Below are 107,069 nucleotides of genomic sequence, written 5' to 3'. Positions count from 1 at the left end.
GTGGGCTTTACCTGAAGTCGCTGGGAGCCACAGGCAGGCGCCTAGGGTAAGGCTCATGACTGGGGCTAAGTCGTAACAAGGTAGCTGTACCGGAAGGTGCGGCTGGATCACCTCCTTTCTAAGGAGAAACCTCGCCCAACCTGCGCTGGAGGTTCCGCCCGCTCCGCAAGGGGCGGGCTCTTTTATTCGCGTCCGGCCGAAAGGACCGCCAGGAAGGCCTCCTGGGGTACCTCCACCTTGCCGATGGCCTTGAGGCGCTTCTTACCCTCTTTTTGCTTTTCCAAAAGCTTCTTCTTGCGGGTGACGTCTCCGCCGTAGCACTTGGCCAGCACATCCTTGCGCAGGGCCTTCACCGTAGCGCGGGCGATGATTTTTCCTCCAATCGCGGCCTGGATGGGCACCGCGAACTGCTGGCGGGGGATGACCTCAGCCAGCTTATCCACGATCTCCCGCGCCATGCTGTAGGCCTTGTCCTTATGGGTGATGAAGGCCAGGGCATCTACCGGCTCCTCGTTCACCAGGATGTTTACCTTGACCAGCTCGCCCTCCTGGTAGCCGATTTGTTCGTAGTCCATCGAGGCGTAGCCCCGGCTTAGGGACTTCAGGCGGTCGTGGAAATCGTAGAGGATCTCCCCAAAGGGCACCTCGTAGATGAGTTCTACCCGCTTGCCCACGTAGTTCATATGGCGCATTCGGCCCCGTTTTTCCTGTAGAAGCTGCATGATGGCCCCCACGTGCTCCTCGGGGGTGTAGAGGGTGAGCTTGACGTAGGGTTCGTAGATGGCCTCGAGCCGGTCAGGGCTGGGCAGTTCGGAGGGGTTGTGGATTTCCATCTCCTGCCCATCGGTGCGCCTGACCCGGTAGACCACGTTGGGGGCGGTGGAGATGAGCTCGAGCCCGAACTCTCGCTCAAGCCTCTCCTGCACGATTTCGGCGTGCAGGAGCCCTAAAAAGCCGCAGCGGAAGCCAAAGCCCAGGGCCTCGGAGGTCTCGGGCTCGAAATGCAGGGCCGCATCGTTCAGTTTGAGCTTTTCCAGAGCCTCGCGCAGGCGGTTGTAGTCCTGGGAGTTGGTGGGGTAGAGCCCGGCAAAGACCACCGGTTTGGCCGGCTGGAAGCCGGGGTAGGGGGCCTGGCAGGGGTTATGGGCTAGGGTGATGGTGTCGCCCACCTGGGTTTCGCCGATCTCGCGGATGGCCGCGGTGAGCCAGCCCACCTCCCCGGGGCCGAGCTCGGCCACCGGCTCCAGCGACCCCGGTCGGAAGACCCCCACCTTGTCCACGGTGAAGGTCTTGCCGGTGGACCAGACCTTGATGACCTCGCCAGGCCGAATATGCCCGTCCATCACCCGCACGTAGGGGATCACCCCCTGGTAGGCGTCGTAGATGGAGTCGAAAATCAGGGCCTGGGTGGGGTTGTCAGGGGCCCCTTTGGGGGGAGGAATGCGGGCCACGACGGCCTCCAGAATCTCGTCCACTCCCTGGCCGGTTTTGCCCGAGGCGAAGATGCAATCGTCGGCGGGGATGCCCAGCACCTCCTCTACCTCGAGGGCCACCTCCAAGGGTCGGGCGCTGGGCAGGTCGATCTTGTTGATGACCGGGATGATGGTGTGCTCGTGCTCCAAGGCCAGGTAGAAGTTGGCGATGGTCTGGGCCTCCACCCCCTGGCTGGCGTCCACCACCAGCAGCACCCCCTCTACCGCGGCCAACGCCCGGCTCACCTCGTAGCCAAAGTCCACGTGGCCGGGGGTGTCGATCAGGTTGAAGATGTAGGTTTCGCCCGCTTTGCTCTCGTAGAAAAGCCGTACCGCGCTGGCCTTGATGGTGATGCCGCGTTCGCGCTCGAGCTCCAGCGAATCCAAAAACTGTTCGCGCATTTCCCGTTCCGAGACCGCCTTGGTCATCTGGAGAATGCGGTCGGCCAGCGTAGACTTGCCGTGGTCTACGTGGGCGATGATGGAGAAATTGCGAATCCGCTCCCGCACAGTTCACCCATTCTAGCCGATGGGTGGCTAGACTCTATGAAGCGGGTTCTATAATGGGCACGGTACTCGAGAAAGGAGGCTTGGGTATGAAACAGGCTTGGCTTCTAACCGCAGTGGCCCTGGCTTCGCTGGGGCTGGCCCAGACCCGGATTGGCAACTGCGAGGTCACCGGTCCTAAGGGTCAGTTTCCCATCCGTCCGGTTATTGCCGGCCAGCTCACAGTGCAGACCAACCTGCCAGGGCCGGGCTTCTGGAACGGCGATAGCCCTGCTACCATCCGGGACGGCTTTGAGTACTGCCTGGCGGCCAACATCGCCTACCGCGCCGGGCTTGATAGGCTGGTGGTGCAGAACGTGGCCTGGGACGCCCTAATCGCTGGCCAGACCCGCAACTTCGATTTTGCCCTCTCCCAAATCACCATCACCGAGGCCCGCAAGCGGGTGGTGGACTTCTCCCGCCCCTACTTCTCTTCCGACATCGGTGTGCTGGTGCGCGCAGCTGATCGGGCCAGGTTCAACAGCCCGGCCAGCCTCAAAACCGCCCGCATAGGGGTGCAGCAGGCCACCACGGCGGCCAAGTTCCTCGCGGATACCCTAAAGCACCCCCAGAACCTGACCCGGGTCTTTCCCGATGTGGCGGGGGGCTTTACCGCCCTGCGGGCCGGGCAGATAGATGCTTTTATCATCGACACCTCCATTGTGCTCTCGGAGGCGGCCAAGTCGGGCGGGGCCTTGGTGGTGGTGGGGCAGTTCCAGACGGGGGAGAACTATGGAGCGCTTTTCACCAAGGGCAACCCCAACCGGGCCCAGGTGGATAGGATCATAGAGGCCCTGGAGAGGGAAGGGGTGCTCAAGAAGCTGGCCCAGACCTATCTGGCCAAGGAATGGGGGGTGGACCCCACCACGGTGCCGGTCTGGAAGCCCTAGGGGTGGGGTTTGGTGCGCCGGGGGTGTGCCCCCGGCTTTTTTGGGTAAAATCTCTTACCCATGATGGGGCCGGGTTCTGCAAGGGGAGGGCGGTCTACCCCGGGGGTGCCTCGAGACGGGCTGGCCTTGGCCGGGGGGGCCCTCGGGGTGGCGGTTGGGGTGGTGCTGGCCACCGCCTGGGTGATGCAGCGGGTTAAGCAGGTGATGAGCGAAAACGGCTTTCAGGCTCTCTGGGCCGATTTTCTGCTGCTTATAGCGGCTTTGCTGCCGCTGGCCTTGCTCTGGCCTGCCCTGCGCGGCCTGGCCGAGGCCAGGGCTGCCCGGCGGGCCCTGCGGCGCGAGGACCTGATTGCGGCGCGGGTCCACAGCGCCGGGGCCCATACCTGGGCCTACTTCACCCTGGGCTATGCCGGGGCCTGGGTGATTTTCTTGCTGCTGGTGCTTTTCTTCATCGCCAACGATGTGGCGGTGGGGCGGACTTTCTTTCAGCTCGAGCTCATCGCCAACTCCTTCGAGCTCATCCTGAGGGCCTTCTGGGTGAACGTGGTGATCTTCGTCTTCGCTGGGGTGCTCTCCCTCATCTGGGGCCTTTTTATTGCCATCGCCAAGCTGCTGCCCGGCAAGCCGGCTGAGCCCATCCGCTTCTTGGCCACCTTTTACACCGATGCCTTCCTCAGCCTGCCCTCCATCATCGTGATCTACCTGGTGGGCTTTGGCCTGCCCCTCACCGGCATCGGCTTTTTCCGCAACATGCCCCTAGAGGCTTTGGCGGTGCTGGCCCTAACCCTGACCTACGGGGCCTACATGGCCGAGGTCTACCGGGCAGGCCTGGAGAGTATCCATCCCAGCCAATGGGCCGCGGCCCGCAGCCTGGGCCTTTCCTATGGCCAGACCCTACGTTTCGTAATCGTCCCCCAGGCGGTGCGGCGGATTATCCCGCCGCTGCTCAACAACTTCATTGGCATGCAAAAGGATACTGCTCTGGTGAACGTGGTGGGGGTAATCGACGCCTTCAACCAGGCCCGCATCATCGCCTCCAACGACTTCAACCTTTCGGCGGTAACCACCGTGGCCATCATCTTCATCCTGATCACCATTCCCCAGACCCGTCTGGTGGACCGCCTGGTGGAGCGCGACCGGGCCCGGATGCGCCAGGGCTAGGCTGGGGGCTTAGGAGGCTAGATGGGCTTTTTAGAAGTGAAGAACGTGGTCAAGCGCTTTGGGGCCAACGAGGTGCTGCGGGGCCTCAGTCTTACGGTAGAGGAACACCAGGTGGTCTGTCTTATCGGTCCTTCTGGGTGCGGGAAGTCCACCCTGCTGCGCTGCATCAACGGGCTGGAGGAGATCCAGGGGGGGGAGATCCGGCTCAGGGGGGACCGCATCACCGGGCCTGGGGTGGACCTCAATGCCCTGCGGCGGGAGGTGGGGATTGTGTTTCAGAGCTTCAACCTTTTTCCCCACATGACCGTGCTGCAGAACATCACCCTAGCCCCCACCAGGGTGCTCGGGCTCCCCGAGGCCGAGGCCAGGGAAAAGGCCATGGCCCTGTTGAAGCGGATCGGGCTCGAGCACAAAGCCCAGGCCTACCCCGACCAGCTTTCAGGGGGGCAGCAGCAGCGGGTGGCCATCGCGCGAGCGCTGGCCATGGAACCCACCCTGCTGCTTCTGGACGAGATTACCTCGGCCCTGGACCCCGAGCTGGTCTCGGAGGTTCTGAATCTCCTGCGCGAGCTGGCCCAGGAGGGGATGACCATGATTCTGGCCACCCACGAGATGGGCTTTGCCCGCGAGGTGGCCAGCAAGGTTTGCTTTCTGTACGGAGGAGTGGTGCACGAGGAAGGGCCGCCCGAGGCCATATTCAAAAGCCCCCGGAGTGAGCGTACCCAGCAGTTTCTGGGCCGGATTATCGAGGCGGGGAGACTCTAAAGCAAAACCCCCGGGGTCTCCCGGGGTTTTGGCTCCGCGAGCAGGGCTCGAACCTGCGACCACTCGATTAACAGTCGAGCGCTCTACCAACTGAGCTATCGCGGAACGCCCGCCAATGGCAGCTATGAATATAGCAAAGCCAGAATGGGTTGGCAAGGGTTTGCTGGGTTCCCGTAGAATGGGCTCGTGATCCACATCCTCGACCTACAAGACCGGGCCCCGCAGGTCATCGCCGCTTTCCTGCTGGAGACGGAAGAAGGGCCGGTGCTCTTCGAAACTGGGCCTGAGTCGCGCTTCTCGACCCTGCTGGATGGCCTCAACGGGCTGGGGTATGCGGCTTCAGATGTGCGGCACGTGTTCGTGACCCACATCCACCTGGACCATGCGGGCGCGGCCTGGCGCATGGCCGAGCGGGGAGCAACCATCTACGTTCATCCCAGGGGGGCGCCCCACCTGGTCGACCCCAGCAGGCTCTGGACCTCGGCCCAGCGCATCTACGGCGAGCAGATGGAGACCCTCTGGGGCCAGATGGGCACGGTGCCAGAAAAGCAGGTACGCGCGCTGGAAGACGGTGAGGTGGTGCGGCTGGGAGGGGTGGAGGTTCGGGCCGTGGAGACCCCGGGCCATGCCAGCCACCACCACGCCTACCTGATTGGCAGGGAGGCCCTGATTGCCGGGGATATAGCCGGGGTGCGAATCGGTCGCGGGCTGGCCCTGCCGCCCTGCCCGCCCCCGGAGGTTCACCTCGAAGGCTGGTTGCAATCCCTGGCCAAGCTGCGGGCCCTTGGGCCCCGCCGCCTCTACCTCACCCACTTCGGCCTCTTCGAGGATGTAGAAGCCCATCTGGAGGGGTTGGGGCATCGGCTGCGGACCTGGGCCGACTGGGTCAAGGAGCGGCTCAAGGCGGGCCAGCCCCGCGAAGAGATGGTGGCGGAGTTCGAGGCTTGGGTGATGGAGGAGCTGCGCAAGGCGGGCCTTTCGCCCGAGGAGATGGGGGTGTACGAGCTGGCCAATCCGGCCCGGATGAGCGTGGACGGGTTGGTGCGCTACTGGAACAAGTACCACCCCGAGGAGGTAATGGCCTGAGTGTGGTATAGACTGAATTTGTGAACACGAGCCAGCTCAACGGGGAAACCCTGGAGGGAATCCTAAAGCGTCTGCGCCGTATTGAGGGGCAGGTGCGGGGTCTGCAAAGAATGGTGGAGGAGGGGCGCTCCTGCGAGGAGGTGCTGACCCAGATGACGGCCGCCAAGAGAGCTATGGAGTCGGCTTCTGCCCTGATTCTCCAGGAGTTTTTGACCCTTTGCGCGAACGATATCGCCAGGGGCGATCATAAAAAGCCGGCTCAAATAGCGGCCATGCTTCGCCGGTTTGTCGGCTAGAGGCGGCTTACTCCCAGCCGAATTTTGCCCTGAAGGGCGTCTTCGGAATGAAGTTCTCCTGTCTTAATTCAACCAGTGTGAAAACCCGCCGATCCCACACCACCAGGTGGCAGAGGTTGTAGTAGCGGGAGTTCTCGATGCGCAGGTTGACCGAGTCGGGTGAGCCGATGAAGCTTGCCCCGCCCGACAGGGGGCTCCCCCGGCCCTGGTCGGTGCAGATGTTGTCCCGCACGCTGACATTGCGGAAGACCACCCCACGTCCGGGGTAGGCTGAGGCCGCCTCGTTGCCCATCTGCACCGGGTTGACGTCTTCCACCAGACCTAGGGTTAGGAGAGCCTTGCGTCGATCAGTCCTTGAGTCTTCGAAGCTGCACCAGAAAAGCGGTATGCCCCACTTGCTGGAACCTGGGGTGGGCCACGGGGGGGCGGATCTCCCACTCGCGGTGCAGCACCTCCAGGGTGCGCTCGAGCAAGTAGGGCAGCTTTTGCGCTTCGATGCTTTGCAAAAGGGTGAGCACCTGGGTCAGGTTGGGGAGGTAGCAGGCCAGGAAGCGGTCTACCTTTAGCGCGGGGGTCACCGCCGGCAGCACCTTCCAGGGCTCCATCATGTCTAGGGCCACAGCATCGAAGAAGTCGAGGGGTAGCTCGGCCTGGGCCAGATCGGCTTCCACCCAGGTCACGTTGCCCCAGTCCTCGAAGGCCCGCAGGTTGTGCTGGGCCTGGGCCAGGTGCCTGGGGCGGTTCTCGTAGCTGTGCACCTCTCCTGAGGGACCTACCGCCCGGGCGAGGAACAAAGTCAGCCCACCTGAGCCCGAGCCCGCCTCCAGCACCCGCATGCCGGGGGCCAGGTCGAGCAGCAGGCAGAGGGTGATGGCGTCTTTGGGGTAGGTGGGGGTGGCGGCGCGGGGCATCTTGAGCACGTAGTCTTCCAGGCTGGGCCGGTGTACGGTAAAGACTTCGCCATGGGGGGTAACCAACCGGCCGCCAGGGCCTGCGGCCTGAATGGCCTCGTGACGGATGAAACCCCGGTGGTAGTGGAAGGCCCCTCCCTCCTGCAAGCGGAAGAGGTAGGTGCGGCCCCGCGAATCCTGCAGCAGGGCGAGTTCGCCAAAGGTCATGGGCCTCAGGGTAATAGACTGGAACCATGCCGCTCAAGCACCAGCTGGCCTGGGTGATTGGGCTTTTGGCTTTCCTTCCCAACCTGGTCATCGCCCTTACCTTTTGGTTTTCCTCTGGGGAAGTGCAGTTTTTTTTGCTGTTGTGGCTTTTTGTGCTGGCGTTTTTGGCGGCGCTGGTGGGTTACTGGCTGGCCGGCGCCCTGTTGCGCCCGGTGGACGAGCTAACCCGAAGCCTGCACTATCTGCGCGGGTCGGGCCGTGCCCTGGCCGAGCTTTCCCTGCCCTCACCCAAGGAGCCGCCCCCTGCGGAGATTGCGCAACTACGGGAGGGCTTCGAGGAGCTGCTCTTACACCTGCGCGAGCTGTTGGAGGCCCGCGAGGCCACCTATGCCGCCCTCACCCACGACCTGAAGACCCCTCTTCTGGCCGCTTTGCGAGCCCTGGAGTATTTGGAGGAGGCCGATAAAATTGGGCCTGAAAAGCGCAAGGAGATGCTCAGGACACTGAAGGAGGAGCTTTACCGCAGCTATCTTCTGGTGGAGAACCTGCTCACCGCCAGTCGCCTGGAAGCGCGCCGGGTAGAGCCCGAGAACCTCAACCTGCGGGCCATTTTGGAGGACTTCCGCCTGCGCTATGCCCAGCAGGCCCAGAGGCGCGGCCTGCGCTTGGAGATTGAAGGGGCTGGGCTGGCGCGGGCTGAGCGGCTTTTGCTCGAGCGGGCCCTGGCCAACCTGACCGAGAATGCCCTGCGCCACGCCAAAAGCCGGGTGGTGCTTCGGGCGGGGGAGGGGTGGCTCGAGGTGGAGGACGACGGCCCGGGCCTACCCGATAGCCTGGAGATTCTTTCCCAGCCCTTCCGCAGCCAGCGCTTGCGGGGGGTGCGGGCGGGGAGCGCGGGGCTTGGGCTCTACGTGGCCCGGCGGGTGGCCGAGGCCCACGGGGGAAGGTTGGAGTGTCTGGCCCTGCCCTATCCGGGCAGCCGGCTGCGCCTGTGGCTGGGGCCGCGGTGATTTTTGAACATGAGAGAGGCCGGGGGCTTCAACCTGTCAAAGGGCCTTTCTTACCGAGAAAAAAAGCCCTTGGGGTGGGGATGCGAATCTGAACGACGTAACGGAAGACCCCCCAGCGGGGGGTTTTGTGATTTTCGTCGCTACCCCAGACTTAGGGGGCTATGTGGCGTTCCTCTTACCGACCTCTTATAGCTGGTTGGGGCTTTACCCTGCTCGAGCTGTTGGTGGTGATGGCTATCTTAGGAGTGGCCGCCGGGATTGGCCTGGCCCAGTTTCGCAATCTCGCCCAGCGCCAGGAAGCCCTGGCCACGGTGGACCAGATCCGCCAGCTTTTCTGGCAGGGGGCCACGGCAGCCGCCAGCCGCGGGGGCACCAACTTCCTCCTGGTGCGCAGCGGCAATACGCTGCGGGTAGAGTCCCAGGTGGACGGGAGCGTGTTGCGCAGTGTCACCCTCCCTGCAGGGGTGAGCTGCAGTCTACCGCAGGGAACCCTGGCCACCTTTACCTCGCCGGGCAAGGTTAACTTCTCCAGCAGCTTTCCCCCCAATCGCCAGTTCACCATCACGGCCAACGGCCAGACCTTCACCCTAACGGCGACTTTGATTGGGGAGGTGCGGCGGCAATGAACACCCGAGGCCTGACCTTCATAGAGGTGATTGTGGCGGCGGGGGCCTTGGCCGTGGTGCTAGGGATTTTCACCACCTTGCTGGTGGGCAACATCCGCCAAAGCGCGGTGGTGGGTGGACGGGCCCAGGCCAACCAGATCGGCATCTTTCTGGGCCGGCAGATCCTTGAAGCCGATGATCGCGCCCTACCCCCAGCGGGCAGCAGCTTTAACTGGGACTATGGCCAGCTCAGCAGCTCCACCACGGGCTTCGCTACCCTGACCGCCGAGCAGCAGTTCGGCAACATTGGCCTGTACCGTGCCAGCATCACCAACCAAGGAACCCCCTCCTGGGCGGGCAGCGGCTGGCAGGTGAGCCAGTACCGCATCGAGGTCTGCTGGCGCAGCCCCGAGGGGGAGCAGTGCGTGCGCCAGAGCATCGTGGGGCCGTCGCCGGCCCTAGCCGGCAATGAGCTGGTGACCAACATTAACTGAAGGAGGCTGCCTTGCGTACCAAAGGGTTTACTGTGCTCGAGCTTTTGTTGGCCCTTTTAGTGCTGGTTTTGGTGATGTCCATTGCTTTTAGCACCAGCATCCAGGGCCTCCAGCTCAACCAGGCCAACGAGGCCATCAGCAGTGCTCAGAACAAGGCCCGAAGGGTGCTGGAGGTGCTGAGCCAGGATCTGCGCACCGCAGCCTTTGCGGTGATTACCCACGTTCCCTTCGATAGCAACGCCACCGGTATTTCCTTTGCCCAGGTGGCCGGTGGGGCTGGTTACACCGTGACCGCGGTGGCCGGCGGTGGCTTTACCCTGGTCAGCAACTCCCCTACGCTTACCAGCGAAATTCCTGCGGGTAGCCGCCTTATTTTGGTGGATGGCAACGGCAATGCAGTGTTGACCCGCGCGTCCAGCACGCCGGTGGTCAGCGGCCTCAACCTGTATACCATTGCCACCACCTGCGCCAACCTGCCTATCAGCGTGACCACGGAGACGCTGGCCTCGGTGGTCAACCTGATGGGCTACAGCTACGACGCCAACAACCGCAAGCTGATCTATCGGGTTCAGGGGGACCCCGCGCCAACCGACGTAGCCTATGATGTAAGCAACTTCCGCGTCGATTATGTCTACCGTAGGCGCAGTGGAACCACTCTGAGTGAGGAGCGGAACCCCAGTGGGTACCTGGTAAATAACCGCGCGCAGGTGTACTTCACCAGCGGAGGAGCGGAGTACGCTTTGCGGCGGGTGCAGTTTACCCTGGGTGTCCAGGTGCCTCTGCGGGGCCGTAATGTGGAGCGGACCTATACCGGTCAGGTGGACATGATCAACACCCTCTACTACGAGGCAAGGACGGTGAGCACATGCAACCCATGAGGCGTTCTGAAGGCATCGCAATTGTGGTGGCGTTGACCATAATCCTGGTCCTGAGCGTGGTCAGCGGCCTGGTGTTCACCCGTACCATGAACGACCTGCGCGCCAGCCGGGACAATACCGCTGTGGCCCAGGCGGTCAACCTGGCCCGGGGGGGAGCGGTGGCGGCCTCGGCCCTGCTGGCCAACGAGGTGCGCATGGCATTGGAGAGCCTGGTGCGTTCGGCTAGCCCTAGCCAGGGGGGCATCAGCACCAGCGATATCTGGTACTACGGGGGCAATGACATTCTGCCCAACCCGGCCACGGTGGCCACGCGGCTCTCCCTGCTGGCAGCCAACCTGCAAAACAGCGTCAACACCTTGATTTGCAACCGAAACTTTGCCCCGGATGGCTCTGGGGCTACCGTGCAGGTGCGCATTTACTTCGTCAAGACCTCGGTCTGCGGCCAGCCCTTTCCTGCAGGGGCCGAGTTGCCCTCAGGGTATGTGGTGGACAACGACAACAACCCGGCCACCCCCCTCACCCGACAGACCCAGGGGTATGCCCTGCCCTACGTGATGCTGGTCACGGCCTCGCCCGGCACCCCCTACCAGCGCAACGTGCTGGTGCAGGGGGAGTACCGCTTTTTGCTCACCAACGGCAGCTTTGCCCGCTACGCCCTTTTTACCAACCGGCACCGCAACCGGGCCAACACCGCAATCTGGTTTACCAGCGGCACCTTGTTCGATGGACCCATTCACACCAACGAGCGCTTCCGCTTCTCCTTTAACCCCTGGTTTGGGGGGTATGTGACCAGTGCGGGCTGCACCGATGCGGGGGAGAGTAGCTGCAACGGGAGCATCAGCCCGGGGGCCTTTTTTGGTTCTGGCAGCTCCACCACCTTCCTCGCTCCTTCCCAGATGACCAACCCCAACGCGCCCTCCTGGACCAGCGGGGGTGTTACCCATGCGCCCACATTCGAGGGCAACCCAAGGGTGAACTGGCAGGAGCCATTCATTCCCATGCCGGCCAACGCCCAGAACCAGCGGAGCGCGGCCTTGGCGGGAGGGCTGTACATCAACTCGGATGTGGCCCGGCTAACCCTCTTTGCCGGGGATGCGAGCGGCAACCCCCCAAGCTGCAACAGCGCTGGGGTCTGCACCCCGGCCACCTCGCCCTTTCAGTACATCGAGGTCTGTCTTACAGCGAGCTGTACTGGGAGCAGCCGCCTTCTTTACCGCTATGGCTCCGATGGCATCCTCTACCGCTTCAGCGGGGTGCAATGGGTGGTGGAGCGGATCGGTTTCAACGGGATGATTTTTGCAGAAGGCAGCATCAACAACCTCACTGGGCCCAGCCGCTCTAACAGCAGCGACCCCAACACGGCCCCGCCGGCCCTGGCCTCCTTTGCCCAGATTACCGTGGCCAACGCTGGGAGCGGCAAGAACATCCAGATTCGGGGCGACCTCAAGTATCAAAACCCAGCCTGCACCGGCACCCCCACCCGCAGCGGCAACACGGTGACCCGGGCTACCTGTAGCAACCTCTCGGCCGATAACATCCTTGGGGTCTACAGCCAGGATGGGGATATCCTGCTGGGCAGCGGAGACAACAACTCGCTACAGGACCTGACCATTCATGGGGTTCTGATGACCTCCAGGGGCGAGGTAGCGGTGCAGAACTTCAGCAGCATCAGTCCTAAGGGTGCGATTCGGCTTCAGGGCGGTATCATCCAGTATACTTATGGGGCTTTCGGGCAGTTCAACAGCAGCACCGGCCAGATGACCGCTGGCTACGCGCGCCAGTTCACCTACGATCCCAGGATGCAGGACCGCGCCCCGCCCTTCTTCCCCACCACTGGGGTGGTTCAGGTGAGCGTGGCCACCCCCCTGAGCTTTGGCCAGCGGGAGCAGGTCTACTAAACTGCAGTCATGCGCCTCCTCATCGCCGATGACCACCCACTCTTCCGCATGGGCCTGCGGGTGGCCTTGGAGCGGGCGGGCTTTGGGGTGGTGGGGGAGGCCGGCGATGGGGAGGAGGCGGTGGAGCGCTCTTTAGCGCTTTTGCCCGATGGGGTGCTGCTGGATGTGCGGATGCCAAAGCTGGACGGGATTGCCGCCACCAGGGCCCTGCGCGATAGGCGTTACCGGGGGATAATCGCGCTGCTCACCACCTTCAACGAGCCCGTGCTGTTGCAACAGGCCGCTTATGCTGGGGCCGATGCCTACTGGTTGAAGGAGCTGCCTCCAGAGGTGCTGGCCGAGCGGCTCAGGCGGCTCGAGCGGGGCCTGGAGCCGCGCCTGCGGGCGCCCGAATTGCCCCGGCTAACCCTTCGGGAGCAGGAGGTGCTGGCCTGGATGGCCCAGGGGCTTTCTACCAAGGAAATCGCCCGCCGCCTGCAGTTATCCCCTGAAACAGTCAAGGACCACCTCTTGCGGCTGTATGAAAAGCTGGGGGCCCGCAACCGCATCGAAGCGCTGGAGCGGGCCCGCGCCTTGGGCCTACTCTGAAGGGGCCCCCAGACAGGGGTTACCTGGGGTAGGGGGGCTTTGCTATGGTGAGAGGTGATGTATTGCCCCCCTGTACCCCGGAGGTTGGTCCATGCGCAGCCCACAAGGAGTTACCCTGGTTTCAGCCTTGGTTTTCATGTTCATTGCGGTCATTCTGGTGAGCATTGCCGCCCTCACCTCTCTTAGCAATCGACGCAACGCCCAAGACGCCCTGCGCACCTCCCAGGCCCAGTTCGCCGCCGAGGCCGGCCTCGAGCGGGCGGTGGCCCGGCTTTGGCACCAGGTGCTGGCTGAGAGCAATTCGGCCAGCCTTACCGGCTACCGCCTGGCCCTCGACCGCCTGGTCTCCGACGGAGATACCATCGACCTCTTCGGCGCCCCCCAGCGCCTGCCGGATGGAAGCGGCTTTGCGGTGCAGGTTTCCCGGAAGGATACATCCACTTCCTCGGGTGAGCCCCAGATCGAGCTCACCGTGCTCTCGACCGGTACCCTGCCCGACGGCACCACCCGGCGGCTTAGGCAGGTTTTGCGCATCGCCCAAGCCCCTTTTCCCTTTGACTTTCCCCTTTTGACCAACAAGGCCGACTGCATCTTCTGCCACCTTGAGGTGCGCAGCATGGACGCCTTCCGCGGCCTGCCCAACCCCAACGATCCCAGCACCTGGTGGCGCCGGGTCAAGGTGGGGGTGCTCGAGGACCTAATTATGCGCGACGACCAAGAAGCGGGGGTGGTCCACGGGGCCCTTTTAAGCCGGGGCAGCGTCCGCCAGCAGCGCAGTGGGCGGTTTGAGCCTTCCAGCCGCTACTTCACCACCCTTGAACCTGGCCAGACCCGGATCCGCTCCACCACCCTTCTCCGCCCCACACCCGCCGACTGCAGCACCCCCAGCAACTGTCAGACACCGCAGAACCTCTACTACAACTACCCCACCAGCGCGGAGCTGGCCCAATTTGGCGGGCGCTATCCGGACGGGGAGCTGCCCGATCGTTTCCCGCTGCCGATTCAGGACGACGACGGGGACCGCTGGATTGACGATGAGGAGTGGGAGGCCGAGGTGCGCTCGAGCCTGGCGGGGCGCAACGAGAGCTATACCCCAGGGCGCATCACCGCTGCTATGCGCATCAACCCCTCCACCATCGCTTGGCCCGAGGCTGGGGGGGTGCAGACCCTAACCGCTGAGGACCTAGGCCTTCCTCGGAACCACGTGATCATCGACGGCTCGGTCACGCCCATCACCCTTTCGGGTACGGTTTTCATCAACGGGGATGCGGTGATCCGGGGGCGGGTGCGGGGGGTAGGCACCCTGTTGGTCCGTGGCAGCATCTACATTCTGGGCGACCTGGTCTACGACTGCGGCCAGGGGGGCGACCTGCGGGACTGCGACTACCGCGACCCAAGCCGCCTACCCCAGCTCAACCTGGTGGCAGGGGGCAACATCCTGATGGGGGACTTCCTCAGCATCGATACCTGGCAGGCCGATGCAATCAACCTGCTGGAGGCCAACCGCTTGCAGCTTCCCTTTAGCGAATGCCAGGCCAACCCTGAACAGCCGGGCTGCGGCAGCGGGGCGCCCGAGGTGGGCTACCGCCCCAACCTGACCCTGGCTGAGGTGGCCAACTTCAACCGTAGCGAGCTGCAGCGCTGGTTGCGGGACAACACCTACCGGCCCCGCTTCTACACCTACGGGGAGGACCGGGTCTACTTTGGAGGGGGGTGCGTGCATGACCCCGCCGCCTACGGCACCTACCAGCCCCTCCAGGCTGGGGCCCGGGTGCACACCTGCCAGGGAGAGGTCTCGTTGGGCAGCGTGGCCCTGAGCCAGGCCCAGGTAGATGCCGTTTTGAGCCGAGCGGTGCGCTATGAGCTGACCTCGGCCTTCTTCCCCAGCCAGGCCCTCAAGCAGCTCTGGAACGAGACTGTGCGTCAGCGCCCGGCCGGGGCTTTCCGGACCGATGGCCTCCTGTACTCGGCCAATGCCATCTTCAGCGTGATCCAGAACGGGCGCGGCTACAACCTGGGCGGGCGCTGGGACCTGCGGGGGGCCTTGGTAGCGGCCGACACAGGGGTGCTGGCCCCGGTCAAGCTCGACATCTACCACGATGCCCGCCTGCGGCCGCGTATTCCTGGAGGCCAGCGGGTCCAGCTCACGCGAGGGGTTTGGGAGGTGGTGGGGCAGTGAGCAGGGAAGGGCTTAGCCTGCTGGAGCTATTGGTGGTGCTGGCGGTATTGGGAATTCTTCTCGGGGTGGGCTTTGTCTCCCTCCGGGCCTACCGGGAGAGCCTGGTGCTGCGCGAGGCCGCCACCCAGGTGGCCACCGAGCTGATGAACATCCGCCAGCAGGCCCGGCGCCAGTCAGCAAACTTCACCTTTCAGGCCGCCCAGGGAGGCAGCACCTACCGGGTGGGCCAGACCAGCCGTCTGGCCACCCTGCCCCCCAGGTCGCTGCCGGCGGGGGTGGTCTTCCAGGCGGTGCCCCAGGGGGGCAGCGTTACCTTTTATGCCCCCTATGGTCTGGTGAGCGCGGCCAACAGCACCTACGCCCTAAAGGGGCCCGGAGGGCGGGTCTTGCAGGTGAACATCGTGGGCAGCACCGGGAAGGTGGTGGTGCGTGCGCCGTAGCGGTTTTTCCTTCGTGGAGGTGATGGTGGCGCTGGCGGTCGTTTCCATCACCATACTCATGCTCACCTATTTTGGCTCGAGCTTCACCCTCACCCGCAACGCCCAGATCGACACCCAGGCCCAGGCCTATGCCCGCAGCTACTTCGACAACCTGCGGGCTTTGTGGTCGAGCGAGACGGCCTTTGAGGCCGCCGCCCTCCCCAGCCTCCCCTTGCCCGTTGGTTTTGCCGACCTGAGGGTGGAGCAGGAAGACGCACAGACCCTAGGCCAACAGGTGGTGCTGCGGCGGGTGACGCTGAGTTTTTCGGGTCCCCAGGGCCGCAGCTACCGTTTCACCACCGAAGTGGTGCGCCCTCCCTTATAGAGGCAGTATGCGGAACCTGGGCATCACCCTCATCGAGATGCTGATTGCGGCGGTGGTCGGGGTGGCCATTCTGGCCCTGATTGGGGCGGGGCTGCGCAGCAGCAATGAAAGCCTGCGCTTTGTGCAGAATTCCCAACTTCTCACCGAAGACCTGCGCACCGCGGGCAACCTGATTAGCGATTACGTTGCGACCGCGGCCTTCCTTTACCCCCCGGGGACCACCCTCACCGTTGGTGGTGCCCAGGGGTACACGGTGCGCAACCCCCTCCGCGGCAACAACACCTGGCAGATTGGCGACGACCCGGCCATCGCCCTGCTCCAGCCGCCCACCCTGCGCAATGGGGTGGAGGTGGTTAAATTCGTGATGATCTACCCCTTGCAGCGGGGCTGGGTGGTACGGCAGGCCAGCGGGGCCGAGAATCCCGGCCCCGACCCCGCCAACAACGATAAATGGCTGCTCTACGTCTACGAGGAGTTTGTACCGGTGGGTCCGAGGCGGCTGCCCAACGGTCTGCCTGCCGCCATCCCGACCACCCTCAGCCAAAGCAGCGGCAACCTCCTGGCCGACTACGTACAGCCTCGGGGCTTTGTGGTGCGCTACTCGGACTGCCTGGGCTTTGATGAGTCGGGGCGGAGCATCCTGGCCCCGTGCCCCCCGGCCCCACCCGTGCCCCTGCGCCCCGAGCACAGCGCGGCCCGGGTGAGCTTTTTCCTTCAGGGCGAGATTACCCAGGGCGGGCGCAGCTCCTTGATACCGGCGAGCCCCCTGCGGTTCGAAGCGGCCCCCCGCAACCTGCCCCGACGAATCGAGGAGATCAGCCTGAATTAGGGGGCGAGCTGCACCACCACCCGTCCCCGCACCTGGCCCTGCAGGATGGCCTGGGCCAAAGCCGGCACCTCGTCCAGGGTCACCGTCTTGACGGTGGCCTCGAGCAAGGCCTTGGGCAGCTCACGGGCCAGGCGTTGCCAGGCCAGCCGGCGTTTCTCCCGCGGGCACATCACCGAGTCAATGCCCAGCAGGTTCACCCCCCGCAGGATGAAGGGGAAGACGGTGGTCTCGAGCCTAGCACCCCCCGCGTTGCCGCAAGCCGCCACGCTGCCGCCGTAGGCCATGCGGGGCAGGACCCCAGCCAGCACCGCCCCTCCCACCGTGTCCACCGCCCCGCCGAAGCGCTCGGACTCCAGGGGGCGGGCCGGGGCGGTGAGCAGGCTGCGCTCCAGGACCTCGGCGGCCCCGAGGGACCTCAGATAGGCCTCCTCGCCTGGGCGGCCGGTGGCGGCCACCACCCGGTAGCCCCGCTGGGCCAGAAGGGCCACGGCCAGGCTGCCCACCCCGCCGGCGGCCCCTGTGACCAGGACCTCGCGCGCGGGGTCTATGCTGTGGGCCTCCAGGGCCATGAGCGCAAGCATGGCGGTGAAGCCTGCGGTGCCGATGCCCATGGCCTCCTTCAGGCTCAAGCCCTCGGGCAGGGGCACCAGCCACTCTGCCCGCACCCTGGCCAGCTCGGCCATGCCCCCCCAGTGCCGCTCGCCGATGCCATAGCCGGTCAGAATTACCTCGTCCCCGGGTTGGAACTCGGGGCTCTCGGAGGCCAGCACCACCCCAGCCAGATCAATCCCCGGCACCATGGGAAAGCTGCGGATGACCTTGCCGGCTCCGGTGATGGCCAGGCCATCCTTGTAGTTGAGGCTGCTGTAGGCCACCCGGACCAGCACCTCCCCGGGCGGCAGCTCTTCTAGCCGGGCCTCCCGCAGCACTGCGCGGTAGGGCTCCCCCGATTCCACCACCAAAGCTTTGAAGCTTTGCATGCCACCAAGATACACGAGCCGGGGCTTTCGTTATCCGGTGCGTTACTGTCGTGTTGCCCCTGAGCGGAGCCCGCTTTGGCCCAGTAACGAGAACCCAAATCCGGTTGGGCGCCGCACTCCTGAGCGAATAACGTCGCCATAACGCCGCCTGGCTTACCCTACAACCTGTAGCCATCCTGGGGCAAAAGCCCCGCGTAGGAGCCGCCATGCTCAAGACCTCTTCCAGCACGCTACCCTTTGCACCATGGCCCTATTTCGAGCCCGACGAGATTGAGGCCGCGGTAAGGGTTCTGCAGTCGGGCAAGGTGAACTACTGGACGGGCCAGGAGGGTCGCCAGTTTGAGCGTGAGTTCGCCCAGTACGTGGGCACCAAGCACGCCATCGCCCTGCACAACGGGACGGTGGCGCTCGAGCTGGCCCTCTACGCCATGGGTGTGGGCGAGGGGGATGAGGTGATTACCACCCCCCGCACCTTCATCGCCTCGGCCAGCGCGGCGGTGATGCGGGGGGCCAGGCCGGTCTTCGCGGATGTGGACCGGGACAGCGGCCTTATCACCCCACAAAGCATCGAGAAGGTCATCACCCCCCGCACCAAGGCCATCGTTGTGGTGCACCTGGCGGGCTGGCCGGCCGATATGGAGGGCATCATGGCCCTGGCCGAGCGCTATGGGCTTTGGGTCATCGAGGACTGCGCCCAGGCCCATGGGGCCAGGTACAAGGGGCGGAGCGTGGGCTCCTTCGGGCACGCAGGGGCCTGGAGCTTCTGCCAGGACAAAATCCTCACCACAGGCGGCGAGGGGGGCATGCTCACCCTGAACGACGATGCCCTCTGGGAGCGGGCCTGGAGCTTCAAGGACCACGGTAAGAGCTACGATGCGGTTTACAACCGTTCCCACCCCCCGGGCTACCGCTGGCTGCACGAGGACTTCGGCACCAACTGGCGGATGCTCGAGGTGCAGGCGGCCATTGGCCGGGTGGTGCTGAAAAAGCTGGATGGATGGGTGGAAAAGCGGCGGGAGAACGCCCACTACCTGAGCGAGCGCTTCCGGCAGATTCCCTCCCTACGGGTGCCCGAGGTGCCCGACCATCTTTACCACGCCTACTACAAGTACTACGTGTACGTGCGCCCGGAGATGCTCAAGCCGGGCTGGAACCGCGACCGCATCATGCTGGCCATCGGTGAGAGCGGGATTCCCTGCTCAACCGGGAGCTGCAGCGAGGTTTATCTGGAGAAGGCCTTCACCCGCCGGGGCTGGCAGCCCGCCGAGCGGCTGCCGGTGGCCAAGGAGCTGGGGGAGACCGCTTTGATGTTTCTGGTGCACCCTACGCTCACACTGGAGCACATGCGGGCCACCGCCGACGCGGTGGAGCGGGTCATGGAAGAGGCTACGCGCTAGGGGGTGGGGTTGTGCTTAGGAATTTGAAGGAGTTGCGCTGGAGTCCCGATGTCTTGCTACGGGTTTTGGCCGATCAGCTCATGGTCTTCTTGAGCCTTGTCGCGGCCATGACCCTTCACCTGCTGGCCACCTATGGCGCGGGGGCCCGGCCTGTTTTGGCGGAGTACCTGCAGGTCCTCCTTAGGAACCTGGCCCTGCTGATGCCCCTAAGCTTTTTTGTTTTTGCCGCCAACGGTCTTTACACCCGGAGCCGGGCCTACCAGGGCCGTTACAAGATGCTGGTGGTGGCCCAGGCAGTGGGCTTGGCCTACCTGATCTACGGCTTTGCTGCCTTCGTGCTGCCCGTCGTGCCCAATCCGCCCGGCTCGGTGGTCCTACTCGGCCTGCTCTTCACCCTGGGGCTCGCTTTGGGGGCCAGGGCCTGGGTGCACTACTGGTACCGGGTGGAGCTCGAGCGCAAGGCCCGGGCCGAGGCCAAGGACCCCATCCCTGCCCTTTCCACTCCCGAGCGCACCATTCTGGTGATCGGGGGGGCCGGCTACATCGGTTCGGCCCTGCTGCCCCGCTTGCTCGAGCGGGGCTACCGGGTGCGCCTGCTCGACCTGCTGCTTTTCGGCAAGGAACCCATCGCCGAGGTGCTGTACCACCCCAACCTGGAGATCATCCAGGCCGACTTCCGCCAGGTGGACAAGGTGGTCCAGGCCATGCGTGGGGTGGAGAAGGTGGTGCACTTGGGGGGTCTGGTGGGCGACCCGGCCTGCGCTCTGGACGAGAACCTCACCATCGAGATCAACCTGGTCGCCACCCGTACCATCGCCGAGATTGCCAAGGGCATGGGGGTGCGGCGGTTCATCTTCGCCAGCACCTGCTCGGTCTACGGAGCCAGCGACATGGTGCTCAACGAGCGCAGCAGCCTCAACCCGGTCTCCCTCTACGCCCGCAGCAAGATTGCCTCCGAGCAGGTTCTGCGCAAGCTGCAAAGCGACGAGTTCTCGGTGGTGATTCTGCGCTTTGGCACCATCTACGGTCTTTCGGGCCGCACCCGCTTCGACCTGGTGGTCAACCTGCTTACGGCCAAGGCGGTGGTGGAGAAGAAAATCACGGTCTTCGGCGGCGACCAGTGGCGGCCCTTCGTTCACGTGGAGGATGCGGCCCGGGCTGTCCTTCTGGCAGTGGAGGCCCCCAAGGAGTTGGTCCACAACGAGACCTTCAACGTGGGCAGCAACGAGGGCAATATGACCCTGGGCATGGTAGGGGAGCTGGTCAAGAAGCTGGTGCCCGACGCCGAACTCATCGACTCGGGGCGGGATGGCGACCGGCGTAACTACCGGGTGGACTTCTCCAAAATCCGCAACATCCTGGGCTTCGAAGCCCAGTGGACGGTGGAGGAGGGCATCAAGCAGGTCATCGAGGCTCTGCGAAGCGGCAGGGTGCGGGACTACCGCTCGCCTTTGTACTCCAACGTGAAGTACCTGACCGAGGAAACCGCCTCGGAGGTGGTCAAGCAGTACTACACCGGTTGGGAGAAGGAGCTCATCGAACGGGCCCACCTGCAGAACACCGAGGAGAACCCGCCCCTGCCCACTCCTAAGGCCTAGACCCTTTGGATAGGGCGTGTTAGCCTTGGGCATAGGTGGACCCTCTGGTCGGCGTGGACTGGCTCTCGGCCCATCTGGGCGACCCCGGGTTGCGGCTGGTGGACTGCCGCTTCTCCCTGCAAGACCCCACAGCAGGGAGGCGGGCCTATGCGGCGGGGCATATCCCGGGGGCCATATTCCTTGACTTGGAGCAGGACCTTTGTGCGCCGCCCCGCCCCGACCGGAGGGGAGGGCGGCACCCCCTGCCTCCGCCCGAGCTTCTGGCAGCCAGACTGGGCCAGGCGGGCCTGGGGGACGAACATCTGGTGGTGGCTTACGACGAGCCCCCTGCAGGGGGCTTTTATGCCCCCCACCTGTGGTGGCTTCTGCGCTGGCTGGGGCACGAGCGGGTGGCGGTGCTGGACGGGGGAATTACTGCCTGGCGGGCGGCCGGGCTGCCCTTGGTGGCCGGCCTCGAGGCCTATCCGCCGGCGGTGCTCACACCCCGCCCCCAGGCCGACATGGTGGTGGATGCGGCCTACGTAGCCCAGCGAACACCAGGCATCGTGCTCATAGATGCCCGTGCGCCCGAGCGCTACCGCGGGGAGGTGGAGCCTCTGGACCCGGTGGCGGGCCACATTCCGGGCGCAGTCAATCGGTATTGGCTGGAGGGGTTGGAGCCTTCGGGCCGCTTTAAGCCTGCTTCGGCCCAGGCCGAGCGCTTCGCCGGTCTGGAAGGGGAGCTGGTGGTCTACTGCGGCTCGGGTGTCTCGGCCACGGCCAACCTGCTGGCGCTGCACCTGCTGGGTCGCAAGGCCCGCTTGTACCGGGGCTCCTGGAGCGACTGGGTGGCCGAGCCGGGTCGGCCGGTGGCCCGGGGAGAGGGATAGAAGCCGTCCTGGGGAAAGCTGCTTGGGGGCCGGAGCAGTTAAACTTGGGCCTATGCTGAGCCTAAGCCGCCTCAAGACCTACCTCGAGCTCATCCGCTTCGAGCACACCCTCTTTGCCCTGCCCTTTGCCTACGGGGGGATGCTGCTTGCGGCGCGGGGCTGGCCGGGCTGGGAGGTTTTCGCCTGGGTGACGGTGGCCATGGTGGGGGCCCGCACCGGGGCCATGGCCCTCAACCGCCTAATTGACCAGCACATCGACGCGGCCAACCCCCGCACTGCAGGCCGCCATCTGCCGCGGGGCCTGGTGAGGCCGGGGGAGGTGCTGGTTTTGGCGGGGGTGGGGCTTTTGCTTTTGAGCCTGGCGGCCTTCAACCTGAACCCCCTGACCGCCCAGCTTCTGCCGGTGGCCCTCTTCTTCCTGGTGGGCTACAGCTACACCAAGCGCTTTACCTGGCTCTGCCACTTCTGGCTGGGCCTGACCGTGGGGGCAGCCGCAGCGGGCGGTTGGATTGCGGTGACGGGGGCCTTCGAGCCGGCGCTTTTTGCCCTGTGGGCCGGGGTGGCCTTCTGGTTGGCCGGCTTTGACATCCTCTATGCCACCCAGGATTACGATTTCGACCGCAAGAACGGGATTCACAGCGTCCCGGCCCGCTTTGGCATCCCGAAGGCCCTGGTGGTGGCCCGGGCCTGCCACGCCCTTACCCTGGCTTTTTTCCTGCTCACAGGATTCCTGAGCGGGGCGGGCTGGCCCTACTACCTGGGGGTGCTGGGGGTAGGAGGGCTGCTTTGGTACGAACACCGGCTGGTACGGCCTGATGACCTGAGCCGGGTGGACCAGGCCTTCTTCCACGCCAATGTGGGGGTAAGCCTGGGCATGCTTGTCGCCATCGCGCTGGACACTCTACTTTGAGGCCGCCAGGCTTTGCAGCACCGCTTCCACCACCTCTTCCAGTTCCAGTGCACTGGTGTCCAGGACGATGGCGTCGGGGGCCGGGGCGCTTTGCTGCCGGTCGGCCTCGTCGCGGCGGTTGATCTCGGCCAGCACGGTCTCGAAAGCCGCCCCGCGCTCGGGCATCCGGCGGCGGGCCCGCACCTCGGGGCTGGCGGTTAGGTAGAACTTGTGGCAGGCCTCGGGGAAGACCGCGCGGCCCATGTCGCGCCCGTCCACCACAAAGGGCGGGGGAATCTGCCGCAGCACCTGGTTCACAAAGGCCCGCACCCCAGGGTGCCGGGCCACCGCGGAGACCCAGCGGTCCACCTCAAGGCTGTGCAGGGCCGAACTCACCTCCTCGCCGTTCAGGTAGACCCGGTTCTCGCCCTGGGTGGGGTAAAGCTCGAGGCGGTAGTGGGGTAGGCGCTCCTCGATGGCCTCAGGCGGCAGGTTCTCGCGCAAACAGGCCAGGGCTATGGCCCGGTAGAGCAGGCCGCTTGAGATATAGGGGATGCCGAGCCGCCTGGCCACCCGCTGGGCTACGCTGGTCTTGCCGGAGGCCGAGGGGCCGTCGATGGTGATGATCCCGCACATGACCCTAGCCGCGAAGGCCCTCTAGGTCCTCGAAGAAACTGGGAAAGGAGATGCGGGCCCACTCGGCCTCCCGCACTACCACCCCCGTGGGCAGGCCGCAGACCGCAAAGGCCATGGCGATGCGGTGGTCGTGGAAGGGCTCCACCACCCCGCCCTGGACCCGCCCGCCCCGAATCCGCAACCAGTCCTCCCCGGCCTCCACCGGCACCCCCAGGTTCTCTAGATTCTTGGCGATGGCCGAGAGCCGGTCGGACTCCTTGACCCGGAGCTCGGCCAGGTTGGGGATGTAGGTCTCGCCCTCGGCCCAGGCGGCGGCCGCGGCCAGGGCAGGGATTTCATCGATCATGAGCGGGATGAGCTTGGGGTCCACAGAGAGACCCCTCAGCCTGGAGGAGCGCGCCCGGATCCACCCCACCGGCTCCCCCTCCTCGCCCTCGGTGATGGCCCAGGCGATATCGGCCCCCATCTCCTTTAGCACCGTGAGCAGACCCGTGCGGGTGGGGTTGAGGCCCACGCCCTCCAGCGTGAGGTCCGACTCGGGGGTGATGAGGGCCGCTACGACGAAGAAGGCCGCGCTGCTGAAGTCGCCGGGGACCACCAGGTCCCGGGCCTGGAATGGGTCGGCCCGGCGGGTGCGGATGAGGTTGCCCTCCACCTCGAGGGGCAGCCCGTAGTGGCGGAAGGCCCGCTCGGTGTGGTCGCGGGTGGGGGCCGGCTCCACCACCTCGGTGTCCTCCTCGGCGAAAAGCCCGGCCAGCAGGACGGCGCTTTTGACCTGGGCGCTGGCCACCGGCATCTCGTAGTGGATGCCCCGCAGCCCCCCGCCCCGGATGGCCAGGGGGGCCAGCCGGCCGCCCTCCCGTCCCTCGATCCGGGCCCCCATCTGCCTCAGGGGCAGGGTCACCCGGCCCATGGGCCGCCGCCTCAGGGAGGCATCGCCGCTCAGCACTGCGAAGACCTCCTGGCCTGCCAGAAGACCGGCCAGAAGGCGCATCAGGGTGCCGGCATTGCCGCAGTCCAGCACATCAGGGGGTTCTTTCAGGCGCAGGCCCACTCCCCGGATGCGGAAGTGCTCGCCTGCATCGTTGATTTCAGCCCCGAGCTGGCGTAGGGCCTGGGCGGTGGAGAGGGTGTCCCCGGCCTTGAGGGGGTAGTAGAGGGTGCTCTCCCCCTCGGCCAGGGCGGCCAGCATCAGGCCGCGGTGGGTGACCGATTTGTCGCCCGGCACCCGCAGCCGGCCCTTCAGGGAACGGGTAGGAGGAATCCGCCAGTCCACAAGCGGGATTATAAGCCGGGTTTCACACCCTGCTATCAGATTGCGCTAGGCTTCTGCCCTTATAGTGAGGGGGGTATGGATGCTGTGTGTAATGGCCCCGAGCTTCAATACAGAGAGAAAATTCGCGCTGTGGCCGATGCTTTGCGGGCGCACAAGGGGCCTATTTTCGTGGTTTCCCATGTAGACCCCGATGGTGATGCCATTGGTTCGTCCCTGGGGCTTTACCGGGCGCTCAGGGCCTTGGGCAAAGAAGCCTTTTGGATTGCCGAGCCGCCGCGCTATCTGCGCTTTTTGGTCCGCGAGGAGGAGTACACAGGCCCCCTCGAGCGCCTGCCCGAGGGCGCCCTGTTGGTGGTGCTGGACGCGGCCGAGCCGGGGCGGGTGGCCGGGGCTCCGGTGGAGGGCTTCGTGGTCAACATCGACCACCACGGCACCAACCCCCGCTTTGGTTGCCTTGCGGTGGTGGACCCCTCCAAGGCCGCCACCGCGCAGATGGTCAAGGACCTAGTCGACGCCCTGGGGGTGGTCTGGACTCCGGAGATCGCCACCCCGGTGCTCACCGGGATTATCACCGACACCGGCAACTTCCGCTTCGCCAACACCACCCCCGAGGTGCTCCACACCGCGGCGGAGCTGGTGGGCTATGGGGTCCCGCTGGCCGAACTCACCGACCGGTTGCAGTGGCGCCCGGCCAGCTACTTCCGGGCGCTGGGGGCGGTGCTCTCCACGGTGGCCTTCCACTTTGGGGGCCTCCTGGTCACCGCCCACCTGCCGCCTGGGGTTCAGGTGGAGGACTCCGACGACTTCGTGGGCCTCATCCGCTATGCCGAGGGCAGCCAGATTGCGGTCTTTCTGCGCGAGCGGGAGGAGGGCATCAAGCTCAGCATCCGCAGCCGGGGTGGGGTCTCGGCCCAGGCGGTGGCGGTGAGTCTGGGCGGCGGTGGGCACGTGCCGGCGGCGGGGGCCACCCTGCGGGGGGTGGGGCTGGAGGAGGCCTACCAGCGGGTGCTGGCGGCGGTGGAGGAGGAGCTGAGGCGGACCGGCTACCTTTAGCGGGCCCGCACCCGCATGGGCAGCCCTCCATGGGGGCAGAGGGTGAAGTTGGGCTCGGGGCGAACTGGGGCCGGGCGGGCCAGCTCGAGCCGGAAGCGCTGCAGCACCGTGGCCACGATAATCTTGTACTCGACGGTGGCGAAGCCCTGGCCGGTGCAGACCCTGGGGCCCAGGCTGAAGGGGAAGTAGGCCCCTTTGGGCAGGCTTTTTTCGAACTCGGGGGTCCAGCGCTCGGGGATGAAGGCCTCGGGCTGTTCGAAGAAGCGGGGGTCGCGGTGGGTGGCCCACTGGCTCATCACGATCTGGGTCCTGGGTGGAAGCTGCATCCCCCCAAGCTCCAGCGCCTCCACGTTTTCCCGCCCGATGATCCAGACCGGGGGATAAAGCCGCAGGCTCTCCTTGAAGACCTGGTCCAAGTAGGGCAGGCGCTGCACCTCCTCGAAGCCGGGAGGGCCGCCTAGGGCGTCCACCTCGGCCTCGAGCCTGGCCCGCACCTCGGGGTGCCGGTCGAGCAGGTACCAGGTCCAGACCAGGGCGTTGGCGGTGGTCTCGAGGCCGGCGGTGATTACGGTGAGGACCTCGTCGCGAAGCTGCCGGTCGGAGAGGGCCACCTGAGGGTCTTTCTGCGCTTCCAAAAGCATAGAGAGGAGGTCGTCCCCCAGCTCGCCGCGGGCCCGCCGGCAGGCGATATGGCGGCTGACCATGTCGTTTAGGGCCCGCACCACCCGGATGCCGTCGCGGTTCAGGCCCGGGTGCCAGTGGGGCAGGTTGAGCCAGCCGTAGACCATCTCCCCCACCACCTTCTGCCCCAGCATGATGGCCCGGTGCATGATTTCGCGGTCCTCTCCCGCCTCCACGTCGAACATGCACTTGGCCACCACCCGCAGCGTGAGGGCGTTCATATCCTCTTCCAGGTGGCGGATCTCGCCGTTTTGCCAGTGCGAGAGCATCTCCAAGGTGAAGCGCCGCATCACCTCGGCGTAGCCCTGGAGGCGCTTGTAGTGGAAGGCCGGGCGCATGATGCGCACCTGCTGCTTCCAGAACTCGCCCTCTGAGACCAGGATGCCGTTGCCCATGCCCCCCGCGAAGGCCCGGGTCAGGTCGGACTTGTGGAAGGCCTCTGCCCGTTCGATGAGCACCTCGCGGATCAGGTCGGGGTGGTTGAGGAAGACGATTTCCTTGCCCGAGGCGAAGCGGAAGGTGGTGATATCGGGGCTGGTGCGGGAGAGGTGGAGGAAGAAGGCCAGAGGGTCCTGGCGCAGCTCGAGCTCGATAGGGTCGAGGGCCATCCCCTCAGAGTTTACCCCAGCCTTCGCCATCCCGCGCAGGCTTTGCTAGGCTGGCGGTGTGGGAATTTTGCGTTTAGGACTGGCTTTTCTGCTTGGTTTCGGCTGGGCTCTTGCCCAGCCCATCGCCACCCGCCAGCTTTTGCTGGACCTGGGGAGTGGGGCGGCCTTTCTGAACGGCGCGCCCCTGGTCCTGCTGCCCCCTCCTCGGGTGGTGGGGGGGCGGGCCCTGCTGCCGCTGCGGGAGACGGCGCGGGCTTTGGGGGTGGAGCTGGAGAGCCTCCAGAACGGTGCGGCTGGGGTCCGGCTGGGCCGGCTCGAGCTCTACCCCGGCAGCAACACGGCCCGGCTGGAGGGGCGGGAACTGGCCCTGGGGGAGGTGGGCCAGGTCATCGAAGGGGTGTTCTTCATCACCGCCCGGGGCCTCGAGGCCGCCCTGGGGGCCACGCTGGTCTACGACCCGGCCCAGCGCGCTCTCCTCCTGAGCTACACCCCCCCAGCTTCTTTTCGGGAACCCAACCGGCCGGTGGCCCGCTTCCTTACCGACAAGACCGTCTATCGCATCGGTGAGCCGGTGCGGGTGGTGAACTACTCCTACGACCCGGACGGCCAGCCGCTGGCCTTCAACTTCACCGGGCTGGAGGAGGCCTACTTCACCCCGGGGGAGAGGGTCATCACCCTGGTGGCCACCAACCGCGCGGGCCTCAGCAGCGAGCCCTTTACCCGCCGCATCCAGGTGGTGCCCGAGGTGCTTTACACCCCGTTGGCCTATGCCCTGCGCTTCTATGCGCCAGGCCGCACCTTCCCCGACCCCGGGGTGCTGGCCTACCCCTTGCTGGAAGCTGTGCGCCAGGACGAACCGCTTACGCTTCTGCTCTCCAACTCGCCCGAGCAGGTGCCCACCTCGGGCCTCCTCTACGCTGATACGGTAAGCGGTCCTATCCGCCTGCTGGCCCACCATGTGAACGCCACCGGGCGTCTGGCCCGGCTGGTGGTGCTGGCGAGCAATGCCGGCGCGGCCCCCCTTGGACTGGGGGTGGAGCGGCTGGGGGAGACCGCGGCCACCCGGGTGGTGGCGGTGCTGGGCCAGGGCAGCCTGCTGGACTTCTGGCAGGCCCAGCCGGGCGAGGAGATGCGGCTGATGCCCGGGCAGACGCTCGTGCTCTACCGCTCGGCCCCGCTGGCGCCGGGCCAGGGGGTGCACCTGCTGGCCGACCTGCGGGTCACGGGTCCAGCAACGCTGAGCGTGCTGATGCTGGAGGAGGGGCTTTGGGACCAAGCGATGGAGGTGCTTCCCCTGCTGCCCAGCCTCGAGCCCGATGGCACCCACGTGCGCGGCACCTTTCCCTCAGCCCTCCGCCACCTCCAAGTAGACCTCGGCACCACCCCCAGCCGCCTGGTCCTGGGGGATGGGGTGCAGGACCCACCTCTTTCCGGTACCGATGCCCTCACCGGCCAGACGGTGCGCCTGCGGGGCAACTACGGCGCGACCTACCGCATCGAGGTCCAAAACGCGCGCGGCAGCGTGGTGGCCTTCTCCCCGCGCGGAGGGCCCTACGCTGGGGCCATCCGGATAAACGGCCTTCTGTGGCCTTTGCCGGCCAACGGGGTTCTGCTGCAGCCCGACCAGCCGCTGCTCTTGCACCGGGAGACCCAGGACCGGCTCAGCCTGGAGTTCATCCCGGCTCCCGGTTCCTTCCTGCCGGTCAGCCTGCTGTTTTACCGCCTGGAAGGGGGATGACCTCCACCTCCTCCCCGGCCCGCACCGGCTTTCCGGCCTCCACCACCACCAGGGCGTTGCCGACGGCCATCGAGCGGAGCACCACGCTGGACTGGCTGCCGGTGGAGGCCACGCGGTAGCCCCCTGCCCAGCGCAGGATGCCTCGGCGGTAGGCCCGGCGGGCGGGGTTGGCCTCAAAACGGGTCTCGGCCACCGCCCTGAGCTGCTGGTAGGGGGGGTCGGAGCGGCCCAGCAGCCGGAAGAGGAGGGGCCGTCCGAAGAGCAGAAAGCTCACCATGGCCGAGACCGGGTTGCCGGGAAGGCCCAGCAAGGGCAGGCCGTTCCAGGTGGCCCAAAGCAGGGGGCCGCCGGGCTGGATGCGCACCCGCCAGAAGTGAATCTGCCCTTCTGCTTCCAAAAGCTTCCGCACCACATCGCGCTCGCCCATCGAGACCCCGCCCGTGGTCACCAGCAGGTCGAGCCCTTGTGTTTGGGCCAGATGGGTTCGCAGCTCCTCGGGGCTATCCGGTGCCTTCCCCAAAAACACGGGCTCCCCCCCGGCCTCCTCCACCAGCCCCGCCACGGTGTAGCTGTTGGCGTTGTAGACCCCGCCGTAGGGCAGCGGCTCCCCGGGCTCCACCACCTCGTCGCCGGTGGTCAGAAGGCCCACCCGGGGCCGCCGCACCACCGGCAGGACTGGGTGCCCCATGGCCGCGGCCAGCCCCACCCGCGCTGGGGTGAGCAGGTCGCCTTTGTGCAGGTAGGTCTGTCCCTCCACCAAATCCTCGCCCCGGCGGCGGATGTCGGCGGGGGAAGCGGGCCGCAACAGCCAGACGAACTCTCCCTCGCGCCGGGTGTCCTCCACCCGCACCACCGCGTCGGCCCCCAGGGGAATGGGAGCACCGGTGAAAACCTGCACTGCCTGGCCCGGCCCCACCTCCTGCGAAAAGGGCTGGCCGGCGGGAGCCAGCCCCACCACCCGCAGCCGCACCGGATTTTCCGGGCTGGCCCCACGGGTATCGGCCTCGCGGCAGGCGTAGCCGTCCACCGCGGTATCGTCGGCAGCGGGGTGGCTGACCCGGGCTGAAAGCTCGGCCCCCAGGGTGCGCCCGTAGGCCTGGGCCAGGGGGAGGGGCTCGAGCTCGGCGATGGGCCTGGCCCCTTCCAAAATGGCCTCCAGGGCCTCTTCCACCGATAGATTCTGCCGCATGGCTCTATGGTATCAGCGGTGCAGCCGGCGGGGGCTGTGCCGCTCGCTCGAGTCAAGCCATAGCGTCACCGGCCCGTCGTTGACCAGGTGCACCGCCATGTGGGCCTGGAAGACCCCGGTCTCCACGTGAAGCCCCTGCTGGGCCAACAGCTCACAGAAGCGCTCGTAAAGCCGCCGGCCCTCATCCGGTGGGGCCGCCTCAGTAAAACTGGGCCGGTTGCCCCGACGGGTATCGCCGTAGAGGGTAAACTGCGAGACCACCAGCGCCTCGCCCCCCACCTCCCCCAAAGCCCGGTTCATCCGGCCGGCCTCGTCGGGAAAGACCCGCAGGGCCGCGATTTTGCGGGCCAGGTAGAGGGCGTCCTCCTGGGTGTCGCCCCGGCCCACCCCCAGCAGAATGAGCAGGCCGGCCCCAATCTGCCCCACCGTCTGGCCCTCCACCACCACCCTGGCTTCGGATACCCGCTGCACCACCGCGCGCACGCCCAGACAATAGCAGGCCGGCCCCGGGGTTGTCAGCCGTGCTTGGGGGCAGCGAACAGGGCCACGGTGCCCGGGCCGGTGTGGGCGGCCACCGCAGGGCCGGCCTGGCGCACCCCCTCGATGACCACACCCTCCTGGCTTACCAGCCGTCGAAGGGCTTCCGCGCCCTGGGGGTGGTGGGCGTGGGCCAGGATGACCCGGGCCCCCTGGGGATAAGCCCGGTGAAAGGCCCAGGCGAGCCGTTGCAGGCCTTTAGGCCAGCCCCGGGCCCGTTCGATGGGCCGCACCCACCCCTGGTGTACCTCGAGCACCGGCAAAACCTTGAGCAAGAAGCCCACGAAATGGGCCAGGCCGCTGATGCGTCCGCCGCGGTGGAGATAGGCCAGGGTAGCGGGCAGCACATAGCCGCGCACCTGGGCCAAAAAGGACCTCAGGGCTTCCTCCAGCCGCTCCCAGGGCGTGCCTGCCCCAAGCCTGCGCCGGGCCTCTTCCAGCACGAAGGAAAGCCCCCCATTCAGGCTCAGGCTGTCGACGACCTTGACGCGGGGCCCAAAGCGCTCGGCCACCATGCAGGCAACGGCGTAGGTGCCGGAGAGCCTGCTCGAGACGTGGACCGATAGGACGCGCTCAAACCGCTGGAGAAGCGCATGGTAGAGGGCCTCGAGGTCGGTGGCGGAAACCTGGCTGGTGCTCACCCTTTTCCCAGCGAGCTGGGCCTCGACCACCTGCTCAGGGGTGATCTCCAGGTAGTCGCGGAAGCTTTTCCCCTCAACGATGACCTGCTGGGGGACGAGGTGGACCCCTTGCTGCAGGGCCTCCTGGGGGGAAAGGCCCAGGGTGGAGTCGGCCACGAAGGCGATGGAGGACATACCCCACCTCAGAGGCTATAGGCGTAGAACCCCACCACCCCGGGCCCGGTGTGGGTGGAGATAACCCCTCCGATGCGGTGGGTGGCCCGCTCCTCCAGGGGCAGCCCGGTGGCCTGCACGGCGGCCTTGAAGGCGAGGAGGTCCTCTTCCGAGCCGTTGTAGAGGTAGTAGATGCGGATGCGCTGTCGGCCTTGGCCCCAGGTTTTCAGGGCCTCCACCATCTCGGCCAGGGCTTTTTTCTCGCCCCGGGCCCGGCCCGCCGCCTCCACCCGTCCATCCCTCAGGGTCAGGATGGGCTTGATGCCCAGGAGGCTGCCCAGAAGGGCCTGGGCCCCGCCGATGCGCCCGTTTTTCTTGAGGTACTCCAGGGTGGCCAGGGTGAAGCGCACGATGTGGTCGGTGCGGATGCGCTCGAGCTCCACCAGCACCTCTCCCAGGTCGGCCCCCTGGTCCAGCATCTCCCTGGCCCGCTCCACCATCATCCCGATGCCCATGCTGGCGGCCTGGGTGTCGAAGATGGTGATTTTGCCGGGGAAGTCCTGGCTGGCGAGCTGGGCCGACTGCACCGTGCCGGAGAGCTTGGAGGAGATGTGAATGGAGAGCACGTGGTCGGCCTTTTGCAAAGCCCGCTCATACACAGCCTTGAAATCGGCCGGGGAGGGCTGGCTGGTGCTGGGCATCTCAGCCCCGGCCTTCACCCCTTCGAAGATCTCGGTGGGGGTGATCTCCACCCAGTCCTTGTGGATCTTGCCCTTGAAGTTGACGTAGAGCGGTACCACCTCTACGCCCAGTTCGCTGGCGCGCTGCTGTAGGTCAGAGGTCGAGTCGGTTACGAGGGCTACTCTCATGGTGTTCTCCTTAGGCCCTGCATTTGCATCCGTGCCGTAAGTCTAGCACAGGGGGGGCCAGGGCCGGCTTGTGTCCCAAGGGGCAGGGTGATAGCTTGGACGAGGGCCGGGAATACCCCGGGCTTGGTATGTGGAAGATTCTGGTCACCGACGAGATGCGCTTGGGCGAGGTGAGGCACCCTGGGGTGCGGCTTGACTACTGCCCCGGCATGCCCCGGGAGGAGATTCTAAGGGTCATCGGGCAGTACGACGCCCTCATCACCCGCAGCCGGACCCAGGTGGACGCCAAGCTTCTGGAGGCCGGCACCCGGCTCAAGGTGGTGGGCCGGGGCGGGGTGGGGGTGGACAACGTGGACCTGGAGGCCGCCAGCCGCCGCGGCATCCTGGTGGTGAACGTGCCCGAGGCCAACACCCGCTCGGCGGCGGAGCTGGCCTGGGCCCTGCTTTTGGCGGTGGCCCGGGGGGTGGTGGACTCCGACCGGAAGATCCGCCAGGGCCAGTGGGACCGCAAGTACCTGGGCCTGGAGCTCGACCGCAAGACCCTGGGCATCGTAGGCCTGGGGCGCATTGGCAGCCAGGTGGCCAAGTTCGCCAAGGGCTTCGACATGCGGGTGCTGGCCTACGACCCCTACATCCCCCGCAGCCGGGCCCAGAGCCTGGGGGTGGAGCTATACGACGACCTGGCCGACATGCTGCGCCAGTGCCACTTCCTCACCGTTCACACCCCCCTCACCGAGGAGACCCGGGGCATGATCGGCCGCCGCGAGCTGTACCTCTTGCCCAAGGGGGCGGTGGTGGTGAACGCGGCGCGGGGCGGGATTGTGGACGAGAAAGCCCTGGTAGAGGTCTTGGATGAGGGGCACCTGTGGGGGGCTGGGCTGGACGTCTTCGTGGAGGAGCCGCCCAACGCCGAGCACCCGCTGGTGCACCACCCCAAGGTGGTTCACACCGCCCATCTGGGGGCCAACACCCTAGAGGCCCAGCACCGGGTGGGCGAGGCGGTGCTGGAGCGGGTGATTGAGACCTTGCAGGGCAACCTGGCGCACGCCCTCAACACCGGCTTTGATCCCGAGGGGCTCCAGCTCTTTTCGGCCTGGCTGCCTTTGGGCGAGGCGCTGGGCAAGCTGCTGGCCCAGATTACCCAGGGCCGCCCGCAGGCGGTGGAGGTCTCCTTCTACGGCGAATTTGAGAAGAACCCCGAGCCTATCGCTTCGGCGGTGGCCAAGGGGCTTTTGGAGCAGGTGCTGGGCGTAGGGGCGGCCAACCTGGTCTCGGCCCGGCCCCTCCTGCGCGACCGGGGGATTGCCCTGGTGACCCGCCAGGTGGGGGAGTCGCTCGACTACCGGCAGGTGCTGGAGGTGCGCCTCGAGACCGACCGGGAGACCCGGCGGGCCCGGGGGGCGGTGCTGGGGGGCAAGCCCCGCATCGTGGGCATTGACGACCACACGGTGGAGGCCGTGCCCAGCGGGCACATGCTGGTCTGCGTCAACCGCGACCGGCCCGGGGTGGTGGGTAAGGTGGGCACGCTGCTTGGCCAGAACAACATCAACATCGCGGGGATGCAGCTAGGCCGCGACCACCCCGGCGGCCACGCCCTCTTCGTGCTGGCCATCGACGAGCGCCCAAGCGAGGCGGTGATGGAAGCCCTGAGGGGGCTAGACGTGCTCGAGCGGGTAGATTTGGCGGCCTTGTGAGCCCCTAAAATGGACCTCATGCACCGCCCCCGCCTGCTCACCCCTGGCCCGGTAGAGCTTCACCCCAAGGCTCTGGAGGCGCTTTCCAGGCCCCAGCTTCACCACCGCTCGGATGCCGCCAAACAGGTCTTTCTCCAGGCCAAAGCCGGGCTGGAGCAGGCCTTCCAGACCCAGGGCCAGGTCCTTATGCTTACGGGCTCGGGCACCTTGGGCATGGACGCGCTGGTGCGGAACCTCTTTGCCCCGGGCAGCCGGGTGCTGGTACCGGTGCACGGCAACTTTTCCGAGCGCTGGGCCCGCATCGCCCTGGAGGCCGGTCTCTGCGTGGAACGGGTGGAGCTGGCCTGGGGGCGGGTGGTGCGGCCAGAGCACCTGGAGGGCCCCGCGGGGCCCTTTGAGGGTCTACTGCTCACCCACTCTGAGTCCTCCACCGGCGCCCTGAACGATGTGCGCACCCTGGCCCAGGCCTTCAAGGCCCGATACCCCGAGGCCCTGGTGGTGGTGGACGCCATCACCAGCCTGTTCGTGAGCGAGTTTGCCCTCGAGGCCTGGGGGCTCGACGCGGCGGTGGCGGGCTCGCAAAAGGGCCTGATGTGCCCTCCGGGCCTGGCCTATGTGGCCCTGTCGCCTAGGGCTATTGAGCGCCTCAGGCCCCGCGACTTCTACCTGAACCTGGCCTCCGAGCTTAAAGTACAGAAAGACGGCGAGTCGGCCTGGACCCCCGCCATCAACCTGGTGGCGGCCACGGCGGCGGTGCTGGAGGAGCTGTTGCCCCGCTTGCCGGAGCACCTGGCCCTCAAAAGGCAGCAAAACGAAATCCTCTACGCTGCCGGCGAGGCCCTGGGCCTGCAGCCCGTGCCCGAGGTGAGAAGCCCGGCCACCACCTGTTTTTACCTCCCTGAAGGAGCGACATACGCCCAGGTCAAGGCGGCCTTTGCTGCGCGGGGGGCCACCATCATCGGGGGGCAGGGGCAGCTCAAGGGCAAGGTTTTCCGGGTTTCCCTCATGGGCTACTCCGACCTCTACGACGCCCACGCGGTGGCGCAGATGATGCGGGAGGCGCTGGGGCCCTTTTGCGACCTGTAAGGAGGACAGCCCCAAGCAGTTAAGGCTTTTGTAACCCCCTCCCGGATACATTGCCCTCGAGGAGGGCAGGTATGCGCTGGTTTGGCTGGCTAGGGTTTTTGCTGCTGGCGGGCACGGTTTGGGGGCAAGCAGAGCGCTATGTGGATGCGCTGCACGGCTTTGCCCTCACCCTGCCCCAGGGGTATCTGGCGCGGGTGGAGTCCTACGGGGTGCTGGCGGGGGACCTCGAGGCCTTCCTCCTGGTGCGGGGCCTGCCCCTAAAGGCCCCCCGGGAGGCGGTGACCCCCTTCCTGGAGGAGGCCAGGCGGCTTTCCGCCGGCCAGGCCCGCCACCACTTCAAGGCCTTTCCTGGGGGGCTTCTCCTCCTGAGCCAGGGGCTTGGCTACCCCTGGCCTTTGGCGGGGCGCCTGACCACCATCCCCCTTCCCGCCTACCAGGACCCCTTCCTCTTGGGCCTGCGCTACGAGGCCGCCCACCTGCTCCTGCCTGGCCCCAAGAGCCTGCTTTCGGTAAGCGCCTACCTCCCGGCCGACGCTCCGGCCCAGGCGCGCAGGGAGGCCCTGGCGGTCCTGCGCTCCCTGGAGTTCCTACCCCCTGGGGCCCGGGTGGCCTACGGGGTGCAGGCGGTGCGGGACCCCGTCTTGGGGATGGAGGCCTTCTATGCCCCGGTGCCCCAGGGCTGGCGCTTCCAGGGCGGGCTGGTGCCGGCCTCGGCCCATCTGCGCCACCTGGCCTTTCGCCTCCAGGGAGAGGGGGTTTCCCTGCGGCGCGACCTCCTCTACACCCAGGCCCAGGGGGTCCAGGGGCCCTTTGGTGGGGGAAGCCAGACCAGCCTCCTCTGGAACGGCCAGGGCAGCCAGCTTTCGGGCTTCCTCTGCCCTGCCACAGGGAAGGAGGTAGTGGAGTTTCTACTGGGCCTTTGGGGCCAAGAGACGGGGCGCGTCTGGCAGGCGGGGAGGGTGGGGCCGGCCAGGACCCCCCAAAGCCGGGTGGCCCGCCGCTTCCAGGAGCTCCAGGAGGCTTACGAGGCCTCCACGTTGACGGGCCTCCCCTTTACCCCCCAGGTGCAGCGGGTGCGGCTGGAGCTGGAGGCTGCCTCGGGGGGGCTGGTGCGGAAGGCCTATGTGGCGGGCAACCTGGTCTTTTTCAACCAGCCGAGCACCTTTGCCTCCGGTGCCTACTGCTCCTTGGGCCTGGAGGTGGTTCTGGAGGAGGGGACCCGCGAGGCCCTGGCCAAGGCCCAGCCCCTCCTCTTCGGCTTCCGCGTGGGCCTGAGGGCTCATCCCGAGTGGGGGGCCCTCGAGGCCCAGCGGGGGCAGCAGGCGGGCCAGACCACCACCAGGATGCTGCTGGAAAAGCTTCGCCAGGACCAAGAGTTCAACACCTGGATGCGCCGGAGCTGGGCCAACCTCCTCTCCGACCAGACCTACGTGCGCGACCCCAGCACCGGGGAGGTCTTCCGCGCCTACAAGGCCTCCTTTGACACCGGCACCTTCTGGCGCGACCCCGTCTTTGGCGGGGTCGTGGGGGCGGTAGAGCGCGGTGGGCAGCTGGAGGAGATGCTGCGCCAGGGGGGCTGGCGGCAGCTGGAGGAGTCCCTTTCCGGGCTTCCCGGGACCTGGCAGCGGTGAGGTATGGAGACGCTAAGGTACCAGACCTGGCAGAAGCGCTCTGCCCTGGGCCGCCTCCTCCTTGGGGGAGTAGGGCTAGGGCTCCTCTTTTGGTTTGGCTTCGAATTTGTCCACGAGGGGGATTTCTTCTGGGGGCTGTTTTTCATCGCCCTTGCGGTCCTGGGTGGTTTATACCTTTGGCGCACGGGAGTGGAGCCCTTGCGGCGGGCCGGGCTGGAGGTGGTTCTGGAGCCTGAGGGGGTGCGGGTAGGAGGACGGTTTTACCCACGGTCCACTTTCCGGGGCGTGGTGGGACCCCGGGGGCGCTGGGCAGCCCGCCTCGCTGCCCACGGGAAGGACCCCGAGGTTGCGCTCCTAAGGCGAGCCCGTTCTCGGGGCTCCCCTTTTGACCCGGGCCCCCTTTTCCACCTGGACTTCGCGGGGGAACGGGTGCCTTTGTGGCTGGACCTGCCCGGGTGGGACCGGATGCTCAGGCACCTGGGCCTGGATTGGACCGAGCACCCGGGGCTTTCCGGCTACCTGGGCTTGGTGGAGGGTCTTGGCTGGCTCAACGGCCTCCTTTACCCCCCAGAGGAGGCGAAGGAGGCATGGCTTCAGGCCCGCATGCGCTATCGGCGGCTCGCAGGCCTCGTGTGGTTGGGATACACCCCTGTGGCGGTGACTTTTTTGTTTGCTTTCCTGGGGGTGGAGCCCCGGGGGGTTTGGGAGTGGGTGTTGACGGGGTTTATTCTGGGGGGGTTTGTCTTTGCCCTGTACGCCATGTGGGAGTTGTTCGGAAGCCGGACGCGGTTGGGGTGGGGGATGCGGTACAACCCCTTGCGCAAGGAGGCCGATTAGGGTAGCTGGCAGGAGGGGCAGTAGTGGGTGCCCCGGCCCCCCACCACTGTTTTGGCGATTCGCCCCGGGCAGCCCCGGTGAGCACAGGGCTGGCCAGTGCGGCCGTAGGCGCGGTGCTCGAGCTGGAAGTAGCCCGGCCTTCCGTCGGGCTGTTGGTAGCTTTGGTCGCTTAGGGTGGAGCCCCCTGCCGCCACCGCTCGGCCGAGCACTTTCCGGATGGCCGCGTAAAGCCGCCTCACCTCGGCCGGGCTCAGGCTGCTGGCAGGCCGCCTAGGGTGAAGACGGCTTTGCCACAGCGCCTCGTCGGCGTAGATGTTGCCCAACCCGGCCACCGCTTCCTGGGCCAGCAGCACCTCCTTGATGCTGCGCCGGCTTCGGGCCAGGGCCCGATGGAAGCCCGCCAGGGTGAACCCGGGGGAGAGGGGCTCGGGCCCCATGCGCTGTAGCAGCTTGATCTCGCGGTAGTCCCCGGCCCTTACCACCCACCAGCGCCCGAAGCGGCGGGGGTCGGAGTAGTAGAGGGCCTGGTCGGGCAGGTGCAGGGTGAGGCGGGTGTGCGCGGTGGGGGCGAAGCGGAACCCCCCGGTCATCCCCAGGTGCACCACGGCCTCGAGGCTCCCCTCCAGGGCCAGAATCAGGTACTTCCCCCGCCGCCCCACCCCCTCGATCCGGCGGCCCTCGGCCTGCTCGGTGCGGCGGTAGCGCGCTGGGTCGCAGTGGATGATGCGCTGGATGGGCTGGCCCAGCAGCCAGGGTTCCAGGATGCGCCGGGTGGTCTCAACCTCGGGGAGCTCGGGCATACTACTCGGCGGCCCGTCGGTGGGAGCGGGTGGGCTCCAGGGCCCGCCGGCATTCCCGAAAAACATACAGGACCAGCACGGAAAAGGGAAGGTCCTCTTTCAGGGCCTGCTCCACGGCCACATAGCGGGCTGGGTCGGCGCGGCGCACCAGGGGGGCCAGCTCCTGCCAGAGCCTGTAGAGGCCCTCGCGGTTTTGGGGTGGGGTCTGCTCAAAGCGGAGGAGGGGGCTGGAAGGGCCGGGAAACCGCAGCAAAAGAGGACGGGGAGACTCCATCGGCCCCCAGGATAGCCCCCTCTGGCTTTTTCAACCGTATTCCAGACTATGCAGCCGGCTGGCGCCGGCGCTTCAGGATGACTGGCAGTTCTGCCTCCAGGCTGCGCTCCTCCAGGCTAAAGGCCTGGCGCATGTAGGTGGGGTTGGCCGTGTTGCCCAGCTTGAGCTGGCGGTACTGGTCAAGGGTGATGGGGCTGAAGGGGAGGGGAGAAAGGAGGGGCACCAGCAGGTCCATGAGGGCCAGGGGGATGGAAAGCAAGGGCTTGCGAGAGCCCAGGGCCTCGCGCACCAGCAGCAGGAGCTGGCGGAAGGTGTACTCCTTGGGCCCCACCAGGTTGTAGCTGCGGTAGAAGGTGGAGGGCCTCTCCAGAGCCTGGGCAAAGGCCGCGGCCACGTCGCCCACCCAGATGGGGCGAAAGGGGAAGCGCCCGTCGCCGATCAGGGGAATGAAGGGCAGGGGAGCGGTCACCAGCCCCCTTAGGATTTTGCCGAAGAACTCGTCCCCCTCGCCGAAGATGAGGCTGGGGCGCAGAACAGTCCAGTCCAGCCCGGATTGCTGCACCAGCTCCTCCCCCAGGGCCTTGGTCTCGAAGTAGCGGATGCCCGTGCCGCGGGTAGCGCCCAGGGCCGACATGTGCACGAAGCGTCGGATGCCCGCGCGCTGGGCCGCCACCAGCGCATGGCGCACCCCCTCCACATGCGCCTGGTGGAAGGTCTGGTCGCCCCGCTCGCGGATGATGCCCACCAGGTAGATGAGGGCCTCCTGGCCCCGCGCAGCCTCGTCCAGCCCCTCCCCCCGCGCCGCGTCGGCCACCACGTAGCGTACCTTCAGGGGGCCCTCACCGCGCCGGGAGGCCACCGTCACCTGGTGCCCTAGCTGCAGAAGGTGGCGGGCCAGGTGGGTGCCCACGTAGCCGCTGCCTCCTACGAGGAGGACCCTCATACCCCACCCTCAGACCGCTTGCAGCAGGCGATGTTCGGCCTCGAGCTCCAGGCGCTGGCGGTCCACCAGGTAGATTTTGCGGTAGCCGGTATCCAGCAGACCCTCCTGGCGCAGGTCGGAGAGCAGCTTGCTCACCGACTCGCGGGTGGAGGCGGTGGCGTCGGCGATCTCCTCGTGGCTGGCGGTGACGTACACCCCCCGCTCGTCCTGCCCCTGGGCCGCGGTACCCGCGAGATAGAGCAGGTAGCGGCAGATGCGGCTGCGCAGCTCGCCCCACTGCAGGTGGGTCTCGTAGGCCTGCACCTGCGCCATCTGGCAGGCCAGGTTGGCCGCCAGGGCCCGCAGGTCGTCGTTGGATAGGGCCCTTGGGTCAAGGGCGCAGGCGGCGGCCTCGGTCAGGGCCTCGGCGGTATAGCGGTACTGCCTTTCCGAGAGGGCCTCCTCGCCGAAGTAGTCCCCCGGCAGCACGTGCCGCAGGGTGAGCTGCCGCCCATCGGGCAGGATCTCTACGATCCGCACCAGGCCCCGCTCGAGCTGGTAGATGGCCTCGGCCCGGTCGCCGGCGCGGTAGATGACCTCTTTTCTGCGTACCCTCTTCATACGGCCTCCTTTAGTGCAAGAAGATGCCTCACCATAGCCCCTCCTCCCTAAGCGTCGCGGCCAGCCGCTCAGCCAGCTCCCGGGGGTTGTTGCCCAGGTAGCGAGCCCCCAGCCGCTCCACCAGGTGGGGGTGCTGGGCGGCGGCCGGCCCCCCAACCACCACCAGCGGGGCCAGGCCCTGCAGGGCCTTGGGGGGCAGGGATTCCAGGTACACCGATTGCGCCGCGGAGAGCACGATGGCCCGGGCCCCCGTGCGCTCGGCGAAGGAGCGCAGGTCGGAAAGAGGGGTGTTGGGGCCCAGGTAGTGCACAGTGTAGCCGGCCCGGCGCAGCAGCAGCGCAGCGATCAATCCCCCCAGCTCGTGCGGCTCGCCCGGCAGGGTGGAGACCACCACCACCGGCCCCAAAGAGCCCCCCATCAGGTTGAACAGCCCCTGCAGAGCGCCGCGCAGGTAGGTGCTGGCGAAGTGCTCCTGGGCGGTGCTGACCCGCCCAGCGTGCCAGCCGTCCCCGATTCGCTTGAGGCAGGGGGAGATGACCTCGAGGATCACCACCTCCAGAGGATGCAGCCGGTAGGCCTCGGAGAGGACCCGCTCGGCGCCTTCGGTATCGGCCCGCAGCAAGGCCTCCTCCAACTCCAGGGAAAGCCGCTCAGGGGGGCGGGGGCCCTCCTGCACCAGGCTCTCCAGGTAACGCCGCACGGCCTGGGCCGGGGTGATGCCCTCGGCGATCCACTCCTTGATCTGGCGCAGGGCCTCGAGGTCGGTCTCGCTGTAGAGGCGGTGTCCACCGGGCGAGCGCTCGGGCTTGGGGAAGCCGTAGCGCCGCTCCCACTGGCGCAAAAGGGCAGCAGAAAGCCCTGTGCGCTCCTCCACCTCAGCGATGCTGTAGACCCCTAGCTCCTTGCGCATGCTTCCTTCACCTTGCAGGTCATCCTAGCAGGCTGTATAACTTACGTCAAGATTTTGGGGATTGTATGGGTATGAGTTGTATAAGTTCGGGAATGGTTCCAGGGTGCTCGCGCTCGCTGGCCGCCTGGGTCAACCGCAGCTCCCTGACCGCCTGGGGGTACGAGCTCTGGCGGGTGCGGGCGCTCAGCCTGCTCTCGGGCCGCCCTTTTCCTCTGGAGGAGGAGCTGGCGCTGATGCGCCAGGCCGTGGCCCCGGTGGAGGGAGGGCTTTTCCTCGACCTGGGCTGCGCCACCGGCCTCTACGCGCGGGCCTTGCTGGCAGCGGGGGCGGCCCGGGTGTACGCCCTGGACTGCTCGCCGGCCATGCTTCGGGTGGCCCACCACAAGGCCCGCTCCTACGCTGGCTTTGTGCCCCTGCTGGCCTGCGCGGAGGCCATCCCCCTGCCCGACGAGGCCCTGGACGGGGTGGTGGTGGGGGGAAGCTGGAACGAGTTTGAGGAGCCCGGCAAGGTTGTGCAGGAGATGTACAGGGTGCTACGGCCTGGAGGGCGGCTTTGGGTGATGTTCGCCCACCGGAGCGAGGGCCCCTTGCAGCGGTTTTTGGAGCGAACCGGGCTGCGCTTTCCCACCCTCTCCGGGCTGCTCGAGCAGCTAGGGGAGGGGGGCTTCAGGGTGGAGGGAAGGCGGGAGAGGCTGGTGGGGTTTGTGGCAGGGACAAAAGTCACTTGACAGGCCGGTATTGGATGCTGAAGCCAGCTTTGAAAGGAGGCGCGGTATGAAACCCAACTGGCAGGCGGTATCGGCGGTCATCCGCCGCCACTCAGCGACCTTTTACTACGGCAGCCTGCTCTTTCGGGGCGAGGCCCGCAGGGGGGCCTGGGCGGTGTACGCCGCCTGCCGGGTTGGGGACGACGCGGTGGACGAGTCCCCCTACCCTGAGGCGGAGCTGGCCGCCTGGTGGGCGGGCATTGAGCGCGCTTACGCCGGGACCCCGTGGAAGGACTGGGAGGTAGCCTTGGCCTGGGCTTTGGAGCGCTGGCCCATTCCCAAGCAAGCTTTCGCCGATATGCGGGAGGGTTTCCAGACCGACCTGGGGCTGGTGCGGCTGGAGACTTTGGCTGAGCTTTACACCTACTGCTACCGGGTGGCCGGCACGGTGGGGCTGATGATAGCCCCTATTGGGGGGGCTGGCCCGGAGGGTCGGGAGGCGGCGGTTCGGCTGGGCCAGGCCATGCAGCTCACCAACTGCCTGCGCGATGTGGGAGAGGATTTGGGGCGGGGCCGGGTTTATCTGCCGGCCGAGCTCATGCGCAAGCACGGGGTGGCCTTAGAGGAGCTTTACCAGGGTCGGGTCACCCCCCGCTATGTCCGGCTGATGCGCGAGCTGGCCGAGGAGGCCCGGCGGCTTTACCGGGAGGGTTTGGCGGGGCTGGAGTATTTGCGCAACGGGCGGGGGGCGGTGGCCCTGGCGGCCTTGCAGTACCAGGGGATTCTGGACAAGCTCGAGCTTCTGGGCTGGGACAACCTCTCGCGCCGGGCCTCGCTTTCCCCCTACGAGCGGGCCCTACTTCTGCCCAAGGCCCTGTGGCTCCGGGGGGGCTAGCGCCGCGGGTATGATGCAGGCGTATGCCAGACTACGACGTGGCGGTGGTCGGGGCGGGGCACAACGCCTTGGTGGCGGCCGCTTACCTGGCCCGGGCGGGCTACAAGGTAGGGGTGTTTGAGCGGCGGGAGGTGGCAGGGGGCGCGGTCTCCACGGTGGACTACGCCGGGTTTCGCTTTGACCTAGGCGGCAGCGCCCACATCCTGATCCGCCTCACCCCGATCCCAGAGGAGCTGGAGCTTTACCGCTATGGGCTGGTGTACCTCGAGCTCGACCCCCTCTTCCACTGCTCGAATGGGGAGGAGAGCTGGTTCATCTGGCGCGACCCCGAGCGCACCATAGCCGAGCTGGAGGGGCGTTACCCTGGGGAGGGGGAGGCCTACCGGCGTTTTCTGGCCGACTGGCTGCCCTTTGCCCAGGCGGTGAAGGAGGTGTTCCTGAGCAGCCCGGGCCCGCTCGAGCTGGGGCGAAAGTTCCTCCTGGGCCAGGGCTTCATGCGCGACTGGCGGCGGCGGCTTGCCCAGATTCTGCGCCCTTATGGCGAGGTGGCGCGGGCCTACTTCCGCGAGGAGCGGGTGCGGGCCCCTTTGGTCTGGATGGCCGCGCAGTCCGGTCCACCCCCCACCGAGCCCCTCTCGGCCCCCTTCCTGCTCTGGCACCCCCTCTACCATGTGGGGGGCATCGCCCGCCCGCGGGGCGGTTCGGGGGGGCTGACCGCAGCCCTGGTGCGGGCCATCGAGGCCCGGGGAGGGGAGGTGCACCTGGGGCGTCCAGTGGCCCAGGTAGTGCTGGAGGGGGCCCGGGCGGTGGGGCTGCGCCTGGAAGGCGGGGAAGGGGTGAGCGCGCGGGCGGTGCTGGCCGGGGCCCACATCCTGAAGACCCTGGAGCTGCTGCCCTCCAGTCGGGTGCCGGAGGAGGCCCGGGGCCTGCGGGTGGGGAACGGGTTCGGTATGGTGCTGCGGCTGGGGCTTTCAGAGCCGTTGCGCTACCCCGCCCATCCGGGCCCGGAGGCCCGGGTGGGGCTGGGTCTGTTCATCACCGGGGAGGAGCAGCTCAGCCGGGCCTACGGCGAGTACCTGGCAGGGGAGCCCACGCGCGACCCTCCTCTTATCGCCATGAGCTTCAGCGCGGTGGATGAGAGCCTGGCTCCCCCGGGGGGGGAGACGCTTTGGCTCTGGGCCCAGTACTACCCCTATCGGCTGGCCCGGGGGAGCTGGGAGGAGCGGGCAGAGGAGGCCCGCGAGGCCATCCTGCGCAGCTTTGAGCGCTACGACCCCGAGATTCGTCAAAAGATTGTGGCCGAGCTGGTGCAGACCCCGCTTTGGCTCGAGCAGACCTTTGCCATGCCCATGGGCAACGTGATGCACCTGGAGATGGGCCCCGACCAGATGTTCCTATTGCGGCCCTGGCTGGGGGCGCACGGCTACCGTTTTCCCGGCATCCGGGGGCTTTACCTGACCGGGGCCAGCACCCACCCGGGCGGGGGCATCATGGGCGCCAGCGGGCGAAATGCAGCGCGGGCGCTGCTGGCCGACCTGAGCCGCCGCAGGCTCTAGTCTAGCGGCAGGCGGAACCCCACCCGGGCTCCCCCCTTCCTTCCCCGGGCCCAGACCTCCCCCCCGTGCCAGCGCACCACCGCTGCCACCAGGGCCAAACCGAGCCCGCTGCCCTCCAGGCTGTGGCGCCCCCGGTAGAACCGCTCGAAGAGCAGGCTCTCTGCGGCCTCCCCCAGGCCGGGCCCGGTGTCCCAGACCTCCAGGCAGGCCCCCCGCTCGGCCCAGACCCGCACCCCCACCTGGCCCTTCGGGGTAAACTTGAGCGCGTTCTCCAGCAGGGCCTGCAGGGCTGCCTTGAGGGCGGTGGCGTCTCCCCGGACGTACAGGGGGTTGGAAGGTAGCTCCAGGACCAGCTCCAGGCCCTTGGCTTCCAGGAGCGGGCGGATGGCCTCGGCCTGCTCGAAGGCCAGGGCGTCGAGCTCCAGCTGCTCGAAGCGGAGCCCCCCGGCCTCGGCCCGTGCCAGCAGGAGGAGTTTTTCCACCAGGGTCCTGAGCTCCTCGGCGCTGCGGCGGGCTTCGAGGACCGCTGGGCTTTCGGGCAGCTGCTCCAGCCGGCCTATCAGGATGGTAAGAGGGGTGCGGAGGGCGTGGGAGGCGTCCTGGCTGAAGCGCCGCTCTCGCTCGATGACCCTTTGCAGGGCGTCCAGCAGGTGGTTGACCGCCCGGCTTAGACGCCAGAGCTCATCTTTGCTGCGGGGCTCGGGCAGCCGGGCCTGCCAGTCGCGGTGCTCGGCCAGCCGGAGGGCGGCGCGGGTCAGGTGGTCGGCGGGGGCCAGGCCTTTGGCGCTCAGCCCGTACCCCAAGAGCAAGGCTAGCAGCACCGAAAGGGGCAGCAGACGCTGCAAAAGGCTGTCCAGGGAGGCCAGGGGGCCCGTCACCGCTTCCAGCGGTAAGGCGGCCAGCAGGTACAGCCCGGGCTCCACCGGCTCCCCCAGCAGGCGGTAGCCGTCCTGGTTGAAGTACCCCGCGGCCGGTCGGGCCAGCCGGGCCAGCACCGAGGGCGGGGGCAGGTGGCCCAGGGCGTCCCAGGTGCCCTGGGTCTCCACCAGCAACAGGGTAAGTTCGGGCAGCAGGTGGGGCAGCGCCTCCAGGCTTTGGTCAGGGCGGAGGCGAAACTGGCCGTCCTGGGGATCCCGCCCCACCAGCGGGCGGGCCAGGTCAAGGGCCGAGGCCAGTTCCTGGTCCAGCCGGGCCAGCAGGCGCTGTTCCAGGCCCAGCCGCAGCCAGGCTCCGGCTCCCAGGAGCACCAGGCCCACCAGCAGGGCCGAAAACAGGGTCAGGCGCAGCCGAAGGCTCATCCCAGAAAGCGGTACCCCAGGTTCCGCACCGTCTCGATGGCCTCGTCGGCCAGCTTGCGCCGGAGGTAGCGTATGTAGGTGTCCACCGTGCGGGGCTCAACGCAAGCCTCACCTGGCCAGCACTTTTCCAGCAGCACCTCGCGGGGGTAGTAGCCCTCCGGGTGAAGGGCCAGGAACTCGAGCAGGGCGTACTCCCGCCCGGAAAGCTGCACCGCTTTGCCCTCCCACCAGGCTCGGCGCAGCTCCAGGTCCAGCTCGAGCCGTCCCACCTTCAGGCGGTTGCTGGCCTCCCCCTTGGCCCGCCGCAGCAGAGCCCGCACCCGGGCCACCAATTCCCCGGTGTGGAAGGGCTTCACCACGTAGTCGTCCGCGCCGGCCTCGAGCCCCTCGACGCGCTGCTCGGGCGCATCCTTGGCGGTGAGGATAAGGACAGGGAGCTTACTGCCGGCCTGCCGCAGATGGCGCAGCAGCGCCAGCCCGTCCCCGTCGGGCAGGCCCAGGTCCAAGACCAGCAGGTCGTAGGGGAAGCTTTCCAAAAGCCCTTGGCCCTCCTGGGCCAGGTTCGCGACGTCGGTGGCCCAGCCCTGGGCCTGCAGCACTTCCTGCACCAGCTCTGCCACCCGCTTGTTGTCTTCGACCAGAAGAATCCTCATGGTTCAGGGGTTTCTTCGCAACACCCGGCCGCTTTGGGCATCCAGCCAGATTTCCTGGGGCCCGCCGCGGACCTCCCAGATCAAAAGGCCCTCCTTGGGCTTAAGCTCCAGCTTCTCCACCTGGGGCACCAGGGTTCTGGCCAGGCTTAGAGCCTGCTGGAAAGGCAGGTGGGGCCGGCGGGCGTGGGGGGGAATGGGGCGAGGGCGCAGGTAGTTGACCCGGCCATTCTGGGCGTCCACCCAGACCTCAAACCCCCCCAGGCGGAACTCCCAGACCAGCCAGCCCTCCCTCCTTTTGTACTTGAGTTCGGCCTTGTAGGGTTCTGGGCGCTGTTCTAAGTAGCGCTGGGCCACCTCGAGGGCCTGCTCCAGGCCCAGCCTCCCCCCCGGGGGGCCGGGGAGGAGGGGCTGGGTGAGCGCCAGGAGCAGGAGGCCAACAGGGAGCATAGCAGCAGTCTATCCTAGAAGCCGCGGTCGGCCCGGATTACATCGAGTCCGGCATCGGCCAGCTTGCGGGCAACATCGGGTCGGGTGCTCTGCAGGGTCCTGGCCGCCATCAGTAGGCTCTGCACCGCGGGGTTGTTGTTGCGGTAGTAGCCGAGCTCGGCCTCGAGCCGGCCTATCCGATCCTGGGCGCGGTAGATTTCGCTGTACTCCCAGCCGGCGCGGGGGCCTCTTTTCGTTGGCATCCAGACGTAGTTGAGCCTCAGGGCTGCCTCGTACACCTTCTTGGCCGCATCGGCGCGCTCGCGGGCGGCGAAGAGGTTGCCGGACTGCATCTCGCTTTGGGCCTGGCTGAGCAGGGCGTCGGCCTGGGCCAGCCACTCGGGGCGCTGGGCCAAATTCAGGTTTTGCAGGTAGGCCCTGGCGGCCTGGGCCTTGGCCACTTCCTGGGCGGCCTGCTGGGTCAGGCGCCAGGTCCGGTGCTGCTCGAAGGGCATGGTGGGCGTTTGCGGGGTGGGCTGGGCCAGGGCCAGACCTAGAAGAAGGGGAATCCAGATAAGCTTCGTCTTCATCGCTTTCCTCCTTTTCCGCCCCGGGGTTTTCCCAGGGCTGGGGGAAGGGTAGCAAGCGAAGGTGGGAGGGAGGTTGGAGTCAAAAGTCACATCCCTCCCGGGGGTGGGGTCTTACCATCGGGGCTATGGAGGCGTCTGTAAGGGCGAGGCTTTAGAAGGATGGGGGATGGTCGCAGTCCGGTCTTGTGCAGGGAGCCCCTGAAGCGCCTTCTTGCCCGCGTGGGGGACCCCCAGCTCCTCAGGGCGCTGTTGGAGGCGGCCCTGGAGGGCGGCCTGGAGGCAATGCTGGCCCGGCTGGCCCGGGGGCTTGGGGTGCAGTGGGCCTGCCTGTACCGCCGGAATCCTCACCCTGTGCCGCTGGTCGTGTGGGCCGAGGAGGGGGTGGAGGGGCCCCTGGGGCTCGGCGCTGATGAGCTGCGACGGGCGGGCTTTTTGAGCTGGCTCGAGGCCCCGCTTGGGCCCCGGGGAGGACTCCTGATGGCCGACCGGCGGTCACGGACCTGGCGGCCTGGGGAAGAGGCCTTCTTCTGCTTGGCCGGCCGGATTTTGGAGGGGCGGCTGGAGGCCGGGGAGAAGCTGGAGACCCTGGAGCGCTTTGTTCAGGAACAGCTCGAGCTCTTGCTCAAGCTGAGCCGCGACCTCTCTGGTCCTATCGATGTTGCCACGGCCATCCGGCGCTCTGTGGAGATTGTGGCCGAGGCTTTTGGCTACAACCTGGTCTCCATCTATTTGCGCCAGGGCGACGAGCTGGTTTTGCAGCACCAGGTGGGCTACGCCCAGTGGCTGGAGCGGGTGCCCATCGGCAAGGGCGTCATGGCCCGCTGTGTGCTTTCCGGCCAGCCGGTGCTGGTTGAAGACGCTGCGCAGGACCCAGACTTCGTCTACCCCATGCCGGGGATTCTCTCCGACGTGGCCATCCCCCTCAGGGTGGGGGGGCAGACCATCGGGGTGCTCAACGTGGAGAGCACCACCCGCCGGCTGGGCCCCGCCGACCTGGAGATTCTGCAGGCGGTGGGCAGCGGGGTGAGCCTCTTTCTGGAGCGCACCCTGGCCGCTCGCCGCCTGGCCTCGGCCCAGGCCGACAACCTGCGCCTGCGCCTTCAGACCTCGGCCCAGGCCCGCCGCCTGGAGCTGCTTTATGCCCTTTCGCGCAAGCTGCTGTCGGTCCAGTTGGCCGAGGAGGCCGTGCGGTACTTCGTGGATGAGCTCTACGAGAGCTTCGGCTACGCTTTGGTGGCAGCCTATTTCCAGGAGGGTAAGGTCCTGGTGGCCCGGCACCACCGGGGCTACCCCCTGGGCTACTCCCGAATCCCTTTAGGCCAGGGCCTGACCAGCCGCTGCTTCCTCTCGGGGGAGTCCATCCTGCTCCAGGACCCCTTGCAGGACCCGGCGTTTTTGGTGGTGAGCGACCGGGTCTGCTCGGCCCTCTTTGTGCCGATCCGCTTAGGGGGCCGGGTGGTGGGCACGGTGAACGTGGAGGAGGAGCGCCGCTTGGACGAGGCCGATCTGGAGCTGGTCGAGGGGGCCACGGCGCTGCTGCAGGCCACCCTCGAGCGCATCCAGACCCACGCCACCCTAGCCCAAAGCGAGCAGCGCTTTCGCGCCCTGGTCGAGCACCTGCCGGTGGGGGTCTTTCTCTTCGAGCTGGATGCTTTGGGCATTCGCTACGCCAACCCCCGGATGGAGGAGCTTTTGGGGGGGAGGCTGGAGGGGCTCTCGCTGGAGCAGCTTTGGGTGGGGGAGAACGTGGCCCGCAACCTGGCCCGGGTCGAGGCCCTGCGCCGAGGTCTGCCTGAGCTGCCCTGGGTAGAGCAGCCCCTCCACCGGATGGACGGGAGCCTGCTGGAGGCCGAGACCACCGCCCTGGCCCTGCCCCAGGAGGGGCTGGCGCTGGCCATGGTGCAGGACATCTCCGAGCGCAAAAGGGCCCGCCAGCAGGTGGAGTACCTGGCCTACCACGACCCCCTGACCGGGCTGCTCAACCGCGCCGGCTTAGCGCAAAAAGCTGGGGCCTTCCTCCAGCCCGGCCAGCGGGCCACCCTGCTCTACCTGGACCTGAACGAGACCAAGATGGTCAACGACGCCTACGGCCACCCTGCGGGCGACCAGCTCATCCAGCAGGTGGCCGAGCGGCTCCGCCGGCTCGCGCCAGGGGGCCTGGTGGCCCGGGTGGGGGGGGACGAGTTCGTGGTGTTGCTGGGGGGCTGGCTGGAGGAGGGGGAGCTTTTGCGCCTACTTCAGGGCATCCTCGAGGCTCCTTTTTGGGTGGCGGAGCGGGTCTTGCACCTGAGCCTGGGTGCGGGCTCGGCCTACTATCCCCTGCACGGGGAAAGCCTGGCCGAGCTGATGCGGGCGGCGGATGTGGCCATGTACCAGGCCAAGCGCACGGGGCAGCTTTGGGTGGGGTATACCCCCCTGCTGGACCAGGACGCCGGGCTGCGCTTAGAAGCCCTCCAGCGGCTGCGCGCGGCCGTGGGGCAGGGGCAGATAGCCCCCCATTTCCAGCCCATAGTGTGGCTGGAGGACGGGCGCTGGTGGGGGCTCGAGGCCCTGGCCCGCTGGGAGGGGGGAGCGCCGGAGCAGTTCATCCCTTTGGCCGAGGAGGCCGGGCTCATTCAGCGCCTCGACCGGTTGATGATTCGCCAGGCCCTAGGGGCGGTTCGTGTGCCGCTGCGGCTGGCCCTCAACCTCTCGCCCAAGACCCTGCTGGACGACCGGTTTTTGCCCTGGCTGCGCCGTTTCCGTTTCAGAAGGGGCCAGCTCTGGCTCGAGGTCACCGAGCGCGTGCTTTTGGACGACCCCGAACGGGTGCGCAAGCGGCTGGCGGCCCTGCGGGCCCGGGGGGTTCGGATAGCCCTGGACGACTTCGGCAGCGGCTACTCCTCGCTTGCCTATCTGAGCGAGCTGCCCATAGACCTGATAAAAATCGACCGGCGCTTCGTCCAGCGCATCGGCGAGAGCCGCAAGGCCGAGGCCTTGCTGCACAGCGTCATTACCCTTGCCCGTAATCTGGGGCTTCTGTGCCTGGCCGAGGGCATAGAGCGCCCAGAGCAGGCGGCCTGGCTTCGGGAGGCAGGCTGCGCCTTGGGGCAGGGCTACTGGTTTGGGCGCCCGCAGCCCCCCTCAGAGCTACTGCGGACCTTCAAAACCAGCCCCTGAAGAAGGCCCGCACCTCCTTTAGGGCCTCGATGAAGCGGTCCACCTCCTCCTGGGTGGTGTAGAGGTAGAAGCTGGCCCGCACGGTGGCGGGTACCCCCAGGCGGCGGTGCAGCGGCTGGGCGCAGTGGTGGCCGGCCCGCACTGCGATGCCGTGCTGGTCCAGCACGGTGGCCACGTCATGGGCGTGCACCCCTTTCAGTACGAAGGGCACCACCCCGCTGCGCGCCACGCCTTTGGGGCCAAAGGTGCGCACCTCCGGCAGCTCTTCCTCCAGGCGCTTCAGGGCGTGGTGGAGCAGGGCCTGCTCGTGCTGCCAGATGTTTTCCAGCCCCTGTTCTAGCAGGTACTCCGCCGCTGCCGCCAGCCCGATGGCCTCGGCCACCGGCGGGGTGCCGGCCTCGAAACGAGCCGGGGGGGCGGCGTAGGTGGAGCGGTCTACGTAAACCTCCTCGATCATCCCCCCACCCCCCAGGAAGGGGCCCAGCCCCTCCAGCACCTCTCTCCGCCCCCAGAGCACCCCGATTCCCGTGGGCCCCAGCATCTTGTGGCCGGAGAAGGCGTAGAAGTCGGCCCCCAGCTCCCGCACCCGCACGGGCTTGTGGGGGGCGGCCTGGGCCCCGTCCACCACCACCAGCGCCCCCACGGCCTTGGCCGCGCGGGCCACCTCGGCCACCGGGTTGACCGTGCCCAGCACGTTGGAGACGTGGGTGAGGCTCACCACCCGCACCCGCTCGTCGAGGAGCTGGGCCAGGGCTTCCAACTCCAGCACCCCCTCGTCGGGCCGCAGGGGGATGGCCCGGATGGCAGCGCCGGTGTGCTCGGCCACCAGGTGCCAGGGGACCAGGTTGGCGTGGTGCTCCATCTCGGTGAGCAGGATCACATCCCCCCGGCGCAGGTGGCGCAGGCCCCAGGCATAGGCCACCAGGTTCAGGGCCTCGGTGGTGTTGCGCACGAAGATGATCTCGTGGGGCTCGGCCCCGATGAAGCGGGCCAGGGTGCGGCGGGCATTTTCGTAGGCTTCGCTGGCCTGGGCTGAGAGGGCATAAGCACCCCGGTGGATGCTGGCGTTCTGCTCGCGGTAGTAGCGCTCGATGGCCTCGATGACCCGCTGGGGCTTCTGGCTGGTTGCGGCGGAGTTGAGGTAGACCAGATGGGGATGGCGGGCCAGGAGGGGGAAGTCTTGGCGGAGGGTTTCAGCAAGGTGGGTCATAGCCCCTAGCCTAGCCGATGAAGGGACCCCTGCCCAAGGCCCAGCTTTTGCTGCAGCCTCTGGGCTTCCTGCTCCAGGACTTGAAGCCCGTCCAGATGCTCCTGAAGCCCTTTGAGTTGGGCTTCCAGCCGCGCGCAAGGGGCTTGGTAAAGCCGCTGGAAACGCCCGCGGCTTTGCTCCAGCTCGGCCCGGAGGGTTTCCTCTAAAGCCCGCTCCAGGCTGGCTCTGAGCTCGGAAAGCCGCTCGCGCAGCCGGGCCTTGGCCGCTTCCTTGCGCCTGGGCAGGATGGAGGTGGCCAGGATGGCCCCGAAGACCGTGGCCACTATGCCCAGGATGTCGAGGGCGATCTTCTGCACCACCAGCAAAAAGGTGAGCCCCAGGCCCACCACCCCTACCTCGGCCAGGGCGGTGCCGCGCAGGCTTTCCTGGATGTAGTCGCGCAGGTGGTTGGCCTCGGCCTCGGCGTCGAAGCTGCGCAGGGCTTCTTCCAGGTTGACGGTGAGCTCTTCTTGGTCCCTTGGGGGGCTGGGATAGGGCCCTGGGGCCTCGCGTAGGAGGGTAAGGGCGTCCTCCAAAAGCTCGCGCTCGCGCCGGGCCAACCAGCGCAGGGCCTCCATCACCCGCCGCTCGATCTCCTGATTGGCCCCCCGCACCACCTCCTCGAGGAAGCTTTGCTTGAGCTTTTGGGACTGCAAGAGCTCGAAGAAGCGGGAGAGGCGCACCTTCTCGTCCAGCCAGCGTTCCCCCCGCTCGCGCACCTCCTCTACCACCCGTAGGCTCAGGGCCACCTGCCCTTGGAAGTCGCGGCGGGTGCGCTCCTCGTGCCGTTGGAGCATCTGCTCGAGCTCGCGGCAGGCGGAGAAGCGCTGCTCTGTCTCGGCTTTTTGGACTTTTAGCTGGGATGTGCCTTCCTGCAGGAGCCGGAGGAGAACCCCGAGGGGGGAACCCAGCTTGAGGCGGGCGGAGTCCTCGGCCAGCACCCGCTGGATGTGGGCCTCCAGGGCCAGGACCCCGCTTCCCGCTCTCTCGCCCCGCCGCGCTTGCCGGGCGGAGACCCTGAAGACGGGCGGTGGGTGCCCCAGGGTTTTTTCGACCCCTTTACGTACGTAGGCCTCGACCTCCTCCTGCTCGGCCTCGGTGAGCAGGTCGATTTTGTTGATGACCAGCACCACCTTCTTGCCCCAGGCCTGGATGAACTGCAGGAAGTCGGCCTCAGATTGGGTAAGGGGGCGGTCAGCGCTGGTGAGGAAGAGGATTAGGTCGGCCCGGGGCAGAAACCTTTCGGTGAGAAGCTGGTGGTGCGGCAGAATGGCGTTGGTGCCCGGGGTGTCCACCAGCCGCACCTCCTTCAGGAGGGGGTGGGGCAGGTTAAGGTGCACCAGGCCAGGGCTTTGGGGCTCGAGCCGGGGCTCGGGGCCGTAGCCTATCAGGTAGATGCGGTCGGTGGTGGGGGTGACCCCTTCTTTGAGGAAGTCCCCTTCTAGAAGGGCGTTGATGAGGGAAGACTTGCCGCTGTTGAACTCCCCGGCCACAACCAGGAGAAACGGCCCTTCCAGGTCGAGCAGGGCCTGTTGAAGTGGAGCGGCCTCCAGCCCGGCCTTGGCCAGGGCCTCGAGGCCCCGGCCCAGCAGCGCCCGCACCTCCTGGGCTAGGGCCCGCGTCTGCTCGTCCAGCATGGTTCGTATTTTAGCCCCCCTAGGGCCAGTGGCCCCCCGCCTCTAGGGCGTAGCGAAACCAGTCGGGTATCTGGCCGAAGCGCCGCTCGGCAAACTCACGGGCGAAAGCGCCGTAGGCCCCCTCCTGAATAGCCTGGCGGGCCCTTTCCATCAGCCGGTGCAGGTGGCGCAGGTTGTGCAGCGAGAGGAGCCTCGGGGCCAAAAGCTCCCCGGCCCGCACCAGGTGGGCCAGGTAGGCCCGGCTGAACTGGGTGCAGGCGTAGCAGTCGCACCCGGGCTCGAGGGGCCTGGGGTCGTCCAGAAAGCGGCTTAGCTTGAGGTTGAGCCGCCCCTCGGGAACCAAGGCATAGCCGAAGCGCCCGGTGCGGGTGGGGTAGACGCAGTCGAACATATCCACCCCCAAGGCCACCGCCGCCACCAGGTCCTCGGGGTGGCCCACCCCCATCAGGTAGCGGGGTTTGTCCTCGGGCAGGAGGCGGGTGGAAAGCTCCACCGCCGCGTACATGGCCTCCTTGGGCTCGCCCACCGCCAGGCCACCGATGGCAAAGCCCGGGGTGCCGAAGGCCACGGTGGCCTCGGTGCTGGCCCGGCGCAGCCCGGGGTCGGTGCCCCCCTGGGCGATGGCGAACAGGGCCTGGTCGGGGCGGGTCTTGGCTTTAAGGGAGCGCTCGAGCCAGCGCAGGGTGCGCTCCATGGAGGCCCGCAGGTAGGTGGGTTCGGCCGGGTAGGGGGGGCACTCGTCGAAGGCCATGATGATGTCGGCCCCCAGGGCCTCCTGCACCGCTATGCTGCGCTCAGGGGTGAGGGTGACCAGCTCCCCATTCAGGTGGCTGCGGAAGGTAACCCCTTCCTCGCTGATCCGGCGCAGCTCGCCCAGGCTCATCACCTGAAAGCCCCCTGAGTCGGTGAGCCAAGGGCCCTGGTAGGCGGCGAACCCATGCAGCCCGCCCAGGGCCCGCACCCGCTCCGGCCCGGGCCGCAGCAAGAGGTGGTAGGTGTTGCCCAGAATAATCTGGGAACCCACCTCCTCCAGTTCCCGCGGCGTAAGGCCCTTCACGCTGCCCTGGGTGCCCACCGGCATGAAGAGGGGGGTCTCCACCGTGCCGTGGGGGGTGGAAAAACGCCCTCGGCGGGCGCGGCCCGAGCGGGCAAGGAGGGTAAAGGCGAACACCTCGGGTATTTTTAGGCCTGCAGAGGCTTTGCGCAAGGCGTCAATTGACGCTGCAGGTGCTGGGGGCCTGGCAGCTAAAGGTACGGGCTTCCTCGAGGCTGGGCCCCTCGTAGCGCGTTTCCAGCCCCCTGCCCAGCACCCTGAACCCGGCCTCAACCTGGCTTTTGCCGAGGATGCCGCTTTTGAGGTTGGCCGAGCTGCCATTTAGGCTCAGGCTGATGAACGGGCGGGCCTCGAGGCTGGGCCCGGCCACCCCGTAGAACTTGACGTCTAGCACCACGCCGGCAAAGGCGCTGCCCCTTCCCTCTACCGGCGTGGCGTAGTTGAAGCTGGGGTTGAGGGCGAAGCTGGCGTTGAAGGTGTTCTGCCAGCGGGTCTCGAGGGGGCGGAGCCGGCTGTAGTCGAGCTGGAGGTTGGTGGCGAAGGTGGGGGCGATGCCCACCGATACCCCCACCTTGCCGCCGGCCTGGCTGCTCACCCCGGCGACCAGCCTGGGTTGCAGCACCACCACCACCGGTACATTGCCCACCAGGAAGACCCGCTTCAGGTTCCAAGCAGCCAGCTCCCGGCTCGCGCTGAAGGGGCTGTAGCTGGCATTGGCCTCTATGCTTGCGGTGATCTGGGCCTTTAGGTTTCCCACCACACCGGCCCGAAAGGTCTCCAGGCTGCCCTGGCTGAACTTGAGCTGAAAGCTGGGCTTGAGGGTTTGCTCGATGAAACCGTTGAGGACCACCCGGCCTTCGGGAACATTGGGAATTTCGAAGCGAACGTTGGTCAGGTTGATCCTGCCGGTGAATTCCTGCACGCTTACCCCCTCCAGGGCCCGCGCCATGTTGGCCTCACCGATGGTCAGGTCGGTTTGCAAAGTAACCTCGCCCGAGGCCACGGCCTCCTCAAGGGAAGCCTCCTCGGTCCTGAGATAGAACTTCCGCACCGCCTGGCCCCCCACCTGGCCTCCGGTGAGGGTGGCCTCGGTGATCCGGCGTACCAGCCCCTCCCCCTCGTCGCTGATCACCACCTGTCCGCTAAAGAGTTCCTTGTCGGTCTGGACGCGCATCTCGGTGGGGGTGACCGCGTCCACCTCCTCCGCCGAGAGCACCACCGCGTTGGGCCTTAGCTGAAGGGGGCCTTGGGGCGCGCTGGGGCCGCAGCTCGCCAGTGCGAGGCCCATGGGTAGCCAGAGCCAGGACTTCACTGGGCCACCGCCTCCATCCAGGTCTCGGCTGCGTCGCGCACCCGGGCTTCGGCCAGATAGGCCCGGGTGTGCAGGTCGAAGGCCTCCGGGCTCAGCCGGCCCCGGAACAGGTCCTGCCGGGTCACCGGCAAGTCGGTGTAAAGAAGCCGGAAGCGGGAAGGCCCTAGGGGGGGCACCACCAGGTAGGCCGCCTGACCCTGGGCAGTGCGGTCGGTGGCCAGAGGAAGGGTGTGCCGGCCGGCGGAAAGCGGCAGGTTTTGCTCGAGCACCACCGTGGTGCCGTCGGCGTCCATGGTAACCAGGGTTATGTAGCCGGGCTGGCTCAGGCTGAAGCTGAAATAGACCCGCTCGCGCAGCCGGTACCGACCGCCCTCGCCCCGGTCCGGGGCGAAGCCGCTTATGACGGGCTGGAGTCCCCAGGCCCGGCGCTTTTCCTCGCCGATCCCACCTTGAGGAGCGCAGCCTGCCAGAAGGGCTAGCGCCAGGAAAAAAAGCCTCATTCTTTTAGTTTATGTGGGTTCTGGCCTTAAATTAGGCTGGGGTCTGGATTAAAGCCTTCTTTAGACAGGATACTGTTCGGCGTGGATCGCTACCTGCTGGTCTTGCTGGGGGGGGCCATCGGGGCCGTGCTACGGTACGGGCTGGGGGCCTGGGTGCAGGGGCATATGGGGCCGGGCTTTCCCTGGAGCACCTTCCTCATCAACATCAGCGGGAGTTTTCTCATCGGTATTGTCCTCCGCCTGAGCCTGGAGGGGGCTTTGAGCCCGGAGTGGCGGCTTTTCCTGGCGGTAGGGGTGCTGGGGGGGTACACCACCTTTTCTACCTTCAGCTGGGAGACCCTGACCCTGGTGCAGCAGGGGGAGTGGGGTAAGGCGTTCTTATACGTGGTGGGCAGCGTGGTGCTCGGTTTTGCTCTGGTTCTGCTGGCCTACCGCTGGGCTGGGAGGTGGGTATGAAGCTGGAAGGAGAAGCCAAGCTGGTGCGGATTTTCTTGGGGGAGTCGGACAAGTGGCAGGGGCGGCCCTTGTACGAGGCCATCGTGCTCGAGGCCAAACGGGCCGGTCTGGCCGGGGCTACCGTCTTCCGTGGCTTCATGGGGTATGGGGCCCATTCCCGCATCCACAGCGCCAAAATCCTTCAGCTTTCGGAAGACCTGCCGGTGTGCGTTGAGATTGTAGACACCGAGGCGAAAATCGCGGCTTTTCTGCCCACTCTAGACCAGATGGTGCGGGAGGGACTCATCACCATGGAGAAGGTGGAGGTCATCCAGTACCGCGCGCGGGAGTGAGATGCTGCGGGTGGTGCTCTACCAGCCTGAAATTCCGCAGAATACCGGCAATATCCTGCGCACCTGCGCGGCAGTGGGGGCTGAACTCCACCTTGTCCGCCCCTTGGGCTTTCGCTGGGGCAGCGCTGAGCTGCGGCGGGCCGGGCTCGACTACTGGGCGGTGGCCCACTGCACCCTGCACGACTCCTGGCCCGCCTTCCTGGGCAGCCTCCCCCCAGCCGCCCGGGTCTGGGCGTTTAGCAGCAAGGCCTCCATCCCCTACACCGCGGTGCGCTACAGGTCGGGCGACTACCTGCTTTTCGGTCCGGAAAGCCGGGGGCTACCCTCGGAGGTGCTGGCGCAGTTCCCCGCGGTGCGTATTCCCATGCCGGGCCCAGGCGGGCGCTCGCTCAACCTGGCGGTGGCGGTGGGCGTGGGGGTCTATGAGGCCTTGCGACAGGTTTGCGGCTGGTGAGCTAGGGGGGGTTCAGGTAGCGCCACAGGTGGCCTAGCTGCTCACGGGTGGCGTGGTCCAAGGAGGCCTCGGGGTAGGAGATCCAGTGCACCCCTAGGGTAAAACCGGCGTCCTCCACCCAAAGGGCGCGCAGCAGCCCGGCCGATACCTCGGGTTCTGCAAAGGAGCGGCTCGAGAGTCCCACCCCCAGCCCGGCCGCAGCCGCGGTCTTGACCCCGTACAGGCTGCCGCACTCCACCAGGCGCGAGGGGACAATCCCGTAGCGCTCGAGGAACTGCTCCAGCCGAAGGCGCAGCCGGGAATTGCGCTGGGGCACCAGGATGGGCATGCCCTCGAGCTGCCCCAGCGCCACCCCGCCTAGCTGGGCCCAGGGGTGGTCGGGGGCCACCAGCAGCACCATCTCATCGCTGCTTATGCGGTGGGCCATCAGGGGTTCGGGCAGGTCGTCGGTGCCGCCCAGCACCAAAGCCAGGGCGATGTCGCGCTGGTAGACCTTCTCCAGAAGCTCTAAGGTGGTGCCGTTGGTCAATTGGAACTCACAGCGGGCTTCCGGGCTGCTGGCCCACGCCAACAGGGTGTTTTGGTATCGGGGGATCAGGCTCCAGGAAAGGCCCACCTCGAGCCGCAGCACCCGCCGTCGCCGCCTCTCCTCGATGAAGCGCAGGGCATGCGCCAGGCTGCGGTTGACCGCGCAGGCATAAGGGAGCAGGGCCTTGCCCGCCTCGGTAAGAGCGATGCCCTGGGAGGTGCGCTGGTAGAGGGGCTGGCGCACCGCGTCTTCCAGAGCTTTTAGGGTCTTGCTGACCGCAGGCTGGCTCAGGTTTAGCACCTCGGCCGCCCGGCTTAGGCTGCGCAGCTCGGCCACCACGCAGAAGACCACCAAATAGCGAGGGTTGAGGCGCATGGTTATGTGAAGAGACCCAACATGTAATGTCGAGTATAACAAATCGCCATTTGCTCATACTGAAGGTTATATCTACCCTGGGTATAACCATGACCAAAGGAGGTAAAAAGCCATGATTCTACGGGAAGAAAAGACCACAGGTCTCCAGATCAGCAGCAAGGAGCGTCTCCAGCATCGGGTTCTGATCGTGGGTGGGGGTACGGCTGGCCTTACCGTGGCGGCCCAGCTCCGCCGGCGGGGGGTAGAGGACGTTGCCATTATAGAGCCCTCGGAAAGGCACTACTACCAGCCGGCCTGGACGCTGGTGGGGGCGGGGGCCTACAGCCTGGAGGCCACTGTACGGCCCGAGGAGCGCTATGTCCCCCCGGGGGTGCGCTGGATTCGCGACTATGCCGAGGAGATTGACCCCGCGCAGCAGGTGGTGCGTACCCGCGGGGGCAAGGAGGTAGGCTACGAGTTTTTAGTGGTGGCAGCGGGCATTCAGCTTGACTGGCACAAGGTGGAGGGGCTGGAGGAGACCCTGGGGAAAAACGGGGTGGCCAGCAACTACCGCTACGACCTGGTTCCCAAGACCTGGGCCTTCCTGCAGCAGTTCAAGGGAGGGGTGGCCCTCTTCACCGCGCCCAGCACCCCCATCAAGTGCGGGGGGGCACCCCAGAAGATCATGTACCTGACCGCCGACTACGCCCGCCGCAAGGGCTTTGCCAAGGATGCCCAGATCATCTTTGGCTCGGCGGGCACCACCATCTTCGGGGTGCCCGAGGTGAAGGCGGTGCTGGACCGGGTGGTGGCGCGCTACGGCATCGACACCCGTTTCCACCACGAGCTGGTGGCGGTGGATGGGGAGAAGAAGGAAGCGGTCTTCGAATTCACCCCCAACCACCCCGAGGTCAAGGCCAACCCCCAGGCCCCCAGGCCCCGGGTGCGCATTCCCTACGACTTTTTGCACGTGGTGCCCCCGCAGAGTGCCCCTGACTTCATCAAGCAGAGCCCCTTGGCTGACCCCTCCACCCCTTTGGGCTGGGTGCAGGTGGACAAGCATACCCTGCAACACGTGCGCTTCCCCAACGTCTTCAGCCTGGGGGATGCCAGCAGCCTACCCACCTCCAAGACTGGGGCGGCCATCCGCAAGCAGGCTCCGGTGCTGGTGGATAACCTGCTTGCGGTGATGAAGGGGAAGTCGCCGGAAAAGAAGTACGACGGCTACACCTCCTGCCCCCTGGTCACCGCCTACGGCAAGATGTTTTTGGCCGAGTTCCTCTACGACAACGTCTGGCACCCCACCGTGCCCCTCATCAACACCCAGAAGGAACGCTACGATATGTGGCTCCTCAAGAAGTACGGCCTGCCCTTTATGTACTGGAACCTGATGCTAAAGGGCCGGGCCTGATATCCCCTGGGGGTATTTGACAAAATACCCCCAGGGGATATATCTTAACGACCAGGAGGTTGCACATGCTCTTCAAGCACATCTACGAGGAGGGTCTGGCCCAGGGCAGCTACCTGATCGGGTGCCAGGCGACGGGGGAGGCCATCGTGGTGGACCCCCGGCGGGACATCCAGGTTTACCTGGAGGAGGCGCGGAAGAACGGCCTCAGGATTGTGGCGGTCACCGAGACCCACATCCACGCCGACTATCTCTCTGGGGCCCGCGAGCTGGCCAAGGCCACCGGGGCCAGGCTCTACCTCTCCGATGAGGGCGACGAAAACTGGAAGTACAGGGGACTGGAGGGCTACGACCACCAGCTCCTAAAGGATGGCGACGAGATCAAGGTAGGGAACATTACCCTCACCGCGGTGCACACCCCCGGCCATACCCCGGAGCACCTGAGCTTTTTGGTGCGGGATGGGGCCGTGGCCAGCGAGCCCGGCTACTTCCTCACCGGCGACTTCGTGTTCGTAGGGGATGTGGGCCGGCCCGACCTGCTAGAAGAGGCCGCGGGTATCAAGGGAACCGCCGAACTCGGGGCGCGGCAGATGTATAGGAGCCTGAAGGAAAAATTCCTCACCCTGCCCGACTACATACAGGTCTGGCCCGGCCACGGGGCCGGCAGCGCCTGCGGCAAGGGCCTGGGGGCGGTGGCCAGCACCACCGTAGGCTACGAGCGGCGCTTTGCCTGGTGGGCCGACTACCTGCGCAAAGACGATGAGGAGGGCTTTGTGAAGGCCCTGCTGTCGGGCCAGCCCGAGGCACCCTACTACTTCGCCCAGATGAAGCGGATGAACCGCGACGGGATGCCCATCCTGGGCAGCCTACCCCGCCCTGCGCAGCTCAGCCCCGAGGCCTTCTGGCAAAAGCAGGCCGAAGGGGCCCTGCTGGTGGACACCCGCGACAAGCTCTCCTTCGCCGGGGGGCACCTCAAGGGTGCCATCAACATTCCGGCCGGCAAGAATTTCTCCACCTGGGCCGGATGGCTCCTGCCCTACGACCGCGACCTTGTCCTGCTGGCCAGCCCCGAGCGGGTGGAGGAGTTGGTCAAGCAGCTCATCCGCATCGGGCTTGACCGGGTGGTGGGCTTCATTCCGGGCCTCGAGGGCTACGCCAAGGGCGAGCTCGAGACCGTGCCCCAGATTACCGCGGCCGAAGCCAAGGCCCGCTGGGAGCGGGGTGAGGTAGTGGTGCTGGACGTGCGGGGGGCCGATGAGTACCAGGCTGGCCACATCCCTGGGGCCCTGAACCTCCACGCAGGTCGGGTCATGCGCAACCTGAACCAGATCCCCAAGGACAAGCCGGTGGTGGTGCACTGCCTGGGGGGCGACCGCTCCTCTACTGCCATCAGCGCGCTTTTGGCAGCAGGCTTCACCAACCTCATCAACCTGACTGGGGGAATCCGGGCCTGGCAGCAGGAGGGCTTCCCGGTGGAGAAGGGTCCGGCCCGGACCCTGGTGGGGGCCTAGTCCGAAAGGTTGAGCTCCCCTGGCCCCGGGCCAGGGGTTTTCCGACGGAAGGAGGACTATGAACCTGAACGTCAAGGAAGCCTACCAGACTCTGGAACGCTATCAAGTGGTGGATGTGCGTGAGCCCCACGAGTGGGCGGAGGGCGTGCTGCCCGGAGCGCTTCGGCTGCCCCTTTCCAAGCTGGAGCGGCTGGCGCCTTTGTACCTCGAGCGCGAGCGGCCGGTGCTGCTTTACTGCCGCAGCGGCAACCGCTCGCAGGAGGCGCTGAAGACGCTGCAAAACCTGGGCCACAAAAAGGTCTGGCAGCTCGAGGGCGGCCTCAAGGCCTGGCGTGAAGCCGGTCTGCCCTGTGCCAGCCCCGTATAGGAGAGACTATGCTCGCTGTACCGTACCGCGATATCAGCCCTGAGGAAGCCCGCAAACTGCAAGAGGAGAACGTCCTTTTCGTGGATGTGCGCGAGCCGGAGGAGTATGCCCAGGCGCGCATCGAGGGGGCCAAGCTCATCCCCCTATCGGAGCTGGCCCAGCGCCATGGCGAGATTCCCAAAGACAAGCCGGTGGTGCTCTACTGCCGCGGTGGCAACCGCAGCGCCCAGGCCGCGGGCTGGCTTGCGGCCAAGGGCTACAGCAACCTTCTCAACCTCGAAGGGGGCATCATGGCCTGGTACCAGGCGGGTCTGCCGCTCGATACCGCCCCCCAGGAGGCCACCTATCAGGAGACCCCCTTTACCGAACTAACCCCCCACGAAGCCCAGCAGTGGATTAGGGAGGGTGCTTACGTGGTGGACGTGCGTGAGCCCTACGAGTACGCCATGGGCCACCTTCCGGGGGCGGTGAACATTCCTCTGAGCCGCTTTGTGGCTGAGGCTGGTCGGCTGCCCAAGGACCGCAGGCTGCTGCTGGTCTGCGCCTCGGGCAACCGCTCCTCCCAGGCCTCGGCCTACCTGGTAGGCCAGGGCTTCGACGGCTCCCTGGTGGGGAACCTCGAGGGCGGCACCTACGGCTGGATGGCGGCGGGCTTTGAGGTGGAGCGTTGATTGCCTGGCTCAAAGGCTTGCTGGCAGGAAGGGCCCCGGTGGGCCGCCTGGACCCTCTAGAGGCCTACGAAAAGGCGAAGGCAGGGGCTTTGATTCTGGATGTGCGCACCCCGTTGGAGCGAAAGGAGGCCAAGATACCGGGCTCCTTGTCCATTCCGCTCGACCGCCTTGCCGAGGAATGGGAGAAGCTACCCCGGGACAAGGAGATCATCTGCCAGTGCCGCAGCGGGGCCCGCAGCGCCCAGGCCGCTCGTTTTCTGGCCGATAGGGGCTTTCGCGTCTACAACCTGGCAGGAGGCCTAGAAGCCTGGAGAAGGCAGGGATTGCCGGTGAAATGATGCAGGACGTCTTCCCAAACGAGCTTTCCCTCTGGCGAAAGCGGGGGGCGCTTCTTCTGGACGTGCGCTCCCCGGAGGAGTATGCCCAAGGCCGCGTCCCGGGCTCGCGCAACCTGCCGCTGGAGGAGCTGCTGGACCACCTGGACCAGCTAAAAAGCCCCATCGTGACCATCTGCGCCACCGGCAGCAGGGCGGGTTTGGCCGCCGAGGTCCTGGCCTACGAGGGGTTTGAGGTGGGCAAGCTGGTGGGGGGTATCCAGGGCTACGCCGCGCAGGGCTACCCGCTCGAACGCTCCCTCTGCCCCAAGGAGGCCCCATGCTCCTAGCCCTCCTAGGGGCCATACTCATCGGTCTCGCCCTAGGGATGTTGGGCTCGGGGGGCTCCATCCTTACGGTGCCCATCCTGGTCTACCTGGTGGGCGAGCCCGATAAGCTGGCGATTGCCGAGTCGCTGGCCATCGTGGGCCTCATCGCCCTGGCCGGGGCGGTGCCCTATGCCCGCAAGGGGCTCATCGACTGGCGCAACGTGGTGTGGTTCGGTCTGCCCGGGATGGCCGGGACCTACCTGGGGGCTTACCTCTCCCAGTGGGTGCCAGGGGTGTGGCAGCTCGGGCTTTTTGCCGTGGTGATGTTGCTGGCTGCCTATATGATGTTTCGCCCCCCCCGGCTGGAGGCCAAGCCCAAGCCCCGCTCCTACCCCAAGATCATCCTGGATGGCCTGGTGGTGGGGGCCCTGACAGGGCTGGTGGGGGTGGGTGGAGGCTTTTTGATTGTCCCTGCCCTGGTGCTGCTGGGCGGGCTTTCCATGCACCTGGCGGTGGGGACCAGCCTGGTCATCATTGCCATGAAGTCGGCCAGCGGTTTTTACAAGTACCTGCACCTGCTGCCCCAGCAGGGCTACAGCGTGAACTGGGAGGTGGTGCTCCTTTTCTCGGCCCTGGGCATTCTGGGCAGTCTTTTTGGGGGGCGTCTGGCCGCCTCCATTCCCCAACTGGCCCTGCGGCGGGGGTTCGCTGGCTTTTTGGTGGTTATGGGGGTTTTCATCCTCTGGCAGAGCCTGCCCAAGGTGCTGCACGGCTAGGGGGTTTATAAGGGAAGCTCCCCTGTGCTAAACTTGGAAGGCTTGTGTTTTGGAGGAAGGCGATGGAATACCGCATCAAGGCCCAGATCCGGGGGAGTGAGCGCCCTGCGGTCCTGCGCAACGCGGGCAAGCTTCCGGGGGTGGTGTACAACCGGCAGGAGAACTACAAGGTAATGGTGGACCTGAGGGAGTTCGACAAGGTCTTCCGCGCGGCGGGCATCCACCACGTGATTACCCTCGAGTTCGAGGGAGGTAAGACGGTCGACACCCTGGTGCGCCAGGTCAACCTGGACAAGCGCCGCCGCCGGCCCGAGCACGTGGATTTCTACGCCCTCTCCGATGAGCCGGTGCAGATGTGGGTGCCGGTCAGGGTGGTGGGCACGGCCCAGGGGGTGCGCGAAGGGGGGGTGCTCCAGCTCGTGCACAGCGACGTCCAGGTCCGGGTCTCGCCCAAGTCTATCCCTGAATTCATCGAAGTGGACGTAAGCGCTTTGCGCATTGGCGACAGCATTCACGCAAGCGAGCTGGTCTTGCCCCCAGGGGTGAAGCTGGCCATGAACCCGAGCGACACCATTGTGGCCATCGTGCCGCCCGAGGATGCCGAGAAGCTGGCCGCCGAGGCGGCTGCGGCCCCCACCGAGGTGGAGGTCATCAAGAAGGGCAAGAGCGAGGAGGAAAAGTAGCCTTTCTGGGCGGCCAGCGGGCCTGGCGTTCGGCCTTTTTTTCCGATGTTCCTGGTGGTCGGACAGGGCAACCCGGGTCCTCAGTATGCTCGCACCAAGCACAACGTGGGCTTTTGGGTGCTGGACCGGCTTTCCGCTGGGTTCCGCCCCAAAGGAAAGGCGCTTTTGGCCGAGGTGGCCTTTGCCGGTTTGACAGGGGAGGAGGTGCGGGGGCTTCTGGTCAAGCCCACCACCTACTACAACGCCAGCGGGGAGGTGGTGGCCCCCCTGGCCCGCTTCTACAGGGTGCCCCTCGAGCGCATTTTGGTGGTGCACGACGAGCTCGACCTGCCCCCAGGGCGGCTGCGCTTTAAGGCAGGGGGAAGCAGCGCAGGGAACTACGGTCTGGCCTCCATTGCCGCTCACTTAGGCAGCCAGGACTTCCACCGGCTGCGCATCGGCATCGGCAAGCCGCCCAGCCCGGAAGCAGGAGCGGAATGGGTGCTCTCGGGCTTTTCCCCCGAGCTGCTGCCGCTGGTGGAGCGGGTGGTGGGGGTGGCGGCCGAGGCGGTCCGGGTCTGGGCCACCGAGGGCCTCGAGGCCGCCCAGCAGCGCTACAACGGGCTTGACCTGGCTAGGGAGCTGGCTCCAAGACCAGCCGAGTAGCCAGGCGGTTCTCGTTCATCCGCATGGGCAGGTAGCCCCCGGAGGCCCACCTCTTCAGGAGGTTGCCGTACTGTGGGGAAAGCAGGGCCCCAGACTGGCCCATAGGGTGGATGAAGAGCGAGCGCTCGAGGTCGGCGAAGTCCAGGATCTGGCGGTAGCTGCTGCCCTGGGTCATGCGGAAGGTTTCCGGGTCGTAGGAGGCCCGGTTGAGGGTGTAGTGGTCCCCTCCGTGGGCAATGGCCCGGTCGGAAAAGCGCCTTAGGAGAGGGATATGGGTCAGCAGCGCATGGGGGAAAGTAGCCTGGTGCACCTCTCCCCAGCGCGGGGGGTTCCCCCCCAGGCGGTCGAGGGCTTTGTCCAGGGCGAGGGCAGCGTACTCGAGGCAGGTCTGGGTGTCCTGGGTCTGGCAGGCCGGGTCGCCCTGGCGCAGCGCTTTGAGCAGGTAGCGGGGCTCATCCCAGAAGGCCTGGCCCACCTCGCGGGCGGGTAGGCGTGAGAGTTCGGTGTACCAGGCCTGGAATACCGTGGGCTCGGCCTGCTCGGCCCGCATCACCCCATCCCAGGCCAGCAGCCGCTCCCGCCAGCGCCGGGCGTTCTCTGAAAGAGGGGTGAGGGCCTCCAGAGCGGGCCTGAACTCGCGGTATATGAGGCTTTGCAGGTCCTGCTGCATCGCCACCATGTCCTCCAGGGTGAGCTTTTCCTTGCCCAGGATAAGCTCCCGGATGCGCAGGGCCCGGTAGGGTTCCTCCCACTCCAGCGAGAGGGTGTGGGGGTAGTCTGGTGGGGTGACCTTGTTGTTGGCGGTGGCGATAAAACCCTCCTTGGGGTTGAGCACCTGGGGCCACGCGGAAGGCGGCAGATAGCCCTGCCAGTCCCAGTTGCCATCGCCCGGCACGGGCACCAGGCCCGTGTGCCCTGGGCGGCGGATGGGGAAGCGGCCGGGGGCGATGTAACCTATGTTTCCATCCACATCGGCGTAGACAAAGTTTTGGCTGGGGGCGTTGTAGGGCGCCAGGGCAGCCTTGAACTCCTCCCAGTTTTTGGCCCGGGCGATGCCCAAAAAGGCCTCCAGGGTGCGGTCGGTGGGGTCCAGGCTGGTCCAGCGCAAGGCTAGGGGCCGGGCCCCCGGGCTGTCCACCACGTCGTTGATCACCGGGCCGTAGCGGCTTTCCCGCACCCTGAGGACCACATCGGCCTCCCCCTTGACCCGGATTACCTCGGTGCGGATGCGCCAGGGCTCTATGCGGCCCTGGTAGCGGTAGCCGCCTGGGGCCTCTTCCAGGATGTAGAGGTCCTGCACGTCGGCCCCCACCGTGGTCACCCCCCAGCCGATGCGCTCGTTGCGGCCGATGACCACCGCTGGGAGCCCGGGGAAGCTGCTGCCGATGGCCTTGTAGTTGGGGGCCTCCATGTGCACCAGGTACCAGATGGAGGGTGCCCCAAGCCCCAGGTGGGGGTCGTTGGCCAGAAGGGGCTTACCGCTGGCGCTTCTGGCCGGGCCGATGACCCAGTTGTTGGAGGCCCAGAGGGCCCCAGGCCGCTGGAAGGCCCTGGGCAGTTGGTCGGCCAGGGAAAGGAGGCGGCGGGCCGCGTCCTGGTCGGGCCTGGGGGGTGGGGGTTGCCGCAGGTCCTCGCTTTGCAGCACAGTGGGGGCGTCCTCGGGGTAGGGGGGTTTGAGCTCGGCCATGCGCTCAGGGGAGATGCCTCGAGCGGCCCACTGCAGCCGCATCAGCTCGCTGCGCCAGTTGCCCGAGAGGTCGTAGGACATCATCTTGGCCCAGACCAGCACGTCGGCAGGCTTCCAGGGTTCGGGGCGGAAGCCCAGGAGGCGGAACTCGAGCGGTAGGGGGGGGTTGGTGGCCAGGTAGGCGTTGACCCCGGCCACGTAGGCGTCCACCACCGCCTTGCCCTCGGGCGAGAGGTTCTTGTAGGCCTCCTCCGCCGCCCGGTAGAACCCCCAGGTGCGCAGGAAGCGGTCCTGGTCCAGGGTAGACCGCCCCAGCACCTCGGAAAGCCGGCCCGCCCCAATGCGCCGCTGAAACTCCATCTGCCAAAGCCGGTCCTGGGCGTGGGCCACCCCCAGGGCGAAGAAGACGTCGGGATCGGTCTCAGCCTTGATGTGGAGCACCCCCTCAGGGGTGCGGTAGAGCTCCACCGGCGCCAAAAGGCCCCTCAGGGCCAGCCGGCCGCTGTGCTGGGGTAGGGTGGCACCCCGCAGCCAGAGATACCCACCTACCCCGCCCAGCAGGGCCAGCCCCACCAGCCCCAGCGCCAACCAGCCCAGGAAACGCAAGCCCCGCATGGTACCTCCTGTATAGCTTACCCCAGGCTCCGGCTTTGGCCCCGCCAGAAGGCCCTTCCCCCCGCAGGCCGCCGGTCGAGGAACAGCTCGACGCGGTTGCCGTCGGGGTCCTGGAGCAGGAGGACGTGGCCGATGCCCCGGTCCTCCAGGTGGAAGGGCACCCCCTCCAGCTTCACGAAGGCCAGGGCGGCCTGGAATTCCTCCTCGTTCGGCACGGCAAATCCCAGCGCCAAGGGGCCCAGGGGTTCCCCCTGGCTCAGGGCTAGCTCGAAGGGGGCCTGGTTTTGCGAGGAGACGAGCAGGGCGGTCTGGCCGAAGCGCTCGGCCACCTGGAGGTCCAGGAAGCGGGTGTAGAAGGTGACCGAGGCCTCGAGGTGCCGCACCCGCAGGTGCACGTAGGCCAGGTGGGTGGTGTACATCCCGCTTATTCTCGGGTGCCGGCGAGCGGAGGTCAAAGGGGGCCGGGCTTTCGGGTAGACTCGAGCCATGAGGATCGAGTTCCGGGAGAACGGCTCTATTGGCATCGAGACCGGCGGTCGGGTGGTTTTGCGCATAGGGGATCAGGAGCAAATCATCGAGAGGCCCCGCATCTCCCTTTGCCGCTGCGGACACTCAAACAACAAGCCCCTTTGCGATGGCTCGCACAGGGCGGCGGGTTTCACCGCGCCAGCAGCGGTCATTGAGCTTGGGTTGGCCAAGGAGTCCTAAGGGAGCAAGGCCACATTGCGCCCAGCCCCAGCCAATAAGATGGCGGGCGGAGGAAATGTATGCCGATGCGTTATCGCAAGCTGGGCCAGTGGGGCCTTAGGGTATCGGAGATCTCCTTGGGCGCTTGGGTGACCTATGGGGATGCGGTCAAGGACCTGGAGCGCATCAAGGAGATAACCCGCATCGCCTACGAAGGGGGGATCAACTTCTTTGACAACGCCGACGTCTACGCCAAGGGGCTGGCCGAGGAGTTGATGACCAAGGCCCTCCTGGAGCAGTTCCCCCGCCACGAGCTGGTTCTTTCGAGCAAGGTCTTCTGGCCCACCAGCGAGGACGCCAACGGGCGGGGTCTCTCGCGCAAGCACGTGCGGGAAAGCCTGGAGCGCAGCTTGAAGCGCATGGGCACCGATTACCTGGACCTCTACTTCTGCCACCGCTACGACCCCGAGGTGCCCATGGAGGAGATCGTAACCACCATGAGCAACCTGGTGGACCGGGGGCTGGTGCTCTACTGGGGCACCTCCGAGTGGCCGGCGGCCCGCATCGTGGAGGCGGTGCAGTTTGCCCGGGCCAACGGCCTACACCCCCCAGCGGTGGAGCAGCCGCAGTACTCCATGCTCTACCGCGAGCGGGTGGAGCGGGAAATTCTGCCCGAGACCGAGCGTTTTGGTCTGGGCGTGGTGGTCTGGAGCCCCCTGGCCATGGGGATGCTGACCGGGCGCTACGACGAGGGCATTCCCAAGGATAGCCGCTTCGAGCGCTACCCCCAGTTTGGCGAGCGCTTCTTGACCGAGGCGAACGTCGAGAGGGTGAAGAAGCTCAAACGGGTGGCCGATTCGCTGGGCCTGACCCGGACCCAGCTTGCGCTGGCCTGGGTTCTGCGGCAAAAGGGGGTGACCAGCGCCATCACCGGGGCTACCCAGCCCGAGCAGCTAAAGGAGAGCCTGGAGGCTGCGGGGGTTGACCTGCCCCCGGAGGCGCTGGCCGAGATTGACCAGATTCTGGCCCAGCCCTAAAGCTGTAGGATGAACTCCGCCAGCCGTTCTATCTCGTTCTTGAGCTGGAGGGTTTTGCGCTCGGGGGGGCGGGTTTTCAGCTCCTGAATTTTGGCGGCGATTTTTTTGGGGTGGCGGATGTAGTAGCCCAGCTTTTCGTGGCGGACCAGCTCCACATTGCCGTGCTCCTGGGGCCACACGTAGTCGCAGATGATCAGGTCTTTGTGCAGCGAGAGCACCTCGGCGATGGTGGCTGGCCCGGCCTTGGAGACCACCACGTTGGCCAGGTTGATCAGCTCGTACATCTGCTGGGTGAAGCCGAAAACCACCAGGTTCTCTAGCCGGTGCTTTTCCTTGAAGGCGGTGAGCTGCTGGTAGAGCCTTTGGTTGTAGCCGCAGACCACCACCACGTTGATTCCCTCCAGGCCCACCAGTTCCTTTACCAGGCGGAAACTGATTTTCAGGCCTGCTCCGCCTCCTGTCACCAAAACGGTATAGGGCTGGTGCAGGCCCCAGAGCTGGCGCAGCCGCTCGGCCTCAGCGGGGGGGAGGGGTTGGTTGAACTTGGGGTCGATGAGGGTCTGGAAGTAGTGCAGGTTTTCCGGGGGAATCCGGTGGCGCCGGGCGATGCTGTAGGCCTCGGGGCTGGCCACCACGTAGTGGTCCTTGGTGTCCACGAACCAGTAGAGGTGGGGGCTGAAGATGTCGGTGACCACGGTCAGGGTCTTGGGCTGGTGTCGCCGCACGTAGGGCAGCCGGCGGAAGCCGTGGTTGACCGGGTAGCAGTAGATGATTTTGTCGGGGCGGAACTCCTCCAGGTACGCGTTGATGGCAGGGGCCAGGCGCATGCCCAGCACCCGGGCGAAGGTCTGGATGGCTGGGCGGGTCTGGTAGAAGGCCTGGAAGACGGTGAAAAGCCAGCGCTGCTTGTTGACGGCAAAGTTGTAGCCATCCTGGATGGCCTGGGCAATCCAGCGCGGCCCCACATCGAAAAAGTTGAAAAGGCGCACCTCGGCCTCGGGCTCGAGCTGGGTCAGGAGGCGGTGGAGGGTCTGGGCCATGGCGTAGTGCCCGCCCCCGGCTTTGGTGTAGACCAGCAGGATGCGTTGCGGCATAAAAAGCAGCCCCAGGCTGCCCCTACAGCCTAGGCCAAGGGCGCCGGGCGGCCTATCCTCCGAAGGGCTTAGCCCAGCAGGGGCTGGTGGCAGAGCCAGACCCCGCTGCGGGCCCGCCAGCCTTCGGGCAGCTCGACTGTGCGGCTGGGCGGGGGCACCGCCAGCACCTTATGCCCCACGATGCTGAACTCTATAGCGGTGAAGAGCCGGTCCAGGGCCAGGGCCAGCGACCGGGTCTCCAAGGGGCTGAAGCGCAGCCGCGGCAGCCGGGCCTCCAGGCTTTTGCACCCCCCGAAGGGCAGGAGCTCGGCCGGGTCGCGCCAGCGGCGGGGTGGGCCGATAAGGAGCTCGGCCAGCACCAGCGAAAGCCCGGGGTAGCGGCGCAGGAACTCGTCGGGGTCGAACTCGAGCGAAAGCTCAAGGTTCACCTCCACATCCTCCCAGACTTCTTTGCGCATGGCTCTCGCCATACCTCAGGTTGCACCAAACGGCCCCGGGGGTCAAGCGCAAACAACCTGTTCAGGACATGGGAAGTTAGAATCCTGCCTCGGCTAAAAGCCGGCGCAGTTCCTCCAGGTTGGCCAGGGCGTGGCCTTTGGTGGTGTTGTTGAAGATGAACCAGACCTGGGCCAGAGAGGTGTGCTCGAGGGCGGCCTGGAGCTCGGCCACCCAAAAGCGCAGCTCCTCCTCGTGGTAGCGGTAGTCGTGCCGCTCGGCCTGGTCCTTGCCCTCGTACCACTTTTCCCGGTTGCGCCCGGAAAGGCGGATGTATGCGGTGTCGGCAGTGACGTGCAGCCGGCTTCTGGGCAGGCCGGGCAGGGGAGGGTAGTCGGGGCTGACCCAGATCAGGCCGGCCTGGCGAAAGCCCGCCCGCACCGCCTCGAGGTCCCAGGAAGCGTGACGGAACTCCACCGCCAGGCCCCCAGGGGCCAGGCGCCGGTCGGCGAAGCGCGCGGCCAGAGCGGCAAGGTAGCGTCGGTTCTCGGGGGTGCGGTGGAAGCGCTGGGGAAACTGAGCCAAAAAGGGCCCCAAGACCCCGGCCTCCCGCAGCGGGGCTACCGACTCGAAAAGCCGCTGGTAGTCCTCGTCGGTGGCGCTTTGGGTGTGGGTCATGCTTTGGTGAAGCTTGATGGCAAAACGCACTCGCCCCTCGCTCCGCCTGAGCATCCCGGCAAAGGCCTTGGTTCCGGGAATGTGGTAGAAGGAGGCGTTGAGCTCGACCGCGTTGAAGTGGCGGGCGTAGATGGAAAGCCAGGTTTCCTTTTTGGCCTCAGGGGGGTAAAGCAGCCCCACCCAGTCTTCCTGGGCATACCCGCCGGTGCCGAGGTAAACCTCCACGCTGCCCCATTCTATGCCCCTAGAGTGAGCCCAGCCGATAGGCTCCCCAGAAAAGCAGCAGACCCAAGGAGAACATCCCCAGAAGCCCCGGCAGCAAGGCCCCCTGGCCTATGAGGAGCCCCACCGCTACCAGAAGAGCCGTGACCAGCCAGACCACCAGGACGGTCAGGGCGGGGTTTTTGAGGTAGAGCTGGTCGAGGCGGTCGTAGGTGTGGTCCCGATCCCCGTCGAAGATGGGCCGGCCCCGGCGCCAGCGGCGGATGATGCCGGCCAGGGTGTCGTAGAGGGGGAAGGCCAGCATCACGCCGGCGGCTAGGAAGCTTTGGGGGCCCAGGCCGGCGGCCTGCATCCAGAGCAAGGCCAGCAGATAGCCGATGGGAAGGCTGCCGCTATCTCCCATGAAGGTCAGGGCCCGGGGGTAGTTCCAGACCAGGAAACCCAGCAGGCTGGCTGCGAGAACCCAGGCCAGCGGCGCTCCCAAAAGCAGGCCCAGCCCCAGGGCCGAGATCAGGGCGCTGCCCGAGGCCAGGCCGTTCATGCCGTCAATCAGGTTGATTGCATTGGCCATCAGCGGCACCAGCCCCAAGCCCAGGAGCAGGCCCAGCCCGCCCAGGGTCTCCTCGAAGTGAAGCCCCAGAGCCAGACCCGCCACCAGCTCTGCCCCCAGGCGCAGCCTGGGGGAGAGCCCGAAGCGGTCGTCTAAAGCCCCCACGGCCGTGATGATCAGGAGGCCCAGCAGGGCCCAGCCCGAGAGGCTACCGGTGTAAACCCCCCAGACCACCACCGCCCCCACAATCCCCACCCCGCCGAAGCGCGGCTTGGGCGAGGTGTGGATTTTGATGGCCCCGGGCCGGTCCACGACGCCCAGGACCCTGGCCAGGGGGATGGAAAGACCCACCAGAAGGACCGAGGTGAGAAAGGGTAAAACGTGCCATTCCATAGCTCATCTCTTCTCCAAAGCCTTGGCGTAAAGCTCCTCGTGCAGCCGCAGCAGGTTGCGCAGGTCGTAGGCCTTGACCCGCTCCTGCCCCAGTCGGCCCATGGCCCGGCTGGCCTCGGGGTTTTCCAGTACCCAGCGCATGGCCTGGGCCAAGGCCCTTACATCCCCCACCGGGTGCAAAAGGCCGGCCCCATCCTGCAGCAGCTCGCGGATGCCCCGCACATCAGCCCCGATGGCCGGTACGCCCAAACAGAACGACTCCATGATGGCCCGCGGCAGGCCCTCCTGTTCCGAGGGCAGCAGGGTGGCAAGGGCCCCCTGGATCAGGGCAGGGATATCCCGGCGGTAGCCCAGGAAGTGCACCCGCTGGGCAATGCCCAGGCGGGCCGCCAGGGCTTTCATCTCTTCCATCAGCACCCCCTGGCCGGCCAGGAGCAGGTGGGCCTGGGTATCGCCCAGGAGGGCGAAGGCCTGGAGGGCGTCGCGGTGGCGCTTGCGCGGTATGAACTCGGCAATCATCAGGAAGTAGGGGGTCCCGGGCCCGAGCCCCAACGAGCGGCGCAGCGCCGCCACCGCTTCGGGGGGGGCCTGGCGGCTGGAGTAGAACTCCAGGTCCACCCCAATCCCCGGCATGTAGACCGTCCGGGAAGGGCCCACCAGCCGCTCGGCCGCTTTGCGGTCGGTCTCGTTCATCACCACCAGGTAGTCGGTGTAGGGAGCGGCCACCCGTTCCAGCCCGTAGAAAAGTGCGTTCTTGACCGGGTGGCCGTGAGGGTGGAAGTGGAAGCCGTGGGCGGTGTAGATGAGTCGCCCTTGGCCCCGCGCCCGCCAGCTCCGCAGGGCCAGCCGGGCGACGAAAGCTGCAATGGGGGTGTGCACATGCACGATCTGGTAGCCTTCCCGCTCGACGATGCCGCGCAGGGTGCGCATGCCCAGGGGTAGGTTGCGGGGGTCAAGGGGGTTGCGGGACATGGGGAGGTGGAAGAGGTGGTCGAAGGCGGCCCGGCAGGCCTCGCACCCCGGGGCATCGGCTGCCGCCCCGTCCACCCGCCAGCCCTGCCGGCGGAAGTGGGTGGCGTAGGGCAGGAGAAACTCGGTGAAAAAAAGCGCGGTGGTGGCAACGATGAGCAGCTTGGGCATTAGCTTTCTCCTAGGGCTTGCAGGCCCTTGGCTGCGAGCAGCTGGAGGTAAAGCTCCTCCCAGCGTTGGATGATGCGTTGCAGGTCGTAGTGTTCCCGCACCCGCTGGCGGCCCGCCTGGCCCATCTGGCGGCGCTCGAGCTCATCCTTTTGCATCAGGTCCTCCATGGCCGCAGCCAGCCGGGCGCTGTCGCCGGGGGGCACCAAAAAGCCGTTTCTTCCCTCCTCTACCACCTCGCGGTTGCCCCCCACATCGGTGGCGACGATGGGCAGGCCCACCGAGGCAGCTTCCAAAAGCACCATGGGCATACCTTCCCAGGCCGAGGACATCACGTAGGCGTCGGCCGCGTTCATGAGGCGGGGGATGTCCCCGCGGGCCCCCAGGAAGCGCACCTGGGCGCCAAGCCCCAGCTCCTCGGCCAGCTTCCGCGTGCTCTCCCGCAGCGGCCCCTGGCCCACCAGCCAAAGCTGGGCCTGGGGATGTCTGGGGGCCAGCAGGGCAAAAGCCCGGAGCAGGTTGGGGTAGTCCTTGGCCGGGGCGAAGCGGCCCACGGCCAGCCAGACAAACTCCTCCCCGAGGCCCATATCCCGGCGCAACTCGGCGCGGGCCTGGGGGTCGGGGGCGAAGCGGGCGGTATCCACCCCGTTGGGCAGATAAAGCCCCCGCCCTGGCGGGATGGCCCCCACCTCGAGGTAGCGCCTGAGCCCGGCCTCGCTCACCTGGGTGGTAAGGTCGCAGAGGAAATCGGTCAGCCGGTAGGCCCACTCCCGTACCCGCCCCCCCTCGATGAGGTTGTGGGCGGTGCAGAGGACGAGCGGAACCGGGGCGAAGGGGCGAACCAGGCGGGCCAGCAGGTTGGCGTGCACCATGTGGGCGTGGAGCACCTGGGGGCGGAAGGCCCGCACCAGCCGGACCATGCGCACGAACCCCCGCAGGCTGGGTCGGCCAGGGCGCATGCCGAGTGAGTCCACCGGGATTCCAGCCGCCTCGAGGGGCTGGGCCAGGGGTCCCAGGGGGGTCATGCAGACCACCCGCACCCTCCAGCCGAGCTGGGCCAGGCCCCGGGCCAGGGCCACAAGCTGCGACTCGGCCCCGCCGTAGGAAAGCGAGGTGATGAGGAGCAAAAGGCGCTTCACAGGGGCCTCCTTTCCGGTCGGACCTGGCCTTGGGACAGGGCGGCCCAGTGGGCCAGGATCATGCCCAGGACGAACCAGGTCTGTTTGCGCCACTCCCAGTTCTGGGCCATGCAGGCCAGCATCAGGATCAGGAAGACAGAGGCCCACAAAAGCCGCTCTAAAGGGGGCAGGGAGGGCAGGCGGGCGGCCACCCCTCCCAAAAGCCCCACCAGCAGCAAAAGCCCCACCACCCCCATCTCGGCGCCGATGGCTACGAACAGGTTGTGGGGCGCAACCCACTGGCGGAACCAGGGGTGGCCCTCCAAACTGGCCCCAAAGGTGCCGGCCCCGGTGCCCAGGAGGGGGTGCTCGCCGAAGACCTGCCAGCCGGCCAGCCAGATGTTGGTGCGGTCGTTGAGGGTGCCGCTGCTCACCTCGTCGAGGAGAGTGGCCAGACGGGAGAAGCTTTCTGGGGGTATCAGGGTGGGGATCAGGGCTAGGGCCAGGGCGGCCAGCGCCCCGGTTAGGGTCTTGAGCTGCCAGGTGGCCCGCGGCAGGGTGAGCACCACGAACAAGAGCCCCACCGCCACCCCCAGCAGGCCGGCCCGGGCTGCGGTCAGGAAGACCACCCCCAGGGCGACCAGGGGGTAGACTCGGTAGAGCCAGGTCCAGCCGCCCGTCTCCCGCAAGGCCAGGTACCAGGCCAGAGGGATGCCTATAGAGAGTACGAAGGAGAGGTCGCCGGGATCGAAGTTGGCCGCGGCGTAGCGCTGGTAGACCACCTCGCTGCCGCTAAGGAAGTTGTAGACGGTGTTGCCTGCAGCCACGTAGGCCCCGAGGACGTAGGCGCTCATGATTCTCCGGATGGGCCCCTCGGCCTCCAGCACCACGAAAATCGCCCAGAAGAACATCCACAGAAGGCCGTACTGCAGGATGCGCTCCAGGGTGTCCTGGGGGGCGATGCTCCAGAAGTAGCTCAGCACCGAAAGGAGCACGAAGCCGAGCGCCACCAGGTGCACCCAGTGCAGCCGCACCCGGCCGGAGGTGAGGACATAGGCCAGGGTGGCCAGGGCCGCCAGGATGCCCACGTAGCGGCTCAGGGTGCCGAGGCCTGGTATGAGAAGGACGTTCTCCCAGGGTAGGGTAAATACGTAGAGCCAGAGGACCGAATAAGCCAGCCGCGCCATCCTAGCCTCCTCTCAGGAGCCGCAGATACTGGGCCACCACCTCGGCCTGGGTGTAAGGACGGTAGGCCTCCTCCGGTATGCTGGGCCGGGGCTCGAGCAAGGTGGCCTCGAGGGCCCCGGCCAATGCCTGGGCGTCGCCCACAGGCACGAGGCGGCCAAAACGTCCATTCTGCAGAATCTCCCGGGGCCCGCTGGGGCAATCGGTTGCCACCACCGGGGTGCCCAGCGCCAAAGCCTCGATAAGCACGGTGGGCAAACCCTCCCAGTCCGAGGAGAGCACGAAGACCGCAGCCCGCTTCATGTAGGGGTAGGGGTTCTGCACGAACCCCGGCAGGGCCACCGCCCCCTCCAGCCCCAGCGAGCGAACCAGCCCCTCCAGCGCGGCCCGCTCCTCCCCCTCACCCAGGATCAGAAGCCGCGCCGGCCGGCGCTGGTGTACCTCGGCGAAGGCCCGCACAAGGTTGGGAAAGTTCTTCTGCCGGGTGAGCCGGCCTACCCCGAGCAGCACCGGGGGTTCGCCGGGCTGGAACCAGGGGTGGTCCAGGGGCTCCTCGGCCCTTTGAAAGAGCTCTGGGGTGACCACCGGGTTGTGGATGACCTGTGCCCGGCGGATGCCGCTCAGGCGCGCAAAGTCGTCCACCACCCCCTGGGAGACCCCCACAATGCCCTCGGCCCAGGGGTAGAAGAGCCGCATGGCCAGCGGCAGCAGCCGGCCCCGAAGGGAGGGGGCATGCCGGGTGTCCTGGCTGGGGGTGTTCTGCAGGCAGACCACCACCCGGGTCTTTACCCCAGCGAGACGGCGGGCCCAGAGGGCCACCACGTTGGCGTGGTCGAGGGCCGAGACCAGGCCGGTGGGCTTCTCCTGGCGCAGGTAGCGCACCAGGTGGGGCAGGCTGGCCAGCACCCGGCCTGCCCCGAGGTCCACCAGCCGCACCGTGGGGGGGACCCGCTCGAGGTAGGGCCCGGTGGCCTGGGCCAGCACCAGGTCCACCGCCAGGTTTTGCTGCGCTAGGCCGATGGCCAGATTCAGCATGGACCGCTCGGCCCCGCCTCCGAGCAGGGCTGGAAGGTAGATGGCGAATCGCTCCTTCATACTCTCATTCCCAGCACCTCGGCAAAGAGGGCAGCGTAGCGCTCCACCGCCGCTTCCACCGCGAAGCGGGCCAGGGCCTTGGCCCTGGCCCGCTGGCCCCACATCTCTCCCAGGCTGGGGTTTTGCAGCACCCTGAGAAGCCCCTCTGCTAGGGCCTGGGGGTTGCCCAACTCGACCAGAAGCCCGTCCTGGCCCGATTCCACGAACTCCGGGGCGGTGGCGAAGCGGGTGAGCACCACCGGCCGGCCCAGGTACATGGCTTCGCTCAGCACCAAGGGTGAGGCCTCGCCGTAGGCCGAGGACAGGGTAAAGACCGCGGCCCGGGCCATGTACTTGTAGGGGTTGGGCTCCAGCCCGGGCATCCAGACCTTCTCCGCGATGCCCAGCGCGCGGGCCAGCGCCTCCAGTTCAGGCCGCAGCGGGCCGTCCCCCAGGATGACCAGCCGGGCCTCGGGCTTTTGCTCTAGCACCCGGGCAAAGGCCCGCAGCAGGGTGGGGAAGTCCTTCATGGCCTCCATCCGGCCTACTGAGAGCACCACCGGGTTTGCCCTGAACCAGGGGTGGTCCACGGGCTCTTGGGCCTTTCGTTCTAGCTCCGGGGAGATGGCCGGGTTGTAGATGACCTGGAAGCGCGCCCCGGGGTATACGCCCTCGGAGAGCCGCGCTACCTCTCGGGAAACCGCCACATAGGCATCGGCTCCTCGCACCAGGCTTGCCAGGAGGCGGCGCTTGAGCGTCGCCCGCCAGCCTTGCCCCAGATAGCCCCCGATCTCGTTGTGCTCGGTGAGCACCCAGCGGGGGCGCTGGGCTTGGGGCAGAAAGCGGTAGGCCAGCCCCACCGTGAGGTGCACCCGGGGCCAGGCAGAGAGCAGCAAGTGGGGACGGTGGCGCCGGATTAGCCCGAGCAGGCGGGCCGCCTGGGCCGGGATGGCTCGGTGGGACATGGCCGCGCGCCGGGTGGGGGCGGGCAGCAGGGCTACGTTGGGGGGTAGCCGGGCTTCCAGCAAGTGCCGGGACTCTGCGCCCTGGGCGGTAATCAGGATGTCGTAGCGGTCCGCCAGCCCTCGGGCCAGATACTGCGTCACCCGCTCCACCCCGCCGTAGCCCAGCACGGGCAGGTAGAAGAGTACCCGCGGCTTCATAGCACCCCCTTTCTTTTCAGCACGAAAAAGCGGAACAAAGCTGCCCAGGCCTCGGCGGCCACCACTGCAAAAGCCATGCCCAGTGCGCCCAGCCGGGGTGCCAGCAGCGCGGCCAGGGCCAGGTTGACCAGGCCGGCGCTGAGTACGGAGTACATTACCTCCCGGTCCATCTGCCTGGGGAACATGTACTGCATGGAAAGCGAGTACCCAAAGGCCACGATGGGCAGCAGCAGAGACAAAACCTGCAGCACCCGCACCGAGGTCTCGTAGGCTTCCCCGAAGAGCAGGCGGATCAGGTAGGGGGCCAGGATGGCCAAAAACGCCCCTCCGACTAGGCCGATGCCCAGCGTGCTCCAAAGCGCCAGGCGGCTCAGCCGCTGGGCCGCCTGGGCATCGCGCCGGATCAGGTGGTTGATACGGGGGTAGATGGCCTGGGCCAGGGGCCACAGGATGGAAAGCCCTGGGCGCGCCAGGCGGTTGCCGGTCTCGAAGAAGGCCACCTGCACAGGGGTGGTGAGGAGGCCCAGAATCATCCCGTTGGCCGAGGTGTACAGGCTGTCTGAAGCCCGCGAGAGGAAGAGGCTGAAGCCCACCCGCAAGGCCACCCAGCTCAGGGGAAGGTTGGGGAGGCGAAAGGGGACCTCGCGGTACATCAGGTAGAGCTCGAGCCCCGCCACCCCCCCCGTGGCCAGGGCCTGGGCGGCCAGGGCCACCCAGGCGTCCTCGGGGCCCCGCACAAAGGCAAAGATGGCGGCCAGGTGGCCCACCCGGATTAGGCCCTCCATGAGGGCCACCAGCCAGGCCCGCTCGATGGCCTGGAAGTACCAGGTGGGCCTGAGGGCGATGAATATGGCAATCAGAAGAGCCCAGAAGACCAGCTCGGGGTATTGGCGGAAACTCTGCACGAAGGCCCCTGCCCCCAAAGTGAGCAGGACCATGCCCAGAACCAGAATGAGCTTGGCGCCGAGGACGGAGGCCACGATGCCGGCTACGGCCTCCTTGCGCTCGCGCTGGCGGGCCAGCGAGCGGGTGGCCGAGTAGGTGAAGCCGTACTCCCCCAGCACGGCCAGCCAGTTGGCGAAGCTCTGGGCGAAGGCCACCAGGCCAAAGTGGAGGGGCTCGAGGGTCCGGGCCAGGTAGGGGAGGGAGATGAGGGGCAGCAGGTAGGCCAGGAACTGCACCGCGTAGAGGGAGGCCGCGTTCTGGACGATGCGGCTGTTGAAGACCCGGTGGAGTCCCATATGCGCTTTCATACCCGGCAAAGGCCTACCACCAAGGGTAAGGTTTTCCGGGGGGCTTGTGCCCTACCTTAACGGCCTGAACGCTCAAATAACGCCAGGGGTATCTACGGACGCCGCATGCTGGTCTGCACCTGGGGGGCGGCGCTGCCAGCCCCGGCCAGGCGGGCGAACTCCTTCGGGTCTACCGCGCGCGCGAGGCCGGTCTCGTAGCTGATGAGCTTGCGCTTGTACAGGTCGGCCAAGCAGGCGTCCATGGTGATCATGCCGTGCTGCCCTCCGGTCTGGATGACGCTCACAAGCTGGTGGCTTTTGCCCTCCCGGATGAGGGCCCGCACCGCCGGGGTGGCCACCATGAGCTCGTAGGCCAGCACCCGCCCCCCGCCGAAGGCTTTGGGCAGGAGCTGCTGGGTGAGGACCGCCACCAGGTTGTTGGAGAGCTGCACCCGCACCTGTTCCTGCTGCGCTTCGGGAAAAACATCGATGATGCGGTCGATGGTCTCCGGGGCGCTGTTGGTGTGCAGGGTACCCATCACCAGGTGCCCGGTCTCCGCGGCGGTAATGGCGGCGGAGATGGTCTCGTAGTCGCGCATCTCGCCCACCAGGATTACGTCCGGGGCCTGGCGCAGCACTGAGCGTAGGGCTTTTTGGAAGCTATGGGTGTCGGAGCCTACCTCCCGCTGGTTGATGATGGCCCTCTTGTGGCGGTGGAAGAACTCGATGGGGTCTTCTATGGTGACGATGTGCACCGCCTTGTTCTCGTTGATGTAGTCGATCATGGAGGCCAGGGTGGTGGACTTGCCTGAGCCGGTGGGCCCTGTCACCAGCACCAGGCCGCGCGGGCTGTTGGCAATCTCCGCAATGGTCTTGGGCAGGCCCAGCTCATCGAAGCTTTTGGTGCTGGAGGGCACCACCCTGAGCACCCCGCCCACGCTGCCGCGCTGGAGGAAGACATTGACCCGGAAGCGGCCCTTGCCCGGTAGACTGAAGGAGAAGTCGAGCTCTTTCTCTTCCTCGAAGACCCGCTGCTGCTTCTCGTCCATCAGGGCGTAGGTGAGCCGGCGGGTCTCCTGAGGGGTAAGGGCATCGTACTCGGTGGAGCGAAACTCGCCGTCTACCTTGATCATGGGGGGCAGGCCCACCGTGATGACCAGGTCGCTGGCGCCCCGGTCCACGGCCAGGTTGAGCAGGTCTACGATATCAAGGGCTTTGCTCATGGGCATCTCCAGTCCTACCCTCAAGGATACGCCAGGGCCAGGGCGACCCCGGGTTATTTGCAGGACGCACGGCCCTAAGACCCCAGATACTTGAAGTAACGCTCTCGTGTGATGATGCCGTGAATTGTGCTGCCGTCGGCCACAAAGACGATTTGGTGTTGGCGAAAAAGCGCGCCCAGTTCGCTGGCGGCGGTCTCGCCTGGAACAACCGGGGCTTCGTCCCAAGGGACCAGCGAGTCGGCGATACCGATTACCCCCACGGGCTGGTCGCCTTCGAGCAGCACGGCGATGTTGCCCTCGAAAGACTCCAGAGCATGGATGACCGGGACCGGCCGGGCCAGCCGCCGGGCCGAGGTGGGGGCGAAGAGCCCGGCCGAAAGCAGGGTGGTGGTGTTGACCCGCACCGCCCGCTTGGCCAGCCAGAGGGTGAGGGTGAAGACCAGAAGGAAGGCCAGCCCCTCCAGCAGGCCCAGAAGGTTGAAGCCCTCCCAGCCGAACTGGCCTCGCTCCCCGAAGGCCAGGTGCAGGATGCCCGAGACCAGAAGGCCGGAGACCAGGGCGGCTAGATAGGCGATGAGGCCGGCTATGCGCAGCTCACGAACCGTTCGCATCCGGGCCTCAGTCTACACCCTGTCCAGCCAGGCCAGGTCCCGCTCCTGGTCCACATCCACCCCCACCTCGGGGTAGGGGGTGATGAGGGCCCGGACCGGTGCTTTGAGGAGGCTCGAGACCCGGGCCTCCAGCACAGGGATGCTGGCTTTTCCCAGGAGCACCCCAAATAGCGTTCCCAGGCCAATCAGGCGGGCTAGGGCCAGCGGATTTTTGCGCAGCGCCAGGGCCTGCTGAAGGAGGGGTAGGGCGGTGTGGAAGAGCTTCTTATCCAGGAGGACCAGGTTTCCCCCTGTAAAGGTTCCCTCCCGCACCCGCGCGTAGGTGCGGCGCATCCCGGGAAACCGGGCTTCGATGAGGGCACGGGGCACGATGGGGTAGACGAAGGCCGCCACAGGAGCATTGTCCACCACCCAGCGGACCGCCTCTTTGGAGAGGAGGGGCATGTCGCCGGTGGCCACCAGCACCCGCTCGCTTCGGGCTGCCTCTAGCCCGGCCTTCAGGTTGGCCAGGAGGCTTCCCTGGTCGCCCAGGTGGTGGCTCGGGGCAGGGGTGTAGGCGCCAGGGGGGCCCACCAGGATGAGCTCCAGTCCAGCCTGCTGTAGGGCCTGTAGCGTGTGCTCCACCAGAGGGCGGCCCCGGTAGGGCAGCAGGGCCTTGCTGGCCACGCCGAACTTCTTGGCCAGGGGGTCGTCGGGCCTGCCCCCGGCCAGCACAATGGCTTCCACGGGCCTAAGTTTACTGTGGGCAGCGCCCTTTACCCAGGCCTTCGGGCCCGGTAGGCTTGAAGTCATGGACGACCTGCTCGAGCGGCTCGGCAACCACCTGGTCTGGCGGATTGGCAAGGCCGAGGGGGAGGAGGTCTTGGTGGTGCGCGTGGGGTTGGCCTCGGCTGCCCCCGAGTTCGCCCATCTCTCGCGCCTGCGCAACGTGACCGACGAGGAAATTGAACAACTGGTGCGGGCTGGGCAGGTGCGGGTGGAGTGGGTGAACTAGGGCCCGCGAGGGGGAGCCAGGTGTTGCTAGAGAAATCCTTTCGCCTTTTTTTGCCCGAGCCTCCAGAGCATCTCTACCAGCCCGAGCGGGTCTTCTCGGGCCGCCCCCCCTTTAGGATGCTGAGGCGGGAGGGGTTTTGGCTGGAGGGGGTCTTGGTGGCCGAGGCCCCCCTCCTTGGAGAAATCCAATTCCCCTTTCGCAGCCGTATTCACCCCGAGGGGAGAGTAGCCCGTCTGGAAGCGCTGCCCCTGGAGAACCCCCCGCCTTTTTGGGTGGAGCTGGCGGGCCGGGGCGAGGTGGTGGAGGGCGGGCTGGAGTACCGGCTCACCCTGCGGCTGCATGCCAGCCTGCCCCCCGGGGAGAAGTGGGGAGGGCGGGCTTTGCGCCGGCTGGCCGAGGCTGCGTTTGAGCGCAACCTGGAGCGGGAGCTGAAGCGGCTGGCGCAGGGGGCCTGAGCCCCCCATATACTGATAGCCATCTGGAGGTGTTACCGTGCTCGAGGTCAGGTACCTGGGTCATTCGGCGCTTCTGATCACCGATGGCACCACGCGGGTCTTGGTGGACCCCTTTCTCACCGGCAACCCCAAGGCAGCCCTCGCGGCCGACCAGGTGGAGGCCGACCTGATCGTGCTCACCCACGCCCACGGCGACCACTACGGCGACAGCGTGGCCATCAGCCAGCGCACCGGGGCCCCCATCATTTCCAACTACGAGATCGTAAGCTACGCCGAGCGGCAGGGGGCCAAGGGGGTGGGGATGAACCTGGGCGGCACCTACCGCTTTTCTGGGGGGTGGCTCAAGTGGTTCCCGGCCTGGCACTCCTCCTCCTTCCCCGACGGCACCTACGGCGGCCTGGCCCAGGGGTGCGTGCTCGAGCTGGCCGGTAAGCGCCTGTACATCGCGGGCGACACCGCCCTGTTTAGCGATATGAGCCTGCTGGCCTCCTATGCCATCGACCTGGCGGTGCTGCCGATTGGCGACCACTTCACCATGGGCCCCGACGATGCTTTGAAGGCTCTGGAACTCATCCGGGCCAAACAGGTACTGCCGGTGCACTACAACACCTTCCCCCCCATCGCCCAGGACGGAGCGGCCTTTGTGCGGCGGGCCGGGCTTTTGGGAATTGGGGGCGAGGCTTTGGAGCCCGGGGGGCAGCTACGCCTCTAAATGTGGTGTAATGGGCCGCGGATGCCATGGACTATCGCCGCCTAACCCGCCAGGACTTCAAGCTGGAGATGTTGCTGGGTCTGGGCCGTTCCTCTCAGGTCTACCTGGCCCGTGCGCCCGACGGCACCCAGGTGGCGCTCAAGGTGCCCCGCCGGGAGGTGCGGACCAATAGGGCCCTGGCGGAGCGTTTCGCCCAGGAAGTGGCCCTTTCCCTTAGCCTGAGCCACCCCCACCTGGTGCGGGGGCTGGCGGGCCGCCCCGAGGGGGAAGGGGCTTTTTTGGCCCTGGAGTACTTTCCAGAGGGCACCCTCGAGGACCGTCTGCGCAAGGGGCCCCTGGGCCGGGAAGAAGCCCTGGAGTGCCTTACCCAGATTGCCCAGGCCCTCCTTTACCTGCACGAGCGGGGCATCGTGCACCAGGACGTCAAGCCCTCCAACATCTTTGTCGAGGGGAACCGGTTTAGGCTGGGCGATTTCGGCGTGGCCAGGACCCGCGAGAACCCCAGGCCGCTGGAGCGGGCCGGAAGCCCCTTCTATATGGCCCCGGAGCTCTTTGCGGGCGAGGCGGCCACCCCTGCGTCGGACGCCTACTCCTTTGGGGTGATGGCCTTTGAGCTTCTGGTGGGCAAGCGGCCCTTCGTGGGCGAGACGCTTGAAGAGCTCGGCTACGCCCACCTGCACCGGCTGCCCCCGCCCACGGGCCTGCCGCCCCACCTGGACCGCATCGTGCGCAACCTCCTGGTCAAGGATTCGGCCACCCGGGCCACGCTCAAGGCCTTTTTGCAGATTGTGCAGAAGGCCTCGAGCCCGGAACCCCCCAAGCCCCCTCAGGAGGAAAAGCCAGTGCGCAAGGGTTTTCTGGGCCTGCTGTTCCGCAAACGCTGAACGCTCTAGGGCGCTAGACTATGGGGTAGACGCCTATGGACCCCCTATGGTTTCCTTCCGAGGCCTACACCCGGGGCAGCCACCTCGAGGCCCTGTTGGAACGCCTAGGGCTTCCCGACTACGAGGCCCTCTACCGCTATAGCATCGAGGAGACCGAGGCTTTCTGGCGCGCCACCCTAGAGCTTTTAGGGATCGAGTGGCTGCACCCCTACACCCAGGTGCTGGACGCTTCCCAAGGCCCCCAGTGGCCCCGCTGGTTTGTGGGCGGGCGGCTCAATCTGGCCCAGAACGCCCTGCGCCACGCCCGGACCCGGCCGCAGGCTCTGGCCCTCTGCTGGGAGGGGGAGGAGGGGACGGTGCGGCGGCTTTCCTACGCCGAGCTGGAGGACGAGGTGGCCCGGGCCGCCCAAGCGCTGGCAGCCTTGGGGATTGGCCCGGGCGACCGGGTGGGGCTTTTCCTGCCCATGCTCCCCGAGACCGCCATCAGCGCGCTGGCTGTGGCCCGGCTGGGGGCCATCTTCGTTCCCATCTTCTCGGGCTATGCGGCCGAGGCGGCCGCCACCCGCTTGCAGGACGCCGGGGCCCGCCTCCTTATCACCGCGGATGGTTTTTACCGTCGGGGCAGCCGGGTGCCGCTGCTCGCCCAGGCCCGGGCGGCAGCCCAGCTCGCGCCAAGCGTGGAGCGCATCCTGGTGGTGCGCCGTTTTGGCGACGTCCCCTTAGGTCCGCGGGAAGTGGCCTGGGACGCCTGGGTTCCCCTTCAGCCGCCCGAGGCCCCCTACACGCCCGTGGAGAGCATGGACCCCTTCATGCTCATCTACACCTCGGGCACCACCGGCAGGCCCAAGGGTACGGTGCACTACCACGCCGGCTTTCCCCTCAAGGCGGCCCAGGACCTGGCTCACCTCTTCGATTTGCGAGCGGGCGAGACCCTTTTCTGGTTCACCGACATGGGCTGGATGATGGGGCCGTGGGCCATTCTGGGGGGGCTTACCCTGGGGGCCACGGTTCTCCTTTACGAGGGAGCCCCGGACTACCCGGACGCGGGGCGGCTTTGGGCCCTGTGCGCGCGGCACCGGGTGACCCACCTGGGCCTCTCGCCCACCTTGGTGCGGGCCCTGATGCCCTTTGAGGCGCCCGTGCGCCAGCACGACCTCTCGGCCTTGCGCGTGCTGGGCTCCACCGGGGAGCCGTGGAACCTCGAGCCCTACCTGTGGTTCTTCCACACCGTGGGCCAGGGGCGGCTGCCCATCATCAACTACTCGGGGGGCACCGAGGTGGGCGGGGGCATCCTGGGCTGCACCACCTGGCGGCCTATCAAGCCCATGGGCTTCAACACCGCCGCCCCCGGCATCCACGCCGAGGTGCTGGATGCGGCGGGCCGGCCGGTGCGGGGCGAGGTGGGGGAGCTGGCGGTCCTCAAGCCCTGGCCGGGCCAGACCAAGGGTTTCTGGAACGACCCCGAGCGCTATTTGAACACCTACTGGAACCGCTTTGAGGGGGTCTGGGTGCACGGGGACTGGGCCTGGGTGGACGCCGAGGGACACTGGTTCATCCAGGGGCGCAGCGACGATACCCTCAAGGTGGCCGGCAAGCGGGTGGGACCGGCGGAGTACGAGAGCGCCGCGGTGGAGCATCCGGCGGTCAAGGAGGCCGCGGCCATCGGGGTGCCCCACCCCCTCAAGGGGGAGGTGGCGGTGGTCTTCGTGGTGCTGCGGCCGGGCCAGACCCCGAGCCCCGAGCTGGAGCGGGCCATCCTCGAGACCATCACCGGCCGGCTGGGCAAGGCGCTGAGGCCCGAGAAGCTCCTTTTTGTGAGCGACCTGCCCAAGACCCGCAACGCCAAGGTGATGCGCCGGGTCATCCGGGCAGCCTACCTGGGGCAGCCCCCTGGCGACCTCTCGGCGCTGGAGAACCCCGAGGCGGTGGAGGCCATCCGGCAGGCCCTATAGGGCCTCCACCCGCTCCATGGCCCGCTCCAGGCGCTTCAGGACCCGCTCCTTGCCCAGGATAAACAGCAGGTCGAACATCCCGGGGGTCTCGAGGGAGCCGGTCAGGGCCGCCCGCAGGGGCTGCATGACCTGGGCGGCCTTGGCCCCTTTGGCCTCGATGTAGCTCTTCAGCAGGGGTTCGGTGGTTTCCGGGAGCATGTCCGGAGCCTTGGCCAGTTGTCCGTACAGTTCGGGTAGGAAACGGGCCCCCTCCATGAGCTTGGCCAGGGCTTTTTCCTGCATAGGGTAGGCCTCGCTGAAGAAGTACATGGACTTGTCCACAAATTCTTGCAGGGTCTCGAAGCGGGCCCGCATGGCCTCCACCACCCGCCTCAGGTAGTCCTCTGAGGGGTAGGAGAGCCCCGAGCGGGCCAGAAAGGGCTTGACCCGCTCCGTGAGCTCCTCCAGGCTCAGCACCTCGCGGATGTACTTGCCGTTCATCCACTTAAGTTTTTCCAGGTCGAAGACCGGCGCTCCCAAGCGGATGCGCTCCAGGCGGAAGTGGGCGATCATCTCCTCCAGGCTGAATATCTCCCGCCCATCGGGCATGCTCCAGGCCATGGTGCCCAGGTAGTTCAAAAGGGCCTCGGGCAGGATGCCCTGGGCCTTGTAGCTGTCCACGCTGGTGTCCATCTTGCGCTTGGAGAGCTTGGACTTGTCAGGGTTGCGCAGCAAGGGGGTATGGCACCAGACCGGCTCCTCCCAGCCGAAGGCCTTGAGGATGTGGATGTGAAAGGGGGTGCTGGTGAGCCACTCCTCGGCCCGGATGACATGGGTCACCCCCATCAGGTGGTCGTCCACCATGGCCGCCAGGTGGTAGGTGGGAAAACCATCGGCCTTCAGGATCACCTTGTCGTCCAGGGTGCTGTTGTCGAACTCCACGGGGCCCCGGAGCAGGTCGTGCACCACGGTCTTGCCCGTGAGGGGAACCTTGAGCCGCACCACGTGGGGCTCGCCCGCCCTGGCCCGCCGCTCGGCCTCTTCGGGGGGATAGTCGCGGTAGCGGCGGTTGTAGCCCATCTCCTGCCTGCCCGCCCGCAGGGCTTCCTCCCGGGCCCTGGCCAGCTCCTCTGGGGTGTCGAAGGCCCGGTAGGCAGCGCCCTTGGCCAGGAGTATCTCCACGTGCTTCTGGTAGATGGGCAGGCGCTCGGACTGCACATAGGGCCCGTTGGGTCCCCCCTTGGTGGGGGACTCGTCGGGCGAAAGGCCCAGCCACTCGAGCATGCCCAGAATCCGCTCTACCGAGGTGGGGTTGTAGCGGGTTCGGTCGGTGTCCTCGATGCGAACGATGAATTTGCCGCCGTTTTGCTTGGCGAAGACGTAGTTGAAGAGTGCCTGGTAGGCGGTGCCCACGTGGGGATCGCCGGTGGGGCTAGGGGCGATGCGGGTGACTACCATAACCGATAGCTTATCGCTCTGGGGGCCGTAGGGGAAAGGCGGGGCCTCTCACGGCCACCTTAGCGCGGGGTGCTACCCTGGAAAAAGAATGGAGACCGTGTTGCAGAGGGAAGGAGTCCGCGCGACCACCCGTCTGGAGGCCAGCGGTCTTTCCAAGCGCTATGGGCGGCGCGAGGTGGTGCGGGGGGTGAGCCTGGAGCTTTCCCGCGGGGAGATCGTGGCCCTTTTTGGCCCCAACGGGGCGGGCAAGACCACCACCTTCTACATGCTGGTGGGCTTCATTGAGCCCAACGCGGGTCGGATTCATCTAAACGGGCAGGATGTGACCCGCCTGCCCATGTACAAGCGGGCCCGGCTGGGCCTCGGCTACCTGCCCCAGGAGCCCTCGGCCTTCCGCCGCCTTACCGCGCTGGAAAACCTGCTGGCCGTGCTGGAGTTCCAGCCCCTGGCCAAGGCCGAGCGAAAGGAGCGGGCCATGGCCTTGCTGGAAGAGCTGGGAATTGCCCACCTGAAGGACCGCTACGCCTACACCCTCTCGGGGGGAGAGCGGCGGCGGCTGGAGATCGCTCGAGCTCTCTGCACCAACCCCGACTTCATCCTTTTGGACGAGCCCTTTACTGGCGTGGACCCCAAGAACGTCCACGACATTCAGAAGCTTATTTCCGAGCTGCGCGAGCGGCGGGGGGTGGGCATTTTCATCACCGACCACGCGGTGCGGGAGACCCTGGCCATTGCCGACCGAATCTACCTCATGTACGACGGCCAGATGGCCTTCCATGGCTCACCAGAGGCCTTTGCCCGCGATGCGGGGGTGCGCAAGCACTACCTGGGTGATGAGTACGAACTGTGAAGCATGGGCCGTGGCGCTGCCCTGAGGTCTGTGCCCCGTACGAGGTAGCGGTATGACCTTCTGGGCCATTTTGATTCTGCTGGTATTGGTAGCGAGCTTGGTGGCCTACGTAGGCGATCTGGTGGCGCGGCGGGTGGGCAAGCGCCACTGGCGCCTGCTGGGTCTGCGGCCCCGAGCGACGGCCACCCTGGTGGCGGTGGGCACAGGGGCGCTGATTGCGTTGGGGGCTTTTGGGACTTTTTTCCTGCTGGTGCGGGAGGCCCGCGAGACCATTCTGCAGGCCGAAGCCATTCGACAGGAGCGCGACCGTTTGCGGGCCGAGGTAGGGCGCTTGGAGAACCGGGCCGCCAGCATCTTCAGCCAGTACGAACAGCTCAAGGCTGAGCGGGACGAGTTTGAGCGGAGCATAGACCTGCTGGCCCGGCAGCTTGCCCAGCAGGTGGAGCTCCAGCGGCAGACCCGGCAGGGCCTGGAGGAGGCGCTGGTGGAGCGGGAGCGGCTCCGCCAGGAGTTGGAAAGACTGAAGGAGGAGGGCCGGTCGTTGCGTGCGGCCCTGGCAGCGTTGCAGCAGACGCGGCTGAGGCTGGTGCAGGAGAAGGAGCGCTTGGAGGCAGAGAAGCGCAGACTGCTTTCGGACCGGGCCGCGCTCGAGGCCCAGGTAAGGGAAGCCGAGCATCGCCTTCGCCAGGTTGAAGCAGCCCAACGGGGGTCTCTAGCCCGCCTCGAAGAGCTCCAGCAGCGCTCCAGGGTCTTGGAGACCAGGCTGCGGGAGCTGGAGGCGGAAAAGCGCAATCTGGAAGGGGACGTGGCCGTGCTGGGGGGAGGCCTCTCCCCGCCCGCCTCGGATGAGGCCACCCTCCGGCTGGTGGAGAGCCTGCAGCAGGAGAACCGCGAGCTGAAGAACCGGCTGCTAGAGGCGCGGCGGGAATTGCAGCAGCTCAAGGAGCGCAACCGGCTCTTTGCTGCCAGCCTGGACAGGAGCCTCAGAATGGTCCTGTTGGCCGAGGAACCGGTGCAGCCGGGCAACGAGCAGATAGCCCTGGCCGAGGTTACCCGGCGGGCCGAGAACCGCATACGCCTGCTGGGGCTCAGGGGCATGGAGCTGGTGGAGACCCCCCACCTCGGCAACCAGGGACCTGGTCTCCTCCTGGCCCGGGTGCAGGGCATCGGTGGGGAGGGGCGGGTGCGGGTGGTGCTCGAGTACCGGCCGCGCCAGCAAGCCTTCCCCGAGGGGGAGGTGCTGGCCTCGGCCCTTCTTGCGCTCCCGGCCAGCGCAGGCGAGCTGGGGCGCAAACTGAACGCGCTCAGCCAGGCCGTTGAGGCCCGGCTGAGCGAGGCCGGCTGGGTGCCGGAGAAACTGGCCCAGGGAGGGATTCCTCTAGAGGAGTTCGCTGCCCTGGCGGCCCAGCTCAGCGGGCGGCGCGGAGGAGCCCGGATAGGGGTGGTGGCCCTCAGCAACCTATACCCCACCGAGCCCCCCCGCCTGGGTCTGCGAATCCTGCCTTAGACTACTAGACAGTGAAGCCGCTTGCCATCCTCTTTCTTACCCTTTTCAACAGCATCCTGGGGCTGTCGGTTTTGTTTCCCATCCTGGGGCCGCTTGGGCGGGAGCTGGGCTTGAGCGAGGTGCAGGTAGGGCTTTTCTCCACCGGCTACGCCCTCATGCAATTCCTGCTCTCGCCCTACTGGGGCCGTCGAAGCGAGCAGGGGCGAAAGCCCGTTTTGCTCGTGGGTATCCTGGGGTTTGCTGCCAGCTTCTACCTGTTTGCCCTGTTCGCCTGGCTGGGCTACCAGAAGATTCTGGGAGAGGGGTGGCTTTTCGCCTGCCTAATCTCAGCCCGGCTTTTGGGCGGGGCCTTTTCCTCGGCCACCCTGCCCACCGCCCAGGCCTATCTGGCCGACATCACCCCCAAGGAGGCCCGCACCCAGAACTTCGCCGTGCTGGGGGCGGCTTTTGGCCTGGGGGTGATCTTCGGCCCGGCCATAGGGGCGGCCTTGGCCCATCTGGGCCTGCTGGTGCCGGTGGTGTTTTCGGCCAGCCTGGCCCTCCTGAATGCGCTTTTTGTCTGGCGGGTGCTGCCCGAGTCCCGCAGAAAGGAGCAGCTCGAGCCCTCCCCTTTGCTTTCCTGGCGCGACCCGCGGGTGTGGCCCCTCCTGGTCATGGGTCTTAGCCTCAACCTGGCCTCGATTGCCATGGAGCAGACCGTGGCCTTCCTCTACCAGGACAGGCTGGGCCTATCGCCTGCCCAGACCGCCCAGGCGGTGGGCCTGGCGCTGGTAGTCTTCGGGCTGGTGGGGGTTGGAGCCCAGGGCTTCTGGGTACGCTGGGTCCGCTGGCCCCCTCGAGCCCTGTTGGGGCTCGGCCTGCCCCTGCTGCTGCTGGGCTATCTGGGGTTGGCCATAGCGCCGAGCTTCCCCTTGCTCACCGCCTCGCTGGTGCTTCTGGGCCTGGGCACCATGGCCCTGCCCGGCCTGAGCGCGGCCCAGTCCCTGGCCGTCTCGGATCAGGAGCAGGGGGCGGTGGCTGGTCTGGCCAGCGCGGCCCAGGCTTTGGGGCGGATGCTGGGCCCGGTTGTCGGAACCGGGCTGTACGGTCTTTCCCCGGCCTATCCCTACGTTTTTTCCGCGTTCCTGGTGGCGCTGGCACTGGTTTTTCTAATCAGTCGGCCCCAGCTTGCCCGTCTTCAAACCAGCGCAGCCACCGGGCCTGGGCGGTAAGCCTGGCCTGGTGGGGGAGGCTTTGGGCCTGGTTCAGGGTCTCCAGGGCTTGCGCCCTGTCCCCTGCCCGTTCCCAGGCCAGCGCGATGGCCCTGAGGCAGGCCCACTGTCCCCCCTCGTCTTCCAAAAAGCGGTAGACCGCCAGCGCCCGGGAGAGCAAGGGAATGGCCTCGGTGGGTTCGCCCCGGTATAGGCTTACCACCCCCCAGATGAAGAGGCTTTCTGCCCAGGCTCGGTTGTCGCCCATGCGCCGGGCCATCGGTTCGGTCTGTTGGACCAGTGAGACTGCTGTAAGAGGCTCTTCCTCCAGCCTTTGCCAGGCCTCCTTCAGCAGCGCTTGCAGGTGTTCTCGAGGAGTTGGTTGCTGCAAGGTCGCCATCACCCAAGCCAGGGTAACAGCTGGCCCGCTGGGGGGCGGTCCATTCGTCACTCGCTCAATTCACGTAACGCTCAGCGAGTTTTCACTCCAGGGGGACGATTCTGTGCGACTGAACCTGGATTGCGGGGCCGGGGGCCGAGGCCAAGGCGAACTGGGGGTCTAGCTGGGCGGCCTGGTTTGGGCTTCTGAGCTGGACGAAGTCCACGTTGGAGGCCGCGATTCCGGCCCGGTAGTTGCCGGGGGGCAGCGGGGTGCGGGAGAGGGAGAGCTCGAGCCGGGTGGCGTTGGTGTACCAGACGAAGTCCGCGCCAACGACCTCGTTGTTGGGGCCCAGCCGTTGGATCTCGACGTAGTAGGAACGCGCTCCCGGCACGGGATTCCAGCTAATGGTGGCGGTATTGCCGGCCACTTGAAGGGAGACGTTTTGCGGCTGGGGCAGGGTGTTGGCGGGGTTTAGTTCCATCTGGCGGCTGAAGTTGGCGTTGCCGGGGAAAGAGGCCGAGAGGGTGTAGCGCCCTGCGACGGCCGCATCGTTCGGGAATATTTTCCAGAAGAACAAGGGCCCGACCGTATCGGATCGGGTGGGGTCGCTCTCCTTGGAGAGACCCTGAGGGCCCTCCACCCTCAGCACGAAGCCGTCGGGACTGGTGGGACTGCTCAGATTGGCCCAGAAGATCAAGGCCAGGCTGGGGGTTGGCCCCCCGACGTTCCAGGTGCCCACCGCAGCGTTGGCTGCGCGGGCTTCGCTGCGGGCCCCCTCGCCCGGCCCCCCACAGGCGCCCAGCAACAAAAAAGAAGCCACCCCCGCCACTCTTAGCTGCTCACGCATTTTTTACCTCCAACCCGAGTATAGCGTATGGTCGCTTTTGGGGGGTGTTAAGCTTAGGGCATGCTGGAAAGCCTAAAAAGCCTCCTGCCCGGCAAGGTCAGCACCGCCCCTGCCGACCTGGAGACCCACGGCCGGGATGAGGGCCACCTCCTGCAGAGGCCTCCTTTGGCCGTGGTCTACGCTGAAAGCCTGGCCGACGTGCAGGCCGCTTTGGCCTGGGCCAGGGCCGAGCGCATCCCGGTGGTTCCCTTTGGGGCCGGCACCAGCCTCGAGGGGCATGTGGTGCCCCAGGGCCCGGCCCTTTCACTCGACCTTTCGCGGATGAACCGGGTGCTGCGGGTTGCCCCGCAGGACTTTCTGGCCGAGGTGGAGCCTGGTCTCACGCGCAAGGCCCTGAACGAAGCCTTGAAGGGTACTGGGCTGTTCTTCCCGGTAGACCCCGGGGCCGATGCCACCCTGGGGGGCATGGCCGCCACCAACGCCTCCGGTACCACCACCGTGCGCTACGGGGGGATGCGGGCCAACGTGCTGGCCCTGCAGGTGGTGCTGGCCAATGGGGAGGTGTTGGAGCTGGGCCGGGGGGTGCGCAAGACCAGCGCAGGCTACGACCTGAAGGACCTGTTCATCGGCTCCGAGGGCACCTTGGGAATCATCACCCGCCTGACCCTGAGGCTTCATCCCCTGCCGGAGCACATCCACACCCTGCGGGTCTTCTTCGGCTCCTTGGAGTCCACCGCTGAGGCCGCCTATAGGGTGATGGCCAGCGGGCTGCCAGTGGCGAGGCTCGAGCTGGTGGACGCCCGGGCTATAGCCGCCATCAACCGCTACCTGGGGCGGAGCTACCCCGAGGAACCGGCTCTTTTCGTGGAATTTCACTCTTCTACCCGCGAGGCCCTTGGGGCCGAGTCGGCCTTGGCCCTCGAGCTGATGCGCGAGGCCGGGGCCCTTCAGGTGGACGTGGCCCATACCCAGGAGGAGCGCACCGCCCAGTGGGAGGCCCGCCACCAGGCCTACTGGGCCATGGTCAACCTCTATCCCGGGCGAAACTACCTCATCACCGATACCGCCGTGCCCCTTTCCAAGATGCCCGAGCTGGTGGCCTATGCCAGCCGCCTTTTGGGCGAGCTGGGTTTGGCGGGCAACATCGTGGGCCACGTGGGCGACGGCAATTTTCACACCCTGGTGGTTTACGAGCAGGGCGATTCAAGGCCGGAGGAGTTTGCCGAACGCCTGGTGGAGCGGGCGCTGGCCCTGGGGGGCACCTGCACCGGGGAGCACGGGGTGGGCCTGCGCAAGAGGAAATACCTCCCCAAGGAGCACGGCCCAGCGCTTGAGTGGATGCGCCGGATTAAACACCTTTTCGATCCGGAAAACCTGTTGAACCCCGGCAAGGTCTTCGAGGCGGCCTCAGTTTCTTAGGCCCAGCCCTGGGGCGCAGTGGCCCTTACGAAGCTTGAAGGTGTTCAGGTAGCCGTCGCTTGGCCGGTAGGCCATCCAGATGCCCACGTCGTCGTGGCGGGAGGCCATTTGCCGGATGGGCCCGCCGGGCCGGCCGAAGGCATCTGTATAGAAGACCTCCGGGCCGCCTTTGTTGTACCAGTAGACCGGGCCGTGGTAGGCCTCGCGGTCGCAGCCGCGGAGGTCCTGAAAGCCCTCGAAGACCTGCTCGGTGTAGATGAGCTCGCTCGGCTTGGCCGGGTTCATGGTGGTGATGGGGTCGAAGGCCGCTGTGGCGACGATGACCTCCACTTTGTCGGCCAGGCGCAGCCGGAAGGTCCAGATCTCGTAGAGCGAGCCCGGCCGTTTGTCGTGGCAGCCACTTCCGGGTATGGTCATTACAGTGCGGCCAATGTCGTTGCTGGGGTCGTTGTCGTTCAGGGTGGGGTCGCGCTCGCAGATGGAGCCCACCCGCCCGGTGTCCGCCATGCCCTGCACGCTCACCCGGTGGCCGCTGGGGGCCACCAAATCGAAAATCAGGGAGTGGTTCCGCACGCTGTAGCGCCGAACCCCCCCGGTCCCCATATGGGCCACGATGCGGGTGCTGGTAAGGGCGATGCGGTCCTCGTCGTTGCGGGTGCCCCGGTTGGACACGAACACCTTGAAGCCCTCGTGGGCTTCGGGCATCCCGGCCAGTTTGCCCACGTAGCCGAAGGGGGGCAGCTCGGGGTTGGCCAGGCTGGTGCGGGGGTCGTCGCCGTGCTCGTGGTCGAAGTAGCAGCGATACTCCGGGTCTACCTGCGGGTGCCAGGTGGAGTAGAAATCCCCGTCGGGACCCTTTACCACGTAGCGGTTGTGCACCCAGTCCGGGCATAGCTGGCCGGCCACCGGCTTGGGTGTTTCGGCTTCTGGCTCGTTGCAGGCGACCAGCAAAAGGGCTAGGGCCCCCAGGACCTTCCTCAACATAAATCACCTTTCCTGTGAGGCTAGACCTTTGCCTTCAGGAAGAATTCAAACCAGCCTTTAATGTTCCTTAATCTCCGGCTTTGACCTAGCGCGGCCGGGCGTAGGCCTCGAGCCGCACCTCCACCGGGTCATTGACCCGCAGGAAGAGCAGGCTGGGCGGGGTGAGGCGCCACTCGGAGAAGCGGGTGTCAAACCCCCCGGTAAAGCGGTACCCCTCCCCTTCGCGAACGAGCCGCCCCAGGATGCGCACCGGGCGGCGGGTGCCGCTTATCTCCAGGATGCCGCTGAGGGCCGCTTCCTCCCTGTTTTGCACCAGCCGCTCCACCTCGAGGCAGCTTTGGGGGAAGCGGTTCACGTCGAAGACCCCCCGGGCGTCGGCGTCGCGCAGGGGGTTGCCCGAGTTGAAGGCCCGCAGGTCCACGCACACCTGGCCCGAGGCCTCCCCCGTCTGGCTGTTCCAGCGTACCACCCCCCGCACGCTGGTGTTGACCCCCTCGAAGCGCCCCAGGGTGTAGCTGGCGATGTAGGTCACCCGGCCTTCGACCAGGTACTGGACCGGCTGGGCCAGACCTAGGCTCAGCAAAAAGGCCCCAAGTGCCCCCCAGCGCATCCCTAACGCACCTCCCACACCTCGGGTGGGGGCTCGGCTAAAAGCCCTTGCAGAATCCGTTCGGCCGCGGCCTCCGGGGGTAAGGCGGTTTTGGGCGGTCCTCCCAAAGGGGCCCAGAGCCCCGTAGCCACCGCCAGCAGCCGCACCAGGGTGAAGCGCACCCCTTCGCGCCTGAACTCCTTGCGCGCCGTCTGCAAAAGGGCCTCAGCCCCCAGCTTGGTGGCGGCGTAGGCCCCCAGCCCGGGCACGGTCACAAAGTCGGGGTAAACCCCCAACAGGGCCACCCGGGCACCCGGGTTGAAAGCCAGGTACTTCAGGGCCAGGAAGCAGCCCCCCAGGTTGGCGGTGAAGAGGTGCTCCAGGCCATCCTGGCTTTCCTCGCGCAGGCTGGCCTTGTGCGCTGCGCCCGCGGCGTAGATAAGCAGGTCCAGGGGGCCTACCTCCTGGGCCAGGCTTGCGACCTCGAGCCCGCTGCCCAGCTCTGCCGGCACGGCCTCTGCGCCCAGGCTTCGGGCCAGCTCGCCCAGCTTCGGGGCATTGCGGCCCGAGAGCCACAGCCGCTCCACCCGGCCGGCCAGGGCCCGGGCCAGCGCCTGCCCTATGCCCCCCGTTGCGCCCAGGATAAGGGTATTCACAGCCTCCTACACTAAGAACTGCTTCTCGGGTTTACCGTGGGATAGGAATACATTCCATAATGGGGCCATGGCTTTGTACCACATCGGCTTTGGCCCCGAGGACCTGGGCCCCACCCCCCCTACCCTGGCCCTCTTGAGCGGCGATCCCCAGCGGGCCCGCCACATCGCTGAGACCCGGCTGAAAGGGGTGCGGGTGCTTTCGGAGAACCGGGGGCTCAACAGCTACCTGGGCTTTTTGCCCAACGGGCGGCCCGTTCTCTCGGCCACCAGCGGCATGGGGGCTCCAAGCCTCAGCATCGTGGTCAACGAGCTGGTGCAGGTGGGGATCCGCACCATCATCCGGGTAGGCACCTCAGGCTCCATCCAAGAAGACTTGCCACCCGGACACGTGGTCATATCCAAGGCCGCCCTCTGCCGCCAGGGCGCGGCCCACGACATCGCTCCCCCCGAGTACCCTGCAAGCGCCGACCCCTTCCTGACGGTGGCCCTGGTCGAGGAAGCCAGGCGCCTCGGGATTCCCCACGCCCTGGGGCTGACCGCCTCGGTGGATACCTTTTACGAGGGGCAGGAGCGCACCGGCTCGGCCAACCCCCACCTGTTGCGCGCTCTGCGGGGCATTACCGAGGAGTACCGCCAGCTCCGCATCCTCAACTACGAGATGGAGGCGGGCACCCTCTTCAAGATGGGCAACGTCTACGGATTTGCTGCGGCTTGCGTGACCGGCGTTATCGCCCAGCGCACCCGGGACGAGCGGCCTCTTCTGGATGTCAAGGGCCTGGCGGTGGAGCGGGCCATTGACCTGGCCCTGGCCGCGGCCGCCCGCTTCGCTTAGGTTGCGGCTTCATGTAACGCGGGTTTCTGTAATCTGAGTCTCATTCTGTTCTTGGCGGAAGCAGGCGGGCCCCTTGCCGATGAGGAAGAAGCGGGGGGAGATGAGATTAGAGATTTGTGAGCGAAGATTAAGGCAACTTGACTGCGCTCACACCCTTGCGTTACTTATTCCACCTGATGCCGCAGCGCCGACACCCCGTGCGATATACCCTGTGGCTGGCCCGCACCGGGGCGGCGCCCAAAGCCTTCTCCTTGCCGGCCTGGGTGCCGGCAGTGGTGCTCCTGGTGCTTTTGGGCTGGAGTGGGCTTAACCTGTGGCTCTGGCACCGCACCGCCGAGATGCGCAGCCTCCAGCTCGAGCTGGTGCGCCTTTCCGAGCAGGCCCGCAAGCTCAACAACCAGCTCGCTGCCGAGCGCACCCGCAACAACGCCCTGAGCCAGGACGCCAGGCAGATTCTAAAGCAGCTCGAGCTGCTGGAGCGGGAGATCAACACCCTCAGGGAGCGGGCTGGGATGCCCAAGATCAAACTAAGGCCCACCCGGAACGAGGAGGGCGGCCGGGGCGGGGCCGCGGTGCCGGCGGGCCTCGAGGATGTGCTGCGCTACGCTGCCCAGCAGGCCGAGGAGCTGGGGGCGCAGCTTGGCGAGGTATCCCCTGCCCTCCAGGAAACCCTGAGGCGGGAGGCCGCGGTGCCCTACGGCTATCCCTTGCGGGGTTTCAACCGGATCAGCTCCCACTTCGGCTACCGCCGCAACCCCTTTGGCTGGGGGTTTGAGTTCCACAACGGGGTGGATTTCTCCGCACCCTACGGCAGCCCGGTGCAGGCCACCGGGGCTGGGGTGGTGGTGGAGGCGGGCTGGAAAGGCCCCTTTGGCCTGGCGGTGGTGGTGGACCACGGCTACGGCTACCGCACCCTCTACGGCCACCTCTCGGCCTTGCTGGTGCGCCCGGGGCAGCGGGTGGAGCGCGGGGATTTGTTGGGGCGGGTGGGCTCCACCGGCCGCTCTACCGGTCCCCACCTGCACTACACGGTCTTTCGCCAAGGGGTCGAGGTGAACCCCAGCCGCTACCTTGACTAGCGGCCATGGTTGTGGCGGTATGGGGTGGGGGTAAACATGGCGGTGTTAGGACGCAAACCCAATCCGGCTATACTCACCTACCTAAGCGAGGGCAGCGAGATCGAGGGCAACCTCAAGACCAGCGGCAGCGCCCGCATCGATGGTAGGGTCAAGGGGTCGGTCATTGTGGAGGGCGACCTCGAGGTGGGCAGCCAGGCCCAGATCGAGGGCGAACAGGTCCGGGCCAACAACATCATCGTCCATGGCCAGGTGATGGCCCAGATCATCGCCAATGGCAAGCTTCACATGACCAAGACCGCCCGGGTGGAGGGCGATGTGCGGGCCATGTCGCTGGATGTGGAGGCTGGGGCGGTCTTCGTGGGCCGCAGCCAGACGGGAGAGCCCCGGGCCCTGCCGCAAAGCACCCGGGCCGGCGGCTAAAGAGGTTCAGACCTCACGCGGGGGATGACCGTGCCAGGGTAGCCTGAGAGGGCGATGCCTTCGCAGCCCCGAGGCTGGGTCCTGAGGCTGCCGCTTTGGGCAGCGGGGCTGCTGCTTCTGCTTTTGGGGGTGGCCTGGTTTTGGGCGAGGGAGGCCCGCCAGCAGGCCCGCCTGGCGGCCCTGGAGGGCCAGGTCCGCCGGCTTACCCTGGAGCTGGAAGCCGAGCGCAGCCGCAGCCAGGCCTACAGCCTCGAGGCTGTACAGCTCGAGCAAAGCCTGCGGATTCTGGAAGAAGAACTCAACCGCTTGCGGGAGAAGGCCGGCCTGCCCCGGGTGCGCCTTCAGCCCAGGCCTGTACCCCCGGCCCCCCGGGGGGCAGGCGAGCCCGCTGAACTCGGCGAGCTTTTGCTGCATCTGCGAGCCCAGATGGATGGCCTTGCCCTGGAGCTCGAGGCCACCGCTCGCTTCCTTCGCCACCCTCTTCCCCCTGACCCCGAGCCGGGGCGGGTGCTTTTGCGCCAGGAGCCCCCCCACTTGCCCACCGGACTGCCCCTGCCGGGGGAGCCCCAGGTCTCCTCCCCCTTCGGCTACCGCCCCAGCCCCTTTGGCGGCGGCCTCGAGTTCCACAACGGCCTGGACCTGGTTGCCCCCGAGGGCACCCCCGTTTACGCCACCGCGGCCGGTGTGGTGAGCGAGATGGGCTGGAACCCCATTTTTGGCCTGATGGTGCTGCTGGACCACGGCAATGGGCTTCACACCCTTTATGGCCACCTCTCGGCCTCGTACGTGCGCCGGGGCCAGGAGGTGGCCCGGGGCCAGCTTTTGGGAGCAGTGGGGTCTACAGGCCGCTCGACTGGTCCCCACCTGCACTACTCGGTCTACCGCTTCGGGGTGGCGGTGGACCCCCTGCCCTACCTGGGGCTCAGGGTACCCCGCTAGGGTATACAAAACCTAAACGATTTTTTTACAAAAGTTGTAGAAGCTACGGTGATTCGCTCGAGTCGCCCTATACTTCCTCATTGCAAAGGACAGCCGCGCCGGCGCCGACCGTCCTTGAAAGGAGGTCGCTATGATTGGGGCCGACACCCCCATCACCACGCTTCAGTATCTTTTGGTCTACAACGTGATGTCCTTCACCATCGCAATCATGCTGGCCTCGGGGCTCTTCTTTCTGTTCGCTCGGGCCTACGTTTTGCCCCGCTACCACATGGGCCTCTACCTCTCTACCCTGGTGGTGTGGATTGCCGCCTACCACTACTACCGCATCTTCCTGAGCTGGCAGGGGGCCTACGAGCCCGGCACCGGGGAGCAGGCGGGGCTGTACCTGCCCACCAACGAACTTTTCAACGACGCCTACCGCTACGCCGACTGGCTTCTTACCGTACCCCTCCTTCTGACCGAGCTCATCTTGGTGCTGGGGCTTTCGCGGGCTCTTACCAACAACTTGATCTTCAAGCTGGTCACCGCCTCGGTGTTGATGCTGGCCCTGGGCTACCCGGGCGAGATATCCACCGACAACGTCACCCGCTGGTTCTGGGGCACCCTCTCCACCATTCCCTTTGTGTACATCCTCTACGTGCTCTGGGTGGAGCTCACCCGGGCTATGGCCAACCAGCCTGAGCGGGTGAAGATTTTGACCCGCAACATGCGCTTGCTGCTGCTGGGCTCTTGGGGCTTCTACCCCATCGCCTACCTCATCCCCACCCTGGGCCTGGGGGAGGCTGTAGGGATTGTAGGCCTGCAGGTGGGCTACAGCCTGGCCGACATCCTGGCCAAGCCCGTTTACGGCTTCCTGCTCTATGCCATCGCCCGCGAGAAGACTCTGGCGGACAACCCCCGCTTCGACGAGGAGCGCTTCGGCAAGACGGTTACCCTGACCTAAGCCGGCCTGAGCTGCGCAAGCCGCCCGCAAGGGCGGCTTTTTGTACTCTGTCCAAGCCGGGGGGTCTACGCCTGCCGCCTGTTCTGGGGTATAAGATAGGGCGTTATGGCCCTAGAGCGGCTTTTTCGCCGTCGCCGGGCGCAGGGCGAGGCACGGGATATACCTGAGCTTTGGACCAAGTGCCCCAAGTGCGACGCGCAGATCTACAAGAAAGAGCTAGAAAACAACCTTTACGTTTGTCCTAAGTGCGGCCATCACCTGCGCATGCCCGCAGCCAAGCGGGTGGCGATGCTGGCCGATGCCGGCAGCTTTGAGGAGACCACTCGGCTCAAACCCACCGACCCGCTGGGCTTTGTGGACACCGAGCCCTACACCCGGCGGCTCGAGCGCTACCAAAAGGAGGCCGGCCGCCCCGACGCCATCGTGGGAGGGCGTTGCACCATTGGCGGGGTGCCGAGCGTGCTTTTGGTGATGGACTACGCCTTCGCCGGGGGTTCCATGGGCAGCGTAGTGGGCGAGGAGATCACCCGGGGCATCGAGCAGGCTGCTTTGGAGGAGCGGGCCTTGGTCATCGTGGCGGTCTCGGGAGGGGCTCGCATGCAGGAGGCGGCCCTTTCCCTTATGCAGATGGCCAAGACCACCTTGGCTTTGGACCGCCTCTGGGCTCGCCGGTTGCCCTACGTTTCCATCCTCACCGACCCCACCACCGGAGGGGTCACGGCCAGCTTCGCTGCTTTGGCCGATGTGATTCTGGCCGAGCCCGGGGCCCTGATTGGTTTTGCCGGGCCCCGGGTCATCAAGCAGACCATCCGCCAGGATTTGCCCGAGGGCTTCCAGCGGGCCGAGTTTCTGCACAAGCACGGCATGGTGGACCAGGTGGTGGACCGCCGACAGCTCAAGGCGCGGGTGGCCCAGGTGCTGGGCCTTCTGCACCCCAGGATGGTGGCCTCCCCGGCCTAGGAGCTAGGAGACCAAGGTGGCGTTGGAGTTTGAAAAACCCATCGAGGAGCTCGAGGCCAAAATTGCCGAGCTCGAGGGCTTCGCGGCCAGCAGCGGGGTGGATCTTTCGGGCGAGCTGCAGGTGCTGCGCGAGCGGCTGGCCCAGCTCAAGCACGAGACCTTTTCCAATCTTTCCCGCTGGGAGCGGGTGCAGTTGGCCCGAGCCCCGGGCCGGCCCACCACCCTGGATGTGATTCAGGCCATCATGACCGATTTCGTGGAGCTCTCGGGCGACCGCACTTTCGGCGAGGACGCTGCCATGGTGGGGGGGCTGGCCCGCTTTGAGGGCAGCACGGTGGTGGTGGTGGGCCACCAGAAGGGCCGTGATACCAAGGAGAACATCCGGCGCAACTTCGCCATGCCCCACCCCGAGGGCTACCGCAAGGCCATGCGGCTCATGGACCTGGCCGACCGCTTTGGTCGTCCGTTCATCGCTTTTATCGATACCCCCGGGGCCTACCCCGGGGTTTCGGCCGAGGAGCGGGGGCAGGCCTGGATTATCGCCCAGAGCATCCAGCGCATGGGCCGGCTGCGGGTTCCGGCCATCGCGGTGGTGCTGGGCGAGGGGGGGTCAGGGGGTGCGCTGGCCATTGGGGTGGGCAACCGGGTGCTGATTATGGAGAACGCCTGGTACTCGGTGATCTCACCCGAGTCCTGCGCGGCCATCCTCTGGCGCGATGCCCGCGAGGCGCCCAAGGCGGCCGAGGCCCTCAAGCTCACCGCCGCCGACCTCCTGGCCCTCGGGGTGGTGGACCGGGTCATCCCCGAGCCGGATGGGGGGGCCCACCGCAACCCCAAGGCCGCCCTGGACCACCTCCGCGCGGCCCTCTCGCAGACTCTGGCCGAGCTTGCCCCCTTGGGTCCTGAGGCCCTCCTGGAGGACCGATACCGCCGTTTTAGGGGCCTGGGACGCTTTGAGGAGGGTTGATCAGGCTAAGAGGCTCGGCGGCCAGGGTGCGCAGGGCCCGGCGGCGGCGATTCTTGACCTCCTTGAGCTCCAGCCGTTCCAGCCTGAGCCGGCCCAGGGCATAGTCCAGGTAGGCGGCTTGGGCTTCCGGGGCGGCCCCGCCGAGTACCTTGCGCCGGGCGATGAAGCGCTCGGGCTCCAGCGCTTGTAGCAGTTCGGGGTCGCCGAAGCCCAGGTGGCTTTGCAGGTCGTCCAGGCCCAGTTCGGCCACGGTGCGCCCCTGGCTGCTCAGCTCGCGCAGCATGCGCTGGACCTTGGGGTAGGCCTCGGCCAGCGGAAGGTGCCGCCGGGCCACCAGGGCGTCTACGAGCTCTGAGGCCAGCACGCTGCGGTCCCGCAGGCCCTGGGCCAGCACCTCAGGCACGAAGCGGCTCTCCTGCAGGGCGACCCGCAGGAGGGCCATGGCGCCTTCGGCGGCGTAGAAGAGGCTTTGCAAGGGCTCCAGAACTGCGGGGCCGTGGTCGTTGACATCGCCAAAGGGGGTGCTGTAGTTGAGGTGGCCCAGCGTGGCCGGCCCCCCCATCAGCTCGGCCAGGAAGCCCCGCACGTGCTCCAGCACCACCGGATTCACCTTTTGCGGCATGACGGAGGAGCCCTGGCTGATTCGCTCTGCCACCAAGAACCCCCCCTGTTCAGCCCAGAACAAGAGGTCGGCCACCAGGCGCGAGAGGCTGGTGGCGAGCCCGGCCAGGGCGTGGGCAATCTCCAGCGCCCAGTCCCCTGCGGCGATGGCGTCGTAGGTGTGCTCCAGAGTACCCCCAAAACCCAGCCACTGGGCCAGGGCCTTGCGGTCCACCGGGTAGGGGCTGCCCGCCAGGGTGGAGGCCCCCAGGGGGCATTTGTCGGTGGTCTGGAAGGCGGCCCGAAGACGCTGGTAGTCGCGCGAAAGCAGGTTCTCCACCCCGGTGAGGTAGTGGCCTAGGGTGGTGGGCTGGGCGGGGCGGTGGTGGGTGTAGGCGGTGAGGAGGGTGTTGCGGTGGGTCTGGCCCAGGTGCAAAAGCTCCCGGCGCAAATCGGAGAGCACCGTGAGCACCCGCAGCATTCGCTCGGCGGCGTAGGCCCGGAAGACCGTGAGGTCAAGGTCGTTGCGCGAAAGCCCCCGTCGAAGGGCCCCTGCCACCTCAGGGCCGAAGCGCTCGCGCAGGCTAGAGTCTATGGTGAAGAAGATGTCCTCGAGCTGCCCGCTGAAGCCCGGCACCGGTTCCCGCCGCAGCACCGAGAGGGCATAGGCCGCCTCCACTGCGCCGGGAACCTGGAGGCGGGCCAGGCCCAGGGCGTAGGCCGTTAGGGCGTCGAAAAAGTGGTCGCTCAGGTGCTCCCGGGCGAAGCGGAAGTGCCGGCCCAGCACCCAGCGGCGGTAAAGGTTGTGCCAGCGCATAGGCTCCCCCCTAGGGCCAAGGGTACACCAGGAAAGGGCTGAGAAAGGTTCAGGAGTCGATTAAGAAACCCACCCCGCCCCCTAAGGTAGTGGCCAGCAGGTTGGTGAGGTTGTTGCCCCACCAGCGAAACCGCTCCTCCCCCAAGCCCAGCAGGCTATCGGCCAGGGCGCCGGCCACCCCGCCCAGCACCACCGCCAGGGGAGAGACCCCCAGCCATAGGGCCCAGGGCGTGTACAGCAAAGCTCCCCCAAGCAGGGCCAGGCTGCCCAGGCCGCTCAGGGCGGCGTTGGTGCCGGCCTCTACCCGGCCTTTCAGGGGGTGCCAGGCCCAGCGGGCGCGGCTGCCCACCTCGGTGGCCAGCGTGTCGGCAGCGGCTGCGGCCAGGGCAGCCAGGAAAAAGGCCGGCGAGCCGGCCAGCAGGCCCAGGGCCGCGGGAAGGCCGTTGGCCAGCACTTGGGCGGCGGTCCGCCCCTGGCGGTCGCGGCTTTTGGGATTCCAGCGACTGGCCAGGCTGCCCAGCCCCACCAGGTAGAGCACGGCCATAGCGGCTGGGACTCCGCCCTCCCCAAGGGGGATGCCCCCTACCAGGGCCGCGGCCCAGGCCGCTTTGGGCCTAAGCCAGCCCAGGCGTTCGGCCAGGAGGCCCACCCCGAAGGCCACGGCCAGGGCCAGCCAAAGGCTCATCGAGAACCCTAAAGCACCTGCGACCAACGCACGCTGCGAACGCTGGGCACGCAGCGCAGCCGCTCGTCTAAAAGCCGTTGTTCAGCCTCGCTGAGGTCTACCCGGGTGCTGATGCGGAAGAGGGAGGAAAGGGGGGAGGTGGGGCTCGAGGTCACCCCCATGGCGCTTTTGCCCAGCGAGGCAATTGCGTCCATCACATCCCGCAGCAGCCCGGCCCGGTCATCGGCCAGCACCTCGAGCTGCATCACCCGGCTCAGGCCTTCCCAGTAGGCCGGCACCACCCGGCCGGCCTCTTGTTCCATCAGTCGGCGCATGTTGGGGCAGCCCGCTTTGTGGATGCTCACCCCCCGCCCCCGGGTGATGTAGCCCAGTATGGCGTCTCCTTTGGCTGGCCCACAGCAGCTCGCCAGGTGGATGGGGGCCTGCAGGTCGGCCTCGAGGCGGATTCCCAGCCCATTCTTCGGCGGTTTGGGCTTAGGTGGGGGGGGCTCGGCCTTGGGCAAAAGCAGCCGGGCCACCTGCTGGGGGGCCACCCGCCCGGCCGCGATGGCGGCGTAGAGGTCTTCCGGGGCCGGGCTTTTGACCAGCTTGCGCCCTACCTCCTCGAGCTGGCTTTCCAGGGGCTTGGGCAACCCTCGCCGCTTGAAGTACTTTTCCAGCATCCGCATGCCCTTCTCCAGGGTCTCGGCCCGCTCAAAAGCGCGGAAGAACATGCGTATCTTCTGCTTGGCCGAGCGGGTCTTGGCGTACTCCATCCAGTCCTTGGAGGGGTGGGCGGTCTTGGCGGTGAGAATCTCCACTATCTCGCCGTTTTGCAGCTCGTAGGAGAGGGGTACAATCCGCCCGTTGACCTTAGCCCCCACCATGTGGTGGCCCACCTCGGTGTGGATGTGGTAGGCGAAGTCCACCGGGGTGGAGCCCTTGGGCAGGTTGATGATCTTGCCTTTGGGGGTGAAGACGAATACCCGTCCCCCCAGAAGCTCCTTGGTCACAGCCTCCACGAAGTCGCGCGAGCTGCTGTACTCCTGCTGCCAGTCCTGGATGTTCTTGAGCCAGCTCACCCGCCGCCTGAGCTCCTCGGGGTCGGTAAGGCCCTCCTTGTAGAGCCAGTGGGCGGCAATGCCGAACTCGGCCACCTGGTGCATCTCCTTGGTGCGAATCTGCACCTCCAGCGGCAGGCCGTTGACGGCGATTACCGTGGTGTGCAGCGACTGGTAGCCGTTGGGCTTGGGCACCGCGATGTAGTCCTTGACCCTTCCCGGAATAGGCTGCCAAAGCGCGTGCACCAGCCCCAGGACGTGGTAGCAGACCTGCTTCTCCCTGAGGGCGTTCTCCTCGGCATCGGGGCCCTTTTTGGGTTCCAGCACCACCCGAAGAGCCAGCAGGTCGTAGATCTGCTCCAGCGCCTTCCCCTCGCGCTGCATCTTCTTCCATATTGAGTAGAGGTGCTTGGTGCGGCCGGTGACCTCGAGCCGCTCGACCGACTGGCGCAGGACGAAGTCGCGCAAAAGGGCCTGCTCCAGCTTTTCCCTGGCGGTCTGTACTGCCGCTTCCCGCTCGGCCCGGTGGCTTTTGAGCCGGGCCTCCAGGCTGGCGAAGGCCTCGGGCTCCAAATAGCGGAAGGAGAGGTCCTCCAGCTCGAGCTTGACCTGCCCAATTCCCAGGCGGTGGGCCAGCGGGGCGTAGATTTCCAGGGTCTCCCGGGCAATGCGCTGTTGTTTTTCGGGGGGCATGAACTCCAGCGTGCGCAGGTTGTGCAGCCGGTCCGCCAGCTTCACGATGATGATTCGCACGTCCTCGGCCATCGCGATGAACATCTGCCGCAGGTCCTCGGCGTGCTTTTCCTCCGCAGGCTTGTCCTGGGCGGCGTGGGCCAGCTTGTAGAGCTTGGAGACCTTGGTCTCGCCCTCCACAATCCGGCGCACCCCAGCTCCAAAACGCTCCTCGATCTCTTCGGGCTTGGTCTCGGTGTCCTCGATGGTGTCGTGCAGCAGCCCGGCCATCAGGGTTTCGGCGTCAAGCCGGAGTTCGGCCAGAATTTGGGCCACCGCTACCGGGTGGGTGATGTAGGGTTCCCCGCTCCTGCGCCTTTGCCCCTGGTGGGCCTGATGGGCGAACTCGAGGGCCTTGCGCACCTGGGCCCGGGCTTCCTCTGGAAGGTAGTACAGGTGGGGCTCGAGCTGGGGCCAGAGGGCTTCCACAGCCAGGGGCTCGAAAAAGACTGCTTCGGGGGTATGCTGGGACATAGGAAACAAGCTCGGGCCTGAAGGGCCCCCCGCTGCGCTACACTGAGTCTATCACCTTACCGCCTCATGACCATGCCCACCCCGACAAAGCGGGGGGTATAGAATCGGGGCGATGACCGAGCCCAAACCCCTGGTGGCCCTGGGCGACCTCACCTGGGACGTGCTGGCCAAACCCGATACCCTGCTGCTCCCGGGGGGCGATACCACCGGCCGGGTTTTGCTGATGGGTGGGGGAAGCGCGGCCAATGTGGCCGTTTGGGCGGCCCGGGTAGGCTACCCGAGCGCTTTTGTGGGGGCAGTGGGCCGCGACCGCTTTGGCGAGTTCGCTGTGCAGGAGCTCGAGGCCGAAGGAGTAAGCCCCCACATCGCCTGGAAGGCCCACACCCCCACCGGGGTCATCCTGGTGCTGATCGACGCGGCGGGTCAGCGCTCCATGCTCACCTCCTTAGGGGCCGATTTTCGCCTGGAGCCTGAGGATCTGCCCCTCCCGCTAATCCAGCGAGGTGGTCACCTGCACCTCACCGCCTGGTCCTTCTTCACCGACCCACCCCGCCAAGCTGCCCTAAGGGCAGCAGAGGTTGCGCGGGAGGCAGGCCTTAGCCTCTCCTTTGACCCGGCCTCCTTCCAGATGATTCGGGAGATGGGCCGAGAGGAGTTCCGCCGCGCTACCCAGGAGCTGCGGTTGGATTTCGTCTTCCCCAACCTGGAGGAGGGTCAGGCGCTGACTGGGGCCCGCAAACCCGAGGAGGTGCTCTTTGCCCTGCAGGAACTCTATCCAGGGGCCATGATTCTCCTCAAACTCGCCGCCGAGGGAGCTCTTATCCTTCACCGGGGCCGGCTTATCCCGCTCCAGGCCACCCAGGACCGGGCGGTGGACGCTACCGGCGCTGGAGACTCCTTTGGAGGGGCCTTCCTGGGCCACTACTTGCGCTCCAAAGACCCCTTGGCGGCAGGGCGGCTGGCGGTGCAGGTGGCGGGGTGGGTCATCGCCCGCTTTGGAGCGCGCCCCCCCGTGGATGGCGAACTTCAGTCTCGCTTGGAACGTTTTGCCTTCCAATGCCCGCCAAAGGGCCCACCTGGGTCTTGACATCTTTTTGTGCATTTAGTACTCTTCTCGTTGCGCTTCCTTTTAGGGGCGCGGGGATCATGAAAAGCGGGCGGTGGAGCGGATAGCTCTAGCAGGGTCAAGATATGAGGGGCACACGGTGG

Annotated in this window: 110 protein-coding genes, 1 tRNA gene and 1 rRNA gene; 61 read left to right on the top strand and 51 right to left on the bottom strand. The window is 66.8% G+C overall.

Going from position 1 to position 107,069, the window contains the following annotated elements; genetic code table 11:
* A 16S ribosomal RNA gene (locus tag DV704_RS08835) occupies nucleotides 1-118 on the top strand; the annotation flags it as partial.
* 64 nt (nucleotides 119-182) lie between these two features.
* Here DV704_RS08835 and lepA read toward each other — a convergent pair.
* A complete protein-coding gene (lepA, locus tag DV704_RS08830) occupies nucleotides 183-1,982 on the bottom strand; it encodes a translation elongation factor 4 (protein ID WP_114799214.1) in 1,800 nt (599 codons plus the stop codon).
* 86 nt (nucleotides 1,983-2,068) lie between these two features.
* Here lepA and DV704_RS08825 point away from each other — a divergent pair, with 86 nt between their 5' ends.
* The 3 genes from DV704_RS08825 to DV704_RS08815 all read left to right on the top strand — a co-directional run bounded on the left by DV704_RS08825 (nucleotide 2,069) and on the right by DV704_RS08815 (nucleotide 4,834).
* A complete protein-coding gene (locus DV704_RS08825; protein WP_114799213.1) occupies nucleotides 2,069-2,908 on the top strand; it encodes an ABC transporter substrate-binding protein in 840 nt (279 codons plus the stop codon).
* Between the two features lie 105 nt (nucleotides 2,909-3,013).
* The gene (locus tag DV704_RS08820; RefSeq protein WP_233498310.1) at nucleotides 3,014-4,069 is read left to right on the top strand and encodes an amino acid ABC transporter permease; all 1,056 of its coding nucleotides are present in this window, start codon (nucleotides 3,014-3,016) and stop codon (nucleotides 4,067-4,069) included.
* A gap of 21 nt (nucleotides 4,070-4,090) precedes the next feature.
* The gene (locus tag DV704_RS08815; RefSeq protein WP_114799211.1) at nucleotides 4,091-4,834 is read left to right on the top strand and encodes an amino acid ABC transporter ATP-binding protein; all 744 of its coding nucleotides are present in this window, start codon (nucleotides 4,091-4,093) and stop codon (nucleotides 4,832-4,834) included.
* 29 nt (nucleotides 4,835-4,863) lie between these two features.
* Here the strand turns inward: DV704_RS08815 and DV704_RS08810 are convergent.
* A tRNA-Asn gene (locus tag DV704_RS08810) sits at nucleotides 4,864-4,939 on the bottom strand.
* Nucleotides 4,940-5,020: 81 nt separating this feature from the next.
* Here DV704_RS08810 and DV704_RS08805 point away from each other — a divergent pair.
* Both DV704_RS08805 and DV704_RS08800 read left to right on the top strand, forming a co-directional pair.
* A complete protein-coding gene (locus tag DV704_RS08805; protein ID WP_114799210.1) occupies nucleotides 5,021-5,920 on the top strand; it encodes an MBL fold metallo-hydrolase in 900 nt (299 codons plus the stop codon).
* 20 nt (nucleotides 5,921-5,940) lie between these two features.
* Nucleotides 5,941-6,216, top strand: coding sequence for a metal-sensitive transcriptional regulator (locus DV704_RS08800; RefSeq protein WP_114799209.1), 276 nt, complete (start codon nucleotides 5,941-5,943; stop codon nucleotides 6,214-6,216).
* Nucleotides 6,217-6,223: 7 nt separating this feature from the next.
* Here DV704_RS08800 and DV704_RS08795 read toward each other — a convergent pair whose 3' ends face one another.
* Both DV704_RS08795 and DV704_RS08790 read right to left on the bottom strand, forming a co-directional pair.
* Nucleotides 6,224-6,532, bottom strand: a complete 309-nt coding sequence (locus DV704_RS08795; RefSeq protein WP_114799208.1) for a hypothetical protein — start codon at nucleotides 6,530-6,532, stop codon at nucleotides 6,224-6,226.
* Nucleotides 6,533-6,563: 31 nt separating this feature from the next.
* On the bottom strand, nucleotides 6,564-7,334 hold the full coding sequence (locus DV704_RS08790; protein WP_114799207.1) for a tRNA (adenine-N1)-methyltransferase: 771 nt from the start codon (nucleotides 7,332-7,334) through the stop codon (nucleotides 6,564-6,566).
* 26 nt (nucleotides 7,335-7,360) lie between these two features.
* Between DV704_RS08790 and DV704_RS08785 the strand changes: the two genes are divergently transcribed.
* The 10 genes from DV704_RS08785 to DV704_RS08740 all read left to right on the top strand — a co-directional run bounded on the left by DV704_RS08785 (nucleotide 7,361) and on the right by DV704_RS08740 (nucleotide 16,619).
* Nucleotides 7,361-8,344 (top strand): sensor histidine kinase KdpD, encoded by a 984-nt coding sequence (locus DV704_RS08785; RefSeq protein ID WP_114799206.1) that lies wholly within the window; start codon nucleotides 7,361-7,363, stop codon nucleotides 8,342-8,344.
* Nucleotides 8,345-8,505: 161 nt separating this feature from the next.
* A complete protein-coding gene (locus DV704_RS08780; RefSeq protein ID WP_114799205.1) occupies nucleotides 8,506-8,970 on the top strand; it encodes a type II secretion system protein in 465 nt (154 codons plus the stop codon).
* The gene (locus DV704_RS08775) at nucleotides 8,967-9,443 is read left to right on the top strand and encodes a type II secretion system protein (protein ID WP_114799204.1); all 477 of its coding nucleotides are present in this window, start codon (nucleotides 8,967-8,969) and stop codon (nucleotides 9,441-9,443) included. The genes DV704_RS08780 and DV704_RS08775 overlap by 4 nt, the downstream gene beginning before the upstream one ends.
* 32 nt (nucleotides 9,444-9,475) lie before the next feature.
* Nucleotides 9,476-10,321, top strand: coding sequence for a hypothetical protein (locus DV704_RS08770; protein WP_233498309.1), 846 nt, complete (start codon nucleotides 9,476-9,478; stop codon nucleotides 10,319-10,321).
* The gene (locus tag DV704_RS08765; RefSeq protein ID WP_233498308.1) at nucleotides 10,318-12,219 is read left to right on the top strand and encodes a DUF4900 domain-containing protein; all 1,902 of its coding nucleotides are present in this window, start codon (nucleotides 10,318-10,320) and stop codon (nucleotides 12,217-12,219) included. The genes DV704_RS08770 and DV704_RS08765 overlap by 4 nt, the downstream gene beginning before the upstream one ends.
* A 9-nt stretch (nucleotides 12,220-12,228) precedes the next feature.
* Nucleotides 12,229-12,807: a response regulator transcription factor gene (locus tag DV704_RS08760; RefSeq protein WP_114799201.1), complete on the top strand. Its 579-nt coding sequence runs from the start codon at nucleotides 12,229-12,231 to the stop codon at nucleotides 12,805-12,807.
* 136 nt (nucleotides 12,808-12,943) lie between these two features.
* Nucleotides 12,944-14,986 carry a hypothetical protein gene (locus DV704_RS08755; protein WP_233498307.1) on the top strand — a complete coding sequence of 681 codons (2,043 nt, stop codon included), beginning with the start codon at nucleotides 12,944-12,946 and terminating at the stop codon, nucleotides 14,984-14,986.
* Nucleotides 14,983-15,426: a prepilin-type N-terminal cleavage/methylation domain-containing protein gene (locus tag DV704_RS08750; RefSeq protein ID WP_114799199.1), complete on the top strand. Its 444-nt coding sequence runs from the start codon at nucleotides 14,983-14,985 to the stop codon at nucleotides 15,424-15,426. Before DV704_RS08755 ends, DV704_RS08750 begins: the two co-directional genes overlap by 4 nt.
* Nucleotides 15,416-15,790, top strand: coding sequence for a prepilin-type N-terminal cleavage/methylation domain-containing protein (locus DV704_RS08745; protein WP_114799198.1), 375 nt, complete (start codon nucleotides 15,416-15,418; stop codon nucleotides 15,788-15,790). The genes DV704_RS08750 and DV704_RS08745 overlap by 11 nt, the downstream gene beginning before the upstream one ends.
* Before the next feature lie 7 nt (nucleotides 15,791-15,797).
* Nucleotides 15,798-16,619, top strand: a complete 822-nt coding sequence (locus tag DV704_RS08740; RefSeq protein WP_114799197.1) for a PilW family protein — start codon at nucleotides 15,798-15,800, stop codon at nucleotides 16,617-16,619.
* On the opposite strand, the gene DV704_RS08735 is transcribed toward DV704_RS08740, so the two are convergent.
* A complete protein-coding gene (locus DV704_RS08735; protein ID WP_114799196.1) occupies nucleotides 16,616-17,599 on the bottom strand; it encodes an MDR family oxidoreductase in 984 nt (327 codons plus the stop codon). The genes DV704_RS08740 and DV704_RS08735 overlap by 4 nt on opposite strands.
* A 206-nt stretch (nucleotides 17,600-17,805) precedes the next feature.
* Here DV704_RS08735 and DV704_RS08730 point away from each other — a divergent pair, with 206 nt between their 5' ends.
* From DV704_RS08730 to mqnP, 4 genes are read left to right on the top strand one after another with little or no spacing between them, the layout of a single operon-like run.
* Nucleotides 17,806-18,996, top strand: a complete 1,191-nt coding sequence (locus tag DV704_RS08730) for a DegT/DnrJ/EryC1/StrS aminotransferase family protein (RefSeq protein WP_114799195.1) — start codon at nucleotides 17,806-17,808, stop codon at nucleotides 18,994-18,996.
* Nucleotides 18,997-19,019: 23 nt separating this feature from the next.
* A complete protein-coding gene (locus DV704_RS08725) occupies nucleotides 19,020-20,594 on the top strand; it encodes an NAD(P)-dependent oxidoreductase (RefSeq protein WP_233498306.1) in 1,575 nt (524 codons plus the stop codon).
* Nucleotides 20,595-20,629: 35 nt separating this feature from the next.
* Complete coding sequence (locus DV704_RS08720) at nucleotides 20,630-21,463, top strand: sulfurtransferase (RefSeq protein ID WP_114799194.1); 834 nt, start codon at nucleotides 20,630-20,632, stop codon at nucleotides 21,461-21,463.
* Between the two features lie 52 nt (nucleotides 21,464-21,515).
* On the top strand, nucleotides 21,516-22,373 hold the full coding sequence (gene mqnP / locus DV704_RS08715; protein WP_114799193.1) for a menaquinone biosynthesis prenyltransferase MqnP: 858 nt from the start codon (nucleotides 21,516-21,518) through the stop codon (nucleotides 22,371-22,373).
* Here mqnP and cmk read toward each other — a convergent pair.
* On the bottom strand, nucleotides 22,365-22,988 hold the full coding sequence (gene cmk / locus DV704_RS08710) for a (d)CMP kinase (protein ID WP_114799192.1): 624 nt from the start codon (nucleotides 22,986-22,988) through the stop codon (nucleotides 22,365-22,367). The genes mqnP and cmk overlap by 9 nt on opposite strands.
* 4 nt (nucleotides 22,989-22,992) lie before the next feature.
* On the bottom strand, nucleotides 22,993-24,264 hold the full coding sequence (aroA, locus tag DV704_RS08705; protein WP_114799191.1) for a 3-phosphoshikimate 1-carboxyvinyltransferase: 1,272 nt from the start codon (nucleotides 24,262-24,264) through the stop codon (nucleotides 22,993-22,995).
* A 75-nt stretch (nucleotides 24,265-24,339) separates the two neighbouring features.
* Here aroA and DV704_RS08700 point away from each other — a divergent pair, with 75 nt between their 5' ends.
* Nucleotides 24,340-25,317 (top strand): bifunctional oligoribonuclease/PAP phosphatase NrnA, encoded by a 978-nt coding sequence (locus DV704_RS08700; protein WP_114799190.1) that lies wholly within the window; start codon nucleotides 24,340-24,342, stop codon nucleotides 25,315-25,317.
* Here the strand turns inward: DV704_RS08700 and DV704_RS08695 are convergent.
* On the bottom strand, nucleotides 25,314-26,606 hold the full coding sequence (locus DV704_RS08695; protein WP_114799189.1) for a cytochrome P450: 1,293 nt from the start codon (nucleotides 26,604-26,606) through the stop codon (nucleotides 25,314-25,316). The genes DV704_RS08700 and DV704_RS08695 overlap by 4 nt on opposite strands.
* A 58-nt stretch (nucleotides 26,607-26,664) precedes the next feature.
* Here DV704_RS08695 and DV704_RS08690 point away from each other — a divergent pair, with 58 nt between their 5' ends.
* Nucleotides 26,665-28,344, top strand: coding sequence for a stalk domain-containing protein (locus DV704_RS08690; RefSeq protein WP_114799188.1), 1,680 nt, complete (start codon nucleotides 26,665-26,667; stop codon nucleotides 28,342-28,344).
* Here DV704_RS08690 and glp read toward each other — a convergent pair.
* The 4 genes from glp to DV704_RS08670 are packed head-to-tail and all read right to left on the bottom strand — an operon-like array spanning nucleotide 28,310 to nucleotide 31,733.
* The gene (gene glp / locus DV704_RS08685; protein WP_114799187.1) at nucleotides 28,310-29,533 is read right to left on the bottom strand and encodes a gephyrin-like molybdotransferase Glp; all 1,224 of its coding nucleotides are present in this window, start codon (nucleotides 29,531-29,533) and stop codon (nucleotides 28,310-28,312) included. The two genes, DV704_RS08690 and glp, sit on opposite strands and share 35 nt — an antisense overlap.
* Nucleotides 29,534-29,545: 12 nt before the next feature.
* Complete coding sequence (gene dtd, locus DV704_RS08680) at nucleotides 29,546-30,016, bottom strand: D-aminoacyl-tRNA deacylase (protein ID WP_114799186.1); 471 nt, start codon at nucleotides 30,014-30,016, stop codon at nucleotides 29,546-29,548.
* 32 nt (nucleotides 30,017-30,048) lie between these two features.
* Complete coding sequence (locus DV704_RS08675; RefSeq protein WP_114799185.1) at nucleotides 30,049-30,885, bottom strand: DegV family protein; 837 nt, start codon at nucleotides 30,883-30,885, stop codon at nucleotides 30,049-30,051.
* 8 nt (nucleotides 30,886-30,893) lie between these two features.
* On the bottom strand, nucleotides 30,894-31,733 hold the full coding sequence (locus DV704_RS08670; protein ID WP_114799184.1) for a DegV family protein: 840 nt from the start codon (nucleotides 31,731-31,733) through the stop codon (nucleotides 30,894-30,896).
* A 128-nt stretch (nucleotides 31,734-31,861) separates the two neighbouring features.
* Between DV704_RS08670 and serA the strand changes: the two genes are divergently transcribed.
* The 4 genes from serA to DV704_RS08650 all read left to right on the top strand — a co-directional run bounded on the left by serA (nucleotide 31,862) and on the right by DV704_RS08650 (nucleotide 36,981).
* A complete protein-coding gene (serA, locus tag DV704_RS08665) occupies nucleotides 31,862-33,427 on the top strand; it encodes a phosphoglycerate dehydrogenase (RefSeq protein WP_114799183.1) in 1,566 nt (521 codons plus the stop codon).
* A gap of 18 nt (nucleotides 33,428-33,445) precedes the next feature.
* Nucleotides 33,446-34,513, top strand: coding sequence for an alanine--glyoxylate aminotransferase family protein (locus DV704_RS08660; RefSeq protein WP_114799182.1), 1,068 nt, complete (start codon nucleotides 33,446-33,448; stop codon nucleotides 34,511-34,513).
* A 71-nt stretch (nucleotides 34,514-34,584) separates the two neighbouring features.
* Nucleotides 34,585-36,144 (top strand): hypothetical protein, encoded by a 1,560-nt coding sequence (locus tag DV704_RS08655; RefSeq protein ID WP_114799181.1) that lies wholly within the window; start codon nucleotides 34,585-34,587, stop codon nucleotides 36,142-36,144.
* A 3-nt stretch (nucleotides 36,145-36,147) separates the two neighbouring features.
* A complete protein-coding gene (locus tag DV704_RS08650) occupies nucleotides 36,148-36,981 on the top strand; it encodes a hypothetical protein (protein WP_114799180.1) in 834 nt (277 codons plus the stop codon).
* Here DV704_RS08650 and DV704_RS08645 read toward each other — a convergent pair.
* Genes DV704_RS08645 through DV704_RS08625 form a run of 5 tightly spaced genes read right to left on the bottom strand, consistent with a single transcriptional unit; the run spans nucleotide 36,978 to nucleotide 40,508 of the window.
* On the bottom strand, nucleotides 36,978-37,781 hold the full coding sequence (locus DV704_RS08645) for a DNA-formamidopyrimidine glycosylase (RefSeq protein ID WP_114799179.1): 804 nt from the start codon (nucleotides 37,779-37,781) through the stop codon (nucleotides 36,978-36,980). The genes DV704_RS08650 and DV704_RS08645 overlap by 4 nt on opposite strands.
* A 1-nt stretch (nucleotide 37,782) precedes the next feature.
* Nucleotides 37,783-38,055: a hypothetical protein gene (locus tag DV704_RS08640; RefSeq protein WP_114799178.1), complete on the bottom strand. Its 273-nt coding sequence runs from the start codon at nucleotides 38,053-38,055 to the stop codon at nucleotides 37,783-37,785.
* 46 nt (nucleotides 38,056-38,101) lie between these two features.
* The gene (locus DV704_RS08635) at nucleotides 38,102-38,998 is read right to left on the bottom strand and encodes a complex I NDUFA9 subunit family protein (RefSeq protein WP_114799177.1); all 897 of its coding nucleotides are present in this window, start codon (nucleotides 38,996-38,998) and stop codon (nucleotides 38,102-38,104) included.
* Between the two features lie 9 nt (nucleotides 38,999-39,007).
* Nucleotides 39,008-39,598, bottom strand: coding sequence for a Crp/Fnr family transcriptional regulator (locus DV704_RS08630; RefSeq protein ID WP_114799176.1), 591 nt, complete (start codon nucleotides 39,596-39,598; stop codon nucleotides 39,008-39,010).
* Between the two features lie 28 nt (nucleotides 39,599-39,626).
* The gene (locus DV704_RS08625; RefSeq protein WP_114799175.1) at nucleotides 39,627-40,508 is read right to left on the bottom strand and encodes a MerR family transcriptional regulator; all 882 of its coding nucleotides are present in this window, start codon (nucleotides 40,506-40,508) and stop codon (nucleotides 39,627-39,629) included.
* Nucleotides 40,509-40,600: 92 nt separating this feature from the next.
* On the opposite strand from DV704_RS08625, the gene DV704_RS08620 reads away from it, so the two are divergent.
* From DV704_RS08620 to DV704_RS08610, 3 genes are read left to right on the top strand one after another with little or no spacing between them, the layout of a single operon-like run.
* Complete coding sequence (locus tag DV704_RS08620) at nucleotides 40,601-41,236, top strand: class I SAM-dependent methyltransferase (RefSeq protein ID WP_233498305.1); 636 nt, start codon at nucleotides 40,601-40,603, stop codon at nucleotides 41,234-41,236.
* 46 nt (nucleotides 41,237-41,282) lie between these two features.
* A complete protein-coding gene (locus DV704_RS08615) occupies nucleotides 41,283-42,110 on the top strand; it encodes a phytoene/squalene synthase family protein (protein ID WP_114799173.1) in 828 nt (275 codons plus the stop codon).
* A gap of 23 nt (nucleotides 42,111-42,133) precedes the next feature.
* The gene (locus DV704_RS08610; RefSeq protein ID WP_114799172.1) at nucleotides 42,134-43,666 is read left to right on the top strand and encodes an NAD(P)/FAD-dependent oxidoreductase; all 1,533 of its coding nucleotides are present in this window, start codon (nucleotides 42,134-42,136) and stop codon (nucleotides 43,664-43,666) included.
* On the opposite strand, the gene DV704_RS08605 is transcribed toward DV704_RS08610, so the two are convergent.
* The 4 genes from DV704_RS08605 to DV704_RS08590 are packed head-to-tail and all read right to left on the bottom strand — an operon-like array spanning nucleotide 43,663 to nucleotide 46,633.
* A complete protein-coding gene (locus tag DV704_RS08605) occupies nucleotides 43,663-44,964 on the bottom strand; it encodes a cell wall metabolism sensor histidine kinase WalK (protein WP_114799171.1) in 1,302 nt (433 codons plus the stop codon). The genes DV704_RS08610 and DV704_RS08605 overlap by 4 nt on opposite strands.
* A complete protein-coding gene (locus tag DV704_RS08600) occupies nucleotides 44,961-45,617 on the bottom strand; it encodes a response regulator transcription factor (RefSeq protein ID WP_114799170.1) in 657 nt (218 codons plus the stop codon). The genes DV704_RS08605 and DV704_RS08600 overlap by 4 nt, the downstream gene beginning before the upstream one ends.
* A gap of 3 nt (nucleotides 45,618-45,620) precedes the next feature.
* Nucleotides 45,621-46,064, bottom strand: a complete 444-nt coding sequence (locus DV704_RS12320; RefSeq protein ID WP_233498304.1) for a PepSY domain-containing protein — start codon at nucleotides 46,062-46,064, stop codon at nucleotides 45,621-45,623.
* 14 nt (nucleotides 46,065-46,078) lie between these two features.
* Nucleotides 46,079-46,633 (bottom strand): hypothetical protein, encoded by a 555-nt coding sequence (locus DV704_RS08590; protein WP_114799169.1) that lies wholly within the window; start codon nucleotides 46,631-46,633, stop codon nucleotides 46,079-46,081.
* A gap of 159 nt (nucleotides 46,634-46,792) precedes the next feature.
* On the opposite strand from DV704_RS08590, the gene DV704_RS08585 reads away from it, so the two are divergent.
* Nucleotides 46,793-49,792 carry an EAL domain-containing protein gene (locus tag DV704_RS08585; RefSeq protein WP_114799168.1) on the top strand — a complete coding sequence of 1,000 codons (3,000 nt, stop codon included), beginning with the start codon at nucleotides 46,793-46,795 and terminating at the stop codon, nucleotides 49,790-49,792.
* Here DV704_RS08585 and DV704_RS08580 read toward each other — a convergent pair.
* From DV704_RS08580 to DV704_RS08560, 5 genes are read right to left on the bottom strand one after another with little or no spacing between them, the layout of a single operon-like run.
* On the bottom strand, nucleotides 49,776-51,002 hold the full coding sequence (locus DV704_RS08580) for a SufS family cysteine desulfurase (protein WP_114799167.1): 1,227 nt from the start codon (nucleotides 51,000-51,002) through the stop codon (nucleotides 49,776-49,778). The two genes, DV704_RS08585 and DV704_RS08580, sit on opposite strands and share 17 nt — an antisense overlap.
* A 5-nt stretch (nucleotides 51,003-51,007) precedes the next feature.
* Nucleotides 51,008-52,678, bottom strand: coding sequence for a dynamin family protein (locus tag DV704_RS08575; protein WP_114799166.1), 1,671 nt, complete (start codon nucleotides 52,676-52,678; stop codon nucleotides 51,008-51,010).
* A 19-nt stretch (nucleotides 52,679-52,697) separates the two neighbouring features.
* A complete protein-coding gene (gene tgt / locus DV704_RS08570) occupies nucleotides 52,698-53,849 on the bottom strand; it encodes a tRNA guanosine(34) transglycosylase Tgt (RefSeq protein ID WP_114799165.1) in 1,152 nt (383 codons plus the stop codon).
* Between the two features lie 40 nt (nucleotides 53,850-53,889).
* The gene (locus DV704_RS08565; protein WP_147279601.1) at nucleotides 53,890-55,044 is read right to left on the bottom strand and encodes a hypothetical protein; all 1,155 of its coding nucleotides are present in this window, start codon (nucleotides 55,042-55,044) and stop codon (nucleotides 53,890-53,892) included.
* On the bottom strand, nucleotides 55,041-55,544 hold the full coding sequence (locus DV704_RS08560; RefSeq protein WP_114799163.1) for a DUF4384 domain-containing protein: 504 nt from the start codon (nucleotides 55,542-55,544) through the stop codon (nucleotides 55,041-55,043). The genes DV704_RS08565 and DV704_RS08560 overlap by 4 nt, the downstream gene beginning before the upstream one ends.
* A gap of 81 nt (nucleotides 55,545-55,625) precedes the next feature.
* Here DV704_RS08560 and crcB point away from each other — a divergent pair, with 81 nt between their 5' ends.
* Genes crcB through DV704_RS08545 form a run of 3 tightly spaced genes read left to right on the top strand, consistent with a single transcriptional unit; the run spans nucleotide 55,626 to nucleotide 56,786 of the window.
* On the top strand, nucleotides 55,626-56,000 hold the full coding sequence (crcB, locus tag DV704_RS08555; RefSeq protein WP_114799162.1) for a fluoride efflux transporter CrcB: 375 nt from the start codon (nucleotides 55,626-55,628) through the stop codon (nucleotides 55,998-56,000).
* On the top strand, nucleotides 55,997-56,332 hold the full coding sequence (locus DV704_RS08550) for a DUF190 domain-containing protein (RefSeq protein ID WP_114799161.1): 336 nt from the start codon (nucleotides 55,997-55,999) through the stop codon (nucleotides 56,330-56,332). Before crcB ends, DV704_RS08550 begins: the two co-directional genes overlap by 4 nt.
* Nucleotide 56,333: 1 nt before the next feature.
* Complete coding sequence (locus DV704_RS08545) at nucleotides 56,334-56,786, top strand: tRNA (cytidine(34)-2'-O)-methyltransferase (RefSeq protein ID WP_114799160.1); 453 nt, start codon at nucleotides 56,334-56,336, stop codon at nucleotides 56,784-56,786.
* Between the two features lies 1 nt (nucleotide 56,787).
* Here DV704_RS08545 and DV704_RS08540 read toward each other — a convergent pair whose 3' ends face one another.
* Nucleotides 56,788-57,690, bottom strand: coding sequence for a LysR family transcriptional regulator (locus DV704_RS08540; RefSeq protein ID WP_114799159.1), 903 nt, complete (start codon nucleotides 57,688-57,690; stop codon nucleotides 56,788-56,790).
* A gap of 112 nt (nucleotides 57,691-57,802) precedes the next feature.
* Here DV704_RS08540 and DV704_RS08535 point away from each other — a divergent pair, with 112 nt between their 5' ends.
* The 9 genes from DV704_RS08535 to pth all read left to right on the top strand — a co-directional run bounded on the left by DV704_RS08535 (nucleotide 57,803) and on the right by pth (nucleotide 64,373).
* Nucleotides 57,803-59,080: an FAD/NAD(P)-binding oxidoreductase gene (locus tag DV704_RS08535; protein ID WP_114799158.1), complete on the top strand. Its 1,278-nt coding sequence runs from the start codon at nucleotides 57,803-57,805 to the stop codon at nucleotides 59,078-59,080.
* A 65-nt stretch (nucleotides 59,081-59,145) separates the two neighbouring features.
* Entirely contained in the window at nucleotides 59,146-60,588 is a 1,443-nt protein-coding gene (locus DV704_RS08530; protein ID WP_114799157.1) for an MBL fold metallo-hydrolase, read from the top strand.
* 58 nt (nucleotides 60,589-60,646) lie between these two features.
* Entirely contained in the window at nucleotides 60,647-60,955 is a 309-nt protein-coding gene (locus tag DV704_RS08525) for a rhodanese-like domain-containing protein (protein ID WP_114799156.1), read from the top strand.
* Between the two features lie 8 nt (nucleotides 60,956-60,963).
* The gene (locus DV704_RS08520; protein ID WP_114799155.1) at nucleotides 60,964-61,626 is read left to right on the top strand and encodes a rhodanese-like domain-containing protein; all 663 of its coding nucleotides are present in this window, start codon (nucleotides 60,964-60,966) and stop codon (nucleotides 61,624-61,626) included.
* Nucleotides 61,623-61,964 (top strand): rhodanese-like domain-containing protein, encoded by a 342-nt coding sequence (locus DV704_RS08515; RefSeq protein WP_114799154.1) that lies wholly within the window; start codon nucleotides 61,623-61,625, stop codon nucleotides 61,962-61,964. Before DV704_RS08520 ends, DV704_RS08515 begins: the two co-directional genes overlap by 4 nt.
* Complete coding sequence (locus tag DV704_RS08510) at nucleotides 61,964-62,290, top strand: rhodanese-like domain-containing protein (RefSeq protein WP_114799153.1); 327 nt, start codon at nucleotides 61,964-61,966, stop codon at nucleotides 62,288-62,290. The genes DV704_RS08515 and DV704_RS08510 overlap by 1 nt, the downstream gene beginning before the upstream one ends.
* The gene (locus DV704_RS08505) at nucleotides 62,281-63,045 is read left to right on the top strand and encodes a sulfite exporter TauE/SafE family protein (protein ID WP_114799152.1); all 765 of its coding nucleotides are present in this window, start codon (nucleotides 62,281-62,283) and stop codon (nucleotides 63,043-63,045) included. Before DV704_RS08510 ends, DV704_RS08505 begins: the two co-directional genes overlap by 10 nt.
* A 62-nt stretch (nucleotides 63,046-63,107) precedes the next feature.
* Nucleotides 63,108-63,728, top strand: a complete 621-nt coding sequence (locus DV704_RS08500; protein WP_114799151.1) for a 50S ribosomal protein L25 — start codon at nucleotides 63,108-63,110, stop codon at nucleotides 63,726-63,728.
* A gap of 45 nt (nucleotides 63,729-63,773) precedes the next feature.
* Nucleotides 63,774-64,373: an aminoacyl-tRNA hydrolase gene (gene pth, locus DV704_RS08495; protein ID WP_114799150.1), complete on the top strand. Its 600-nt coding sequence runs from the start codon at nucleotides 63,774-63,776 to the stop codon at nucleotides 64,371-64,373.
* Here pth and DV704_RS08490 read toward each other — a convergent pair.
* Nucleotides 64,342-66,675 (bottom strand): penicillin acylase family protein, encoded by a 2,334-nt coding sequence (locus tag DV704_RS08490; RefSeq protein WP_114799149.1) that lies wholly within the window; start codon nucleotides 66,673-66,675, stop codon nucleotides 64,342-64,344. The two genes, pth and DV704_RS08490, sit on opposite strands and share 32 nt — an antisense overlap.
* A 17-nt stretch (nucleotides 66,676-66,692) precedes the next feature.
* Nucleotides 66,693-67,094, bottom strand: a complete 402-nt coding sequence (locus DV704_RS08485; protein ID WP_114799148.1) for a VOC family protein — start codon at nucleotides 67,092-67,094, stop codon at nucleotides 66,693-66,695.
* 67 nt (nucleotides 67,095-67,161) lie between these two features.
* On the opposite strand from DV704_RS08485, the gene DV704_RS08480 reads away from it, so the two are divergent.
* Together DV704_RS08480 and DV704_RS08475 are read left to right on the top strand one after the other, a co-directional pair.
* Nucleotides 67,162-67,383, top strand: a complete 222-nt coding sequence (locus DV704_RS08480) for a CDGSH iron-sulfur domain-containing protein (RefSeq protein ID WP_114799147.1) — start codon at nucleotides 67,162-67,164, stop codon at nucleotides 67,381-67,383.
* A 65-nt stretch (nucleotides 67,384-67,448) separates the two neighbouring features.
* Nucleotides 67,449-68,399 (top strand): aldo/keto reductase family protein, encoded by a 951-nt coding sequence (locus DV704_RS08475; protein ID WP_114799146.1) that lies wholly within the window; start codon nucleotides 67,449-67,451, stop codon nucleotides 68,397-68,399.
* Here DV704_RS08475 and DV704_RS08470 read toward each other — a convergent pair.
* From DV704_RS08470 to DV704_RS08410, 13 genes are all read right to left on the bottom strand, one after another.
* The gene (locus DV704_RS08470; protein ID WP_114799145.1) at nucleotides 68,396-69,493 is read right to left on the bottom strand and encodes a glycosyltransferase; all 1,098 of its coding nucleotides are present in this window, start codon (nucleotides 69,491-69,493) and stop codon (nucleotides 68,396-68,398) included. The genes DV704_RS08475 and DV704_RS08470 overlap by 4 nt on opposite strands.
* A 68-nt stretch (nucleotides 69,494-69,561) precedes the next feature.
* Complete coding sequence (locus DV704_RS08465) at nucleotides 69,562-69,951, bottom strand: hypothetical protein (protein WP_233498303.1); 390 nt, start codon at nucleotides 69,949-69,951, stop codon at nucleotides 69,562-69,564.
* Between the two features lie 76 nt (nucleotides 69,952-70,027).
* Complete coding sequence (locus DV704_RS08460; protein ID WP_114799143.1) at nucleotides 70,028-70,831, bottom strand: DUF72 domain-containing protein; 804 nt, start codon at nucleotides 70,829-70,831, stop codon at nucleotides 70,028-70,030.
* 19 nt (nucleotides 70,832-70,850) lie between these two features.
* On the bottom strand, nucleotides 70,851-71,771 hold the full coding sequence (locus DV704_RS08455) for a glycosyltransferase family 4 protein (protein WP_114799142.1): 921 nt from the start codon (nucleotides 71,769-71,771) through the stop codon (nucleotides 70,851-70,853).
* A gap of 3 nt (nucleotides 71,772-71,774) precedes the next feature.
* A complete protein-coding gene (locus tag DV704_RS08450) occupies nucleotides 71,775-72,911 on the bottom strand; it encodes a glycosyltransferase (RefSeq protein WP_114799141.1) in 1,137 nt (378 codons plus the stop codon).
* Nucleotides 72,911-74,047: a glycosyltransferase gene (locus DV704_RS08445; protein WP_114799140.1), complete on the bottom strand. Its 1,137-nt coding sequence runs from the start codon at nucleotides 74,045-74,047 to the stop codon at nucleotides 72,911-72,913. Before DV704_RS08445 ends, DV704_RS08450 begins: the two co-directional genes overlap by 1 nt.
* Nucleotides 74,044-75,213 carry an O-antigen ligase gene (locus DV704_RS08440; protein WP_114799139.1) on the bottom strand — a complete coding sequence of 390 codons (1,170 nt, stop codon included), beginning with the start codon at nucleotides 75,211-75,213 and terminating at the stop codon, nucleotides 74,044-74,046. Before DV704_RS08440 ends, DV704_RS08445 begins: the two co-directional genes overlap by 4 nt.
* A gap of 1 nt (nucleotide 75,214) precedes the next feature.
* Nucleotides 75,215-76,306, bottom strand: coding sequence for a glycosyltransferase (locus DV704_RS08435; protein ID WP_114799138.1), 1,092 nt, complete (start codon nucleotides 76,304-76,306; stop codon nucleotides 75,215-75,217).
* Nucleotides 76,303-77,448, bottom strand: coding sequence for a glycosyltransferase (locus tag DV704_RS08430; RefSeq protein ID WP_114799137.1), 1,146 nt, complete (start codon nucleotides 77,446-77,448; stop codon nucleotides 76,303-76,305). Before DV704_RS08430 ends, DV704_RS08435 begins: the two co-directional genes overlap by 4 nt.
* Nucleotides 77,445-78,701 carry an oligosaccharide flippase family protein gene (locus tag DV704_RS08425; protein ID WP_114799136.1) on the bottom strand — a complete coding sequence of 419 codons (1,257 nt, stop codon included), beginning with the start codon at nucleotides 78,699-78,701 and terminating at the stop codon, nucleotides 77,445-77,447. Before DV704_RS08425 ends, DV704_RS08430 begins: the two co-directional genes overlap by 4 nt.
* 92 nt (nucleotides 78,702-78,793) lie before the next feature.
* Nucleotides 78,794-79,903 (bottom strand): type IV pilus twitching motility protein PilT, encoded by a 1,110-nt coding sequence (locus DV704_RS08420; protein WP_114799216.1) that lies wholly within the window; start codon nucleotides 79,901-79,903, stop codon nucleotides 78,794-78,796.
* Nucleotides 79,904-79,977: 74 nt separating this feature from the next.
* Nucleotides 79,978-80,514, bottom strand: a complete 537-nt coding sequence (locus tag DV704_RS08415; RefSeq protein WP_114799135.1) for a hypothetical protein — start codon at nucleotides 80,512-80,514, stop codon at nucleotides 79,978-79,980.
* A 12-nt stretch (nucleotides 80,515-80,526) separates the two neighbouring features.
* Complete coding sequence (locus DV704_RS08410) at nucleotides 80,527-81,240, bottom strand: molybdenum cofactor guanylyltransferase (RefSeq protein WP_114799134.1); 714 nt, start codon at nucleotides 81,238-81,240, stop codon at nucleotides 80,527-80,529.
* 64 nt (nucleotides 81,241-81,304) lie between these two features.
* On the opposite strand from DV704_RS08410, the gene DV704_RS08405 reads away from it, so the two are divergent.
* From DV704_RS08405 to DV704_RS08385, 5 genes are read left to right on the top strand one after another with little or no spacing between them, the layout of a single operon-like run.
* On the top strand, nucleotides 81,305-81,508 hold the full coding sequence (locus DV704_RS08405; RefSeq protein ID WP_114799133.1) for a DUF3248 domain-containing protein: 204 nt from the start codon (nucleotides 81,305-81,307) through the stop codon (nucleotides 81,506-81,508).
* A 20-nt stretch (nucleotides 81,509-81,528) separates the two neighbouring features.
* Nucleotides 81,529-81,963 (top strand): DUF3809 family protein, encoded by a 435-nt coding sequence (locus tag DV704_RS08400; RefSeq protein ID WP_114799132.1) that lies wholly within the window; start codon nucleotides 81,529-81,531, stop codon nucleotides 81,961-81,963.
* Between the two features lie 37 nt (nucleotides 81,964-82,000).
* Nucleotides 82,001-82,675, top strand: a complete 675-nt coding sequence (locus tag DV704_RS08395) for a metal-dependent hydrolase (RefSeq protein WP_114799131.1) — start codon at nucleotides 82,001-82,003, stop codon at nucleotides 82,673-82,675.
* A gap of 26 nt (nucleotides 82,676-82,701) precedes the next feature.
* On the top strand, nucleotides 82,702-83,559 hold the full coding sequence (locus DV704_RS08390) for a serine/threonine-protein kinase (protein WP_114799130.1): 858 nt from the start codon (nucleotides 82,702-82,704) through the stop codon (nucleotides 83,557-83,559).
* Between the two features lie 35 nt (nucleotides 83,560-83,594).
* Nucleotides 83,595-85,511, top strand: a complete 1,917-nt coding sequence (locus DV704_RS08385; RefSeq protein WP_114799129.1) for an AMP-binding protein — start codon at nucleotides 83,595-83,597, stop codon at nucleotides 85,509-85,511.
* Here DV704_RS08385 and gltX read toward each other — a convergent pair.
* Nucleotides 85,506-86,948: a glutamate--tRNA ligase gene (gene gltX / locus DV704_RS08380; RefSeq protein ID WP_114799128.1), complete on the bottom strand. Its 1,443-nt coding sequence runs from the start codon at nucleotides 86,946-86,948 to the stop codon at nucleotides 85,506-85,508. The genes DV704_RS08385 and gltX overlap by 6 nt on opposite strands.
* A gap of 88 nt (nucleotides 86,949-87,036) precedes the next feature.
* Between gltX and lptB the strand changes: the two genes are divergently transcribed.
* The 3 genes from lptB to DV704_RS08365 are packed head-to-tail and all read left to right on the top strand — an operon-like array spanning nucleotide 87,037 to nucleotide 90,516.
* On the top strand, nucleotides 87,037-87,798 hold the full coding sequence (lptB, locus tag DV704_RS08375; protein WP_114799127.1) for an LPS export ABC transporter ATP-binding protein: 762 nt from the start codon (nucleotides 87,037-87,039) through the stop codon (nucleotides 87,796-87,798).
* Between the two features lie 52 nt (nucleotides 87,799-87,850).
* Nucleotides 87,851-89,305, top strand: a complete 1,455-nt coding sequence (locus DV704_RS08370) for a DUF3084 domain-containing protein (protein ID WP_114799126.1) — start codon at nucleotides 87,851-87,853, stop codon at nucleotides 89,303-89,305.
* Nucleotides 89,306-89,316: 11 nt separating this feature from the next.
* Entirely contained in the window at nucleotides 89,317-90,516 is a 1,200-nt protein-coding gene (locus tag DV704_RS08365; RefSeq protein WP_114799125.1) for an MFS transporter, read from the top strand.
* Here DV704_RS08365 and DV704_RS08360 read toward each other — a convergent pair.
* Together DV704_RS08360 and DV704_RS08355 are read right to left on the bottom strand one after the other, a co-directional pair.
* Nucleotides 90,458-90,895 (bottom strand): tetratricopeptide repeat protein, encoded by a 438-nt coding sequence (locus tag DV704_RS08360; protein WP_147279600.1) that lies wholly within the window; start codon nucleotides 90,893-90,895, stop codon nucleotides 90,458-90,460. The two genes, DV704_RS08365 and DV704_RS08360, sit on opposite strands and share 59 nt — an antisense overlap.
* Nucleotides 90,896-90,977: 82 nt before the next feature.
* Nucleotides 90,978-91,724 (bottom strand): hypothetical protein, encoded by a 747-nt coding sequence (locus DV704_RS08355; protein WP_114799123.1) that lies wholly within the window; start codon nucleotides 91,722-91,724, stop codon nucleotides 90,978-90,980.
* 60 nt (nucleotides 91,725-91,784) lie between these two features.
* Between DV704_RS08355 and DV704_RS08350 the strand changes: the two genes are divergently transcribed.
* The gene (locus DV704_RS08350) at nucleotides 91,785-93,143 is read left to right on the top strand and encodes an FAD-binding oxidoreductase (protein ID WP_114799122.1); all 1,359 of its coding nucleotides are present in this window, start codon (nucleotides 91,785-91,787) and stop codon (nucleotides 93,141-93,143) included.
* Here DV704_RS08350 and DV704_RS08345 read toward each other — a convergent pair.
* From DV704_RS08345 to DV704_RS08335, 3 genes are all read right to left on the bottom strand, one after another.
* On the bottom strand, nucleotides 93,132-94,127 hold the full coding sequence (locus DV704_RS08345; RefSeq protein WP_114799121.1) for a hypothetical protein: 996 nt from the start codon (nucleotides 94,125-94,127) through the stop codon (nucleotides 93,132-93,134). The two genes, DV704_RS08350 and DV704_RS08345, sit on opposite strands and share 12 nt — an antisense overlap.
* Nucleotides 94,128-94,212: 85 nt before the next feature.
* Complete coding sequence (locus tag DV704_RS08340; RefSeq protein WP_114799120.1) at nucleotides 94,213-94,737, bottom strand: YceI family protein; 525 nt, start codon at nucleotides 94,735-94,737, stop codon at nucleotides 94,213-94,215.
* 2 nt (nucleotides 94,738-94,739) lie between these two features.
* Nucleotides 94,740-95,372, bottom strand: a complete 633-nt coding sequence (locus DV704_RS08335; protein ID WP_114799119.1) for an SDR family NAD(P)-dependent oxidoreductase — start codon at nucleotides 95,370-95,372, stop codon at nucleotides 94,740-94,742.
* A 67-nt stretch (nucleotides 95,373-95,439) separates the two neighbouring features.
* Between DV704_RS08335 and DV704_RS08330 the strand changes: the two genes are divergently transcribed.
* From DV704_RS08330 to DV704_RS08300, 7 genes are all read left to right on the top strand, one after another.
* On the top strand, nucleotides 95,440-96,204 hold the full coding sequence (locus DV704_RS08330; RefSeq protein ID WP_114799118.1) for a nucleoside phosphorylase: 765 nt from the start codon (nucleotides 95,440-95,442) through the stop codon (nucleotides 96,202-96,204).
* Between the two features lie 176 nt (nucleotides 96,205-96,380).
* Nucleotides 96,381-97,283 carry a M23 family metallopeptidase gene (locus tag DV704_RS08325; protein ID WP_114799117.1) on the top strand — a complete coding sequence of 301 codons (903 nt, stop codon included), beginning with the start codon at nucleotides 96,381-96,383 and terminating at the stop codon, nucleotides 97,281-97,283.
* A 36-nt stretch (nucleotides 97,284-97,319) separates the two neighbouring features.
* Nucleotides 97,320-97,703, top strand: a complete 384-nt coding sequence (locus DV704_RS08320; RefSeq protein ID WP_199489966.1) for a polymer-forming cytoskeletal protein — start codon at nucleotides 97,320-97,322, stop codon at nucleotides 97,701-97,703.
* 54 nt (nucleotides 97,704-97,757) lie between these two features.
* A complete protein-coding gene (locus DV704_RS08315) occupies nucleotides 97,758-98,642 on the top strand; it encodes a M23 family metallopeptidase (protein ID WP_114799116.1) in 885 nt (294 codons plus the stop codon).
* Nucleotides 98,643-98,772: 130 nt separating this feature from the next.
* Nucleotides 98,773-99,585: a bacteriorhodopsin-like gene (locus DV704_RS08310; protein WP_114799115.1), complete on the top strand. Its 813-nt coding sequence runs from the start codon at nucleotides 98,773-98,775 to the stop codon at nucleotides 99,583-99,585.
* A gap of 105 nt (nucleotides 99,586-99,690) precedes the next feature.
* Nucleotides 99,691-100,545 carry an acetyl-CoA carboxylase, carboxyltransferase subunit beta gene (gene accD / locus DV704_RS08305; protein WP_114799114.1) on the top strand — a complete coding sequence of 285 codons (855 nt, stop codon included), beginning with the start codon at nucleotides 99,691-99,693 and terminating at the stop codon, nucleotides 100,543-100,545.
* Between the two features lie 16 nt (nucleotides 100,546-100,561).
* On the top strand, nucleotides 100,562-101,512 hold the full coding sequence (locus DV704_RS08300; RefSeq protein WP_114799113.1) for an acetyl-CoA carboxylase carboxyltransferase subunit alpha: 951 nt from the start codon (nucleotides 100,562-100,564) through the stop codon (nucleotides 101,510-101,512).
* On the opposite strand, the gene DV704_RS08295 is transcribed toward DV704_RS08300, so the two are convergent.
* From DV704_RS08295 to DV704_RS08285, 3 genes are read right to left on the bottom strand one after another with little or no spacing between them, the layout of a single operon-like run.
* The gene (locus DV704_RS08295; protein ID WP_114799112.1) at nucleotides 101,481-102,929 is read right to left on the bottom strand and encodes a lyase family protein; all 1,449 of its coding nucleotides are present in this window, start codon (nucleotides 102,927-102,929) and stop codon (nucleotides 101,481-101,483) included. The genes DV704_RS08300 and DV704_RS08295 overlap by 32 nt on opposite strands.
* A gap of 49 nt (nucleotides 102,930-102,978) precedes the next feature.
* Nucleotides 102,979-103,614 (bottom strand): DUF92 domain-containing protein, encoded by a 636-nt coding sequence (locus tag DV704_RS08290; protein WP_114799111.1) that lies wholly within the window; start codon nucleotides 103,612-103,614, stop codon nucleotides 102,979-102,981.
* An 8-nt stretch (nucleotides 103,615-103,622) separates the two neighbouring features.
* The gene (locus DV704_RS08285) at nucleotides 103,623-105,860 is read right to left on the bottom strand and encodes a bifunctional (p)ppGpp synthetase/guanosine-3',5'-bis(diphosphate) 3'-pyrophosphohydrolase (protein WP_114799110.1); all 2,238 of its coding nucleotides are present in this window, start codon (nucleotides 105,858-105,860) and stop codon (nucleotides 103,623-103,625) included.
* Nucleotides 105,861-105,972: 112 nt separating this feature from the next.
* Between DV704_RS08285 and DV704_RS08280 the strand changes: the two genes are divergently transcribed.
* A complete protein-coding gene (locus DV704_RS08280; RefSeq protein WP_114799109.1) occupies nucleotides 105,973-106,947 on the top strand; it encodes a carbohydrate kinase family protein in 975 nt (324 codons plus the stop codon).
* The last annotated feature ends 122 nt before the right edge of the window (nucleotides 106,948-107,069 follow it).

Source organism: Meiothermus sp. QL-1, assembly GCF_003351145.1.
Classification (GTDB): Bacteria; Deinococcota; Deinococci; order Deinococcales; family Thermaceae; genus Meiothermus.
Note: the sequence above shows the minus strand (reverse complement) of the source record. Positions and strands in the feature narration are given on the sequence as shown.

Excerpts from the sequence above, each read along its gene's own strand:
- lptB (WP_114799127.1), top strand. The coding sequence starts at position 87,037 with ATGGAGACCGTGTTGCAGAGGGAAGGAGTCCGCGCGACCACCCGTCTG.
- DV704_RS08660 (WP_114799182.1), top strand. The coding sequence starts at position 33,446 with ATGCACCGCCCCCGCCTGCTCACCCCTGGCCCGGTAGAGCTTCACCCC.
- DV704_RS08765 (WP_233498308.1), top strand. The coding sequence starts at position 10,318 with ATGAGGCGTTCTGAAGGCATCGCAATTGTGGTGGCGTTGACCATAATC.
- DV704_RS08350 (WP_114799122.1), top strand. The coding sequence starts at position 91,785 with ATGCTGGAAAGCCTAAAAAGCCTCCTGCCCGGCAAGGTCAGCACCGCC.
- DV704_RS08295 (WP_114799112.1), bottom strand. The coding sequence starts at position 102,929 with ATGCGCTGGCACAACCTTTACCGCCGCTGGGTGCTGGGCCGGCACTTC.
- DV704_RS08550 (WP_114799161.1), top strand. The coding sequence starts at position 55,997 with ATGAAGCTGGAAGGAGAAGCCAAGCTGGTGCGGATTTTCTTGGGGGAG.
- DV704_RS12320 (WP_233498304.1), bottom strand. The coding sequence starts at position 46,064 with ATGCTCCCTGTTGGCCTCCTGCTCCTGGCGCTCACCCAGCCCCTCCTC.
- DV704_RS08285 (WP_114799110.1), bottom strand. The coding sequence starts at position 105,860 with ATGTCCCAGCATACCCCCGAAGCAGTCTTTTTCGAGCCCCTGGCTGTG.
- DV704_RS08815 (WP_114799211.1), top strand. The coding sequence starts at position 4,091 with ATGGGCTTTTTAGAAGTGAAGAACGTGGTCAAGCGCTTTGGGGCCAAC.
- DV704_RS08735 (WP_114799196.1), bottom strand. The coding sequence starts at position 17,599 with ATGCAAAGCTTCAAAGCTTTGGTGGTGGAATCGGGGGAGCCCTACCGC.
- serA (WP_114799183.1), top strand. The coding sequence starts at position 31,862 with ATGTGGAAGATTCTGGTCACCGACGAGATGCGCTTGGGCGAGGTGAGG.
- DV704_RS08785 (WP_114799206.1), top strand. The coding sequence starts at position 7,361 with ATGCCGCTCAAGCACCAGCTGGCCTGGGTGATTGGGCTTTTGGCTTTC.
- DV704_RS08485 (WP_114799148.1), bottom strand. The coding sequence starts at position 67,094 with ATGTACACCACCCACCTGGCCTACGTGCACCTGCGGGTGCGGCACCTC.
- DV704_RS08760 (WP_114799201.1), top strand. The coding sequence starts at position 12,229 with ATGCGCCTCCTCATCGCCGATGACCACCCACTCTTCCGCATGGGCCTG.
- DV704_RS08355 (WP_114799123.1), bottom strand. The coding sequence starts at position 91,724 with ATGCGTGAGCAGCTAAGAGTGGCGGGGGTGGCTTCTTTTTTGTTGCTG.
- DV704_RS08645 (WP_114799179.1), bottom strand. The coding sequence starts at position 37,781 with ATGCCCGAGCTCCCCGAGGTTGAGACCACCCGGCGCATCCTGGAACCC.
- DV704_RS08615 (WP_114799173.1), top strand. The coding sequence starts at position 41,283 with ATGAAACCCAACTGGCAGGCGGTATCGGCGGTCATCCGCCGCCACTCA.
- DV704_RS08505 (WP_114799152.1), top strand. The coding sequence starts at position 62,281 with ATGCTCCTAGCCCTCCTAGGGGCCATACTCATCGGTCTCGCCCTAGGG.
- DV704_RS08775 (WP_114799204.1), top strand. The coding sequence starts at position 8,967 with ATGAACACCCGAGGCCTGACCTTCATAGAGGTGATTGTGGCGGCGGGG.
- DV704_RS08420 (WP_114799216.1), bottom strand. The coding sequence starts at position 79,903 with ATGAGCAAAGCCCTTGATATCGTAGACCTGCTCAACCTGGCCGTGGAC.
- DV704_RS08600 (WP_114799170.1), bottom strand. The coding sequence starts at position 45,617 with ATGAGGATTCTTCTGGTCGAAGACAACAAGCGGGTGGCAGAGCTGGTG.
- DV704_RS08280 (WP_114799109.1), top strand. The coding sequence starts at position 105,973 with ATGACCGAGCCCAAACCCCTGGTGGCCCTGGGCGACCTCACCTGGGAC.
- DV704_RS08320 (WP_199489966.1), top strand. The coding sequence starts at position 97,320 with ATGGCGGTGTTAGGACGCAAACCCAATCCGGCTATACTCACCTACCTA.
- DV704_RS08425 (WP_114799136.1), bottom strand. The coding sequence starts at position 78,701 with ATGAAAGCGCATATGGGACTCCACCGGGTCTTCAACAGCCGCATCGTC.
- DV704_RS08430 (WP_114799137.1), bottom strand. The coding sequence starts at position 77,448 with ATGAAGCCGCGGGTACTCTTCTACCTGCCCGTGCTGGGCTACGGCGGG.
- DV704_RS08385 (WP_114799129.1), top strand. The coding sequence starts at position 83,595 with ATGGACCCCCTATGGTTTCCTTCCGAGGCCTACACCCGGGGCAGCCAC.
- accD (WP_114799114.1), top strand. The coding sequence starts at position 99,691 with ATGGCCCTAGAGCGGCTTTTTCGCCGTCGCCGGGCGCAGGGCGAGGCA.
- DV704_RS08470 (WP_114799145.1), bottom strand. The coding sequence starts at position 69,493 with ATGCCGCAACGCATCCTGCTGGTCTACACCAAAGCCGGGGGCGGGCAC.
- DV704_RS08370 (WP_114799126.1), top strand. The coding sequence starts at position 87,851 with ATGACCTTCTGGGCCATTTTGATTCTGCTGGTATTGGTAGCGAGCTTG.
- DV704_RS08390 (WP_114799130.1), top strand. The coding sequence starts at position 82,702 with ATGGACTATCGCCGCCTAACCCGCCAGGACTTCAAGCTGGAGATGTTG.
- DV704_RS08630 (WP_114799176.1), bottom strand. The coding sequence starts at position 39,598 with ATGAAGAGGGTACGCAGAAAAGAGGTCATCTACCGCGCCGGCGACCGG.
- DV704_RS08520 (WP_114799155.1), top strand. The coding sequence starts at position 60,964 with ATGCTCGCTGTACCGTACCGCGATATCAGCCCTGAGGAAGCCCGCAAA.
- DV704_RS08325 (WP_114799117.1), top strand. The coding sequence starts at position 96,381 with ATGCCGCAGCGCCGACACCCCGTGCGATATACCCTGTGGCTGGCCCGC.
- DV704_RS08440 (WP_114799139.1), bottom strand. The coding sequence starts at position 75,213 with ATGGCGCGGCTGGCTTATTCGGTCCTCTGGCTCTACGTATTTACCCTA.
- DV704_RS08610 (WP_114799172.1), top strand. The coding sequence starts at position 42,134 with ATGCCAGACTACGACGTGGCGGTGGTCGGGGCGGGGCACAACGCCTTG.
- DV704_RS08780 (WP_114799205.1), top strand. The coding sequence starts at position 8,506 with ATGTGGCGTTCCTCTTACCGACCTCTTATAGCTGGTTGGGGCTTTACC.
- DV704_RS08560 (WP_114799163.1), bottom strand. The coding sequence starts at position 55,544 with ATGAGGCTTTTTTTCCTGGCGCTAGCCCTTCTGGCAGGCTGCGCTCCT.
- glp (WP_114799187.1), bottom strand. The coding sequence starts at position 29,533 with ATGCGGCAGAATCTATCGGTGGAAGAGGCCCTGGAGGCCATTTTGGAA.
- DV704_RS08405 (WP_114799133.1), top strand. The coding sequence starts at position 81,305 with ATGGACGACCTGCTCGAGCGGCTCGGCAACCACCTGGTCTGGCGGATT.
- DV704_RS08545 (WP_114799160.1), top strand. The coding sequence starts at position 56,334 with ATGCTGCGGGTGGTGCTCTACCAGCCTGAAATTCCGCAGAATACCGGC.
- DV704_RS08315 (WP_114799116.1), top strand. The coding sequence starts at position 97,758 with ATGCCTTCGCAGCCCCGAGGCTGGGTCCTGAGGCTGCCGCTTTGGGCA.
- DV704_RS08640 (WP_114799178.1), bottom strand. The coding sequence starts at position 38,055 with ATGGAGTCTCCCCGTCCTCTTTTGCTGCGGTTTCCCGGCCCTTCCAGC.
- DV704_RS08620 (WP_233498305.1), top strand. The coding sequence starts at position 40,601 with ATGGTTCCAGGGTGCTCGCGCTCGCTGGCCGCCTGGGTCAACCGCAGC.
- DV704_RS08510 (WP_114799153.1), top strand. The coding sequence starts at position 61,964 with ATGCAGGACGTCTTCCCAAACGAGCTTTCCCTCTGGCGAAAGCGGGGG.
- DV704_RS08580 (WP_114799167.1), bottom strand. The coding sequence starts at position 51,002 with ATGACCCACCTTGCTGAAACCCTCCGCCAAGACTTCCCCCTCCTGGCC.
- pth (WP_114799150.1), top strand. The coding sequence starts at position 63,774 with ATGTTCCTGGTGGTCGGACAGGGCAACCCGGGTCCTCAGTATGCTCGC.
- DV704_RS08695 (WP_114799189.1), bottom strand. The coding sequence starts at position 26,606 with ATGGCCCTCGACCCTATCGAGCTCGAGCTGCGCCAGGACCCTCTGGCC.
- mqnP (WP_114799193.1), top strand. The coding sequence starts at position 21,516 with ATGCTGAGCCTAAGCCGCCTCAAGACCTACCTCGAGCTCATCCGCTTC.
- DV704_RS08700 (WP_114799190.1), top strand. The coding sequence starts at position 24,340 with ATGGATGCTGTGTGTAATGGCCCCGAGCTTCAATACAGAGAGAAAATT.
- DV704_RS08340 (WP_114799120.1), bottom strand. The coding sequence starts at position 94,737 with ATGCGCTGGGGGGCACTTGGGGCCTTTTTGCTGAGCCTAGGTCTGGCC.
- DV704_RS08585 (WP_114799168.1), top strand. The coding sequence starts at position 46,793 with ATGGGGGATGGTCGCAGTCCGGTCTTGTGCAGGGAGCCCCTGAAGCGC.
- DV704_RS08740 (WP_114799197.1), top strand. The coding sequence starts at position 15,798 with ATGCGGAACCTGGGCATCACCCTCATCGAGATGCTGATTGCGGCGGTG.
- DV704_RS08480 (WP_114799147.1), top strand. The coding sequence starts at position 67,162 with ATGAGGATCGAGTTCCGGGAGAACGGCTCTATTGGCATCGAGACCGGC.
- DV704_RS08635 (WP_114799177.1), bottom strand. The coding sequence starts at position 38,998 with ATGAGGGTCCTCCTCGTAGGAGGCAGCGGCTACGTGGGCACCCACCTG.
- DV704_RS08455 (WP_114799142.1), bottom strand. The coding sequence starts at position 71,771 with ATGGAATGGCACGTTTTACCCTTTCTCACCTCGGTCCTTCTGGTGGGT.
- DV704_RS08825 (WP_114799213.1), top strand. The coding sequence starts at position 2,069 with ATGAAACAGGCTTGGCTTCTAACCGCAGTGGCCCTGGCTTCGCTGGGG.
- DV704_RS08330 (WP_114799118.1), top strand. The coding sequence starts at position 95,440 with ATGGCTTTGTACCACATCGGCTTTGGCCCCGAGGACCTGGGCCCCACC.
- DV704_RS08625 (WP_114799175.1), bottom strand. The coding sequence starts at position 40,508 with ATGCGCAAGGAGCTAGGGGTCTACAGCATCGCTGAGGTGGAGGAGCGC.
- DV704_RS08650 (WP_114799180.1), top strand. The coding sequence starts at position 36,148 with ATGGAGACGCTAAGGTACCAGACCTGGCAGAAGCGCTCTGCCCTGGGC.
- DV704_RS08450 (WP_114799141.1), bottom strand. The coding sequence starts at position 72,911 with ATGCCCAAGCTGCTCATCGTTGCCACCACCGCGCTTTTTTTCACCGAG.
- DV704_RS08590 (WP_114799169.1), bottom strand. The coding sequence starts at position 46,633 with ATGAAGACGAAGCTTATCTGGATTCCCCTTCTTCTAGGTCTGGCCCTG.
- DV704_RS08525 (WP_114799156.1), top strand. The coding sequence starts at position 60,647 with ATGAACCTGAACGTCAAGGAAGCCTACCAGACTCTGGAACGCTATCAA.
- DV704_RS08475 (WP_114799146.1), top strand. The coding sequence starts at position 67,449 with ATGCGTTATCGCAAGCTGGGCCAGTGGGGCCTTAGGGTATCGGAGATC.
- DV704_RS08435 (WP_114799138.1), bottom strand. The coding sequence starts at position 76,306 with ATGAAGGAGCGATTCGCCATCTACCTTCCAGCCCTGCTCGGAGGCGGG.
- DV704_RS08535 (WP_114799158.1), top strand. The coding sequence starts at position 57,803 with ATGATTCTACGGGAAGAAAAGACCACAGGTCTCCAGATCAGCAGCAAG.
- DV704_RS08310 (WP_114799115.1), top strand. The coding sequence starts at position 98,773 with ATGATTGGGGCCGACACCCCCATCACCACGCTTCAGTATCTTTTGGTC.
- DV704_RS08575 (WP_114799166.1), bottom strand. The coding sequence starts at position 52,678 with ATGCTGGACGAGCAGACGCGGGCCCTAGCCCAGGAGGTGCGGGCGCTG.
- cmk (WP_114799192.1), bottom strand. The coding sequence starts at position 22,988 with ATGTGCGGGATCATCACCATCGACGGCCCCTCGGCCTCCGGCAAGACC.
- DV704_RS08345 (WP_114799121.1), bottom strand. The coding sequence starts at position 94,127 with ATGTTGAGGAAGGTCCTGGGGGCCCTAGCCCTTTTGCTGGTCGCCTGC.
- DV704_RS08670 (WP_114799184.1), bottom strand. The coding sequence starts at position 31,733 with ATGAGAGTAGCCCTCGTAACCGACTCGACCTCTGACCTACAGCAGCGC.
- DV704_RS08290 (WP_114799111.1), bottom strand. The coding sequence starts at position 103,614 with ATGAGCCTTTGGCTGGCCCTGGCCGTGGCCTTCGGGGTGGGCCTCCTG.
- DV704_RS08730 (WP_114799195.1), top strand. The coding sequence starts at position 17,806 with ATGCTCAAGACCTCTTCCAGCACGCTACCCTTTGCACCATGGCCCTAT.
- DV704_RS08465 (WP_233498303.1), bottom strand. The coding sequence starts at position 69,951 with ATGCGCAAAGAAGTCTGGGAGGATGTGGAGGTGAACCTTGAGCTTTCG.
- DV704_RS08755 (WP_233498307.1), top strand. The coding sequence starts at position 12,944 with ATGTTCATTGCGGTCATTCTGGTGAGCATTGCCGCCCTCACCTCTCTT.
- DV704_RS08530 (WP_114799157.1), top strand. The coding sequence starts at position 59,146 with ATGCTCTTCAAGCACATCTACGAGGAGGGTCTGGCCCAGGGCAGCTAC.
- DV704_RS08790 (WP_114799207.1), bottom strand. The coding sequence starts at position 7,334 with ATGACCTTTGGCGAACTCGCCCTGCTGCAGGATTCGCGGGGCCGCACC.
- DV704_RS08540 (WP_114799159.1), bottom strand. The coding sequence starts at position 57,690 with ATGCGCCTCAACCCTCGCTATTTGGTGGTCTTCTGCGTGGTGGCCGAG.
- DV704_RS08490 (WP_114799149.1), bottom strand. The coding sequence starts at position 66,675 with ATGCGGGGCTTGCGTTTCCTGGGCTGGTTGGCGCTGGGGCTGGTGGGG.
- gltX (WP_114799128.1), bottom strand. The coding sequence starts at position 86,948 with ATGGTAGTCACCCGCATCGCCCCTAGCCCCACCGGCGATCCCCACGTG.
- DV704_RS08605 (WP_114799171.1), bottom strand. The coding sequence starts at position 44,964 with ATGAGCCTTCGGCTGCGCCTGACCCTGTTTTCGGCCCTGCTGGTGGGC.
- DV704_RS08500 (WP_114799151.1), top strand. The coding sequence starts at position 63,108 with ATGGAATACCGCATCAAGGCCCAGATCCGGGGGAGTGAGCGCCCTGCG.
- DV704_RS08415 (WP_114799135.1), bottom strand. The coding sequence starts at position 80,514 with ATGCGAACGGTTCGTGAGCTGCGCATAGCCGGCCTCATCGCCTATCTA.
- DV704_RS08655 (WP_114799181.1), top strand. The coding sequence starts at position 34,585 with ATGCGCTGGTTTGGCTGGCTAGGGTTTTTGCTGCTGGCGGGCACGGTT.
- DV704_RS08675 (WP_114799185.1), bottom strand. The coding sequence starts at position 30,885 with ATGTCCTCCATCGCCTTCGTGGCCGACTCCACCCTGGGCCTTTCCCCC.
- DV704_RS08360 (WP_147279600.1), bottom strand. The coding sequence starts at position 90,895 with ATGGCGACCTTGCAGCAACCAACTCCTCGAGAACACCTGCAAGCGCTG.